Below are 109,474 nucleotides of genomic sequence, written 5' to 3' on the forward strand. Positions count from 1 at the left end.
CGGCGGGGGCAGTTTCGGCGGCGGTGGTTCATCCGGCGGCTGGTGACATTAAAAGAATAATGAGCAGGCACTTTTCAACATGGCATTACTGACTGAACACGAACAACGCAAAGTCGCCGAGGCGATCGCCCGGGTCGAGCGCGACACCGACGCCGAACTGGTGACGGTACTCGCCGCCCGCGCTGATGACTACGCTTACATCCCGCTGTTGTGGGCGAGCCTTTTGGCGCTGGTGGTGCCCGGCGTCGTGCACTACCTGACCGGGTGGTTGACCATGCACAGCTTGCTGCTGGTGCAGTGGGGCGCGTTTATCGTGCTGTGCCTGCTGTTTCGTTTGCCGAAAATCACTACCCATCTAATCCCGCGTCGCGTGCGGCATTGGCGCGCGTCGAACCTGGCACGCCGGCAGTTCCTCGAGCAGAACCTGCATCACACGGTGGGCAGTACCGGCATGCTGATTTTTGTCTGTGAGGCGGAGCGGTATGTGGAGATTCTGGTGGATGAGGGGATTTCCAAACGGCTCGACAATAAATCCTGGGATGCCATTGTCGCGGCGTTTACCGAGCAGGTGCGGCAGGGGCGCACGCTGGAAGGGTTTGTGACGTGTATCGAGGCGTGTGGGGAATTGCTGAAGGTGCATGTTCCGGTGACGCAGGTTCGGAATGAGTTGCCGAATCGTCTTGTGGTTTTGGGGTAGTTTGCAGACTTTTTCATTCGGCTTGAGGACCATACCCTCACCCCAGCCCTCTCCCAGAGGGAGAGGGGGCCGACCGAGATGTCTTGCGCTCGACATCGACCTGAAAGACCGAGTCGATTATGGATCAACAGATGATCGTTTGATTTGATGCTTTTAATACCCGAGTTCGACTCGGTATTTCAGGTCGGCGTAACTCGTGAAAACACCTCGGTCAGTCCCTTCTACCTCTGGGAGAGGGTTAGGGTGAGGGCCGCTTTAACCAACCGTTCGGTAAATAAGAGCGTGTCCCCAACCCCCATCCCCCCTAAAATACCCGCCATTCCCGATTTCGCCCGTCCGAGGCCGCTTTTTCATGTCCGTTACCGCCCCAGCCACCCAGCCTGCGCCCGATCACCACGTCCAGTTCATCGAGCTGCTGCAAACCAGCCTTGAACAGAACGGCTTCATCAAACTGGTGCTGGCCAAGTACGTCGGTGAAGAAGCGGATCTGCAGCGGGTCATCATCAAAGCGGTGACGGTCAAGGCGCAGCCGAATCTGTCCTTTGTCTATCGTTACAAGATTCGCGATATCACCAAGAATCTGCCGTTGAGCGAAGGCGTGGCGACGATTGCCGCGCTGCTGCCGACCTCGTTCAAAAATGCGCATTTACTTGCGGTCACTGACGAAGCTCAGCTGGAATACAGCAAAAAGGGCAAATCTTCGCTGTTCAAGAGCAAACCTCAGCAATTGCGCGAAGCACCGTCCGCCGAGCATAACCGTGAGAAAAACCGTTTTCTTGAACTGAGCCGACCGTTCCTCAGGGACCTGGGCGTGACCAACGCGCAGCACGAGCTGATCCCCGCGATGTCGCGCAAGTGGAAGCAGATCAACAAGTTCATCGAAGTGTTCAGCCATGCCCTGACCTCGTCGCCGCTGGCGCTGGACAAACCGGTGCGCGTGGCCGATTTCGGTTCGGGCAAGGGTTACCTGACGTTTGCGATTCACGATTACCTGCGCAATACCTTGCAGGCCGAAGGTGAAGTCACTGGCGTCGAGTTGCGTGAGGAAATGGTCAACCTGTGCAACGCAGCGGCAGCAAAGCTCGAGCATCCGGGGCTGGTGTTCAAGTGCGGTGACGTGCGCAGCGTGGCGCCGAGCGAACTGGACGTGATGATCGCTCTGCATGCCTGCGACATCGCCACCGACTACGCGATCCACACCGGTATTCGCTCGGGTGCGTCGATCATCATGTGCTCGCCGTGCTGCCACAAGCAGATCCGCCTGCAGATCCAGAGCCCGGCGCTGCTCAAACCGATGCTGCAATACGGTTTGCACTTGGGCCAGCAAGCGGAAATGGTCACCGACAGCTTGCGTGCGCTGTTTCTGGAAGCCTGCGGTTACGAAACCAAGGTTTTCGAGTTCATCTCGCTGGACCACACCAACAAGAACAAGATGATTCTGGCGGTGAAACGCGCCGAGCCGGTGGATCCGGCTCAGCTGTTGGTGAAGATTCAGGAGTTGAAAGACTTCTACAACATCAGCGAGCACTGCCTGGAAACGCTATTGCGCGCCGACGGCTTCCTGGCCTGATCCGATCCGTGTAGGAGCTGCGGCACGCTGCGATTTTTTGATCTTGTTTTTAAGGGCAAAATCAAAAGATCGCAGCGTGCCGCAGCTCCTACAGCTTATGTGGTGGCGATGCGGGCCGGTTGCACCGCGGTTTTGCGGCCGAGCATGACGGTCGCAATCACCCCGCAGGCAAACACCCAGGTAATCGGCTCGACATGCTCACCAAAGAACAACGCCGAAAACGCGATGGTGAAGAAGATCTGCAACAGCTGCACTTGACTGACCCGGGAAATCCCGCCCATGGCCAACCCGGCGTACCAGGCAAAGAAACCAAGAAACTGCGAGAACAGCGCCACATAACCAAACGCCCACCAAGTCTTGGCCGACACCGCGCCGTGATGCTGCAGCGCCAGATACAGCACCGGCCCGATCAACAGTGGTGTCGACAGCACCAGCGCCCAGCAGATCACTTGCCAGCCCCCCATTTCCTTGGCCAACCGGCCACCTTCGGCGTAACCCAGCCCGCCGACCGCAATCGCGCCAAGCATCAGCAGATCGCCCGCCTGAATACTGCCGGCCCCGGTGTACAGCGCATAACCGAGCACCAACGCACTGCCCAGCGCCGCGCAGGCCCAGAAGGCTTTCGACGGCCGCTCATGGGACAACCACGCGGCGTATAGCGCCACGCACAGCGGTTGCAAGCCGTTGACCAGCGCCCCGTGGGACGCCGGCAAGGTTTGCATGGCCCACGCCGACAACACCGGGAAACCGAGAATCACTCCGGCGATCACCAGGCTCAGGCCTTTGACCTGCCGCCACGTCGGCCATTTCTCGCGACGCCACAGCAACAGCAACGCCGCCGGGATCGCTGCAAACAATGCGCGACCCAAACCGTTGAGCAATGGATGCAGTTCCTGCACCACGATGCGGGTGAAGGGCAGGGTGAGGCTGAAAATCACCACGCCGAGCAGGCCGAGGGCCATGCCGGTGTTTTCGCGCGAGGACATGATGGTGGACCAGAATTGAAGGTGGCAGGGAATGACCTTTATAAAGCCATAAACCGGGTGGTTCGGGCTGTTACAGCTGGGCACAGACTTAGGCGTACAGTTTGCCGGCGTCATCGCGAGCAGGCTCACTCCTGCATTTGAAATGCGTTCCCCCTGTAGGAGTGAGCCTGCTCGCGATGGCGCCAACTCAGTAGTAGCCGGTTGTTACCCGAGCCGCTGGATAAGGTCTACCTTGAATACTCCCAAGCATTTCCCCAGAGGAGTCCTCCCCATGGCCGCGAAAAAGATCCTGATGCTGGTCGGCGATTACGTCGAAGATTACGAAGTGATGGTGCCGTTCCAGGCCCTGCAAATGGTTGGTCACACCGTCCATGCCGTGTGCCCGGACAAGGCCGCCGGCCAGACCGTGCGCACCGCCATCCATGATTTCGAAGGCGACCAGACCTACAGCGAGAAACCCGGTCACCTGTTCGCCCTCAATTTCGATTTCGCCAAGGTCGGCGAGGCCGATTACGACGCGCTGCTGATCCCCGGCGGCCGTGCCCCGGAGTACCTGCGCCTCAACGAAAAAGTCCTCGACCTGGTGCGCGCCTTCGACAAGGCCGGCAAACCGATTGCCGCGGTCTGCCACGGCGCGCAACTGTTGGCAGCCGCGGGCGTTCTGGAAGGTCGCGAATGCAGCGCCTATCCGGCCTGCGCCCCGGAAGTGCGACTGGCGGGCGGTACGTACATCGATATCCCGGTGACGGCAGGCCACGTTCAAGGCAATCTGGCCACTGCCCCGGCATGGCCGGCGCATCCGCACTGGCTGGCCGGGTTCCTCGGTTTGCTCGGCACCAAAATCACCCTGTAACGAGGAATCGCCGATGTGCGAGCTCTACGTCAAGGCTGACCCGATTCTCTACGAATCACGTTCGCGCTCGCTGCGCATCTGCGGCGTGGTGACGACGCTACGCCTGGAAAATCAGTTCTGGGACATCCTCAGCGAAATCGCCGAAGTCGACGGCATGACCACCAATCAATTGATCGCCAAGCTGTATGAAGAGGTGATGGATTATCGCGGCGAGGTGGTGAATTTTGCCTCGTTCTTGCGGGTGAGTTGTATGCGCTATCTGAGTCAGCGGCGGGTGAGTGCGCCGGAGTTGTCGGTGGTGCGGGCGGTGGTGAAATAGCCAGCACCGAGTTGCCTCATTCGCGAGCAGGCTCGCTCCCACTTTCGACCGCGTTCTCCAACTGGAATGCGCTCAAAGGTGGGAGCGAGCCTGCTCGCGAAGGGGCCGGTACAGGCGACAGGTAGTCAGGACTGGTCTTTACTCTGAAGCGCGAAATCTCTCAATTGCCAAGGAGAAACGAGCATGTCCGGATGGTACGAAATCAGTAAAAGCAGCAACGGCCAGTTCAGGTTCGTGTTGAAAGCAGCGAATGCCGAAACCATTTTGACCAGCGAGCTGTACACCACTCGCGCAGCGGCCGACGGCGGCATCGCTGCGGTGCAAACCAATAGCCCGCTGGATGAGCGCTACGAGAAGAAATCGACGAAGGACGGCCATCCGTACTTCAATCTGAAAGCGGCCAATCATCAGATCATCGGCAGCAGCGAGGCGTATTCCTCGGAGTCGGCGTGCGACAAGGGCATTGCCAGTGTGAAGACGAACGGTCCGAGCAAAGTGATCAAGGACAAGACCTTGCCTGTCCTCTGAACTCACCACATCCCCCTGTAGGAGTGAGCCTGCTCGCGATAGCGGTGGGCCAGTCGACACATGCTCAACTGACCCACCGCTATCGCGAGCAGGCTCACTCCTACAGTGGTTTTTGCGGTGCCAGTGAGATCAGCGCAGGGTCTTCAGGATCGTCTGCAATTGAGTCTGGCCTGCTTCACTCAGCGGGAATACCGGCAAGCGTGGATCGCCAACCTCCAGCCCGGTCTGCCGCAAGCCAGCCTTGATCGTCGCCGGCAAGCCACCCTTGAGAATGAAATCCAGCAGCGGCAACTGGCGATAGAACAGATCCCGCGCCCGATCCAGGTCGCCAGCCATGGCCGCGTCATAAAGATCCAGATTCAACTGCGGGATCAGGTTCGGCGCCGCCGTGCACCAGCCTTTCGCCCCGGCGGCAAACGCCTCCAGCGCCAGCGGATTGCAGCCGTTGTAGAACGGCACCTGACCTTCGCCGAGCAATTGCAGCTTGTGCATGCGTTGAATATCGCCAGTGCTCTCCTTGACCATGGTCACGTTTTCCACGGCGTTGACGATGCGCAGAATCAAATCCACCGACATGTCGGTGCCGCTGGTGGCCGGGTTGTTGTAGAGCATGATCGGCACGCCGATGCTCTCGCCGATGGCGCGGTAGTGGGCGAGGATTTCCGCCTCGGTGAGTTTCCAGTACGAAGCCGGCAGCACCATCACCACATCGGCGCCATGGGCTTCAGCGAAACGCGCGCGGCGTACGGCTTTGGCGGTGGTCAGGTCGGAAACGCTGACGATGGTCGGCACACGTTTGGCCACATGCTTGATACTGAATTCGGCGACCTGATCCCACTCCGCGTCGCTCAGGTAAGCGCCTTCGCCGGTGCTGCCCAATGGCGCGATGGCGTGGACGCCGCTGTCGATCAGGCGATCGATCGATTGACCCAAGGCGGGCAGATCCAGTCCTTCGCCGTTGGCGCCGAACGGGGTGATGGTGTAGCCGATGATGCCGTGAATATTGGACATGAGGTTGTCTCCGTAATGGGTGTTCAGTTCAGGCAATCGGCGTGTTGGCGCAGGTTCTGCCGGGCGTAGTAATTGAAGGCAGCGGCGTGGCGTTTCGGCTTGGCAATCCAGTCATGAGCCTCGCGGCCCAGCTCGGGGATGATCGGTTTGATCGTGCCCGCCGCCATCGCCAGCAGTTGCAGCTTGGCCGCGCGTTCGATCAGTTGGGCGATGACACACGCCTCTTCGATCGTCGTGCCGGTCGACAATTGACCGTGATGCGAAAGCACAATCGCGCGTTTGTCGCCCAACGCGCCGGCAATCAGTTCGCCTTCTTCGTTACCCACCGGCACCCCCGGCCAGCCTTCGAGAAACGCGCAGTCGTCGTACAGCGGGCACAAGTCCATGTGGGAAATCTGCAGTGGAACTTCGAGCATCGACAGCGCGGCAACGTGGGTCGGGTGCGTATGGATGATGCAGTTCACGTCTGGACGAGCGCGGTACACCCAGCTGTGGAAACGGTTGGCCGGGTTGGCCATGCCGTGACCTTCGAGCACTTCGAGATCCTCGTTGACCAGCAGCAGGTTGCTCGCAGTGATTTCGTCGAAACCCAGGCCCAATTGCTGAGTGTAATAGGTGCCGGGCTGCGGGCCGCGAGCGGTGATTTGTCCGGCCAGACCGGAGTCGTGACCGTTCTCGAACAGAATCCGGCAGGTCAGAGCCAGCTTTTGCCGGTCTGTCCACGTATTATCCGCCAGGCTTTTTTGCATCTGGATAAGCGCTTGCTTGACCAGTTGGTCTTTGGGTAGTGCTAATGTCTTGGCCATGTCTGTGTCCTTTGGGGGATTGCAAATGACACTAAAGAGGCTATATGACACAAAGTGTCATTGGCAAGCACGAATTGTCGCTTCCTTGCTGGAATAATCGCCGCGCATGTCTATCCGTTTGAAATTGTTGAGAAAAAAACTTGGTGTAACCCTTGAAGCATTGGCCGAAAAATCCGGCATGACCAAGAGTTATCTGTCGAAAGTCGAGCGCGGGCTGAATACCCCGTCGATTGCTGCTGCGTTGAAACTGGCGAAGGCGTTGAACGTGAAAGTCGAGGAATTGTTTTCCGAAGACAACGTCAGCCTCGACAGCTACAGCCTGGTGCGCAGCCATGAGCGCCAGTCACTGGCGGCGAATGATCAGAGCCCAGGTTATGCGGTGCTGGCCCATCAGGTCAGCGAGCGTAACTTGCTGCCGTTCATCATCTACCCGCCAAAAGAGTTCAGCGACAAGACCTTCAAGGAGCATCTGGGCGAGGAGTTTTTGTTCGTTCATGAAGGGCAAGTGGAAGTGGATTTCATGAACGAGAAGGTGCTGCTGCAGCGCGGCGATGCGCTGCACTTCAATGCGCAGAAACCGCACCGGATCAGGTCTGTGGGGGAGGTGCAAGCGCAGTTGCTGGTGGTGGTGCACAGCGCCGAAGAATGAGTTGATTGGGCTAAAGCTATCGCGAGCAGGCTCACTCCTACAGTTGAAATGCGATCCCCTGTAGGAGTGAGCCTGCTCGCGAAGGCGTCAGTCAGGCCTGCATCAAACCTCGACCGGCACCGATAACTTCGGACTGCCAAGCGCATGCGTCTTCGCATCAAAAAACCGCAACGCAACCCCCGTCCCCTCAAACACCTGCGCGTAATGCCGCTTCTGATGCTGAACAAACGCCGCACTGCGCGGGTAAATCGAGATCGCCACCGTCGCAGGTTTCGCCAATCGCAGCGCCCGCACGATGTGCGCATCCTGCTCGCCCAACGCATGGCCAAAGATGCACAGACTGCCGCCATGCTCGAGCAATTGCTCATAACAGAACGACAGATAATCCGAACTGCGAATGGTCTTGAGCTTGTCCGCACTCGGCCCTTCGGTGACGAACAGCGGCACGTCATCCAGCGTCTTGATCGTATTGTTGATCGCGAAGCTACCAAGCAACGTGCCTTCGGTTGAGGTCAGTTTGCGCGCGGTGCCGTCCTGATTGCGCACCAGATGCAGACCACCGTGCAGATACAGCAAACGCGGTTTGTCAGTGCTGCTTTCGCTCAGGTCGAAACTCGCATTGGGGGCGTTGAACAGGTCGTCGATGGCGTCTCTGTTGTGTTGCAGCGCCCAGTAGTTGAGCAAGTCGTAATTGGTGGTGAACACCGTGCGGTAGCGCGCCAGTTCTTCATTCAGTGTCGCCAGCGTCGAGGCTTTCACCAGCCGCCACGGAATGTGCACCGCGTGCACGGTGTTGATCAGCGCTTCCTTGATCGCGTAGTAGCGATTGCGCGGCGCCGCCGAACTGACGGCCAGGGCCTTGTTGACCCGACTGGTGGTTTTCAGAGCGCCGAGCACCTGCTCGAAGCTGCGCGTCTGCATGGCGTCGAACACCGCCAGTTCCGACGGGCTGAGCGGTTTTTCTTCCACGGTGCGGGCGTTTTCGAACAGCGAGTCGTAGCCGAAATCGTCCCACACCGCACGGCTGGCACCATTGCCCACCAACAAGCCGTTGAAGTCGGTCGCGGCGCGCAGGGTGTTCCAGTCTTCAAGGCTGGCGTCGACATCCAGAAAATCGGTCATTGCGTAGGCGGTCTCAAAACAAAGGGGCTGATGGGCGGCGACTTTATCACGAGCGGGCATTGAGCCAGATCAACATCGCTCGTGACCGATCGGTCGATGCTGTGTCTATCCGCCGAACCGGAGCAGTCGATTCGGCCCCAGTCAGGAGACGCGCGCATGACCAGTACCTTTTTCATTCCGGCGGTAAACATCATGGGCAATGGTTGCCTCGACGAAGCCATGGTTGCGATCCGCAACTATGGTTTTCGCAAGGCGCTGATCGTCACCGACACCGGGTTGGCCAAGGCCGGCGTGGCAACCATGGTCGCCGAGAAACTGGAGATGCAGGACATCGATTCGGTGATCTTCGACGGCGCCAAACCGAATCCAAGCATCGCCAACGTCGAGTCCGGCCTGGGTTTGCTCAAGGAAAGCCGCTGCGACTTCGTCGTGTCCCTTGGCGGCGGTTCACCCCACGACTGCGCCAAAGGCATTGCCCTGTGTGCGACCAATGGCGGACAGATTGGCGATTACGAAGGCGTTGATCAATCGAGCAAACCGCAACTGCCGCTGATCGCCATCAACACCACCGCCGGCACCGCCAGCGAGATGACCCGTTTCTGCATCATCACCGACGAATCGCGCCACGTGAAAATGGCCATCGTCGACCGCAACGTCACGCCACTGCTGTCGGTCAACGACCCGGAACTGATGGTCGCCATGCCTGAAGCCCTGACCGCCGCCACGGGCATGGATGCGCTGACTCACGCCATCGAAGCCTACGTCTCGACCGCCGCCAATCCGATCACCGACGCCTGCGCGCTCAAGGCCATGACCCTGATCAGCAACAACCTGCGTCTGGCCGTGCGCGACGGCAGCGACCGCGCCGCACGGGAGAACATGGCGTACGCGCAATTTCTCGCAGGCATGGCGTTCAACAATGCCTCCCTCGGTTATGTGCATGCGATGGCGCATCAGTTGGGCGGTTTCTATGACTTGCCCCATGGCGTCTGTAACGCCGTGCTGCTGCCCCATGTGCAGACGTTCAATGCGCTGGTCTGTGCCGAGCGGCTGAACGACGTTGCCCACGCGATGGGCGCCGACATTCGGGGTTTTAGCGCCGAAGAGGGCGCGCAAGCGGCCATCAGCGCGATCCGCTGTCTGGCCAAAGACGTTGAGATTCCCGGTGGCTTACGTGAACTCGGCGCCAAGCTCAGCGACATCCCGTTACTCGCCAGCAATGCCCTGAAGGACGCCTGCGGTCTGACCAATCCTCGGGCGGCGGATCAGCGCCAGATCGAGGAAATCTTCCGCAACGCCTTCTAACGCTTGGCGCCGATCGGCGCCATCCGTACACAGAACATCGCGCCGACGGCCAGCAACGTGCACAGCAGCGACAGGGGCCAAGCGTGTGGGCTGGCGATCAGACTGGCCAGCGCGCCGATGATCGCCGCCATCAATTGATGAATGAACCCGCTCAGCGCCATTGCATACGCCCCGGCAATCGGCGCGCCATCGTTGGCGCGCGACAGGCTGATCGGGTAGTTCAATGATTGGCCGAACACCGCCACGCAATACGGCAACCAAAACAGTAACGCGATGGAACTGGCCGCCAGACTGCCCAGCAACATCACGCTGCTACCCGCCAATACCAACCCTGCGCCGACGGTCATCAACCACGCTTGGCCGGTGCGCAGCACAAAGTGATTGACCGCCAGCGCCCCGAGAAAATAGGCCGCGCTGATTGGCCAGCCGAGCAGTCCGTAATCCACCGACGACCACGCGAACGGGCCCTGCAAGATCAGGGGCGCCGCCGTGTTGAAAGCGATGATCACACCGTAGCCCAAGCCACCGGCCAGCGCCGGCAGAAGAAACGCCCGGTGCAACAGAATCTGCCGATAAGCCGACCACGATGAGGCGCTGGCCGGTTCATCAGCCATCGGGGGGAAAGCGACTCGCGACACCATCAGCGCCATCAACAGGCTCGTTGCGCCGAGCCAGTAAAAAATCGCTTGCCAGCCCGCCGTCGCCTCGATCAGCGAGCCCGCGTATTGGCCGATGCCCAAGGCCACCACGAACGAAATCGAAACCCACGACAACGCCTTGGCCAGCAGATCGCCGCGAAAGCTGTCACGGATCAGCACCCGCGCCATCACCGAAATACCGCTGGCACCGACGCCTTGCATCAGACGCAGCAGCAAAAACGCTTCAAGCGTCGAACCTCGCGGCAACGCCAGATTGGCCAAGCCGTAAATGACCAACGCTGCCAACAACACCGGTTTGCGTCCGATGCGCTGGGCCAGACTGCCCCAGAGCAACATCGGCAGCGCCATGCCGATGAGGTACAGCGACAACCCCCACGACACCTGCGCAGGTTCTGCCCGCAGATAAAGGGCGATCTGCGGCAATGCCGGCAAATAGATACTCATGCCCAACTGAGCGAGAAAAACCGTGCTGCAGGTGATCAGGAGGGTGATGCTGGCGTTCATGACTCGTCCCTGTTTTCAGTCGTCGAGATCGCAACGGTGGGTACGCAACAGACCGGTGATCACTTCACAGAAGCGCCGTATTAGCGCCGGTTGCATGTCCGCGCGCAGCGTAATACGGATGGCTGCCTTGCCTTGTGCGACCACCGGGAAAAATACCGCGCTGGTGAAAAATCCCTGTTCGGCCAATTCACTGGCAATACGATTGGCCACGTTAGCCTGTGCGCATGTGATCAACCGAATGGCCATGTTGCTGTGGCATTGATCGGTGCAGATCAGGCTGTCAAAGAGGCGGATATTAGCCTGAAGATTGCTTTGCAGCGTGGCGAACTCGGCGCTGCGATGCAGGCGGATCGACGCTCTGCCGGCACCGATCGCCGCGCAGTTGAGACTTTGCGACCAATTGCTTGGCCCGCCGTAGCGCTGAATCAGCGTCTTCTGTCGCTCGTTGCCCAACATCACCAGCCCGCCGCTGGCGCCAAACGACTTGGCCAGTGACGCGACGATCACGCAGTCCTCCTCCAGCGCCGCTACCCTTGGTCGAACGAGGCCCGCGCCCTGCTGACCGACAGCGGACAACGCATGGGAGTCATCAAGATAAAGAAACAGCCCATAGCGATCCTTTAAATACAACAGGCCTTCCATGTTGGTGACGCCGCCCATGCTGTAGGCGCCATCGGCGATGTAAGCAACGCGGCCGTGTTGCTGGCAGGCGCTCTCGAGAAAATCCATGTCGTTGTGCGGCGCAGTCACCACGCGGGTTTCGTCGGCGCACGCGGCCTTCAGATGATTCATCGAATAATGCGCGTGACGGTCAAACACCATCACTGGCGGCTGGCCTTCAGTGAAGATGCCACTCGCCAGCAAGGGCAGGATCCCGGCGCTGGCCGCGCTGCAAGACAAGGTGCTCAGGCAGACCGCATCGAACAGTTGCGACAATTCGTTCTCGTATTGCTCGAGAATCGCCAGTTTGCAGCGGTTCTTCGAGTTGGCGACGCGCAGGCTGCCGGTTTCGCGCAGGGCGGTGATGGCGCCTTCGAGCAGGGCTGGGTGATGATCGAGCCCAAGGTATGAGGTCGTACAGAAGTGATGGAATTCACGTCCGTACTGATCAAGCAGGTGGTTGGGACTCTGCACTGCAACATTGAGACCGGCGACCTTGCTCTGTTCGGCGATCTCCCAATCGTAGTCGGCCAGGGCGATGATTTTGCGGAAATTTGAATACAGATTGGGCGTATGCAACGGAAGATTCACAGGCGACATTCCTTGAGCGTAGCGATCCATGGGGTGTTGCAATTTGTGTGTGTTGCCAGACTTTACAGAACGAAAAATCCGGCAAAAATCAGCTGTTTCTGCGAATCCTGAAAGGCGACAGAGTTTTGTTTGTAGGGCGAAACCACAAAATCTATCGAGCAATCACCTGTCTGACGTGGGCGAAAATCGGGCTATCCTGCCGATACTGACCAACCCCAGTCATTGAGCCTTCCATGTTGCAAAAAAGCCTGATCCGCCGCCTCGACCTGATCACCCTGCAACTGTTTGTCGCCGTGCACGAAGAGGGCACGCTGACCCGTGCCGCCTCGCGCGAAGCCATCGCCGTGTCGGCGGCGAGCAAACGGCTGATGGAGTTGGAAGAGGCGCTCGGGATCAGTTTGTTCGTGCGCCAGGCCAAGGGCATGACGCTGACCCCGGCCGGGGAAACACTGCTGCACCATGCGCGGCAAATGCTGTTCAACGTCGAGAAAATGGGCCTTGAGCTCGGCGAACACAGTCACGGTGTGCGCGGTTACGTGCGCATGCTGGCGAACCTCTCGGCGATCATTCAGTTTCTTCCCGAAGACCTGCGCGACTTCTCCGCGCAGCATCCGCAGGTCAAGACCGACCTTGAGGAACGGCCCAGCGCCGGGGTGATTCAGGGTGTACTCGATGGCGTGGCGGATCTCGGTATCTGTTCCAACGACAGCGACACCAAAGGTCTGCACAGCGTGTTGTACCGCCAGGACAAACTGGTGGTGGTGATGCTGCCGGAGCATCCGTTGGCCGCGCGTGAATTCGTTGCCTTCAGCGAAACTCTGGACAGCGATTACGTCGGTTTGCACGCGGCCAGTTCGATCAACATGCGCACCCACGCGGCCGCGCGCCAGGCCGGTAAAGTCCTGCGAATTCGTATTCATGTGCCGGGGTTCGATGCGGTGTGCCGGATGGTTCAGGCCAACATGGGCATTGGCATTTTGCCGCAGCGCGCCTATGAACTGTTTGGTCAGGCGCTGGGGTTGCACGCGGTGCCGTTGACGGATGAGTGGTCGGATCGCGCGTTAATTGTGGTGGTACGGGATGAGGCGCGGTTGTCGCCGGTGAGTCGGTTGTTGTTTGAGCATTTGCGCGGGCAGGGCTGATAAATTTCCGCTGAATGAGCTGGCCTCTTCGCGAGCAGGCTCGCTCCCACAGTGGATGGGGGCTGAACACAGAATCTGCAGCCGCCACCAATCCCTGTGGGAGCGAGCCTGCTCTGGAAGACTGATTGGAATTCACCCCTGAGCGTTCGCATTTCGCGAACGCCCTTTGCCGAGAGACGGCTGGATTGCCCAGTCATCGTTCCTCTAGCCTTGGCCGCATATTCCAAGAACAAGAGGTACCCCGCGATGACTGCCCCCTTGAGTGCGATCAAAGTGATCGAGATCGGCACCTTGATCGCCGCGCCGTTTGCCGCGCGCATGCTCGCCGAGTTCGGCGCCGAGGTGATCAAGATCGAAGCCATGGGTCAGGGCGACCCGCTGCGCAAATGGCGCAAGCTGCACGAAGGCACGTCGCTGTGGTGGTACCTGCAATCACGCAACAAGAAATCCCTGGCGCTCAACCTGAAATCCGCGGAAGGCATCGAGCTGGTCAAGCAACTGGCCAGCGATGCCGACGTCATCATCGAAAACCTGCGCCCCGGTGCGCTGGAGAAACTGGGCCTGGGCTGGGACGTGCTCCACGCGCTGAATCCCAATCTCACCCTCGTGCGCATTTCCGGTTATGGCCAGACCGGCCCGTACCGCGACCGCCCCGGCTTTGGCGCGATTGGCGAAGCGATGGGCGGCATTCGCTACACCACTGGCACCCCCGGTTCGCCCCCGGCGCGGGTCGGTGTCAGCCTCGGCGATTCGCTGGCCTCGCTGCACGCGGTGATCGGCGCGCTGATCTCGCTGCTACGGGTCAAGACCGGGCAGGGCGGCGGGCAGATCGTCGACGTGTCGCTGGCCGAAAGCGTGTTCAACGTCATGGAAAGCCTGGTGCCGGAATACGACATGCTCGGCCATGTCCGTGAGCGCAGCGGCGGCGCTTTGCCGGGCATCGCACCGTCCAATACTTACCTCACGGCTGATGGCGCTTACGTGGTGATCGCCGGCAACAGCGACCCGATCTACAAACGTCTGATGCACACCATTGGCCGTGATGACCTGGCTGATGCCGAAGAATTTGCCCATAACGATGGTCGCGCCGCCAAAAGCGGTGTGCTCGACGCCGCCATCACCCACTGGACCAGCAGCCTGCCGATCGACGCCGTCCTCGCGGCGCTCGAAGGCGCAGAAGTGCCCGCAGGCCGGATCTATTCGGTGGCCGACATCGTTGCCGATCCGCACTATCAGGCGCGGGACATGTTGCTCAACGCCCAACTGCCCGGCGGCGCAACCGTGAAGATGCCCGGCATCGTCCCGAAACTCTCGGAGACCCCCGGCGGCGTGAACTGGTCGGGGCCGACACTCGGCCAGCACACCGACGGCATTCTCACCGGCCTCGGCCTGACTGAACTCGACATCGAACGCCTGAAAAGCCAAGGGGTGGTGCAATGATCACGGACTATTCGCAAACCTTGATCGTCCAGGAAGTCTCGCCGCGCGACGGCTTGCAGATCGAACCGACGTGGGTGGAAACCGTCGACAAAATCGCGCTGATCGATCAACTGTCGCTGGCCGGTTTCAGCCGTATCGAGGCGGGTTCGTTTGTGTCGCCGAAAGCCATTCCGGCACTGCGTGATGGCGAACAGGTGTTCAAGGGGATTCAGCGTCAACCGCAGGTGATTTACGTCGCGCTGATCCCCAATCTCAAAGGCGCGCAGCGCGCACTGGAGGCCGGTGCCGATGAGCTGAATCTGGTGATGTCCGCCAGCCAGACGCACAACATGGCCAATATGCGCATGCGCTGTGAAGACTCGTTGGCGGCGTTTGCAGAGATTGTCGCGTTCGCCAGCGGCTCCGGCGTGCGCCTCAATGGCAGTATTGCGACGACGTTCGGTTGCCCGTTCGAAGGTCAGATTGACGAGGATCGCGTGCTGCAAATCCTCGACGCTTATCAGGAGCTCGGCATTCAGGGCATCACCCTCGCCGACACCACCGGCATGGCCAATCCGCGACAGGTCGATCGGTTGGTGCGGCGGGTGTTGCAGCGGGTTTCGCCGGCGGATCTGACCCTGCATTTTCACAACACCCGCGGTCTGGGCTTGTGCAATGTGCTGGCGGCTTATGAGGCGGGGGCGCGGCGTTTCGATGCGGCGCTTGGTGGCCTCGGTGGCTGCCCGTTTGCGCCGGGGGCGTCGGGCAATATCTGCACGGAAGACCTGGTGAATCTGTGCGATGAGATCGGCATCCACACCGGCATTGATTTGCCGCTGTTGTTGCAACTCTCGCGAGGTCTGCCGGCTTTGCTTGGCCACGAAGTCCCCGGCCAATTGGCCAAGGCCGGGCGCAACTGCGACCTGCACCCGATCCCCACCTGACAACACCAATCCCCCTGTAGGAGTGAGCCTGCTCGCGATAGCGGTGTGTCAGGCAACATTTGCGGTGATTGATACACCGCTATCGCGAGCAGGCTCACTCCTACAGTTAAAAACCGAACCAGACAACAACAACAATCGGACGCCCACCGGCAGTCCGCCTGGAGAAAAGCTATGAGCCTCAATGTAATGGAGGCGGGCGCAAGCTCGTCCGTCGATCACGATGCCGAAAAAGCCCTGGTCAGCAAAGTCGCCTGGCGCCTGATGCCGCTGATCATGGTCTGTTACCTGTTCGCCTTTTTCGATCGCATCAACATCAGCTTCGCCAAGTTCCAGCTGCAAGCCGACCTGAGCCTGAGCGATACCGCTTACGGTCTCGGCGCCGGGCTGTTCGTGGTCGGTTATGTGCTGTTCGAGGTGCCCAGCAACATGATGCTGTACAAGGTCGGCGCGCGCCGCTGGATCGCCCGAATCATGATGTCCTGGGGCGTGGCGACGGCACTGATGGTCTTCGTGACCAGTGAATGGCAGTTCTACGCGCTGCGCTTTGTGATCGGTGCGATGGAAGCCGGTTTTGCCCCGGGCGTGCTGTATTACCTGACGCTGTGGTTTCCGCAGCACTTCCGTGGCCGCATCACCTCGATGCTGTTTCTCGCCTCAGCGTTTGCCGGGCTGGTCGGCGCGCCGTTCTCCGGCCTGGTACTGGAACACCTCGACGGCGTGCTGCAAATGCGCGGCTGGCACTGGTTGTTTCTGCTCGGCGGCGTGCCGTGCATCGGTCTCGGTTTTCTGGTGCTGATGCTGCTTAAGGATCGCATCGAGGATGCGCACTGGCTGACGGCTGACGAGAAGAAACTGCTGTCCAGCCGCATCGCCCAGCATGAACCGCACAAGAGCGGCGGCTCGCTGCTCGCGGCGTTGAAGATTCCCGGTTTCCTGACCTTGGGCCTGATCTACTTCCTGATCCAGGTGGCGTCCTACGGTTTGAATTTCTGGGCGCCGCAATTGATCCGCAGCGCCGGCACCGAGAGCCCGGTGATGATCGGCCTGCTGACGGCCATTCCGTACATTTGCGGGGCGATCAGCATGGTGGTGATCGGGCGCTTGTCGGACGCGACCGGTGAACGGCGCAAGTTTGTCGCCGGGCTGGTCATTGTCGGGGCGATCGGTTTTTTCAGCGCCGGGATATTTGCCAGCCACACCACGTTTCTGATCGTCGCCCTCGGCTTGCTCGGCGCCGGGATCATTGCCTCGATTCCAAGCTTCTGGACCTTGCCACCGAAGTTGCTTGCCGGTGCTGGCGCTGGCGCGGCGGGCGGGATTGCGGTGATCAACACGCTGGGGCAATTCGGCGGGATCGTCAGCCCGGTGATGGTCGGGCGGATCAAGGACCTGACCGGCAGCACCACGCCGGCGCTTTACGTGATTGGCGTGGCGGCACTGATTGCGGCGGCGTTGCTGTTGTGGGGACTGCCGCAGAAACTGCGCACGCTCGACAGGTTCTGAGATCGGCGGCGCCTGCAATGACGCCTTCGCGAGCAAGCTCGCTCCCACAGTTGATCGCATTCCTCCAGTTGGAATTCGGCACCTGTGGGAGCGAGCCTGCTCGCGAAGACTGACTTCCAGACGCTGAAAATCATCGATTAAAACGATCATCCAGCAGCCATTGCATTCCTCTCAAACACCCCGCCAAACTGAATCAACACCACTCCCGCAATCAACAACACCGCACCCAACACCCGCGACACCGTCAGCTGTTTCTCCACCAGTCCAAACAAGCCCAAGTGATCCAGAGCCATCGAGGCAATCACCTGCCCGGCCAACGCCAGCGCAACAAACCCCGAAGCCCCAAGCTTTGGCAGCAGCACCACCGCCAACGCTACAAAACACACGCCAAATGCGCCACCCGCCCACATCCACAACGGCGCCTTGCTGATAAACGCCATAGACGGCAAGGGCAAACGCAACGCCAAAATCACGGGCAACAACACCAAAACACTCACCAGCAACGACGCCAGCGTTGCCCACAACGGATGCCCCAGCCCGCGCGCAAGATTGCTGTTGATCGCACTTTGAAACGGCACTACTGCCCCGGCAAACGCGGCCAGCGCCAACAATCCGGTCCACTGCAACGTACTCATGATCAAGCTCCACAAGGTTTTGCTGGACTCTAGAGTATTCGTCGCGCAGATTTAAATTCCGTTTCGTCATCCAGAACATGCACCAGATGAATGATCTGCGCCGTATCGACCTCAACCTGCTGGTGATCCTCGACGCCTTGCTCAGCGAGCAACACGTCACCCGCGCCGCCGAGCGTCTGCACCTCAGTCAACCGGCGGTCAGCCATGCGCTGGCGCGGTTGCGCGATCTGCTCGGCGATCCGTTGCTGGTGCGCGCAGGCGCGACGCTGGTGCCGACGGCGCGGGCGCTGGAATTGGTCGCGCCGTTGACCGAAGCGCTGGCTCAGGTGCAATCGCTGCTGGCGCCGAACACCTTCGATCCGGCCAGTGCGCGTCGGACCTTTCGTGTGGCCATGTCGGACTATGGCGCGGCGATCATTCTGCCTACGCTGATCCGCACTTTGCGCCGGGAGGCACCGGGGATCGACCTGCAAATCAGCCATGCCAGTCGTGAAGGCATGCTCGAAGGCGTGCTCAATGGTGATATCGACGTTGCCGCCGGCGTCTTCCCGGAAATGCCCAACGAACTGCGCAACTCGGTGCTGTTTGAAGAGCGCTACGTCTGCCTGCTGGATCGCCAGACGCTGCCGGCCAACGGTGTGCTGGATTTGCCGAGCTACCTGTCGCGGCCGCACGTATTGCTGGAAATGCGCGGCAGCGGCACGCCGGAAATCGAGCGTGCCTTGACGTCTCTGCGTGAGCGCCGCCGCGTCGCGATCAGCCTGCCGCACTGGAACGTCGCGCCGCAGTTCATCAGTGGCACGGATCTGATTCTGACGGTGTCCTCACGCAGCGTCCGCGAGATCGATCAGCGTGAACTGATCGTGGTGCCGCCACCGTTCGAGATTGCGCCGTTTACGTTTGTACTGGCGTGGCATAAGCGGCGGGGTGGGGATCAGGCGTTGAACTGGTTGAATCGGACGATTGAGGAGGGGATAGTGCGCGGCTGAAAAGTCATCAAGGAGCGGGAAGTGACAATGAAGTCTGGCTGGATCGGTTGTGCGGCATTGTGCGGTTGGTTGCTGGCAGGGCAGGCATTGGCCGATTGCACGTCGGCACCCACGGCGCATGAGATGGATTTTTCCCTCTGCAAGGACTGGCCGGCGTATCCCGGACTGACGCTCACCGCCGCCGCCAATTTCTCACCCGATCCGGTATATGGCGCGTCAGGGACGGTGGGGCTTTACGACCTGCATTTGTCCTTGGTGACGAGCGCAGACTCGCAGCCGTTAGCGAGCTTTTATCAGCCCTCCGCATTCTCTGTGGATGCCATCGCGCTTGATGAACTGAAATTTGATACCGCCCGCTATAAGCTCGCGCCGCAATTGCAGGCCTTTGGCGTTCGGGTTCGATTCAAAGGCTCTTCCCGTGTGAATCCTGTGGATGAAACCTGGTTGTCGCTCTATGTGAAAGACGGCAACGCATTGCGTCCGGTAATGGATCGACTGGTGGTTTATCAATACGGCGGGGAGTGGGATGGCGATTGTGCAGGGGAGCGCTACGAGACGACGCGAACCGTGGCGTTGGCCAAGACCAGCACCCATGGCTATGCCGACCTGATTATCAAAACGATCAGTAGCTCAACCACAGGCAAGGGAGAGGACGCGGCGTGTGTATCCAATACTGTCGCGCAGAAACCGGTCTTGACGACACTTCGTTATGACGGCAAAAACTACGTAGTGCCTGAAGATTTCAAAGGCCACTAAGACCGATGTCTTTTACTCAAGGAAGAACAATGATCTCGCGTATCACCTTGCTGGGCTCTTTTATCGCAATGGGTCTTTTGACTATGACCGCTCAAGCCCAGCCTGTTTGCGAAGTGAAGAAGTTCGACGGCCAGTCCCTTTCGCGCTGCAAAGCGTGGCCGGCGTTCAACGACCAGTCGATTGCGGCGAAATCTTCATTTCTCTCGGATTCGGGCGACGATGAGATGGGGACGTTCGATCTGGAACTGGCGCTCGTCAGTTCGACAAGCGGCAAGAGTCTCGCTACCTATGCCAAGCCGGGTGCCTACAATTCCGATGCCATCAGTTTCGACGATCTGACAATCGATACGGCCCGTTACCGATTGGCTGCAGATGTCCGTGCATTCGGTTTGCGTTCAAAATTCGCCAGTCATGGCTCCAGAGCCAATCCTTACGCAAAAACCGATTTGGCGTTGTATGTGCGGGAGGGCAACAAATTGCGCCCTGTGCTGGAAGGCTTGGTGATTCGCAAGGAGTTCGGCGAAGGGACGGATGAATGTGGAACCGAGGACACGCAAATCCGCAGAACTATCGATATCGGCCCGACGAGCCACCATGGATTCGCCGATCTGATCGTCAGCTCGAGTGGTTCAATTTACAAATCCTTCCTGTCGGACAAGAAGTGCATCTCGAAAACTATCGAGATGAAGAAAACTCGCGTCACCCTGACCTACGACGGCGAACAATACACTGTCCCCGAAGACCTCAGAGGTTACTGACCCGATGCTCACCGGCCTCAATCACTTGACCCTCGCGGTCAGCGACTTGGATCGCAGCCTCGCCTTCTACCGTGATGTGCTGCAGTTGCGTGTCGAAGCGACGTGGGACGCCGGTGCCTACTTGTCGCTGCCTGGGCTGTGGTTGTGTCTGTCGCAAGATCCGCTGCGCAAAGCCGAGGCGTGCGGTGATTACACCCATTACGCGTTCAGCCTTGATGCAGCGGATTTCTCAACGTTCGTAGCAAAGCTAAAAATGGCGAACGTGCAGGAATGGCGGGATAACCGCAGCGAAGGTGCGTCGTTCTATTTTCTTGATCCCGATGGACACAAACTCGAAGTGCATGTCGGCGATCTGGTTTCGCGACTGGCGGCGTGCCGGCAAAAACCGTACGCCGGCATGCGTTTTTACGACGAGTCATGATCAGACACATTTGTCTGTTATAGACTGGCGGCCACGTGATCGGGCGCTTGCAGGTTTTCCATGACTCCATCGTTGTTAATGGCCGTGCTGGCCTCGGGTTTCATTTACGGTATTACGCCCGGGCCGGGTGTGCTGGCGGTATTCGGCATCGGCGCAGCCCACGGGCGGCGGGCCGGGGCGGGGTTTCTTTGCGGGCATCTGCTCGGTGATGTGGTCTGGTGCAGCACGGCGCTGATTGCGATTGTCGGCGCCCGGGAAATCGGCAGCACCGCGTTTGATGTGCTCGGTGTGCTCAGCGGTTTGTACCTGTTCTGGCTCGGCTGGCGCGCGGTGCGGGCCCAGCGGCGCAACGGCGATGAACCACAGGGCGCGGCGCGCAAGCCGTTCTGGCACGGAATTCTGTTTGGTTTGACCAATCCCAAGGCCTATCCGGTGGCGGTCGCCACGTTCACCGCGCTGCTATCGAGCCGCGCCGAACTGCTCAACTGGTCGATGCTGCCGATGTTGATTGCCCTGAGTTTCCTCGGTGGCTTGCTGGCCTACGCTATCCTCATTGGTGTGGTCGGCGCGCAGCGGGTGCGCACGATGTATCAACGTCATGAGCTGCTGATCACCCGGCTGTGCGGGGTGATGTTCATCGGTTTCGCCATCAACGCACTAATGCATGCGCTGCCTGGGCTGATGCCGAACAAGGCTTGAAGGTGTGTGCAGGGATGCGCAATCAAGAGGTCAGGGATGGTTGATCAGTGCTGCATTGCCCGGACACCCACGCTGAACCATGGAAAGCCGAAATTCCGCGCCGTTGGCGAGTTTTATAGACCTCTTGCTGGACGCCGTTTGCGCGGTCGACAAGCAGGGGCGCTTCGTTTTTGTCAGCGCCGCTTGTGAGCGTGTTTTCGGCTATTCGCCTGAAGAGTTGATCGGCCGGCAAATGATCGAGCTGGTACACCCGGCGGATCGTCAGCGTACTCTGGCTGCCGCCAACGAAATCATGGGTGGCGAACCCAAACTCAACTTTGAAAACCGTTACCTGCGCAAGGACGGCAGCGTCGTGCACATCCTCTGGTCGGCGCGCTGGTCGGAAGTCGATCAACTGCGCATCGCCGTGGCGCGCGACATCACCGAGCGCAAGCAGGCCGAATCGCGCCAGGCAGCGTTATACGCGATTTCCGAAGCGGCCCATGCGGCGGAAGATCTGCTGGCGCTGTTCAAGCGTATTCATCTGATCATCGGCGAATGGCTGCCGGCGATGAATTTCTCCGTGGCGCTGTACGACGAGCATTGTGCACAACTGAATTTCCCTTATCACGTCGACGATCACGAATTGCAGCCCGAGCAACCGGGAACCGTCACTGGGCGCTTGTGCGCGGAAGTTATCCGAAGCGGTCAGCCGATTCTTCTTACGCCGGACAGTACAGATTCCCCAGCCGATTTCGCCGAGTTGGTGGCGGGGCAGAACGCGCCCTGCTGGCTCGGCGTGCCGTTGAATTCGAAAAACGGCACCATCGGCGCCTTGATCGTCAAAAGCCTGCCCGGCGGCGAGCGCTACACCGAGCAAGACAAGGAACTGCTGCAATACGTTTGCGCCCAGGTCGCCACGGCCATCGAGCGTCAGCAATTGCACGCCCGCCTGCGACGTATGGCGCAGTACGACCAGCTGACGCAGCTGCCCAATCGTGAATTGCTGCGCGATCGCTTGAAGGCTGCGTTGGCCGGCGCTCGCGAGCAATCAGGGCATATGGCCTTGTTGTATGTCGACCTGGATCGCTTCAAACAGGTCAACGACACCTTTGGTCACGCGGTCGGCGACATGCTCCTGCAAACCGTGGCCAATCGCCTCAAGGGCTGCGTGCGGGAAACTGACACGGTGGCCCGAATTGGCGGCGATGAATTTGTCGTGCTGCTGCACAGCGTGCAGGTTTCGCAAGATGCCGACAGCGTGGCGGAAAAAATCCGACAGGTGCTGGTACAACCGATGCGCCTCGATGGCCACAACCTGCATATCGAACCGAGCATCGGCGTTGCCCGCTATCCAGAGCACGGCAGGGAGGAGCAGCAACTGTTCCGCCATGCCGATCAGGCAATGTACGCCGCCAAACGCTTGAACCATCACGCGCTCAGTAGCTGATCCGGCGGCGCCGTTCGTCGCGGCGACTGCAACTTTTCTAAACCTTTGCGGCCCGGGAAATTCTCAATCTAGGCGGGCACCTGCTCGCCACGATCATTACCAAGAGGTAGAGAATCATGCCTAATTCAAGAAACTCGAACTCGGGAAACTTCGCCAACGATCGAACGAAGGCCTCTGAAGCAGGTCGCAAAGGTGGGAAAACCACCACAACGACCGTCGACAAAGAGCCAAAACCAGACATGGGCCGCAAGCCCGCTCAGAAGTCGAAGTAGTCGGTGAAGGTAGTTTTGATTGAGAGGCGGGGGCGTAAGCTCCCGCTTGAATTTCGCAAGTAAGGAGGGCGCGACCATGAGCCGGATGGCCACCCGTATACGCAACATCAGTTTTGCATCGCTGTTGGGCCTGTGTGCCAGCAGCGCTTTTGCCCAGTCGCCCGCCGATTTCATCAACGATGCCTCGGCCAAAGGCATGGCCGACATCGAGGCCAGTCGCCTGGCTCATGGCAAGGCCGAATCCAAAGAGGTCAAGGACTACACCATCGTCGTCATCAACGACCGCACGACGGCCAACCAGCATCTGGCGAAGATCGCCAAGAAGCTCGACCTGCCCGTCGCACCGCGTGAAGAACTGGCCGGCAAGGCAAAAGAATTGATGCCGCCAGTGACCGAGGGCGCATCCTTCGATCAGGCTTACGCCGCTAGTCAGGTCAAAGCCACTGAAGAGGCCATCGAGCAGATTCAGCAGCAAGCGCAGACCACCGACGTTCCGGAGATCAAGGCGTTTGCCGACGAGACCTTGCCGAAATTGCAAAGCCATCTGGAGAAGGCTCGCGCGCTGCAGGCTAGCCGCTAATCAATAGCAAAAGATCGCAGCCTTCGGCAGCTCCTACACCAAAATTTGTAGGAGCTGCCGAAGGCTGCGATCTTTTGCTTTTTTATCTAACCATCAGCACTCATTCAAATCCTGCTTGGACTTGCTCTTCTCACCCAACCCCTCAAGATTAAAAACCTCACCCTCGCCCAACGAGCGGTAGTGCCTGCGCAACGCCTCCAACTGCTTCAAATCCAGCGCCTCCAACCCAAGCATCGCGTTCTGCGCCTCTTTCGTCACCAGCAGTAACTCATCGATCTTCAAGTGGAGGATGTCGGTGTCGCGGTTCTGCGTGTTCTGAATCAGGAACACCATCAGGAACGTGATGATGGTGGTCGAAGTGTTGATGATCAGTTGCCAAGTGTCGTTGTAATCAAAGACCGGCCCGCTCAGTCCCCACAACCCGATCAGGATCAATGCGCCCATGAAGGTCTTGGGACTACCGGCCACCATCGCGAGCTTCTGGGAGATTTTTGCGAATTTCATAGCGGTGTTCCTTATTGGGGGGAGTGCTTGAAATTCAGACATTGGCGGGATTGGGAAAATTCTACTGATGTGTGAAATGTCTCTGAAAAACCGGCCTCCCGACCGGTTTCAGTATCAGTACTCTAAGCCTCGAGTTCGACGTCGACGTTCCAGTGGAAGTAACCCACCACCTCGCACTGCTGATTGACCAGCATGAAACTCAGTTCGCATTGCACATCGCCAGGTTTCTTCGGCGTGCAGGTCCAATAATGATCGTCAGCTTTTCGACTGCCCGGCGTTGTCGGGTCGTCCGGGTTGGGCGCGGGCACGGTCAGGTCGGTATGAATTTGCAAGTCAGGTTCGGAAAGCACGTCGCTGTCAGCCACTGTCATCCGGTACACAACCACACTGTGTTCGGCGATCAGGCTGACGGAGCGTCCGCGGAAGTGCAGGTCGCGGTCAATCTCAACGGGGATTGTTACTTTGCTGTCATTTATGACTATATCTTTCGAGTCATTACCTATGGCGAAAAAGATCAGCCCATCGGTAATGCTCGTCGGTGCGGCGGCGTCCAGGCTTGGGTTCGGATAACGCGCCAGTACTGATTCAGCGTCGACGATCAGCAGCACATTGTGTGCGCTGGTAACGCCGGATGATGGTGACGGAATCGGTTCGCTAGTCATCATGGCTTCCTTTCATGATGTTGGCAGGAAACGACAGCCGCTTCGGTCAAGGCAAGACATCCTGTTCCGGCCGGGGCGGCGACGGATCGGTCGGGCCCCCTGTCTCCAAGGGGCTCGGAGCGTCATCAGTTGTGAATGGAGATGAACGGATCCCACGAGCAGCAGCCGATGATCTGGCAGTTGCGATCGACGATCAGGAAGTGGAAGTGATACGTCACGCGACCACAGTCCAGGGTTTCGGATGACCAATAGTGGTTGTCGACTTTCTGGCAGCTTGGCACGGATGGATTGCTTGTATTGGGCACAGCTACGCACGCTGTGGCCTTGCGCGGGGAGGGGGGCGAGATCAGGTTCTCCCCGGCGTTGGGGATGAATTTGTAGAAAATCACCGCCTGTTCGAAGCTCTGCGACAGGCTGGTTTCGCGCCAGCGAATCAGATCGCCGACCTGAGCCTTGAGGTCCAGTTCGCCACCGGCCTGGCCACTGACGACGTTGTCCTGATTGGTGACCATGTACACATGTTTCCAATCGATCAGCGTGGGGTTCTTCGGATCCTTGCTGATGTTTGGATACTTTTTCAGAATGGTTTCGGTGTCGATGGAAACCAGAATATCCGTCACTCGAGACATGGTGATGCTCCTTTTTCATAGTGAACGTCGAACTGCAATCCAGTCACGACGATGCTTGCTTGCCGTATGGCTTTTGCCAGCACACTACTGGGGGAACCCACTGATCACGAGAAATGAACAGGCCGTGCTCCTTGCACGAAATCGACTGATTCGGGTTCCTTCCGATTGCCGCTCCTTGACTATAGGTACGATTTTTTAGCTGTCAAAATCGCTTTTGTCCGGCTCGACGGACGGTCGCCGAATCCAGAAGGTCCGACCTATTGGCTATAAGCAGGCAGGCCGGTCTGACACCGTTTGAAATCGAGCCGCTGTGGAACTGCTCGCTGCGCACCCTGTATCGTGACGAACCGCTGAAATGTCCCGACAGGAGAACGCAATGAGTTGGTCCGCCAAACAATACGTCGCTTTCGAAGATGAACGCACCCGCCCGGCCCGCGATCTGCTTGCGGCGATTCCCACGCCTGAAGCGCGAACAGTGGTCGATATCGGTTGTGGTCCCGGTAACTCGACGGAGTTACTGGTGCAGCGTTTTCCCAGGGCGAAAGTCAGCGGGCTGGACAGCTCGGCGGACATGATCGATGCCGCACGCAAGCGCTTGCCAGAGTTGCAATTCGAGGTGGCGGAGATTGATAAATGGGCCGATTCAGGCCCGTTCGATGTGATCTTCGCTAATGCCGTATTGCAGTGGGTGCCGGATCACGCGACGTTGTTGCCGGCGTTGGCCAGCAAGTTGTCGGCGGGTGGCAGTCTGGCGATCCAGATGCCGGATAACCTCAATGAATCCTCACACCGCTTGATGCGTGAAGTCGCCGCGAATGGTCCGTGGGCGAGCAAGCTTTCAGGCGCTGCGGGGCAACGTACCGACATGGCGAGTGCCAGTGATTATTTCTCGATGCTGCGGCCACACTGCGCTCGGGTCGATGTGTGGCGCACCACCTATCACCATCAGCTGTCTGGCGGGGCGGCGGGGGTGGTGGAGTGGTTCAAGGGGAGTGGGTTGATTCCGTTTTTGAATCCGCTGACCGAGGCGGAAAAGGCGCAGTACCTGGAGCAGTATCTGGCGGAGGTCGGGAAGGCTTATCCGGCGTTGGCGGATGGTTCGGTGCTGTTGCCATTTCCCAGGTTGTTTATCGTTGCGACACGTTGAAATGAGTCGGACGTGTTGTTCGGCTGGGAATTTCGGGTGCGCTTTCGGACGGCCCCCTCATCGGGACGCCGCCCGCCCAGCCCTCTCCCTAGGGAGAGGGAGAGGGAGCCGAGTTGTGTTGTTTCCAAACCTGAGTTCGCCTCGATTTTGCACGTCGGCGTAGCTCAGGAGGGCAACTCGGTCAGTCCCCTCTCCCTCTGGGAGAGGGCTAGGGTGAGGGGCTTTAAGCTCAGCGCTGCACCGCCACCAACATCATCATCGGCCGTTCCCGCTCTTCCGCCAGCGCCGGTTGCGCCGCGACTTCAGCATCGCTCGGCCCCCATTCATTGACATGTCGAATCGTGAACCCCGCATCGATCAGCGAATTGAGCAATGTCCCAACCGTACGATGCTGCTTGATCACGCCCTCAGCCAGCCAGTTCGTCACCCGCTCACCCTCCAACTGATAGCTGTCCAGCGGCCAACGCTTGTTACCTTCAGCGTCAATCAACCAACCCGGATTGCGCGGCGCCATGAAGATCGGATGCTCAATGGAAAACACAAAATGCGAACCCGGTTTCAGCGCCGCGTACAGGTGCGCAAACAGCCCCGGCAGATCCTTGATGTAGTGCAGCGCCAGTGAGCTGTAAGCCAGATCAAAACTGCAGACGGGTAGCTCGAGCTGTTCCAGATCGGCGCGCTCATAACTAATGTTCGTCGCCGTCGTGGTCTCCCGCGCCCGCTCCAGCATCTTCTCCGAGACATCCAGCCCCAAGACACTGGCCGCGCCATTCTCAATCGCCCAGCGACTGAACCAGCCATAACCGCAGCCCAGATCCACCACATTCAAACCGTGCATGGATGGCAACAGCGTCTTGAGCGCAGGCCACTCCGGCGCCGCGTCGAGGCCGCCGATGGAGCGGTTCATCTGGCTGTAGCCTTGAAAGAATTCGGGATCGTCGTAAATGTTTTGCGTCATGGTGAAGTGCTCTTTTGAGTTCGATCGTCAGCGGCAACGTGGCCGCGATTGGAATCCCTCGAAAGTGATGGCGCGTATTCGTCGATGGCCGCGCAGGGGGAGGGTGGTGGTCGATGGGGAAATGCTAGTCGGTTGGGCGAGAGGTGAAAACCGGCGGAGTGTTGTGGGTCTGTAATGTCGGGGAAAACGCTATGTTTTATCGCCGCGTAAACATCTTCCGGGCGAAGTGTTTAAAGGCGTGCAGTGTTACGTCCTGAAGCCTACAAATCCTTGCGCCGTTGCCTACCGCTAAGCCAGACTCCGCCGGCTTGTGCGCTTTAGGGGCGGTCGGTAACTTGGTTCGCGTCACTGATTTCCAGTGATCGGGTTTAGTAGCCCGGAATCCTCAATCTAAATAGCTGCATGAGTACCACTCAGTCAGGCGAATGCTTGCACCTGATGGTGGCTGTGCGCATGGCGCCCTCGGGTGCGCCGGATTTGGATTGGGGTCCGGTCTACTAACTTGCGCACAGCTGCCACCCATCCGTTTAGTAGCGAGATCGGTTGCGGCCTTACTAAAAGGTCTCAATCCAATGTTCAAAGTTACGCCCAATCCGCCGGAAACCGATCCGGCATCCCCCTACGAATCACCCAACTCAAAGAAATTCCACGAAGCCGCCGAACGCGCCCTCGACCACTATCTCAGCCCTACGGCCAGAATCATGGGTTCCACCCACGAACCCGAACCGATGTACCTCGCCAACCCTACCTACGACACCGAGTCTCTGCTGGCCAACGCCAGCGAAACCCTCGGCTCGGCCACCACCATGCTCAACAACTTCGCCGCGTTGCTCGACACCTCACACCGCAAGACTGCACTCGGCATCGCGCAGGTCGTCATGTTGGGAGAATTGGCGGTGAATCAGGCACTGGATAAGGTCGTGCCAGCGGGGTAATCACAAAATCGTCGAGGTGTAGCAGACACAAAAAAACCGGCTCTAAAGGCCGGTTTTTTGTAATTGCGGCTACAGACATTCACGATTCAAGGCGCCAACATCCGCAACGCCGCCGAAGTCAAAAACGCCGAACGATTCTTCTCCTCCGGATGATGGTGAACGTGAAGATCAATGCGCTCAAGCAGGTAGCCCGGCAGCGTAATACTCACTTCTTGCGGACTCCCGAGGCACCGACCGACATCCGCGTCCACCAACGCCCAAACGCAGCCTGCGTATTTCGGATTGGAGAAGTGAGTTCCAGGTTTCCCAGCGACCGGAATGGCTGCACCACTTTCCGCCAGAATTTCGATGTGGGCCTCTATGGCCGCTTTTGCCATCTCAATGGCATCCTCTTGATCATCTCCGGCAGAAAAACATCCTGGCAGATCCGGCACCTCAACACCCCAGGCACACTCACCGTCACTGGCAGAGATTGCGATTGGATAGAGCATCTGGATAATCCCCTTGAGCACGCAGCGCTTCTTATCGTTAGAGAGATCAAAGGGTAAGGGGAGATGGCGTATCTGCAATCAACGGTGTGTTTCTGAATGGTTCTGCACCCAATTGGCAAACCTCAAATCCCAGCCACAAAAAAACCGGCCCTATGGGCCGGTTTTTCTATCCTGCATCCCCCGTCAAAATCACAACGTGAGACCAATATTCGAGTGGAGCGGGTAGAGGGAATCGAACCCTCGTCGGAAGCTTGGGAAGCTACTGTTCTACCATTAAACTATACCCGCTCAGAGCGGCTGACTTTGTACCAGACTCGGCCACGGATTTGAAGTTTTTCTTTTACTCATGAACGCTTTGAATCACTGCAAACGGTCAATCGCGGGCGAGCACTGCGGTGAGAAAAGCAAAATCCCAACCCTGCAGTCTCGCGCGCGATGACACTTTTTCAAATGGCGAATGCATGTTGATCCTGAACAAACGAGTAACGCGTTCGGCTGGTCTGCTGCGCCGGTTTCAGAAAGCCGAGCAGGGCGTTCTGGCTATCGCGGCAAGCGGCCTTGTGCTCCATATCGAGAAAATGCCCGGTGGCTTGCAGCGTGGTGAACGTGCTCTGGGCTACGTGGTTGCCGAACAGGCGTGCGTCTTCGGCAGCGGTGTATTCGTCCCATTCGCCGTTTAGAAACAGCACCGGCACGTTGATCTTTTTCGCTGCGTTCAGATAGCACTGCCGATCGCTGTGCAGTACGTCGCTGATGTGGAAGTGCATCTGCCCGTATTCGTGCTCGGCGAGGCTGCTGACGTGGCGATAGTTGAAGCGTTTGAACAGTGATGGCAGGTGTTTGCCGATGGTGCTGTTGACCAGATGGCCGACGCGGTCGCCGTCGCGCTGGCCGAGGTAGTCGACACCGCGTTCGAGGTAGTCGAGCATGTGCGCGTTGATCACTGGCGAGAACGAGCTGATCACCGCCCGTTCGATGCGCCGTGGCTGGTGGGCGAGGGCGACCAGGGTCGCGGCGCCGCCCCAGGAGAACGACAGCACGTGTTCGGCGGCGAAGTGGTCGATCAACTCGAGCAGAATCTGCCCTTCGACGTCCTTGGTCAGATGTTTCTCGTGGCGGTTGTGGGCTTTTGACCGGCCCGCGTAGGGCTGGTCGTAGCAAACCACGTTGAATTGCGGGTGCAGGTTTTTCACAGTCTGTGCAAACGACGCAGTCGTGGCCATCGAGCCGTTGACCAGGATGATGGTCTTTTCTGCGGCGTCTGCGCGATAGAACTCCGTGTAAACCCGATACTGACCCTGTATATCCAGCACAGCGATTTCTGGCCTCATGTCATAAGACTCCTGGCAAGCAAGCGGGTATGCGCGCAAATAGACATTGCACGAGCTTTGTGACAGGTAGGCATACGCCTGGAATTTGCTTGGCCCATGTCGATCCGTTACGGCAGGTCGACGGGTATTGTTATTGGCGGGCAGTCTGCCGGCTGAGGCGAAGCCCTGAGGCTTACGACCGGCAAAAAGTTTCTTAGAAGTATGTTGTGACTCGTCGGTCACAATCTGGCCGACGTCCTGATTCAAGCAGGGGAGTAGGCATCGCGCAAGTGCCGTTGGTAAATTGTTCGACAACTTCTGCTGAGCGGTCGCCGGCTTAGAACAAATGGATCTCTTCGGTGCGCAAAGGGCGGTACTCGCCCGGTTTTAGCGCGTTATCGAGCAGCAGCGGACCCATGGATTCACGGTGCAGGCGCAGGACTTTGTTGTTGAAGAAACCAAACATGCGCTTCACCTGATGGTAGCGGCCTTCGACGATGCTAAGCCGCGCCGAGCGTGGGCCGAGCAGCTCCAGTTGCGCCGGCTGCGTGGTCAGGTCTTCGAAGGCGAAGTAAATCCCCTCGGCAAAGGTGCTCGCATATTGCGCGCCAATCTCCTGCTCGGTCTCGACGTAATAGACCTTCGGCAATTTGGTCTGCGGCTGGGTCAGGCGGCGCGACCACGCGCCGTCGTTGGTGATCAGCATCAGGCCGGTGGTGTTGAAGTCCAGGCGTCCGGCGATGTGCAGGTCGTCCTTGTCCGGTTCATCGATCAGGTCGAGCACAGTCGGATGCTGCGGATCACGGGTGGCGCTGACGCAACCCGGTGGTTTGTGCAGCATGAAGTAGCGTGCCGCTTTGCCGCTTTGCAGGACTTCGTCATCGACTTCGACGCGACTGAAATCCAGCACCTCGCTGTGCGGATCGCTGACGATTTTTCCGTCAATCCGCACGCGCTTTTCCACCAGCAACAGGCGAACCTGCTGACGGTTGTAGCGGGGCAGGTTGCTGAGAAAACGGTCGACGCGCATGTTCAGAGTTCGGTGAATGAAGGGCCGCGCATCTTACGGGATCGGCCGCTTGGCCGCTTGCAGTTGCGCCTCGACCTGCGCGCAACTCGGGCACAGGCAGGATTGGTTGCGCAGCGCTGGCGGCAGCGCTTCAAGCACGGCCGGATCGATGCTCACGCCATAGCACCAGCAGTCGCGGTCGGCGGTGCGCGGGTCGGCCAGGCTGCAGTCGTTACGGGCGCCGCAGGCCGGGCAAAGGTCGGGTTTAACGTCAGAATCAGGCATAAGTCGAGTGAGGCATTTCCACGCAGGTGCGATTGCGGCCGGTTTGTTTGGCTCGGTACATCGCATGATCGGCCCGCGACAGCAGGCTGTGCAAGGTGTCATCGCGTTGCAGGGCGGTGGCGCCGATGCTCACGGTCAGATGGAGTCGGTGGCCGTCGTAGGCATATTCGTGTTGTTCGACGTGTTGGCGGATCTTCTCGGCAATTTTCTGACCGGTGTTGCCGTCGGTGTCCTTCAGCAACACGATAAATTCCTCTCCGCCCCAGCGACAGACAATGTCGGCATGGCGCAGGCAGCTTTGCAGATCGCGAGCGAAACCGATCAACACCTGATCACCGGCCATGTGCCCGTAGGTGTCGTTCAACACTTTGAAGTGATCGAGGTCTAGCAGCAACGCCGTGAGCGGTTTGGTTTCGCGTTGCGCTTCGTGCAGAGCCTGTGCGGCGAGAATGTCGAAGCCGCGACGATTCGGCAGTTCGGTGAGGCTGTCGAGGGTGGCTTGAGCCTGAATTTTGCTTTGATAGCGCTTGATCACGCTGTTGAGCAGCGCCAACACGATCAATGTCACCAACAGGCAGATCAGCAGATTCAAATACAGCGAGTGTTTGATTTCACTCAGTGCGCCGTCTTCGCGTTTATCAACAAACAGGTACCAGTTCAGCTCCGGGATAAACCGCACGTTGAGAAAATGCCCTTGCCCGTGGGCGGAATACTCGTAGCTGCCGCTGTGAGGTTTGGGCAACTGGCTGACCAGGCTTTTCATGCTTTCAAGTTCGCCGAGGCTCTGGCCGATGCGCGCACCTTGCGGGCCGCCTTCGGCACCGGTCAGCACCAACCGGCCAAAGGTGTCGACGAAGTACACGCTGCGTTGATAGCGCTGTTGATACTTGTCGATCAGCTTGATCACCGCGTCCACGGTCAGACCGACCCCGGCCGCGCCGATGAAGCGGTTGTGGTAGTCGTAAACCTTGTAGTTGATGAAGAAGGTCAGGTTGTCCTTGTTGGCCAGATCCGGGTCGACGTTGATCTCGTACGGATCCTTCATGTCACGCACGCGGAAGTACCAGGCATCGCGCGGTTCATCGACCTTGACCTGCTTGAGCACGCCTTTGGCGTGGTAGTAAGTGAGGGTGCTGTTGGAGACGAAGAACGCGGTGTAGGCGCCGTAATGGGTCATGACCTCGTCGAGGTAGCGGGTCATTTGCTCGGGATTCTGCTCGCCGTTGACCACCCAGTCGCGCATGAAGGTATCGCGGGACATCATCGAGGAGATCAGGATTGGCCGGACGAGGTCTTTCTGGATTTCCGAGTAGACCGTATCGGACGTCAACGGCAGTTCGGTGTTGACGATGTTGTCGCGGATCGAGGCGCGGGAGGCGTAGTAGCTCAGCAAAGACGTGGCGAGAAACCCGACGCCGAGCAGGGCGATCAGTGTCAATACCAGCGAACGTTGGGAGTACAGCGCAGATCGATGCGGCATGGCAGTTCCGTTGGCAGTGGCCCGATGGCAAGCATTCTAATGGCACCACGGGGAAATAACTGCTCCATGTGCGGCGCGAATGGTCGTTCCTGGCGCAAAGCCAATCTTGTAGGAGTGAGCCTGCGCGCGATTGCAGTGTGACATTCAGTGAAGATGTGGCTGATACACCGTCATCGCGAGCAGGCTCACTCCTACAAGGTTTTGCGATGGCGCGGACACCGCTGATCTGAAGCCATCGCGGACTGGGCACTTGATTGATCCGCCCCAGTCAAACGTGTGTCGGCTGCTCTGTTCCGTTGCGGCCGTGGGTCTTTCAGGAGGCCGCCATGCGTGTTCAGAAGATGTTGCTCGGCGCGGTTCTGGTTTTCGGTTTGTCCGGTTGTTATTACTACGCCGGCCCTTACGATGCTTACCCCGCCACCTACTACTATCCCGGCTATTACTCGCCCAATTACTACGGTGGTTATTACGGCCCGCGTTACTACAGCGGCCCCCGCTATTACTACGGTGGCTACGGTTATCGCGGCGGTTACGGACGGGGTTATCACGGCGGCGGATATCACGGTGGGCACCATTAATCAGCGACTGAATGACGGCGTTTTGCGGATGAACAAGGTTTCATAGATCACTTGTTTCAACTTGTTGCAGGAACGCACCAGATGCCAAAAACGCTGTCTGATTTTTCGACAGTCACCGATTAATTGACTGTCGCCTGCCAGCGTCGCTGGTGTGGCCAACCCGCGGTCCAGGAGGCCGCCATGTATAGACGAATTCTTCTGCTTGCTGCGTTGATGTTTTCCGTTGCCGGTTGCGTCCCGTACTCCTACGCGGACTCGTATTACAGCTCAGAGGTCTACACATCACCTGCACCGGCCTACTACAACACGGGTGGCACGTATTACAACGGTGGCAGCAGGTATTACGCGCAGCCACGCTATTACCAACCAGCTCCGCGGTATTACCAGCAACCGCGCTATTACCAATCGGCGCCGCGTTACTATCAACCGGCCCCGCGTCACTACGAAAGCCGTCGCTGGCACGGCAATGATCGCGGCCGCTGGGATGGCCACCGTCGTGGCGGTTGGGATAACGATCACCGCGGTCGTGGCAACTATGACCGACACAGTGGACGCGGTGACCACAATGGACGTGGCAACCGCTGGTAATCACCTGCCAACAGAAAGCGGCGCATAAAGCGCCGCTTTTTTTGTGCCTGAATTTCGTCCGAGAAAGTCAGTACTGCGTCAAATCCGCCAACGGATGCCGCCCCTCCCAGACCTTGTGAAAGTGCGCCTCAACCACCGCTTCCGGCACATGGTTGATATCCGGCCAATGCCAGTGCGGCTTCTGATCCTTGTCGATCAATCGCGCGCGAACCCCTTCGCTGAACTCCGGGTGCCGGCAGCAATTGAGGCTCAGGGTGTATTCCATCTGAAAGACTTCGGCCAGCGACATGTGCCGGGCACGGATGATCTGTTCCCAGACCAGGTGCGCAGTCAGCGGCGAGCCTTCGCTCATGGTTTTCGCCGCGCGGGCGATCAGCGGGTCGCTGCTGTCGCGTTGCAGGCTGATGGCTTTCCACGCACAGGTGACGTCACTGACATCCAGCAACTCATCAATCTGCTGGCGACGCGGCAGCCACTGCGCTTCGGGCATTTGTGCCACGGCTTCCTGCTGCAAAGCCTTGAGCAGGCTGTTGAGCTGCATGTCCGTCTGTTCCTGCCAATTGAGCTGCAGCAGGCCTTCGATCAATTGCGGCTGTTGTTCGTCGAGCAGGAAGCGGTCGGCCAGATCCAGATCGATCGCATCCTGACCATTCATGTGCGCACCGGTGAGACCGAGGAATAATCCGAGCTTGCCCGGCAGCCGTGCGAGAAACCAACTGGCGCCGACGTCGGGATACAGACCAATGGTGATTTCCGGCATCGCCAAGCGGCTGCTTGGTGTGACAATCCGCGTACTGGCGCCTTGCAACAGGCCCATGCCGCCGCCGAGCACATAACCGTGACCCCAGCAGATCAGCGGTTTCGGATAGGTGTGCAGGCTGTAATCCAGACGATATTCCGCGCTGAAAAACTGCGCGGCCAGCGGTGGTACTTCGCCGGGGTGAGCGCGACAGGCTTCCACCAGGCTGCGCACCTCGCCGCCAGCGCAGAACGCTTTGGCGCCATTACCGCGCAGCAGCACGCAGACGATTTGCGGATCCTTGGCCCAGGCGTTCAACTTGTCGCTGAGGGCGTTGATCATTGGCAAAGACAACGCGTTCAGCGACTTTTCAGCATCCAGGCTGGCGATACCGATGCGGGCGCCGTCGGTGCCGGTGAGTTCTTCGAAGTGCAGATTCATCGTGACCTCGATTGGGAATTTGAACGATCAGTATGATCGCTGTGGGGGAAAGTGCCGGATCTGCGTCAGATCAATTGACAAGCGTGGCCGGCTTTCCTAGGGTTCGCCCCATTGTTTTTGCCGGGTATGACCATGACTGCTGACGACCGTATCAAACTCGAACCGAGCTGGAAGGAGGCACTGCGTGCTGAGTTCGACCAGCCTTACATGGCAGAGTTGCGCCAGTTTCTGCAGCAGGAGCGGGCGGCCGGCAAGGAAATCTATCCGCCGGGGCCGATGATTTTCAACGCACTGAATTCGACGCCGCTGGATAAGGTGAAAGTGGTGATCCTGGGCCAGGACCCGTATCACGGCCCGGGTCAGGCCCACGGTTTGTGCTTCTCGGTGCAGCCGGGTGTGCCGGCGCCGCCGTCGCTGGTCAACATCTATAAAGAGTTGAAGCGCGATCTGAACATCGACATTCCCAATCACGGCTACCTGCAGAGCTGGGCCGATCAGGGCGTGTTGATGATCAACACCACCATGACCGTCGAGCGCGCCAACGCCAATGCGCACAAGGACAAGGGCTGGCAGTTCTTTACTGACCGGATCATTGAACTAGTCAGCGAGCGCCAGCCGCATCTGGTGTTCATGCTCTGGGGCGCGCATGCGCAGAGCAAACAGAAGCTGATCGACGCGACCAAACATCTGGTGCTGACGTCGGTGCATCCGTCGCCGTTGTCGGCGTATCGCGGGTTTTTGGGTTGCGGACACTTTGGCCGCACTAACAAGTTTCTTGAGCAGAATGGCGAGACGCCGATCGAGTGGCGTTTGCCGCCGATTTGAAAAGCATCGCGAGCAGGCTCACTCCTACAGTTGGAATGCGTTCCCCTGTAGGAGTGAGCCTGCTCGCGATGGGGGCAACTCGGTTTTATTCGGGATTACGATTCCAGTACTTGAACAACGGCTCCGCCAGAAACAGCACAAACAACAACCGCATCACCTGCATCGCCGTCACCAACGGCACCGACAGTTGCAGGGTCTCCGCCGTCAGACTCATCTCGGCAATTCCGCCGGGCATCATGCCCAGCGTCAGCGAGCGCAGATCCAGATGGGTCAGCGCACTCAACCCCAACGCCGCCAGCGTGGCGATCAACATGGTCAACGCCGTGCCAATCAACGTCCGCCCCATGAAGGAAGGCGCGCGGCGGAAGAACTGCCGGTTGAAGTGACAGCCCAAGCCGCTGCCAATCAGCCACTGGCCAATCTGACTGCCACCATTGGGTAAACCGATGTGCAAATCCCAGCCAATGCTCACCGCCGCGCTCACCAGCAACGGCCCGAACAGCCACGGATTGGGTTGGCGCAAACGCTGCCAGAGCCACGCGAGCAAACCACCCGCCGGAAACAGAATCGCCAGCCAGCGCCAATCGACGCTGCCTGCGTGAGAAATCGGTGTGGCGTCGCCGAGCAAATACTTGAACGCGGCTGGCACACACAAGACCACCACCAACACCCGTAAACTCTGCCCCGCCGCAACATGACTGAGCATCGCGCCATTGCGCGCGCCGAGGTTGACCATCTCCCCGGAACCGCCCGGCATGCTCGAGAAAAACGCTGTGGCGCGATCTTCACCGGTACGGCGCATCAACCACACGCCCACCACCGCCGAGACACTGGTGACCAGCGCGCCAAAGAAGATCAAACCGAAATGACTGAGCACCTGCTCCATCACCAGCGGGGTGAAGTGCAGGCCAATGCCGATGCCGACAATCCACTGGCCGCACTTGCGGCCGCCAGGGATTTCGGTGAGTTGCCATGGGGTCAGGCAGCGCACGAGGATGATCGCCAGCAACGAGCCGACCATCCACGGCAGTGGCCAGCCGATCTGGCTGGCGAGGTAACCGCCGAGCAGACCGACCAGCGGGGTTCCCCACCAGGATTTCAGTGAGGCGCGATCAAACATCGGCAATGGCGCGACGCGCGACCGAACGTTTGCGCCAGATGCGGATCAGCGGGAAGGCCAGCATCAACGCGGTCAGCATCCAGACACCGAAGGTGATCGGGCTCGACCAGAGGATTTCCAGCGCACCGTTGGAAATCGACAGCGCACGACGCAGGTTCTGCTCCATCAGACCACCGAGGATGAAGCCCAGCAGTACCGGCGACAACGGGAAGTCGAGCTTGCGCAGGATGTAACCGAAGATGCCGATACCGACCATCAGGAACAGGTCGAACGTGGTCGCGTGTACCGCGTAAACGCCGATCCCGGTGATGATCGCGATCACTGGCACCAGCGCCCAGTTCGGCACGGCGAGGATGCGGGTGAAGATGCGGATCATCGGAATGTTGAGGATCACCAGCATGATGTTGGCGATGAACAACGACGCGATCAGGCCCCAGACGATGTCCGGTTGTTGCTGGAACAGCAGCGGGCCCGGGGTGATGTTGTACAGCGACAGCGCGCCGATCATCACCGCCGTGGTGCCCGAACCTGGCACGCCCAGCGTCAGCATCGGTACCAGTGCGCCACAGGCCGAAGCGCCAATGGCGGTTTCCGGAGCGGCGAGGCCACGGGCATCACCCTGACCGAATTTGCCGCTGGCACCGGCAATGCGTTTTTCGGTCATGTAAGCCACGGCGCTGGCCAGCGTCGCGCCGGCACCCGGTAGCACGCCCATGATGAACCCGAGCAAGCCGCAACGAATGTTCACCACGAACACCGACGAGGCTTCCTTGAAATTGAACATCATCCGCCCGGTGGCTTTCACCGCTTCCTGGCCGCGATGGGTTTTCTCCAGCAGCAGCAGGATCTCGCTGATCGAGAACAGGCCCAGCACCAGCACGACGAATTGGATGCCGTCGGTGAGGTGGATGTTGTCGCCGGTGAAGCGGTACACACCGCTGTTGGCATCGATGCCGACGCTCGACAGGAACAGACCGATCAACGCAGCGATGAAGGTTTTCAACGGTCGATCCCCGGCCATGCCGCCGAGGCAGACAATCGCAAACACCATCAGCACGAAGTATTCCGCCGGCCCGAAAGCAATCGCCCATTTCGCCAGCAGCGGGGCGAACAGCACCATGCCGCAGGTGGCGATAAACGCGCCGATGAAAGAACTCCACGCCGACAGCGACAGTGCCACACCGGCCAAGCCTTTACGGGCCATTGGGTAACCGTCGAGGGTGGTCATCACGGTCGATGCTTCGCCCGGAATGTTTAGCAGGATCGAGCTGATCCGACCGCCGTATTCGCAGCCCAGATACACCGCCGCGAGCAGAATCAACGCCGATTCCGGCGGCAGGCCGAGAGCGAATGCGATCGGGATCAACAACGCCACGCCATTGATCGGGCCGAGGCCCGGGAGCAGGCCGACGACGGTGCCGATCAGCGTGCCGGTCAGAGCCGTGACCAGGTTGTACGGGCTCAGCGCGACGCCGAAGCCTTGACCCAAATAACCGAGGGTATCCATATCAGTTCTCCAGCACGTCGAGCAGGCCAAGGGGCAGCGGGACTTCCATCACGCGGTCGAACAGCAGGTACAGACCGATGGCCATCAGCGTGGTCACCACGATGCTCGGCATCCAGCGACCGCCGTACAGGCGCGCCATCGGAATGCCGATGAGGATGCTGCTGAGGATGAAACCCAGCGGTTCGAAGAGGCCGGCGAACACCAGCAGCAGTGCGACGCAAATGGCGATCTTGGTCAGGGTTTCGCGATCCAGTGGCGGCTCGTCTTCACTGTGTTTGATCGGCGCCGGGCGGAACACCATGTACAGCAGCGCCGCGCCCATCAGGCCGAGCATCAGCAGAGGGAAGGCGCGCGGGCCCACCGGTTCGTAGGAAAAAGCCGCTTGGTACGGCCACGCCATCAGTGCCAGACCGGCGCAAACCAGCAACAGCACGGAGGCGAAAATGCGTTGAATAAGCATGGGAGCTCCTGTGCCGCGTCCCCGCAACCGGGAACGCAGCCGCTAGACAGAGACGATCACTGGATCAGGCCGAACTCTTTGGCCAGCACTTTGTAGTCCGCGACCTGCTTCTTCACGTAGGTGTCCAGTTCCGGGCCGGTCATGGCGAACGGGAACAGTTCACGCTGATCGCGCAGCTTGGCGAACTCATCGGAGGCCAGCAGTTTGTCGAACGAGTCTTTCCACCAGGCGTAGTCTTCATCGCTGACTTTTGGCCCGAGGTAGAAACCGCGAACCACCGGCCAGACGATGTCGTAGCCTTGCTCGCGAGCGGTCGGAATGTCTTTCATTTCCGGCTCGTCGAGACGCTTGTCGGCGAACACCGCGAGCAGACGCATGTCACCGCTCTGGATGTGCGGCATGGAGTCGGAGATGTCGGTACTGCCGACCTGGATGTGGCCACCGAGCAGGGCGGTGGCGATTTCGCCGCCGCCTTCGAGGGCGACGTAACGCAGGTCACGCGGGTTGATCCCGGCAGCCTTGGCGATCAGTGCGGTTTGCATCCAGTCCTGGCTGCCGACGGTGCCGCCGGAACCGATCACCACCGAGCTTGGATCTTTCTTCAGCGCTTGAACGAGATCGTCGAGGGTCTTGTAGGGCGAATCGCTTTTCACCGCGATGGCGCCGTAGCTGGTGCCGACCGCCGCCAGCCAGCGCACGTTGGTTTCATCGAAGCGACCGAACTTGCCTTGGGCCAGGTTCAGCAACGAACCGCTCGACCATGCGACCAGCGTGCCGGCATCGGCAGGGCGCTGCGCGACCACGGCGTTGTAGGCTACCGCGCCGACACCGCCGGGCATGTAGGTGACGCGCATCGGTTTGCTCAGCAGCTTCTGGTTGACCAGTGCGCTCTGCACCAGTTTGCAGGTCAGGTCGAAACCACCGCCGGGGGACGCCGGGGCGATACATTCCGGACGTTTCGGTTCAGCCATCAGTTGGCCGGCAAACAGGATGCAACTGGCGGCCAGTGCAACTTTACGCAGTGACAGGTTCATTCGATTCTCCACGGGCATTGTTGTTATTCGACGTGTTTTTCACTTACGGGCATTTACCAAAGGGCAACGCTGTAGCTCACCAGCAAACGCACTTCGTCTGCATCGCGAGCCGAGTAATTGGAGCGGTAAGTGGCATTACGCAAACGCACGGCGACATCCTTCAAGGCGCCGCTTTGTACTACATATTTGATCTCGGTGTTGCGTTCCCACTCTTTGCCTTCTTCACCGTTCTTGAGCTTGATGTTGTCACCGCTCAGGTAACGACTCATGAAGCTCAGGCCTGGAATGCCGAGTTTGGCGAAGTCGAAGTCGTAGCGCGCCTGCCAGGAGCGTTCTTCGGCGCCGGCGAAGTCGTTGATCTGCACGAAGTTGACCAGATACGGGTCGCTGCCATCGACGTAAGGGAAAGCGCTGTCGCCAGACATGTGCTGATAACCGGCGCTGAACTTGTGCCCGCTCAGCGCGTAGCTGACCAGACCGTTGAGCGAGCGGTTGTCGATCTCGCCGCCACGGGCTGCGCCTTGGTCATCGCTGACGGCAAAACGCAGATCGGTGGCAAACGTGCCCGGGCCCATCGGCCGCGAGGCGACCAGGCCGAAGAAGTGCTGGTTGTAGACTTCGTCGAGTTGGGCGAAGTGGTAACTGCCGGTGATCTTGTCGGTGAACTTGTAGTCCACTCCGCCAAAATCAAAGTGCTTGCCGGCAGCAGTGCCGGCAAAACGGCTGTTCTTGTTGTTGAGGGCGATGTCCTCGAAATCGGTGCTGTCGCGATCCTTGGCTTTTTCCAGACGGCCGCCGGTGAAGGTCAGGTTCCTGATCTCTTTGGAGGTCAGCAAACCGCCTTCAAAGGTCTGCGGCAGGATGCGCCCGTCATTGGGTTTGAGGATCGGCAGTTCGGGAATCAGGCTGCCGATTTTAAGTTCGGTGGCAGATATTTTCACTTTGCCGGTCAGGCCGACTTTGGAGTACTCATCCGCCGCGCGCCCGTCGTCGTGGGTTGGCAGCAGGCCGGTGCCGGTGCGGTCCGGACTCGAATCAAGCTTGACGCCGAGCATGCCCAACGCATCGACACCGAACCCCACGGTGCCGTCGGTGTAACCCGATTGCAGATTGAGCATGAAACCCTGGGCCCATTCGTCACGCTTGGATTGCTGCGCGCTGGTGCCATCGCGAAAGTCGCGGTTGAAATACATGTTGCGGGTTTCGAAGGTGGCGCTGCTGTCTTCAATGAAGTCGGCAAAACTCAGCGGTGAAAAACCGGCAAGGACGGCGGCACTGGCGAGGGCGGTGTGGCTGAAACGGGAAGGGCGGACAGGCGTGGAAGCCTGAGGCTGCATGGACAGCATGCGGGTGTACTCCGTTTATTGTTCTTATTGGTCGAAAACGCTTCGTGGCGTTTTTCGTAGCGCTGTGTGGCAGCAGCGACGGCAGTCGGGACTGTCCGTGGGCCGACTCTAACCGGCTAACCTTTCACTAACCTTTCAGCTGACTTTCACGGTTTTCGGGCTTCACAGCGGCGGTTGCGGCTGTAAACTCCGCGGCAAAGCGTGGCGTCGGCCATCCCTGAACGAGGTAAAAATCCATGCGTGTTCTGCTCGTCGAAGACCATCTGCAACTGGCCGAAAGCGTCGCCCAGGCGCTCAAGAGCACCGGTCTGACCGTGGATGTGTTGCACGATGGCGTAGCCGCCGACCTGGCCTTGAGCAGCGAGGAATACGCCGTGGCGATTCTCGATGTCGGCCTGCCGCGCATGGACGGTTTTGAAGTGCTGGCGCGGTTGCGCGCTCGTGGAAAAAATCTGCCGGTGCTGATGCTCACCGCGCGCAGTGATGTGAAGGATCGCGTCCATGGTCTCAATCTCGGTGCCGATGATTATCTCGCCAAACCATTCGAACTGACGGAACTGGAAGCGCGGGTCAAAGCCCTGTTGCGTCGCAGCGTGCTCGGCGGCGAGCGTCAGCAGCGCTGCGGCGTACTCGCCTATGACCTCGATACCCGACGCTTCACCCTCGGCGAAGAACTACTGACGTTGACCTCACGCGAGCAAGCGGTGCTGGAAGCGCTGATCGCCCGGCCAGGACGGGTGATGAGCAAGGAACAATTGGCCGCGCAGGTGTTTGGCCTCGACGAAGAGGCCAGTCCCGACGCCATCGAGATCTACGTGCATCGCTTGCGCAAGAAACTCGACGGTCAACCAGTGGCGATCGTGACCTTCCGCGGCCTCGGTTACCTGCTGGAAAGCCGCGATGCATAAGCCCAGCAGCCTGCGCTGGCGCTTGCTGTGGAACCTCGCGTTATTGCTGGTGGTGTTGATGCTCGCCAGTGGTTTGAGTGCTTACTGGAATGGTCGCGAAGCCGCCGACACGGCATACGACCGCACTTTGCTGGCCTCGGCGCGGACCATCGCTGCGGGTCTGTCGCAACGTGACGGCACATTGAGTGCCGATGTGCCTTACGTCGCACTCGACACCTTCGCTTACGACAGCGCCGGGCGGATTTACTATCAGGTCAATGACATCCATCAGAAGCTGATTTCCGGCTACGAAAACCTGCCCGGCCCGCCGCCGGGGACGCCGCGCACGGACAGTTATCCCGCGTTGGCGCGCTTCTACAACGCCACCTACAAAGGGCAAAACGTGCGTGTGGTCAGCCTGCTCAAGGCGGTGACCGAACCGAACATGAACGGCATGGCGGAAATCCGCGTCGCCGAAACCGATGAGGCTCGGGTAAGCATGGCGCGCAGTCTGGCGGCCGATACCTTGCTGCGATTGGGTATGTTGGCGATCGGTGCGTTGCTGTTGGTGTGGTTCGCGGTCAGTGCGGCTTTGCGCCCGTTGGAGCGCTTGCGTACAGCGGTGGAAGAGCGTCAGCCCGACGACTTGCGGCCGCTGCCATTGGTTGAAGTGCAGCATGAGCTGTGGCCGTTGGTCCGTGGACTCAATCATTTCACCGAGCGCTTGCGCGGGCAGTTCGAACGGCAGGCGCAGTTCATTGCCGATGCGGCCCATGAGTTGCGTACGCCTTTGGCAGCGCTGAAGGCGCGGCTTGAGTTGGGCCTGCGCTCCAACGATGCCGAAGTCTGGCGCTCGACGCTGGAGTCTTCGGCACAAAGCACTGATCGCCTGACCCATCTGGCCAATCAGTTGCTGTCGCTGGCGCGAGTCGAAAACGGCGCCCGGGCGATCGCCGAGGGTGGCGCGCAGTTGCTCGATCTGAGTCAGTTGGCCCGAGAATTGGGCATGGCCATGGCGCCGTTGGCGCACAAGCGCGGGGTGGCGCTGGCGCTGGAGGCGGACGAACCCGTCTGGCTGCGCGGTGAGCCGACGTTGCTGAACGAGTTGCTGAGCAATCTGGTGGACAACGCGCTGGCGCACACGCCACCGGGCGGCAATGTGATTTTACGCGTGACGGCGCCGGCGGTGCTTGAGGTCGAAGATGACGGGCCGGGGATTCCGCTGGAAGAGCGCGATCGGGTGTTCGAACGGTTCTACCGGCGTAATCAGCAGGTCGCGGGTTCGGGGCTGGGATTGGCGATTGTCGGTGAGATTTGCCGGGCGCATCTGGCGCAGATCAGTCTGCATGATGGCGAGCAGGCGGGGTTGAAGGTGCGGGTCAGTTTTATTGCCGGGTGACTTGCAGTGTTTTTGTTGGCCTCATCGCGAGCAGGCTCACTCCTACACTGGAACACGTTCTCCTGTAGGAGTGAGCCTGCTCGCGATGGCCACAATAAGGTCTCGAATCAGTAAAACATCGTCCGCGACTCTTCCAGATCTTCACACAGCGCTTTGTTCTCCTGATCGATCCCAAGCTTGCGGAACGCCGGAACTGTCATTGGATCGATCCGCGCAAACGGATGATCAGTGTCCTTGTGGCAATACAGGCTCGCCACCTGCACCAGATCGACGTAATCAATGGCCGTCGAGTCGCGCTTGAAGTCCTGATAGCGCCCCGGCAATTCCACCAGACGTTCCGGAAACTCCCAGACGCGCAGGAGCTTGTCGCCCAGCAACGGATGAATGTGATCGATCACATGGTTGAGGCTGACCGGGTCTGACAGCAGCTCATAGTGATCTTCGGCGTAGGTCAGAATCGGCAACACGCCGATCTGGTGCACCAGCCCGCCGAGTGCTGCCTGATCGGGTTTGAGCTGCGTGTAGCGGCGGCACAGCGCATAACTGACCCCGGCAATTTCCAGGCTCTTGCGCCAGACTTCGCGCATCTTCTGTTCGACCACTTCGGAGCGGGCGTGGAAAATCTGCTCCATCACCAGACCGATCGCCAGGTTGCTGCTGTAGTTGATGCCCAGCCGGGTGATGGCCGTGTGCAGGTCGGTAACTTCCTGGGCGGCGCGCAGCAGCGGGCTGTTGACCACTTTGATCAGGCGCGCCGATAACGCCGTGTCCCGGCCGATCACTTTGCTCAGGTCGCTGACGCTGATTTCCGGGTCTTCAGCGGCCTTGCGAATCTGCAGGGCCACTTCCGGCAACGTGGGCAGAACCAGGTCATCGTTATCGATGGCCTCAACCAAATCCTGTTGGACTTTTTCCGCCAGTTCGCTCATTTGGACTCTCTAGGGTGTTGCAACAAATGCTGCGATCAGCGCTGGATTTCGCGGTCGCGATCCAGTGCGTAAGGCAGGTCGAGCAAGTGCAGCGCCGGGCCTTCGAGGGAACCCACGTGCAGATCGCCCGATTCGGCAGCTTCGGCCTGCAGCACCGCCAGGAGTTCAATGTTTTGACCGGCGTTGGCGGCCAGGACCACTTCGCCGATCGAGCTGTTGTGGCTCGGCGCGAACAATGGTGTGCCGGGCTGCGGCAAATCAGCCGTGTCGAGGCTCAAGCGATACAGACGACGCTTGAGTTTGCCCAGGTACTGCATGCGCGCGACGATTTCCTGGCCGGTGTAGCAGCCTTTCTTGAAGCTCACGCCGCCAACGGCTTGCAGGTTGAGCATCTGAGGGATGAACAGTTCGCGGGTGCTCGGCATGACCTGACCGATACCGGCGCGGATCTGGCCCAGCAGCCATTGGTTCAGTTCGCCTTCCGGCAGCGTTACGGCGAGTCTGGATTTGATGGCGTCTGCCTGATCGGCAGGCACCCAGAGTTCGGCGCGATCTGGCGAGACACGAATGGCGATCAGACCTTCATGGCGCACGACGCTGTCGGTATCGACCGGCAAATCCAGGCCGAGGCAGCTCAGGGCGGCATCGCCTTGCACCAGACCAAAGCGCATCCAGGCAGCACTTTCGTCGGTCAGTTTCGATTTGGAGAAGACTGCGTATTTTTTCAGGTCCGCCAATTGTGGTTCCAGCAACTCGCTGGCCATCGCCAGCACCACGCCGTCACCTTCGAGCAGAATGCGGAAACTCGACTGCATCCGGCCTTTCTGCGTGCAGCGCGCGCCAAGGCTGGCCTTTGTGTCACTCAGATAATTGAGGTTGCAGGTCAACTGGCCTTGCAGGAATTTCCCGGCATCCGCGCCGCGAACCGCAAGAACGCCTTCATGAGACAGGGTGCAGAAAAAAGCAGAATCGGCCATGGGTCATCGCAGGGTAAATAGACTGGGGCACATCATAAGGGTGCATGGTTGAAATGGGTAGTTGATAAAGGATCGGTGGTGCCCGACCAAAGCCGACTGTGCGACCTGCGCCGGGGCTGTATACTTGCCGGCAAATTTGAGGAGGGCTCCATGGTCGAACAAGTTGAACTGAATCGCCTGTTTTGGCACAGCCGTCGCGGCATGCTTGAACTTGACGTGTTGCTGGTGCCGTTCGTGCAGGAGGTTTACGCGACGTTGAACCAGGTGGATCGCGATCTGTATGTCCGTCTGCTGACGTGCGAGGATCAGGACATGTTCGGCTGGTTCATGGAGCGCAGCGAGTCTGAAGACCCGGAGTTGCAGCGCATGGTTCGCATGATTCTGGACCGTGTCCAGCCCAAGTAATACGTTCGAATGCCGCTGGCATGCCTCTGGGCAGTTGCTGGCGGCGTATCTGCTGGCCCAGGCGTTCGCACTGGGTGCTTTGTTTCTGCTTTCAATTCCACTCTGGGCCAGCCTGCTCGGGGCTTTTGCCTGTCTGCTTCATGGGTTTTGGACGTTGCCACGGCAGATTTTGCTGACTCACCGAATGGCTTTTTGCGGATTGCGCCGCGATGCCGATGGCTGGCAACTGTGGAATCAAGCCAATGGCTGGCAAACCGTGCAATTGAGGCCGGACAGCCTGGCGCTGCCGTTGATTGTGGTGTTGCGCTTTCGTTTGCGCGGGGAATGGCGGGTCAGGTCGATCTGCGTACCGCGAGATTCGCAGGTCGCCGATGTGCATCGACGCCTGCGCGTGCGGCTCAAGTTCAGCCGACGTAGGTGGGCGGCACCAGAATAGTGTCGAGCGCCTCGGGCAACATGTCCGGGTAGTCGAGGGTGTAATGCAGGCCGCGACTTTCCTTGCGTTCCATGGCTGAGCAGATCATCAGTTCGGCGACCTGAGCGAGGTTGCGCAACTCGATCAGGTCGCGGCTGACTTTATAGTTGCTGTAGAACTCGTCGATCTCGTCCAACAGCAAACGTACGCGGTGTTGAGCCCGCTGCAAGCGCTTGTTGGTGCGCACGATGCCAACGTAGTCCCACATGAATCGGCGCAGCTCATCCCAGTTGTGCGCAATGATCACGTCTTCGTCCGAGTCGGTCACCTGGCTGGCGTCCCACGCGGGCAGGGCGCTTGGCGCGGCGACATCGTCGAGTTGCGCGAGGATGTCCGCCGCGGCCGAACGCGCATAGACGAAACATTCCAGCAGCGAGTTGCTGGCCATGCGGTTGGCGCCGTGCAGGCCGGTGAAGCTGGTTTCGCCGATGGCATACAAGCCCGGCACATCCGTGCGACCTTGTTGATCGACCATCACGCCACCGCAGGTGTAGTGCGCGGCGGGTACGACCGGGATCGGCTGCTTGGTGATGTCGATACCGAAACCGAGGCAGCGCTCATATACGGTAGGAAAGTGCGTCTTGATGAAGTCTTCGGGCTTGTGGCTGATGTCGAGATAGACGCAGTCGACACCCAGACGCTTCATTTCATGGTCGATGGCCCGAGCGACGATGTCGCGCGGTGCCAGTTCGGCGCGTTTGTCGAAGCGATACATGAAGCGCTCGCCGTTCGGCAGCTTCAAATGTGCGCCTTCGCCGCGCAGGGCTTCGGTAATAAGGAAGCTTTTCGCTTGTGGGTGGTACAGGCAGGTCGGGTGGAACTGGTTGAATTCCAGGTTCGCCACCCGGCAGCCGGAGCGCCAGGCCATGGCGATGCCATCACCACAGGCGCCGTCGGGGTTGCTGGTATAGAGGTAAACCTTGGCCGCGCCGCCCGAGGCCAGAATCACAAAGCGTGCGCCGTAGGTATCGACTTCGCCGGTTTTGCGATTGAGTACGTAGGCGCCGAGGCAGCGCTCGCCTTCCATGCCCAAACGGCGTTCGGTAATCAGATCAACGGCAACCCGCTGCTCCAGCAACTCGATGTTCGAACGCTCTTTGGCCTGAGCCAGCAAAGTTTTGAAGATTGCCGCGCCGGTAGCATCGGCCGCATGGATGATGCGACGGTGGCTGTGACCGCCTTCGCGGGTCAGATGAAATTCGAATCCGCCATCTTCAGTGCCGGATTGATCGTCGCGGGTGAACGGTACGCCCTGGTCGATCAGCCACTGGATGGCTTCACGACTGTGCTCGACGGTAAAGCGCACGGCGTCTTCATGGCACAGACCGCCACCGGCGTTCAGGGTGTCATCAACATGGGATTCGACAGTATCAGTGTCATCAAGCACGGCGGCGACGCCACCCTGGGCCCAGAAGGTCGAACCGTTGGCGAGATCGCCTTTGCTCAATACGGCAATGCGCAAATGACCCGGCAAGGTCAGCGCGAGACTCAAACCGGCAGCACCGCTGCCTATGACCAGAACATCATGTTGGAATTGTTGGCTCATTACAGGATTCCGCTCAAAGCGACCCGGGTCGGGGGTGGCGCAAGACCGCTGGATCGGCGAGTCAAGACAGCCACACAGCCCACTAGTATATAGAGGGGTGGGACGGCACAATAGCCGCGCCGATATGGCATTGTGAAACTACTGTGAAGGAAAAAACCGCGTGCTTCGTCGGAAGTTTTTTTCACCCTTTTGGGGAGAACACGACTGTATCGGCGCTGAAACAGGATTTTTCTGCCCAGGGTTGCCCAATGTCTGGGCGGTGCGACTATAAATAATTGGAACTTTTGCCAAAGGCCCAAGATCAATAGTCGGTGCCAGAAACAAGGGACGTGTCGGCTTCAGTGCGGAATCTGCGGTTGGATTCCAGCCCGGCGAAACCGATAACAAGATTATTCGCGCAGCCGGTTTATCCCGCGCTGCGTTTTTCGTGCGTGCCAAATCAGAGCCCGCAGGAAACTTGCCTGGAGGGGGAGAACTTTTGCGAAAAGCCCGAGTCTATGTTTGCAAGTCTGGTCGTTTAGTTATGCAAGTCTCCTTCGGGCTTATCGAGGAGTGTTCATGCTAACCCAGGAAGAGGATCAGCAGCTGGTCGAGCGCGTTCAACGCGGCGACAAGCGAGCTTTCGATCTGTTGGTGCTGAAGTATCAGCACAAGATTCTCGGGTTGATCGTGCGTTTTGTGCACGACACCCATGAAGCCCAGGACGTGGCTCAGGAAGCCTTTATCAAGGCGTATCGAGCACTTGGAAACTTTCGCGGCGACAGTGCGTTTTATACGTGGCTGTACCGTATTGCCATTAACACGGCGAAGAATTACCTGGTTTCACGCGGCCGTCGGCCGCCGGATAGCGATGTAAGTTCCGAAGATGCAGAGTTCTACGATGGCGATCATGGCCTCAAGGATCTCGAGTCACCAGAACGTGCACTGCTGCGGGATGAGATCGAAGGCACCGTCCATCGAACCATCCAGCAACTGCCAGAGGATTTGCGTACGGCGTTAACTTTACGTGAATTCGATGGTCTGAGTTACGAGGACATTGCGAGCGTCATGCAATGTCCGGTGGGTACCGTGCGCTCCCGGATTTTCCGCGCTCGGGAGGCCATCGATAAAGCCCTGCAGCCGTTGTTGCAGGAAAACTGAGACAGCGGCGATAGCCAAGAGAGGAACGCCATGAGTCGTGAAGCCCTGCAGGAATCGCTGTCCGCAGTGATGGATAACGAAGCGGACGAACTGGAATTGCGTCGAGTGATTAATGCACTTGATGACGTCGAAACCCGTGAGACCTGGGCTCGTTACCAGATCGCTCGGGCAGCCATGCACAAGGATCTGCTGCTGCCACGTCTGGACATCGCTGCGGCAGTATCTGCTGCACTGGAAGACGAAACGGCTCCGGCCAAAGTATCTCGCAGCCCATGGCGCAACCTCGGCCGCCTGGCTGTTGCTGCCTCGGTGACTGTTGCCGTTCTGGCCGGTGTGCGCCTGTACAACCAGGACGAAATCGCTGGTGTTGAACTGGCACAGCAATCCAATCAGCCTACCCTGGCCACTCCACAGGTCAAAGGCCCGGCTGTTCTGGCAGGCTATAGTGAGAGTTCTGAAGCTACCGGCCCTATGGCCAACGGCGTACTGCAAGGTCAACCAGGCTGGCACGATCAGCGTCTGCCAGGTTACCTGCGCCAACATGCTCAACAGGCTGCACTGAAAGGCACTGAAAGCGCGCTGCCATACGCACGTGCTGCAAGCCTGGAAAACCGCTAAGGAGGATCATGCGCGCCATACCTCTACTTTCGCTTCTGCTAAGCGGCTGGTTCATTGTTCCAGCCCACGCTGATGAGGCCCAGGACTGGTTGACCCGTCTGGGCCAGGCTGAGCAGCAGCAAAGCTTTCACGGCACATTCGTTTACGAGCGTAACGGTAGTTTTTCTACCCATAACATTTGGCATCGCGTCCAGAATGGCCAAGTCCGCGAGCGTTTACTCCAGCTCGACGGCTCGGCGCAGGAAGTCGTGCGCGTTGATGGACATACTCAATGCGTCAGCGGCACTCTGATTGCCGGGCTGGGGGATTCTCCGAACTCAGCCGCTCGTCCTCTCGATCCGCAAAAGCTGAAAAACTGGTATGAACTTGCCGTCATCGGCAAGTCGCGCGTGGCTGGGCGAGACGCAGTGATCGTATCGCTGACGCCTCGCGATCAGCATCGTTACGGGTTTGAGCTGCATTTGGACAAGAAAACGGGCTTGCCGCTGAAGTCGTTGCTACTGAATGACAAAGGGCAGTTGCTCGAACGCTTCCAGTTCACCAGCCTCGATACTGACGAAGTCCCTTCGGACAAAGATTTACAGGCCGATGCCGACTGTAAAGCGATTACGCTCGACAGCGACAAGGCTTCGGCCGTCAAGACCGCGCAGGTCTGGCACTCTGAATGGCTGCCGCCGGGTTTTGAATTGACCAGCAGCACCTCGCACAAAGATCCGGAAACCAAGACACAGGTCAACAGCTTGCTGTATGACGATGGTCTGGCGCGGTTCTCGGTGTTCCTTGAGCCTTTGAACGGTGCAACAGTGACCGATACGCGGACTCAACTGGGCCCGACCGTTGCCGTTTCTCGTCGCCTGACTACCCCCGACGGCGAAATGATGGTCACGGTGGTCGGCGAAATCCCGATTGGCACCGCCGAACGAATTGCTCTGTCGATGCGTAACACTGATGGCACTGCCACCAGCAAGCAGTGAGCTGATTCAGTCATTACCACTTCTTCGTCGAGACGTAGATGAAATGTTTGCTGAGCATTTTCATTTGCAAATACCCCGAAAATTTTTTATAGGTCAGAGCCTCACGGCTCTGGCCTTGTTTGTTGTTGCCGGAACAAAAATGCCGGTCGGTGGTTTACGGTGTTCCTTGCTCCATATCGCTTAACCCTGCTCGTCGTAACGGGAGCTGTATGTCGATACCAAGTTTGAAATCTTATCTCTCCATTTTCGCCACTGTGCTGTTGCTCGGTCAGGTGGTCCCTGCTGCGCAAGCGGCCGATCTGCCTGACTTCACCCAATTGGTCGAACAAGCTTCGCCAGCCGTGGTGAACATCAGTACCACGCAGAAACTGCCGGATCGCAAAGTGAACCAGCAGATGCCTGACCTGGAAGGTCTGCCGCCGATGCTGCGCGAGTTCTTCGAACGTGGCATGCCGCCTCAGCAGCGTTCGCCGGGCGGTGGTGGTCGTCAGCGCGAAGCGCAATCACTGGGTTCGGGCTTCATCATTTCCCCAGACGGTTACATCCTCACCAACAACCATGTGATTGCTGATGCTGACGAAATCCTCGTTCGCTTGGCTGATCGCAGCGAGATGAAAGCCAAGCTGATCGGCACCGACCCGCGCTCTGACGTGGCCTTGCTGAAAATCGAAGGCAAAGACCTGCCAGTGCTCAAGCTGGGCAAATCCCAAGATCTGAAAGCCGGCCAGTGGGTCGTCGCGATCGGTTCGCCATTCGGCTTTGACCATACTGTGACCCAAGGCATCGTCAGCGCTGTTGGCCGCAGCCTGCCGAACGAAAACTATGTACCATTCATCCAGACTGACGTGCCGATCAACCCGGGTAACTCCGGTGGCCCGCTGTTCAACCTGAACGGTGAAGTGGTCGGGATCAACTCGCAGATCTACACCCGTTCCGGCGGCTTCATGGGCGTGTCGTTCGCGATTCCGATCGACGTGGCGATGGATGTTTCCAATCAGCTGAAAAGCGGCGGCAAAGTCAGCCGTGGCTGGCTGGGTGTGGTCATCCAGGAAGTGAACAAGGATCTGGCCGAGTCGTTCGGTCTGGATAAGCCGGCCGGTGCGCTGGTTGCGCAGATTCAGGATGACGGCCCGGCAGCCAAGGGCGGCCTGCAAGTCGGCGACGTGATCCTGAGCATGAACGGTCAGCCGATCGTCATGTCTGCTGACCTGCCGCATCTGGTCGGCGCACTCAAGGCTGGCGCCAAAGCCAGCCTGGAAGTGATTCGTGAGGGCAAGCGCAAGAACGTCGATCTGACCGTTGGCGCGATCCCGGACGAAGACAAAGAGCTGGATGCACTGCCGAAGTCCGGCGCTGAAAGTACCAGCAACCGCCTCGGTGTTTCGGTGGGCGAGCTGACCGCCGAGCAGAAGAAAACCTACGACCTCAAAGGTGGTGTGGTGATCAAGGAGGTACAGGACGGCCCTGCTGCCCTGATCGGTCTGCAACCGGGTGACGTCATCACGCACCTGAACAACCAGGCCATCGGCTCCAGCAAAGAGTTCGGTGAAATTGCCAAGGCGCTGCCGAAGAACCGTTCGGTATCGATGCGTGTCTTGCGTCAAGGTCGTGCCAGCTTCATCACCTTCAAACTGGCTGAATAATCCAGCGGTAGGGTAAAAAGAAACCGCCTCGAAAGAGGCGGTTTTTTTATGCCTGAAGCTTTTATGTCACAGCGATAAAGTTAGCCCATCATGTCCTTGATCATGCGTTCCTGCTCCATCAGCTCACGCTGACGGGCATCGATCCGCGAGGACAGCGGGAAGTTGTTGCCGGCCTTGCGCTTGGCGAAGTCCAGTTGCTGGATCGCCTGGCGGTAATCGCCAACCAGCGCGAAGTATTCGGCGCGCGCCTGATGCAGGCCGATGATATTACCCGACAGACCCCGCGTCTCGGCGACCTGATACCAGACGTCCGGATCATCCGGGCGTGATTTGAGCAAACCTTCCAGCGCTTTCTCGGCATCGGGAGCGCGATTCTGTTTGAGCAACAGATCGACGCGCACCTGATTCAGTGGATAGTTGCCGGGGTACTGCGCGAGCATCCGGTCCACCCGCGATTGCGCATCCGGCAGGCGATTGTTGGTGATGTCGAGATCGACCTGCGCCAGGTTGTAGATGATTTCGTTCGGTGAGGTCGCCAGCAATTGCTTGAGGTTCTCGCGAGCTTCATTCAACTGTCCGCCCTTGATCTGCGCGATCGCGAGTCCGTAGCGCGCCACGTCATTTTTCGGGTTTTCATCCAGTTGTGCACGGAAGCGCTTGGCGCCCAGGCCCGGGGTTTCTTCATAAATCAGCTGCACGCGTGCGCGAATCAGTTGATAGCGCTTGGAGTCTTCGATGCCGCCCGGTTTGGCCTGTTCGGCGCGGTTGCGGGTGTCAGCAATACGCGATTCGGTGACCGGGTGAGTCAGGAGGAATTCCGGGGGCTTGGCGTCGAAACGATATTGACGCATCAAGCGTTCGAACATGGTCGGCATCGAGCGCGGGTCATACCCGGCCTTTTCCAGATTGAGGATACCGATGCGGTCGGCTTCCTGTTCGTTCTGTCGGGAAAAGGTGCGTTGTGACTGAATCGCCGCTGCTTGCGTACCGGCAATGGTCGCGATCCCTGCATCACCGCCACCGGCTGCTGCAATGACGATGCCGGCGAGCAGAGCGGCCATCATCGGCACCTGCATGCGCTGCGAAGCTTCGACGCCGCGAGCGAAGTGGCGTTGCGACAAGTGAGCCAATTCGTGCGCCAGTACCGAAGCGTATTCGCCCTCGGTCTGCGCATTGAGGAACAGGCCGCCGTTAACGCCGACCACACCGCCCGGCGCAGCGAAAGCGTTGAGCTGCGGGCTGTTGATCAGGATGAATTCGAGGCGTCGGTCAGTGACCTGACTGGTTTCCACCAGCTTGTAAACGCTGGATTCGACGTAGTCCTTGAGCTGTGGGTCGTTGAGCTGTGAAACCTGGCTGCGCAGCATGGCCAGCCAGGCGCGACCGAGCTGGTATTCCTGTTGCGGCGAGACAATGGCAGAACTGGCGTCGCCGAGTGACGGCAGATCGTCGGCAAAGCCTGGTGAGGCGAGCAGGCAAGCGAGCGTCAGCAGGGTAGGGCGCAGAAAAGTCATGCACAAAGCCTTAGAAGACAAAGACCTTACTGTAGCCGGACACCGGAGCTGCGACCAGATATTCTAGGCAGCCCGACGACCCGAACCGGAGTGACGCAATGACCGACGCTGTAGCCCATGACGTGGAACTGGACGCCAGTGGCCTCAATTGCCCGTTGCCGTTGCTCAAGGCAAAAATGGAACTCAACAAGCTCGAGAGTGGCGCCGTCCTCAAGGTGATCGCTACCGACGCAGGCTCGCAGCGCGACTTTCGCACCTTTGCCAAGTTGGCCGGTCATACGCTGCTGCGCGAAGAAGACGAAGCAGGCGTTTACCGTTACTGGTTGAAAAAGGCCTGAACCCACAGCGTAAAAGACCTAAGGATTATTGATGTTCAAAGTGTTACGCGACTGGATTCAGCGCTACTTCTCCGATGAAGAAGCCGTGGTGCTGGCGGTGCTGCTGTTCCTCGCCTTCACGGCGGTGCTCACCCTCGGCGGCATGCTCGCGCCGGTGCTGGCTGGGATGGTGCTGGCGTACCTGATGCAAGGGCTGGTGGTCACGCTGGAGCGCTTGCGTGTGCCGGGTGGCGCGGCGGTGGGGCTGGTGTTTGCGCTGTTCATGGGCGTGCTGATGGTGTTCATCGTCGTGGTCGTGCCGTTGCTTTGGCATCAATTGATCACGCTGTTCAATGAGCTGCCGGGCATGCTCGCCAAGTGGCAATCGTTGCTGTTGCTGTTGCCGGAGCGCTACCCGCACCTGGTCTCTGACGAGCAAGTGCTGCAAGCCATCGAGGCGGCGCGCGGCGAGATTGGCAAATTCGGCCAATGGGCGCTGACGTTCTCGTTGTCGAGTCTGCCGTTGCTGGTCAACATCATGATCTATCTGGTACTGGTGCCGATTCTGGTGTTCTTCTTCCTCAAGGATCGGCTGATGATTGGCGAATGGGTGCGCGGTTATCTGCCGCGTGAACGCGCTCTGATTACGCGGGTCGCGCAGGAAATGAACCGGCAGATTGCCAACTACATTCGCGGCAAGGTCATTGAAATCGTTATTTGTGGTGGCGTGACCTACATCGCTTTTGTGGCGCTTGGATTGAACTATGCGGCGCTGCTGGCGTTGTTGGTGGGCGTGTCGGTGGTGGTGCCGTATGTCGGTGCTGTGGTGGTGACCGTGCCGGTGCTGTTGATCGCATTGTTCCAGTGGGGCTGGAGTGATCAGTTCATCTATCTGATGGCGGTCTACGGGATCATCCAGACACTGGATGGCAACGTGTTGGTGCCGTTGCTGTTCTCGGAGGCGGTCAACCTGCACCCGGTCGCCATTATCTGCGCGGTGCTGTTGTTTGGCGGGTTGTGGGGGTTCTGGGGGGTGTTCTTCGCGATTCCGCTGGCGACGCTGTTCAAGGCGGTGCTGGATGCGTGGCCGCGCAAGGAGCCGGCGGTGGCGCCGCTGCTGTAGCGGTTGATCCGAATAATGTAGAGAGGCTATTCGCGAGCAGGCTCGCTCCCACATTTGGCCAAGTTGCCAATATGAACACGGTTTAGTGTGGGAGCGAGCCTGCTCGCGAAGACGTCAGTGAAATAGACGCAAAAACATCAGGCTTTATTCAGATCCTGAGCCGCAGCCAACACCGCATCAACATGCCCCGGCACTTTCACGCCACGCCACTCCTGACGCAGCACACCATTCTTGTCGATCAGAAAGGTGCTGCGATCAACGCCCAGGTATTCCTTGCCATACAGCTTCTTCAATTTGATCACGTCGAACAACTGACAAACAGCTTCGTCCTTGTCACTGATCAGCTCGAACGGAAACTCTTGCTTGCACTTGAAGTTCTCGTGGGACTTCAGGCTGTCCCGCGAAATACCGAAGATTTCCGTGTTGGCAGCCTGGAACGCCGCGTACTGATCACGAAAGCCCTGGCCTTCGGTGGTGCAGCCCGGCGTGCTGTCCTTCGGATAGAAGTAGATCACCACTTGCTTGCCCTTCAGGGCAGACAGACTGACGGTCTGCCCGCTGGTGGCAGGCGCTTCGAAATCGGCAACCGGTTGGTCGATGACAACGGCCATGAAAGCTTCCTTACATTGGGTTCTGTGGGCGCCAAGGCTCGATCAGTGCGTCCAGGTTCATCGCGTCGGAGAAGTCGAGGAACTGATCGCGCAGCCAGCTGATCTGGGTACCGGCCGGCAGGGTCACGGTGAACGTGGCGTTGAGCATGGTGCCGCCGGTCTGTGGTGCCTGATACGTGTCGCAGGTCAGGTTTTCCAGTTCGACGTTGTGGTCCATGAAAAACTGGCACAGCTCATTGATGATGTCCGGGCGATACGCCGAGCTGACGTAAGCCACATATGGCAACGCTTGTGGACGATTCTCCAGCGGCGCGCTGCGCACTACGTTGACAGTGAACGCGTGCTTCTTGGAGAGGCTTGGCAGACTGCCTTCCAGGCGGGCGAGGGCGTCCCAGCTGCCGGAAACCTCAAGAATCAGCGCGCTGCACTCGCCGTGGCGGGTCAGGCGTGAAGTGACTACGGCGCAGCGATTTTCATGGCTGGCGCGGCACAGGACGTTAGTCAGCTCCATGGGGTTGGCGCCGAGGGCACTGATGACAAGGAATTGTTCGCGAACTGTGGGGGTGGACATGCAGCATTCCTAAAGCGATGAGCGGTCGGTAGGTTACGGACGCTGGCGGCCGGGGCCTGCCTGTTCTGGCTGTCCATTGCGATAGACCCGGCAAGCGCTCGCGGCTCGCTCCACTATAGCGGGAGCGCGTCGATGCGACGCAGGAACGGGGTCTGGGAGGCCGAAAAGGGAGGCTGGAACCCGACGTACAAGCTGATCGGTACCGATCAAAGTCTGAAGGGTAGCGAAAAGCGGCGCCAAGGGGAATGGCAGCAGCGCAGTACTTCGCTTGTGCAAGCATCTTGGCGCCAGTACCATTACCGCTCTCTTTTTCCGGCAGGAGCGGTTTCATGATTGCGGGCAGTATGGTGGCACTGGTCACTCCCATGGATGCACAAGGGCGTCTTGACTGGGACAGCCTCAGCAAACTCGTGGACTTCCATCTCAAGAACGGCACCCATGCCATTGTCGCGGTCGGTACTACCGGCGAGTCGGCAACCCTTGATGTAGAAGAACACATCGCCGTCATCAAAGCCGTGGTCAAACAGGTTGCCGGGCGCATCCCGGTCATCGCCGGCACCGGCGCCAACTCGACCCGCGAAGCCGTCGAGTTGACCCGCAACGCCAAAGAAGCCGGCGCCGACGCCTGCCTGCTGGTGGTTCCGTACTACAACAAGCCGACTCAGGAAGGCTTGTACCAGCACTTCAAGCACATCGCTGAAGCGGTCGACATTCCACAGATTCTCTACAACGTTCCTGGCCGCACGTCGTGCGACATGCAGGCCGAGACCGTGATTCGCCTGTCCACGGTGCCGAACATCATCGGCATCAAGGAAGCCACTGGCGACCTGAAGCGCGCCAAAGCGATCATCGATGGTGTGAGCAAGGATTTCATCGTGTTGTCCGGCGATGATCCGACCGCCGTTGAACTGATCCTGCTGGGCGGCAAAGGCAACATTTCCGTGACTGCCAACGTCGCCCCGCGCGAAATGGCCGACCTGTGCGAGGCCGCTCTCAAGGGCGACGCCGACACCGCACGGGCAATCAACGAAAAACTGATGCCACTGCATAAAGACCTGTTCATCGAAGCCAACCCGATTCCGGTGAAGTGGGCTTTGGTTGAAATGGGCCTGATGCACGAAGGCATCCGCCTGCCGCTGACCTGGCTGAGCACACCTTGTCATGAAACGCTGCGCTCGGCCCTGCGCCAGTGCAGCGTCCTGGTTTAATTGAGGAAGTACAACGCATGAAGCGAATGGCCGGACTTTCCGCACTTGCCTTGATTATCTCCAGCACCAGTGGCTGCGGATGGGTCTGGGGCCCGGAAGGTTATTTCCGTGACCGCGGTAGCGATTACCTGGAAGCGCAACAGACTGCACCGATGCAACTGCCACCGGATGTCAGCACGTCCAAACGTCTGGATCCGCTGCTGCCGATCCCGCGTAACGTCGCTGATGACACCGCCAAGGGCGAATACATTGTTCCGCGTCCTCAGCCGCTGTCGGCGGTTGCCGATGCCAGCGATTACTCGCTGCAGAAGAGCGGTGATTCGCGTTGGGTCGTGGCCCAGCATCCACCGGCCGAAGTCTGGCCAGTGGCCGTGCAGTTCTTCCAGGACAACGGTTTCCGCCTGGACGAACAGCGCCCGCAGACCGGCGAATTCACCACCACCTGGCAGCATTCCGACGAACTGTCCGCGTCCATGGCCAAGCGCCTGAGCGCAGCCGGTATCGCCAGCGACAGCGAAACCCGCGTGCGTGTGCGGATCGAACCGGGCGTGCAGCGCAACACCAGTGAAATCTACGTGGTCAGCGCCGAGCGTCCTGCCGGCAGCACCGCCGATGTCGATTTCACCAACCGTTCGGTCAACACTGGCCTGGACGCAGCCCTGGTCGACGACATGCTCGCAAGCATGAGCCGGATCTCCGAGAAGGGCGGTTCGGTGTCGATGCTGGCCTCGCGTGATTTCGATACCCCGAGCCGTGTCAGCCTCAGCGAAGACGGCAGCGGCAACCCGGTGTTGAACGTCGGTACCGATCTGGACCGTGCCTGGTCGAGCGTTGGCCGTGCACTGGAACAAGGCGAATGGCGCGTTGAAGACATCAACCGCAGCCTGGGCCTGTACTACATCAACCTGGCCGAAAAAGCCGAGAAGAAAGACGACAAGCCTGGTTTCTTCAGCAGCCTGTTCGGCAGTGCGCCGACCAAGGAAGAAGTTGAATCCCGTGCCGAGCGTTATCAGGTTCGCCTGAGCAAGGTTGGCGAGAACATTCAGGTCACCGTCGAGAAAAACATCAACACCGTTGCGCCGGCTGAAGTGGCGCGCAAAGTGCTGAGCGTGATTCAGGACAACCTGGGCTGATCAACCATGCGTTTTGCCGTTCTCGGCAGCGGTAGCCAAGGGAACGGCACGCTGATCGCCAGTGCTGATACGTATGTGCTGGTGGATTGTGGTTTTTCCCTGCGGGAAACCGAAAAACGCCTGTTGCGCCTGGGTGTGAACCCGGCGCAATTGAGCGCGATACTCGTAACCCACGAACATGCCGACCACGTGCATGGCGTGGGTTTGCTGTCTCGGCGCTACAATCTACCGGTCTACCTCAGTCGCGGCACTCTGCGCGGGATGCGCAAACCGATTGAACCCGCAGGCTTTCTGGCCGGCGGCGAGCAACTGCAGATCGGTGCTCTGAGCGTCGGGGTCATTGCCGTGGCCCATGATGCGCAGGAACCGACTCAGTATGTCTTCAGTGATCAAGAGCAGCGGCGCTTCGGCCTGCTGACCGACCTGGGTTCTTACTGCGAGCGGGTGCTGGACGGTTATCGGGACCTCGATGCGTTGATGATCGAGTCCAACCATTGTCGCGACATGCTGGCCCGTGGGCACTACCCGTACTTTCTCAAGCAGCGGGTGGGCGGCGAGCTGGGACATTTGAACAACCATCAGGCGGCATTCCTGGTGTCCGAGTTGGGCTGGCAGGGCTTGCAACACCTTGTCCTGGCTCATCTGAGCAGCAAGAACAACATGCCGCAGCTGGCCCGGCAATGTTTTGTCGACACCCTCGGGTGCGACCCGGACTGGCTGCAACTGGCCGATCAAGATTCAGGGCTTGACTGGCGCCACATCGCCTAGCCCACCTACTTAGCAAGCGGAGCCCATCATGGAAAAACGTGAAGAACTCTACCGCGGCAAAGCCAAATCGGTTTACAAGACCGACGACGCTGACCGCTTGATCCTGCTGTTTCGCAACGACACCTCGGCGTTCGACGGCAAGCGCATCGAGCAGCTCGACCGCAAAGGCATGGTCAACAACAAGTTCAACGCCTTCATCATGCAGAAACTCGAAGCGGCCGGCGTACCGACCCAATTCGACAAACTGCTGGCCGACAACGAAGTCCTGGTCAAGAAGCTCGACATGATCCCGGTCGAGTGCGTCGTGCGTAACTACGCCGCCGGTAGCCTGGTCAAGCGTCTGGGCGTCGAAGAAGGCCTGAAGCTCAACCCCTACACCTTCGAGCTGTTCCTGAAAGACGACGCCAAGGGCGACCCGTTCATCAACGAATCCCACGTCGTGGCATTCGGTTGGGGCACCGCCGAGCAACTGGTTCGCATGAAAGAACTGTCGCTCAAGGTCAACGAAGTCCTGACCAAGCTGTTCGACGACGCTGGCTTGCTGCTGGTCGACTTCAAGCTTGAATTCGGCGTGTTCAGCGACGGTTCCATCGTCCTCGGCGACGAGTTCAGCCCGGACGGCTGCCGTCTGTGGGACAAGGACACCAAGAAGAAGATGGACAAAGACCGCTTCCGCCAGGGCCTCGGTGACGTTATCGAAGCCTACGAAGAAGTCGCCAATCGTCTGGGCGTACCGCTTTAATCGACGCAAGCATCTGATAGCACGGAGAAATTTTCGAAAGAGGGTTTGCTTTCGGTAAAAGTGTTGTTATGATGCGCGCCGTTGGAGAGATGCCAGAGTGGCCGAATGGGACGGATTCGAAATCCGTTGTACCTTCACCGGTACCTAGGGTTCGAATCCCTATCTCTCCGCCATTACATAGAAAAAGCCCCGTAGATGAAAATCTACGGGGCTTTTTCGTTTCTGGGATTCCATGAGTTTTTAGAGCTCGAAAGGCATGTGCCAGCCAGCCATCTCGATCCTGACCTGACACAAGCAAAAGCCCCACGGGCCTTTAGCCGTGGGGCCTCTTCATTTGCGCAAGGCTACATCACCCCGCGCCCTAGCCATTCACGGCTGCGAGTGCCCCAACTTCAGTTTGATCAATTCATACACATCCTTATGTGTCGAGTCATGCAGCGACTTGTCCATGCAAGCGGTAGCCAGGAAGTTTTTCACTTCGTCCTTGGCGTGCGGGTAGAGGCTGGCGACATAATCAGCTTCGTGTTCTTGCGTGCAGTTGAAGTGCTTGTCGTCTTTCGCTTTGTCTCTCGCCATTTCTGTGGCTCCTTTTTAGTTCAATTGATGCGGCGAAACAGGGCTGAATCACCCCATACGTCGATGAGCGTAGGCGCGCAGAAATGGCTCGTCAGTCGTTCGCTGAAAAAAAGGACGCGGCTGTAGGACGCAGCTCCGCATCGGCTCACGCGATTAAATTTCCTTCACCGGGGTATCGCCGTGCACGGCTCTGATCAACTCGATCACATGCATGCAATCCGCCTTGTTCACATATGACTCGCCACTGGCGATGGTCTCGTGATTGCCCGCGCGCAGCCTCCAGCGCCATTGCCCCTTGCCAGTGCTGGGGGTGCCTCTGGATTGCCTGTAAATCTCGAAATACATTCAGTTCGCTCCATGCGATTTATTAGTGCGACCGCCTGTTTGGCGCATCGACGCAAGCCTAGCGCAGGCGGTTTTTTTGGCTATCGGACATTTGTATCCAATCGTTGGCAATTGTTTCCAAGAGCCGCGAGCTAGAGCGCAGCAATAGGCCTCTGGATTGGCCAATATGACGCCGCCTGACGCTTGCAACACCGGCGACGCTACTGCTTAATACGGGACGGCTCATGGCATCGGAAATAGTTCGATGACCGAACAAACACTATAAAAAGAGCACTCCTTTGACTGAGCACGGAACGCAACAGGCCGGGCAGGTGACGTTATCGCTGGTGGTCCCCGTTTTTAACGAAGAAGACAGCCTGAAAACGTTTCTGCTGCGCATCGATGAAGTCTTTCGAAAGCAGACGCTGATCGATCTTGAGCTGGTATTCGTCAACGACGGCAGCACCGATGCCACGCTTGAGCTTTTGCTTGAGCATCAGCAGCAGGATGCGCGCCTGCGTATCGTCGATCTGAGCCGCAATTTCGGTAAAGAGGCGGCACTCTCCGCCGGTTTGCAGATGGCGACCGGGCAGATCGTCGTGCCGATCGATGCGGATCTGCAGGATCCGCCGGAAGTCATCCTGCAGATGATCGAACGCTGGCGCGAAGGCTATGAAGTCGTACTCGGCCACCGCGTCAGCCGCCGCAGCGACACCTGGGCGAAACAGAAGTCCGCCCATTGGTTCTATCGCCTGCACAACAGAATTGCCGAACAGCCTCTGCCGGAAAATGTCGGCGACTTCCGCCTGATGGATCGCTGCGTGGTCGATGCGTTGCTGACCTTGCCCGAATCCCGGCGCTTCATGAAAGGTCTGTTTGCCTGGGTCGGCTTCCGCACCACTCACGTCGATTACGAGCGCCCCGAGCGCGTGGCCGGGCAGAGCAAATTCAACGGCTGGCGGCTGTGGAACTTCGCTTTGGAAGGCATCACCAGTTTCAGTACTGAACCGCTGCGAGTCTGGACGTACGTCGGGGCGCTGGTATCGCTGGTGTCCTTTGCCTTTGCGATGTTCATCGTCGTGCGCACCGTGATCCATGGCGTCGACATGCCCGGTTACGCCTCATTGATGGTCGCCGTGACGTTTCTCGGAGGTTTGCAATTGATCGGCATCGGAGTGCTCGGCGAATACCTGGGCCGTACCTATATTGAAGCGAAACGCCGACCGGTTTTTCTGGTGCGTCGCGTCTACGACCCGAAGGACTGAACATGGATCTCAAGGAAACCGACATCCTCGGCGAAAGTATCAACGAGCATTGGTATTACTGCTCCAAAGCGGCGGCCACCACGCGTCTGCTGGGTAGTGTGCCGATCAGGCGAATTCTCGACGTGGGTGCCGGCTCCGGGTTTTTCTCCCACCATCTGCTGACTCATACCGACGCGCAGGAGGCATGGTGCGTCGATATCAGCTATCCGGCCGATTCAAGCGCGACAACCGCTGGCAAACCGGTGCACTACCGCCGCGGGATAGAAACAATAGATGCCGATCTGGTGCTGCTGATGGATGTGCTGGAGCATGTTGACGATGACCTCGGCCTACTCAAGATGTACGTCGATAAAGTGCCTTCCGGCAGCCGTTTTCTGATGACGGTGCCGGCGTTCCAGTTCCTCTGGAGCGGGCATGACGACTTCCTTGAACACAAGCGCCGCTACACCTTGGCGCAATTCGAAACACTGGCCCGCGCTGCCGGTCTGACGGTGCAACGCGGCGCTTATTATTTTGGTGCGGTGTTCCCGATCGCAGCGGCGTTACGGTTGTTGCCACAGGGCTCGCAAACGCAAGCGCCGCGCTCGCAACTCAAGCGTCATCACCCGCTGGTGAACCGCACACTGAAAACCTTGTGCCGCCTTGAACTGCCGTTGATGGGCAGGAACCGTCTGGCCGGTTTGAGTGTGTTCGTGCTGGCGCAAAAACCGTGACCTCAACCGAAAAATCAGTGCTGATCCAGCGCGGTTTGCGCTTTGCCGTGACCGGTTTGTTCGTCACGGCTTTGCACGCGCTGGTCGCGGTGCTGTTCATCAACTTCATCAGCCCGCAGCCACCGATTGCCAACGGCGTGGCGTTCGCCGTGGCGACCGTCGTGTCCTATCTGATCAATACCACCTGGAGTTTCTCGGCTCGGTTGCATGGCAAAACCTTGCTGCGTTTTCTGCTGGTGTCGACGTGCGGCTTTCTATTGGCGATGTTTGTTGCCTGGGCGGCGCAGATGGCCGGATTGAATTACCTGTTGGGGATTGTCGCGGTGGCACTGACTATCCCGGCCTTCACCTTTGTCTTGCATAATTTCTGGACGTATCGATGAAGGATTTCACAAGGCGCCTGGCTGTCACTCTTTTGCCGTTGATGATCGGCGTATTGGCTTTCTTTATCGTCGTTGGCCCTAGAGCGCTCGACCCGCAGAACATTGCCTGGCTGGGGCAGGGCGATCCGGCGACGCACTATCTGGGATGGGCTTTTTTCCGTCAGGCGCCGTGGACGTTTCCGGTCGGCCTGAACCCGACATACGGACTTGAACTGAGCAACGGCCTGATCTTTTCCGACTCCAATCCGCTGCTGGCATTGTTGTTCAAGCCACTTGCTGGGTTACTTCCGCAGACATTTCAGTATTTCGGAATCTGGTTCCTCGCCTGTTTTGTCCTGCAAGCGTGGTTTGGCTGGAAATTATTGGGGCTTATCACCTCCAACGTCGCTTTGCGGGCATTGGGTTGTGCACTTTTCCTGTTTGCTCCGCCGATGATCATCCGCATGCCGACACATTTGTCGCTGGCCGGACACTTCCTGATTCTGGCCGCCTTATACCTGGCCTTGCGCCCTGAGGACCAGCGGCGACGGTTGGCCTGGGGGGCTTTGCTGGCGTGCACCGCGTTGATTCATGCGTATTTCCTCGCCATGGTCGCGCTGCTTTGGCTGGCCGATCTGATCACCCGTCATTTCAAAGCCAGAATCAGCTTGCGCGAAGCAGGCGTTGAACTGGTTTTGTTGTTTGCTCTGGTGAGTTTTTGCTGCTGGCAAGCGGGGTATTTTTCCGTCAATGGCTCCGATGCGATCTCCGACGGATTCGGCTTGTACCGAGCCAATGTGTTGACACTGTTCAGCCCCAATCATTGGTCATACATCCTCAAGGATCTACCCGGCGGTCTGGGGGATACGGAAGGGTTCAGTTATCTCGGACTGGGGCTGTTATTGCTGGCCGTCTGTGGGTGGGTCGGGTGGCTGCAGGGGCAAACCGGGTTGGAGCGGTCATTGCGTCGACACTGGCTACTGCTGATCGCGCTTGCCGGGCTGACGGTATTTGCGGTTTCCAACAACATTGCCTTTGCTGGCGCGAATTTCAGCTATCCCTTACCGGAAAAGATAATAGCCATCGCCAATATCTTTCGAGCCTCGGGACGAATGTTCTGGCCGGTTTATTATGCGTTCATTCTGTTGATCATTTTTCTGGTGGTACGCGCCAATAAACCGCGTGTGGCAACCTTGCTGATGGCTGTGGCGCTGACGGTTCAAGTCGCGGATACGCACAGCGGCTGGTCTTTGGTGCGCAAGCAGTTGATGGTCGAGTCAAGCACCCAATGGAAGACACCTTTTGTCGACCCGTTCTGGAAAAATGCTGCGGCGCATTATCAGAAGATCCGTTGGATCCTTCCTCAGAACCTGTCGCCGGAGTGGATGAATGTCGCCGCATTCGCTGCAACACATGGGCTGGCGACCGATGCTGTCTATCTGGGACGGATGGGCAAGGATCAGTGGGAGGTTGCTGATGAGCACAGCCGCACGATGCTGGCTTCGGGTCAATATGATGCGGATTCGTTGTACCTGCTCGGTGATCGGGCGTTGCTGCAGGCGGTTTCGACCGTCAATACCGAAGCGGATCTGTTCACCCGTATCGACGGATTCACAGTGCTGGCGCCGGGCTGGAAAAATTGCCGTGAATGCGTGCAGGTGCCCGTCGACCAGACGCCACAACAGCTGGTGCCTGAGTTCGTCTCTGGAGAAACAGCGCAGTTCAGCTATGGCGCTGTGGGCAAGGACTATCTCGCGCGAGGCTGGTCGGATGCTGAAACCTGGGGCGTCTGGTCCAGCGGTGCCGAAGCGGAAATGGCCATGCGAGTGAACGATTCGGCCCGCACCCTGCATCTTGAGACCACGGCGTTCCTGGCGCCGGGGCATTTGCGTCAGCGCGTGGTGATCAAGCTCAACGGCATCGAAGCGCTGGCGACCACTCTGGACAAGCCGGAAGGTAACAGTCTTGAATTGCAGCTCACTCCGGCTGTCCGCCAACGCATCACACAAGAGGGTTTGCTGCGTGTGCAACTGCAGTTCGCCGATGCGATCAGCCCTGAGCAGTTGGGCGTCGGCCAGGATCGCCGGCAACTCGCGATCGGCCTGAAGGCAATGTCGATCAACTGAGCCGTGTCCGCATAGACGTTGTCGGCGGACCTTTCTACACTGCCCTTCAGTCAGGGGATCGGGGGGCAATGGATGAACCGCAATGAACTACGCAAGGCCGACATCAACCTGATGGTGGTGTTCGAGACCTTGATGCTAGAGCGCAACGTGACCCGGGCGGCGGAGAAGTTGTTTCTCGGCCAGCCGACCATCAGTTCGGCGCTCAACCGCTTGCGCACCATGCTCAACGATCCGCTGTTCATCCGCGTCGGCCATCGCATGGAGCCGACCGCCCGGGCCGAAGATATCTTCCGCCACCTCAAGCCCGCGCTGGACTCCCTGTCAGTGGCGCTGAGCCTGACCCGCGATTTCGATCCAGCCGTCAGCACCATGACTTTTCGCATCGGTCTGTCCGATGACGTCGAATTCGGCTTGCTGCCGCCGCTGTTGCGCGCGTTGCGCCAGGAAGCGCCAAACGTGGTGTTTGTGGTGCAGCATGTCGATTACTGGCGGATTCCCGATTTGCTCGCCGCTGGTGACATTACTGTCGGCATCAGCCAGACCCGTGGCCTGCCGGCCAATGCCAAACGCAAACTGCTGCGGCACATTCAGCCGAGCATCCTGCGCGCGGATGCGTCCGATACACCGTTGACCCTTGATGAATATTGCGCACGGCCACACGTGCTGGTTTCGCACACGGCGAATGTCAGCGGTTTCGCTGACGAGTGGCTGGCGGAGTTGGGGCGCACGCGCCAGGTGGTGCTGTCGGTGCCGCAGTACAGTGCGTTGCCGGCGTTGCTGGCCGGCACCGACCTGATCGCCAGCCTGCCGGATTACACCGCAGCGGCCATGGCGACTTCCGGGTTGCTGTTCAAGGAACCGTTTCCGTTCAAGACGCCGACGCTGGACTTGTCGATGGTCTGGCTCAGTCATGTCGATAGCGATCCGGCCGAGCGTTGGTTGCGCTCAAGGCTGGAGCAGTTCATGAGCGAACGACCGGTGACCCCGTCCTGATCAACACCCCCTGTAGGAGCTGCGGCACGCTGCGATCTTTTGATCTTTGAATCTCAAGATCAAAAGATCGCAGCCTCGTTTCACTCGACAGCTTCTACGGGGATATGCGCTGAGCCGCTTGTGGTATATGTACGAACTTTCCGCTGACTGACTGGAGCCTCCCGATGCCACACCTGCACATGGAATACACCGCCAACCTGCCGCAGTTGAACGCCGATGTTGCGTTGATCCGGCTCAACAATACATTGGTGGGATCCGGTCAGTTTGCAGCGGAGTTCGATATCAAAAGCCGCGCAGTCAAGGTCGAGACCTTCAAGGTTGGCACCGCCATGAGCGAACGCGCCTTCATTTACGTGAAGCTGGCACTGCTCAGCGGGCGTTCGCCGGAGATCAAGAAGCAGCTGTCGCAAAGCTTGCTGGCGGTGTTGCAGGATCTGTGCGAGTGGCCGGCCGGGGTGGAAGTGCAGTTGTGTGTCGAATTGGTCGACATTGATCGCGAGTCCTACAGCAAAGCCGCGATCAGCGTGTAGGACTCAGGCGTCTTGCAGTTCGCTGCACACCTTGATCACTTGCTCGCGCAGCCAGACGTTGGCGCTGTCCTGATCGGCGTTCTGGCTCCATTGCATGTCGAGGGTGAACCCCGGCAAGCCGTTCGGCGCCTCACAATGGTTAAACACCGCTTCGTTGGTCAGTAGACGCTGGATGCGCCGGGGGAGGGTGAGGATGAAGTCGGTGCCGGTGATCATTTTCAACGCCGCGCTGTAGCTGTTCGAACGCGCGACGATCTGGCGCTTCTGCGCCTGTCGCGCCAACCAGCCATCGACCATGTTGGTGGTCGATGTCCACGGCGTCGGGAACACATGTCGGCGTTCGGTGAACGCCTGCAGGCTCAGGCGCGGCTCCAGTGGGGTGGCGCGCTTGTCGAACACACAGACCAGATCGTCCTCAAGCAGCATGCGTGACTTGAGATCGGAGTGATTGCGATGGAAGTTCGGCCCGAAGCTGATCACCAGATCAAGGCTGCCATCGCGCAACTCGTCGGCCGGCACGTCGGTTTCAAACTTGTGCATGTTGACCATCACCGGCAAATCGTCGAAGTCGAAACGTTTCAACAGACGCGGCAAGATCAATTGCTCGAAGTATTCCGGAGCACAGATATTGAACGTGACAGCTTGTAGCGTCGGATCGAAGGCCGGCGCGCCGGCATGGCACAGGTTGATGCTCTCGAGGATCTTCTGAACATGGCCATACATGCTGCTGGCCTTGTAGGTGGGGCGCATGCCTGTACGCGTATTGATGAACAACTCGTCTTCAAAACTGGTGCGCAGTTTCTTCAGGCAGTAACTGACGGTCGACTGGCTGACAAATAGCGTTTCCGACACATCGGTGACGCTGCTTTGTTCATACACGGCGATAAACACCATGAGATCCTGCATGTCGAGCTTTCGTAGCAAGTTACTGTTCAGCATCCGTTCTGTCTCGCTGTGCTCCTTGCGCCGAATCCGCGCAAACGTGTGCGAATGATCCTAACGGAACGATGGTGCCAGGACAAAGCCCTGTAGGACATTTCACGGACAGTTGTGGGACAGAAAGTTTTAGCAACACGACGTCTGCCTTCAAAGCGCTAAAACATGGCCAGAAGCCTCCAGTCAGATCAGCCAAAGTGTCGCGCGTAATGTCGGGGATCGAAGCGCCTCACCATCAGTAGCATGATCACCATCACCGCCGTCAGCGACCACCACGCCCATTCGAAACTGCCCAGTTGGTCGCGAACAATCCCGGCCATCAACGGCGAGAGGCCGGCAATCATATAGCCGATGCCTTGCACGAAAGCCGTCAGGCCCCCGGCACGCTGCGGGTTATCGAGATGATCGAGCGAGACGATCAGGCTCATTGGAAACAGCCCGCCAATGCCTAGACCCAACAAGCATGGCCAGAAGAGGCTGAGGTGTTGCGGGCTCAGAATCAGCCCACAGAAACCGGCGATGATCAGGCCGAGTAGCACCGTCAGTACGGAGCGCCGGTCGCGGCTGCGATTGGCGATGGCGGGCACCACCAGACCGGAAATCACCTCCATGGCAGTCAGAAATCCTAACAACAGCCCGGCGCTTTGTTCGCTCCAGCCTTTTTCCACGTAGTACGGCGCGAGCCAGGCGAGCACACAGGTGTAGGACGCCGTGCCCAATCCGAAGAAGATCGCGAGTAACCAGGCGCGGGAATTGTTGTAGAAGGAATCTTTTCTTGTCGTTGTTGCAGCAGTTGCTGACAGACTGCGGCGTTGCGACCACCAGAACACCAGCGCAAGCGACGCGAGCACCGCCCAGATGGCCAGACCGCTGCGCCAATTTCCGGTTACCCCCATCACCATCGGAGCGAACGACGCGGCAAGCGCTGCGCCGCCCATGATCGACGTGACATACAGCCCCATGCACACCGCCATGTGATTCGGGAAACGCGATTTGATCAGCGCCGGCATCAACGCCTGAATCAGCGCGATGCCTATTCCGGCCAGCACCGCGCTGACAATCAGCTCGGCAGCAGAGTCGATGAACAGCCGCGATAACGTCGCCAATCCGATGACCAGCAGCGACAGCAGGACCGTGCGCTGTTCGCCCAGTCGCCGACTGATGCCAATGCCAAAAAACATCGCCAGTCCCATGGTCATCACCGGCAGCATCGTCAGCAGTGAAGCGAGGCTGAAACTCAAGGGGATATCGTCGCGAATCGCCGACAGCAGCGGCCCGACTGCCGCCATCGAAGGGCGCAGGTTGAGTGCGACTAGAACGATGACAAGCATCAGCCAGACGGCAGGGCGGGCGGTGGCGCGGGAGTTTTCCATCTTCAGACCTTTGAGCGAGGGGCTGGAGATTAGGCGCGGATCTACTTGTGGCGGGCAAACCGGAAAATCCAGAGCAGTATTTAAAAACTCGATAACCCAACAAGACACCTGTGGGAGCGAGCCTGCTCGCGAAAGCGGCGTATCAGCCACCGCAAATATCGACTGACCTGACGCTTTCGCGAGCAGGCTCGCTCCCACAGAGGAAATTTTCTGAATAAAAGCTGAACCATTCTCAAATACTTCCAAAGTTTCACGGAGTTCCCGCAAGCCAACTAATCGTTGGCGTCTTTTTCACAAAAAATTGATGATTGCCTGCCTAAAGTTTGTCATGCCTTAGTTAATGATTTTTTCACAAACGAAATTTTCATAATTACCCAAGGTTGTTCTCTTCAGGAATTGCCCTTCTCTATGTTGAAGTTAAAAGCCGTGCGCCCGGAATGGGTGACGTTGATTGCCAGTGCCTTTCTTTTGACCGGCTTCAATGCCGTGCTCTGGCAGCACCTGCTTGACATCACCGCAGCCGATGGCAACGGCGTCGCCATGCGCGTGGCTTTTGGGGTGATGATCTTCGCGGCTTTTAACATTGTGCTGACGTTTCTAGCGTTCCGTCCGCTGCTTAAACCGGTCTTGATGCTGATATTCATGATCAGCGCCGGCGTGGCTTATTTCATGAGCCAATATGGCGTGATGATTGATGCGGGCATGTTTCGTAACTTTGCCGAAACCAATGCGACGGAAGTCCGCGATCTGCTGTCGTTAAAGTTGTTTGCTTATATTTTATTGTTAGGTGTTTTGCCGTCGTTGTTGCTTTGGAAGATGCCGGTCAACTACCGTCGCTGGCACCGCGAGTTGTTCAGTAAAGTTATCGTGAGTGTGGCGTCGGCAGCGGTGATGGGTGGCGTGGCATTGGCTAACTATCAGGGCCTGTCTTCATTGTTTCGCAATCACCACGAAATTCGTTTGATGTTGGTGCCGAGCAATTACATCGGCGCCTCGGTCGGTTATCTGCGTGAGCAGGTGGTCTCGGCGCAGCAACCCTTCGTCAAGATCGGTGAAGACGCACAGCGCAATGCCGCTGTGAAACTTCAGCCGCGCAAATCCCTGACTGTATTGGTGGTGGGCGAAAGTGCCCGTGCCGAGAACTTCGGCATCCTCGGTTACGACCGCGATACCACGCCCAAACTCGACAAGGAAGCGGGGCTGATTGCCTTTACCGATGTGCACTCCTGCGGCACTGAAACGGCCGTATCGGTGCCGTGCATGTTCTCCAACATGGGCCGCAAGGATTACGACGCCAGCAAGGCGAAGAACGAAGAAGGCCTGCTGGATGTGCTCAAACGTGCGGGTATTGACGTGATCTGGCGTGACAACCAGTCCGGCTGTAAAGGCACCTGTGATCGTGTGACGGTTCAGGATGTCAGCAACTTGAAGGATCCGACACTGTGCGCCAACAGCGAATGCCGCGACGAGATCCTCTTGCAGGGCCTGCAAAGCTTTATCGATCACCTGGACAAGGACACCGTTCTGGTTCTGCACCAGATGGGCAGTCACGGCCCGGAATACTTCAAGCGCTATCCCAAGGAGTACGAGCACTTCACGCCGGTTTGTGAAAGTAATGCACTGAATAATTGCAGCCGCGAAAGTATCGTCAACGGTTACGACAACACGCTGGTCTATACCGACCAAGTGCTGTCGAGCCTGATCGATGTCTTGCGCAGCAATCAGGACAAAGTCGATACCGCCATGCTGTACCTGTCGGATCACGGCGAATCGCTGGGTGAGTACAACCTGTTCCTGCATGGCACGCCTTATATGCTGGCGCCGGAGCAACAGAAACACGTAGCGATGCTGGCATGGTTCTCTGACAACTATCAAAAGGCTTACTCAGTCGATACCCATTGCCTGCAAATGAGTCGCGACAAGCCGCTGAGTCAGGACAACCTGTTCCACTCGATGCTCGGTCTGCTGGAAGTGAAGAGCTCGGTGTATCAGCCGGGTCTGGACATGTTCGCCGGCTGCCGTGGCGCCGTGATCGACGGCGTCCTGGCCAAAGACTGACCGTCACCCTCCCACAGATGACGGGCACATCTGTTTGCTTTGTCAGACTATTCTTGCCAATTGGCAGGACATTTCGTTACAGCTCTTGCCCTTCGCAGGCGCGTAAATCGCCAACGGCGATATATACTGCGCGCCATTCTTCAAGGGAGAGCCGTGTGGCCATCGATATTCACTGGATTCGCGACAACGATAGCCTCGCGCAGTTTTGCGCCGAGTGGCAGCAGTTGCCTTTCGTTGCCCTCGACACCGAATTCATGCGGGTCGACACCTTCTACCCGATTGCCGGCCTGCTGCAGGTCGGCGACGGCAAACGCGCTTACCTGATCGATCCGCTGACCATCAACGCCTGGCAGCCATTGGCCGCGTTGCTGGAAAACCCGGCGGTGCTCAAAGTCCTGCATGCCTGCAGCGAAGACCTCGAAGTGCTGTTGCGCCTGACCGGCAGCTTGCCGGCGCCGCTGTTTGATACGCAACTGGCCGCCGCCTATCTCAACCTCGGTTTTTCGATGGGTTATTCGCGGCTGGTACAAAATGTACTCGGCATCGAACTGCCGAAAGGCGAAACCCGTTCCGACTGGTTGCAGCGGCCGTTGTCCGAGACGCAAATCAGCTACGCCGCTGAAGATGCCGTGCATCTGGCGGAAGTTTTCGTACAACTGCGTCCGAAACTGTCCGACGACAAATTTGCCTGGGTGCTGGAGGACGGCGCCGAACTGGTCGCCAACCTGCGCCGCGAAACCGATCCGTACGAGGTTTACCGCGAGGCCAAACTGGCGTGGAAACTCTCTCGTGCGCAACTCGCCGTCCTGCGTGAACTGTGCGCCTGGCGTGAAACCGAAGCACGCGCCCGTGATCTGCCGCGCAACCGTATCGTCCGCGAACATTCGCTGTGGCCGTTGGCGCGCACGCAACCGGACAACATTGCTGCACTGGGCAAAATCGAAGACATGCACCCGCGTACCGTGCGTCAGGACGGCCAGTTTCTGCTTGATCTGATCAAGCGCTCTGGCAGTGTGGGGCCTGATCAATGGCCGCCTGCCGTGCCGGAGCCATTGCCGATCGAAGCCGCTGCGTTGATCAAACAACTGCGCGCCCTCGGTCAGGCCGAAGCTGAGCGACTCGACATCGCGCCGGAGCTGATGCTGCGCAAGAAAACCCTCGAAGCCCTGGTCAAAAGCGGCTACCCCGAGGGTCCTTACCAATTGCCTGAGTCGTTGCGTGGCTGGCGCCGCGAACTCATGGGTCAGAAGCTGCTCGACAGCCTGGCCACCGCCGGAGAACAGCCTTGAAACGTATTTGCTCCATCTACCAAAGCTCCAAGCGCAGCGGCATGTACCTTTACGTGCTCAAAAGTGACGCGCTGGAACGTGTGCCGGAAGCGCTGATGCTGGCCTTCGGCAAACCGAAACATTCGTTCGATCTGGTGCTTTCGCCCGAGCGCAAACTGGCCAGCGAAGACATCGTCGTGGTCCTCGAAAACCTCGACAAGCAGGGTTATCACCTGCAAATGCCGCCCGCCGAGGACGAGTACATCGAACACTTGCCCGAAGAGTTGCTGCGACGCAACGATCCGGTCTGATCTGCAAGGCCCTGTTCTGGGCCTTGGTTAACCCTGGAACTGTTTTTACCGCGATGGCCGCCCTGAATCCGGTGGCCGTCTGCACGGTTTGCGAAAGGTTTGAAGATGCGCGTTCTGATTGCTGAACACGACCACGCGATATACGCCCGACTGCTGCGTCAGGCAGTGCCGGAACTCGAAGTGCTGACCAGTGGCGACTCTGCCGAACTGGCCCGTCAGGCGGCCGACTGCCCAGTGTGGCTGGGGCAGCCGGATCTGCTGGCGACCCTGCTGCGTCAGGGCCATCAACCGCAATGGCTGCAGTCGACCTGGGCCGGCATCACGCCGCTGCTCGCCGATGGCTTGCGCCGTGATTATCGCTTGACCCGGGCGGTGGGGATTTTTGGTCAGGTCATGGCTGAATACGTCCTCACTTACATCCTTGGCCATGAGCGCGAAGTACTGGCGCGGCTGGTCAGTCAGGTCGAGCGTAAATGGGACAACCGCAGCGGCCAGAGTCTGGTCGGGCGCAAAGTGCTGATCGTCGGTACGGGCGACATCGGCCAGAGCGTGGCGCAATTCCTGCGACCGTTCGGCGTTGAGCTGTACGGCATCGCCAGCAGTGCCCGCGAGCAAGCGCCGTTTGTCGAGGTCGGTTCGATGGCGGATCTGCCACGACTGGTCGGCGAGGTGGATTACGTGGTCAATCTGCTGCCGAACACCGAGCACACCCACGATATCTACGACGCAGCGCTGTTCAAGCAATTCAAACCGACCGGGTTGTTCATCAATGCCGGGCGCGGTGTCGCGGTGGTCGATGCGGATCTGGTAGACGCGCTGAAAGAAGGGCATCTGGCCGGCGCGGTGATCGATGTCTGCCGTCAGGAACCACTGCCGCAACGGCATCCGTTCTGGACGGCGTGGGGCTTGCTGCTGACCGGGCACAGCTCGGCGCCGACGTCACCGGCGTTGATGGTGCAGCTGTTTGTCGAGAACCTGAAGGCGTATCAGGCGGGTGAAGCGTTGCGCGGGGAAGTGGATTTCAACCGCGGATATTGATTCCTACGCAGATCGTTCCCACGCTCCGCGTGGGAGTGCAGCCGGGGACGCTCTGCGTCCCATTGGAACGCGGAGCGTCCCTTGAGTCATTCCCACGCGGAGCGTGGGAACGATCATTTGCGCTGTGGCTCAGAGGGTGAAGTCGCCTTCGGCCGCCAGCTCGTTCAGCGGACGGCGCGGGCTCGGCTCTTCACGGGCTTGCAGGTATTCAGCCAGCGTTGCCTTGTCGCCCAGTTTGCCAACGGCCACGGCAGCATGCAGCGCATAACCTTCTGGAATGTTCAGCTCCTTGCGGGTCAGTTCCTGATCGAAACCAGCCATACCGTGAGTGTGCCAGCCGCTGATGCTCGCCTGCAGCGCCAGATGGCCCCATGCCGAACCGGTATCAAACGTGTGCCACAGCGCTGGAGTTTCTTCGCTGGCACCCGGTGCGGTGAAGGTGGTTTTCGAAATCACGATCACCAGCGCCGACGCATGCTGCGCCCAGCTGCGGTTGAATTCATTGAGCAGACCCAGGTAACGCTGCCAGTTCGGCGTATCGCGACGCGCATAAAGGAATCGCCATGGCTGCGAGTTGTACGCCGACGGTGCCCAGCGTGCGGCTTCGAAGAAACTCAGCAAGGTTTCTTCGGCGATCGCTTCACCGGTGAAGGCGCGTGGTGACCAGCGGTCGGTGAATTGCGGGTGAATGGCGTAATCGGCAACGCGAGGGTTGGCACTCATCGAGAGATTCCTTGCTAAGTTTGAGTCATGAATTCGAGGCAAAACCCTACTTGGCGGCGATTGGGCTGACAAGTGCGATTTACCGGCAGTCGCCAACGCTTGGCCCACAAGGCCTTGGGCACTAGACTGGCGGCCTTTTCACTACCTGATGTTGATGCTTGAGCCATGGTCGCCAAAGTCGAACCGTTCTGGAAACGCAAAACCCTCGATCAACTCGATCTGGAGGAGTGGGAATCGCTGTGCGACGGTTGTGGTCTGTGCTGCCTGCAAAAACTTGAGGATGAAGAAGACAATAGCGTCTATTACACGCGCATCGCCTGCAAACTGCTTGATCTGAAAACCTGTCAGTGCAGCGATTACCCGAACCGCATCAAGTTTGTCCCGGACTGCATCCAGCTCACCCCGGGCCAGGCCGAAGAATTCAAGTGGCTGCCGCCGACCTGCGGTTATCGCCTGGTCAGCGAAGGCAAAGACCTGCCACCGTGGCACCACCTGGTGAGCGGTGACCGCGATGCAGTGCATCACGAGCGGATCTCCCAATCCGGGCGCATGCTCGCCGAGGGCAGCGTGCCGGAAGATGACTGGGAAGATCACCTGATTTTCCGCGCGGGCTGAATCAACCGCAGAGTTCAAGTTTCACAAAGGAGTGTGTATGGCTGTGGGATTGCAGCGATCGCTGCTGGTTGCACTGCTGGCGCTGAGCGCACCGGTGTGGGCAGCGAAGAAAGTGGACCTGGATTACCACGTGCGCCTGTTGCCGCAGAGCGATCAGGCTGAAGTGCGCCTGACCCTCGCCAAGGGCGAAGCGGTGCGCAGTCTCGACTTCGACCTTGGCGACGGCAGCCATTACAGCGACTTCAAGGCTGACGGCCAGTGGCTGCTGAGCCCGGGCAAACAGGCGCGCGGGGTCTGGCGCCCCGCCAGCGAAAAGTCCAGCCTGACATACCGTGTACGCATCAGCCACGGCCGCAAGAACGGCAGCTTCGACACGCGCATGACCCCGACCTGGGCGTTGATGCGTGGCGACGAACTGGTGCCGCCGGCCAAACTCGATCAGCAGGACGGCATCGAACTGGTCGCGCGTCTGCAATTCGAATTGCCCGAGGGCTGGAAGAGTATCGAGACCGCTTGGCCACGCATCGGCAAGAACAAATTCCGCATCGATAATCCATCACGCCTGTTCGACCGCCCGACCGGCTGGATGCTTGCCGGCCATCTCGGCAGCCGCCGCACACGGCTGGGCGAAACCGAAGTCACAGTGGCTTCGCCACAAGGGCAGGGCATGCGCCGCATGGATGTGCTGACCTTGCTGACGTTCGTCTGGCCGCAGGTGCAGGCCGTTTATCCACGCCATCCGGCCAAGCTATTGATCGTGGGGGCCAACGATCCGATGTGGCGCGGCAGTCTCGGCGCGCATGAATCGATTTATCTGAACACACGATTGCCGCTGGTCAGCGAGAGCGGCAGCAGTGCGTTGGTGCGCGAGTTGGCGCAGGTGTTTGGGCGGATCAACGATGAGCAGCGCAGCGCCTGGATCAGCGAGGGGTTTGCCGAGTATTACGCCATTGAATTGGTACGCCGTGCCGGTGGCATGAGCGATGAGCGTTATCAGGCGTTGCAGGCGAAACTGGCCAAGGACAGCCAGAAGGTCACGACCCTGCGCGGCGCACAGATCAGCCCGGCGCAGGTCGCAAAAGCAGTAATTTTGTTGCAGGAGCTGGATCGCGAGATTCGCTTGCAGACGCGCAACAAGCGTTCGCTGGATGATGTGTTGCGTGGGGCGATGCATCTGGGCACGGTGAGTACCAAGGCGTTTGTGCAACTGGCCGAGAGTGTTCTGGGCGAGTCGTCCAAAGTCCTTGATACCGCGTTGCTTCAGTGACACCGCTATCGCGAGCAGGCTCACTCCTACAAGGGAACGCATTACAAATGTAGGAGTGAGCCTGCTCGCGATGGGGCCTTTAGCTCCACCGCAACTCTTGGATCAAACCCCGGCTTTCGGCGACTTCACCGAATCATTGCCGGTCACCGTGGCGGTGCTGGTCGCCGCCTCGGCATTCGCCTTCAGCTTGCTCAACTCTTCCCCGGCCCGCTCGATCTTCGCGCGCACGTTGTTCATGTCCTGACGACTCTTCTCGATCAGGCTTTTCATCGAGCTGTGCCCGGTAATCCCGCGCGCCATGGCCACGCCGCCAATCGCCACCTGAATCAAACCAAACACACCGCCACGGCGCAGGCCTTTGCCGACCATGATCACGCCGCCCGCGAGTGAGCCGATGCGCTCCCAGCCTTCGACGTTCTGCTCGGAATGGCTCTGGAACGGGGTGGATTCGATGCGTTCGACACGTTTGAGCTCGGTCATGATCTTTCTCCAGGCAATGAGTAATCGATAAACAAGCTGACTGCCGGAGCGGTCAGCTCGTTCCATCGAATATGCGCTGTTTCAGCGGAATTTCGGCCCGGAGCGGGTGTTCAGGCCCTTGGCCATGCGGTCGTAGAGCACGACGTTGACCGTGGCGGCGAGGTTCATGCAGCCGGTGGTCGGGATGTACACGACGTCTTCGCACCAGTCGCGGATCTCTTTATCCAGCGAACCGTCTTCGGGACCGAAGATGTACAGGGCGCGATCCGGGTGGGTGTATTCCGGCAACGGGCGGGCGCCTTCGACCAGTTCCACGGCGACGGGTACGCAGTTGAGCGGGAGAATCTTTTTCAGATCGTCGATGCCGATCAGCGGGATGTCATAGTGCACGCGTTTGGTGTCGGTGACGAAGTCGGCGGCGCGTTCATAGCGCTTGCCGGTGTAGAACACTGACGCCACGCCATAGCAGCCTGCGGCGCGCATCACCGAACCGACGTTCTCCGGTGATTTGGGGTTATACAAACCAATGCAGCTGTACCGTTTGTCTGCCACGAGCGGGGTGCCTTCGGGAAAAAGAGCGCGATTATACGGGGATTGGGGGAGGGCGGGCAGATTCAAGATTTGCGGTGTTCGGGAGATCGCTATCGCGAGCAGGCTCACTCCTACAGGGGAACGCATTCCAAAATGTAGGAGTGAGCCTGCTCGCGATGGGGCCTTAACGGCCAATAAAGATCTTTAATCTTCTTTTTTCATCAACCCGGCCAACGCGGCAAACGGGTTATGCGTCGCCTTGGCAATCTTCGGCGTGCTCAGCGAGCCTTCGCTGAAATACTGCTGATCGGTATAACGCGAATGTTCGTTATCGTGGCAATACAGGCACAACAATTCCCAGTTCGAGCCGTCCTGCGGGTTGTTGTCGTGGTTGTGATCGCGGTGATGCACGGTCAGTTCGCTCAGGCGCTTGCCGGAAAACTCACGGGTGCAGCGGCCACAGACGTGCGGGTACATCTTCAGGGCCTTGTCGCGGTAGCCCATTTCCTTGTCGCGCTGGTTGTCGGCGAGGATGCGATCCAGCTTCGACGTGTTGGTGGGGGTGGACGAACTCATGGGTTCACCTTTGTAAAAGACTAATGACGGTTATGTGCAGAGTTTAGCTCAGCCCTTGAGCTTCTCGGCAATCCAGATCGTGTGGCGCGTGCCCTTGTTGCCATGGGCAAAGACCTGGATTTCTTCGGCCTTGAAACCGGCCTTCTTCAATTTGTCGGAAAACAGCCGATCAGCACTGGCCGACCACACGGCGAGCACACCTTTGGGCCGCAGGGCCTTGGCGCACGCGTTCAGACCGGCGGCCGAGTACAACCAGCTATTGGCCTTCTGGGTCAGGCCTTCAGGGCCGTTGTCGACGTCGAGCATGATCGCGTCGAAGCCGTTCGGCTCGCTTTGCAGCACCTTGGCCACGTCTTCCTGACGGATCACCGTGCGTGGATCAAGCAACGGGCGACCGGATTTTTCCCCGAGCGGGCCACGGTTCCACTCGACCACGCCGGGCACCAGCTCAGCGACCACAACTTCAGCGCTCTTGCCCAGGTGCTTGAGCGCCGAGGCGAGGGTGAAGCCCATGCCCAAACCGCCGATCAGCACCCGCGAGTCCGGCCGGCCAGCGACCTTGCGGCACGGAATTTCCGCCAATGCGTCTTCGGAACCGTGCATGCGCGTGTTCATCAATTGTCCGCCGTCACCGCCCTGGATCTTGATGACAAAATCCTCGCCATACTCGAACAGGCACAGGGCACCGCCGCTTTCAGGGATCGGGGTAGTGTCGAGCAGAACGAAACGTTTCATGGAAATCTCTACAAGGGGGAAGGCAAGCAGGCCCGTTGGGAGTAGCCTGAGCGCAGACTAGAGGCCAAACGGAGCCCTTGATGAAGCGCACCATTCTAACGGTCATTGCCCTGGCCGTGCTCTCGATTACTGCAGTGCAGGCGCAGCAGACGATTCCGCTCAGCCCCGCGCCGCAACCCGGCTCGCCCGGCACCGCGACACCGACGCCGTATCCGCAGATCACGCCGATCAACATTCCCAAGTCCGGCGCCGGCAGTGGCAGCCCACCGCTGGTGCCGATCGAGATGCCCAGCCCGCCGAGCAAGGATCAACCGCTGCCCGGTATCGAACCGAGCGGCACCAAGGCGAAATCCCCCGGCGGTTAAACCTGTTGCGCCGCCAGTTGACCGTCGGCCATGCGCAGGCGTTTCGACAGCGAAACGGCGAGGGCGCGGATGATCTTCGCGGCGATCTTCGGCGCGTCGTTGAGCATTTTTTCCAGCGAGTCCTTGCCCAGGTTCAATAGCTGACAGTTCGTCGCCGCCACGCACGTTGCCGAGCGTCGCTCACCGTCGAGCACGGCCATTTCGCCAAAGGCACGCCCGCTGCGCAGGGTGGCCATGGTGATGACCTGGCCATCGGGCCCGGTTTTCTGCACGGCGACCTGGCCGGTGTGGAGGATGCACATGAAACTGCCGGCATCGCCCTCGCGGAAAATCGCTTCGCCTTCGGCCACGGTGCTGATGCTGAAATAGCCGGAAGCGGCCGCAAAGTCGGCCAGTTGCAATTGATCGAACAGGCCACAGTCCATCAGCCAGTCGCGGATTTCGTTGTTCAGGAAGGTCGGTTCTGACATGTCGTCACGGTCTTTTTGTTTTCACTGTTTCAGGCTTCACACGATCCCTTGTAGGAGTGAGCCTGCTCGCGATAGCGGTCGGTCATTCAAATCATCTTTAACTGACATACCGCTATCGCGAGCAGGCTCACTCCTACAGGAGATCTGTGGGTATCGGCCTCTTGGGTCTGCAATTAAGACCCAAGTGACCGACGGAGTTCCTCAGACCAGGCCCAAAACCTTGAAAACAAATGCGTATTCGAGCGCTACGTCACGTAATCCCTGATAACGCCCGCTCATCCCGCCATGCCCGGCGCCCAGTTCAGTCTTGAGCAGCAGCACATTGTTGTCGGTCTTGGTCGCGCGCAGTTTCGCCACCCACTTGGCCGCTTCCCAGTACTGCACGCGGCTGTCGTTGTAGCCGGCGATTACCAGCGTCGCCGGATAATCCTGCGCGGTGACGTTTTCGTACGGTGCATACGCCTTGATCCGCTCGTAAACCTCCGGCTCTTCAGGGTTGCCCCATTCGTCATATTCGGTGACGGTCAGCGGCAGGTCGGGGTCGAGCATGGTGTTGAGCACGTCGACGAACGGCACTTCAGCAATCGCCACGCCGAACAGATCCGGACGCTGGTTGAGCACGGCACCGATCAGCAAACCACCAGCGCTGCCGCCACTGATCGCCAGTTTTTCGGCCGTGGTGATGCCGTTGAGGATCAAGAACTCGGCGCAGGCAATGAAGTCGCTGAAGGTGTTGTGTTTGTGTTCCTGCTTGCCGGCGCGATACCAGGCTTCGCCCAGTTCACCGCCGCCGCGCACATGGGCGATGGCGAAGGCCATGCCGCGATCCAGAAGGCTCAGACGGGCGTGGGAGAACCACGGATCAAGGCTCGAGCCGTAAGCGCCGTAACCATAAAGATACAGCGGCACCGCTTGGCCGACCATTTCGCGTTTCATCACCAGGCTGATCGGCACTTGCGTGCCGTCTGGCGCAGTGGCCCACAGACGCTGGCTGACGTAAGCGTCGGCGTCGAACGAACCGAGCACCGGGGTTTCTTTGAGTACCGTCTGCTCGCCGCTGGCAAGGATCAATTGGCGAACTTGTGCCGGGCGGTTCAACGCTTCATAGCGCAGACGAATGCGATCGCTCTCGAACTCCAGGCTGTTTTGCACATAGAGGCTGTAGGCAGCATCCGGCAGTTGCACGCGATAGGGGGCCAGGCCGTGTGGGTGAACCTCGATGATCGGCAGGCCACCTTCGCGCAGGCTCAGGGTCATGGCCTCGGTGTTGAGGCTGACACCGTCGAGCATCACCGTGTCGCTGTGCGGGATCAGGTTCTGCCATTCGGCTTCGGTCGGTGCGGTGCCGGTATCCGGGGCCTGATACAGGGCGTAGTTGATGCCGTCGCGATTGGTACGGATAAACCACGTCCACACGCCATCGAGCAGGCCGTGATCGACGTCGTATTCATGATCTTCGACCCGTGGCGCCAGGCAGGTGAAGGGCTGGTGCGGTTGATTGGCGTCGAGCGCCCAGACTTCGCTGGTGGTCTTGCTGCCCAGCGACAGCAGCAGTTGCTGTTCGGAACTTGAACGGTAGCAATGCAGGAAGAAGCGCCCGTCCGGCTCATGGAAAACTTCTTCGGCAGCGGTGCCGTCGAGGCGATAGCGCAACAGCTTGTGTGGGCGGTGCGTGTCGTCGAGTACGCCGAAAAACAGGGTCAGGCTGTCGTTGGCCCAGGTCATGCTGCCGTCGCAGTCTTCGAATTCCAGTTCGCTGACTTTGTTGTTGGACAGCTCTTTGACGAACAGCGTGTAAATCTCATCCCCCGAGGCGTCGACGCTGTAGGCCAGACGCTGGTGGTCCGGGCTGATGCTGAAGGCGCCCAGCGAGAAGAACCCGCCGTTGGCCAGCACGTTCGGGTCGAGCAGCAGTTGTTCGCGGCTTTCGTCGAGGGTCAGGCTGTCATCGGCCGGACGCGGGCAGCGGTAATGCCGGGCGTATTCGTCACCGGCGGTAGTGCGCGTGTAATACAGGAACGGGCCCCAAGGCGAGGGCAGGGACAGGTCGGTTTCAAGAATCCGGCCCTTGATCTCTTCGAACAGCGTTTCGCGCAACTCGGCCTGATCGGCGGTTTGCGCCTCTTGGTATGAGTTTTCGGCCTTGAGGTAATCGAGCACCGCGTCGGTGTCGCGCTCCTGCAGCCAGGCATACGGGTCGGCACCGGCGGCCTTGCGGGCAATCGGGGCACTGATGACGTTGGCGGATTCGGGCATGAAAGGCTCTCGGACAATGTTCGGAATAGGGTTTTTCGCAGCGCTTGAAACCGCCGCAGCCCCTGTAGGAGTGAGCCTGCTCGCGATAAGGCCGGCACATTCAACATCAATGTTGTCAGGCTGTCCGTCATCGCGAGCAAGCTCACTCCCACAGGTCGCATGTCTATTGGGACAAGCCTGGCGGGCGAAAAGTCGTTACTATAAGCGCCTCTTTGCCTGCCTTGCCATGGACACCATGACCGAGAACGACTATCTGATCGCCTGGGGCCTCTACGCCTTTGCCGCTGTGGGCTGCCTGTTGGTATGGATGCGCCTGACTACCTGGATGTGGCGCTGGTTGCGCGAGCCGTTGCGCGTACTGATGGCCGTGTTGCTGTTCAGCCCGACCATCATTGATCCGGTGAAGGCCAAGGTTGCGCCGTCCATTGCCATCACTGCACTGGATCTGGCCTTCAAGGTCGGCAACAACGCCTGGCGCGCGGTCTCCGACCTGTTCATGTACGGCATGATCGCTTTTGGCCTCTATCTGATCTTCGTGCTGATCCGCTTCCCGATTGAACGTGCATCGCGTGCGCGCCGAGAGCAGGCCGAGGCTGCCAAAGCCGCAGCCCGTGCCGATGACCGCAACGACGATCAACCGTTCGGCGCTGCTGGTGATGACCGCTACGGGCGCCCACCGGTTCCGAACAATCCGCAGCGCATGCGGGTCGAGCCGCGTCTGTAATCCCGAGAGTCCGCACATGTGTGAATTACTGGGCATGAGTGCCAACGTGCCGACCGATATCGTCTTCAGCTTCACCGGTCTGATGCAGCGCGGCGGCCGCACCGGCCCGCACCGCGACGGTTGGGGCATCGCCTTCTATGAAGGCCGTGGTTTGCGTCTGTTTCAGGACCCGGCAGCGAGCAGTGAGTCGGAAGTCGCCAACCTGGTGCAGCGTTATCCGATCAAGAGCGAAGTGGTCATCGGCCACATCCGTCAGGCCAACGTCGGCAAGGTCTGCCTGTCCAACACCCACCCGTTCGTGCGCGAACTGTGGGGGCGCAACTGGTGCTTTGCGCACAACGGCCAGCTCGCCGATTTCAGCCCGATCAAAAGCTTCTACCGCCCGGTCGGCGATACCGACAGCGAGGCGGCGTTCTGCGATTTGCTCAACCGCGTGCGTGCAGCATTCCCGGAGCCGGTCGAAATAGAGGAACTGCTGCCGGATCTGGTCGCCGCGTGCGCCGAATACCGCAGCAAAGGCGTGTTCAACTGCCTGCTCAGCGATGGCGACTGGCTGTTCTGCTATTGCTCGACCAAACTCGCACAGATCACCCGGCGTGCACCGTTCGGCCCGGCGCGGCTGAAGGATGTCGATGTGATTGTCGATTTCCAGGCCGAAACCACCCCCAACGACGTGGTGACGGTGATCGCTACCGAACCGTTGACCGAAAATGAAACCTGGACCCGCTACGAACCGGGCCAATGGAGCCTGTGGCGACGCGGCGAATGCGTAAGTCAAGGCAAGACCGAATAAGGATTTGCACCCCATGTTGCTCAGTTATCTACGGCTGGTGTTGTTTGCGGCGGGCCTGTTGATCGGTGTCCAGGTACCGGGTTTCATCAACGATTACGCGAAACGGGTCGAGGCGCACCTGATCGAAGCGCAAACCGGTTTGCGCGGGTTTCAGGGCACCGCCGAGCAGTTCTTCAAAGGCGACATCCAGGCACTGGTGGCGCATTACCGCGCCAGCGAAGACCCGGTTTTTCGCAGTGATGCCGATAGCCTGAGCACTTTGCTCGATCGGCAGATCGCGTTGGACAAGCAGTTCCAGGCGATGCAGGGCCCGTGGTACATCCGCTTCCTGCAAGTGGTGCTGGCGGCTGATCCGGATATCCGCAAGGAAACCTGGAACGGATACAGCTATCAGATTCTGCTGACCCCGGAAGCGATGATCTGGGGCATGAGCGGCGCTTTGTTGCTGTCGTTCGGCATTGAATGCCTGTTCCGCCTGATCGACTGGGTGGTGCTCGGTGGCAAGCGGTTGCGTCAGAGCCGGCCGATCGAAGACCGCGACGTGCGCGGCCTCTAAGATCAGCGCAGTAAGGATCGTTCCCACGCTCTGCGTGGGAATGCCTCATCGGACGCTCCGCGTTCGGCTTTCGAGGGACGCGGAGCGTCCCGGGCTGCATTCCCACGCGGAGCGTAGGAACGATCAACTTAACGCGATGTAGTCCTTGCCCACCTTGTGCGCATACCCTTCCAGCACCTGCTGACACAACGTCACAATCTCCTCGACCCACTCAACGCCCACCCGCCACGACACCACCACCTGCAAGTTCGGTGGCCGTTGATCAATCGCCAGCAAGGTCAATTCCCCCCGCGCCAATTCCTCAGCCACCAGCACCGGTGGCAGCACACCAATGCCAAATCCATCGCGTAACAACCGCGTGATCGCCGACACCGAATTCACGCAATTCAAGCGCGGCGCCAACACGCCATTCGCCTGCATCAACGCCAGCAGATCCTGATGCGGTCGGGAGTTTTTCGAGTAGGTGATGATGCGTTCCTGCGCCAGTTCGGTGAGGTCGGCGTAGTCGCGGTTGTAGATCGAATTACTGGCGACAATCCAGCCCAGCGGATGGCTGGCCAGCTCCAGACTGCGTACGCTTTCATGGCGCACCAGATCGGTTTGCAGAATCAGATCAAGAAAGCCTTTTTGCAGCTGATCGCAGAGGTTCAGCGAGGTATCCGCCACCAATTCGATTTCGACCCGTGGATACAGATCGGTCATCTGCGCCACCAGCGGGCTTAGCCAGGTGTGGATCACCGTGTCCATCACGCCAATGCGCACCCTACCGACCTTGCTCGAACGGGTCTCGATCGACTGCCTGAGCGCCGACATGGTGTCGAGCATCTGCTCGGCATACTCCAGTACTTTCAACCCTTCGGGCGTCAGGCTGACACCGCGCGAATCGCGCAAAAACAGCTTCACCCCCAGCTCACCTTCCAGCACCGCAATGCGGCTGGAAATCGATGCCTGAGTGGTGAACAGCTTGTCAGCGGTCAGGCGAAAACTCTTCAGGCGGGCGACCCAGACAAAGGTCTCGAGAAACTTCAGGTTCATGGGCAAGGCTCGGGTGACAAATTTTTCTTATGCCTAAGGCGGGTTTTTATTCGTTGGACGCAGCACGCCCGGGCGACGAAAAATCGACGCATCCGGTCCCCACGATAGGCGTCGTCGGGGCTACGAACAAGACCAATAAGAACCTGCGGAGATAAGCCATGAGTGCTCCCGAAACCCTAGAAGCATCCACGGCAACGGCGCGTCCGGGGCCGTTCGACTGGTATCGCAACATCAACCAGCAGGAGCGTCGCACGTTCTGGAGCTGCAAGATCGGCTACGGTCTGGACGGCATGGACACGCAGATGCTCAGCTTCGTCGTGCCGACACTGATCGCGATGTGGGGCATCACCACCGGCGAAGCGGGGCTGATTCACACCAGCACGTTGATCGCTTCAGCGATTGGCGGTTGGGTCGCCGGGATTCTCTCTGACCGTATCGGTCGCGTGCGCACCCTGCAACTCACGGTGTTGTGGTTTGCCTTCTTCACCTTCCTCTGCGGCTTCGCGCAAAACTACGAACAACTGCTGATCGCCCGCACCTTGATGGGCTTCGGTTTCGGCGGTGAATGGACGGCTGGCGCGGTGCTGATCGGCGAGGTGATTCGTGCCAAGGACCGTGGCAAAGCGGTGGGCATGGTGCAATCCGGTTGGGCGCTGGGCTGGGGACTGACGGCGATTCTGTATGCGCTGCTGTTCTCGGTGTTGCCGCCGGAAGATGCCTGGCGCGCGCTGTTCATCCTCGGCATTGTGCCGGCGATTTTCGTGATTTTCGTGCGTCGACTGGTGAAGGATCCAGAGATTTATCGCGAGGCCAAGGCTCAGCAAACGCCAGAGAACCAATCAAAGTTCTACGAAATCTTCGCGCCCGGCATGCTCTTCACTACGTTCCGCGCTTCGCTGCTGACCACCGGTGCTTTGGGCGGCTATTACGCGATCACTTCGTGGCTGCCGACCTTTCTCAAGAATGAGCGCGGCTTGAGCGTACTCGGCACTGGCGGTTATCTGGCGATGGTGATTGTCGGCTCTTACGTCGGCTATGTGATCAGCGCCTACCTGACCGATCTGCTCGGCCGCAAAAAGAACTTCATTCTCTTCGCGGTCGGCTCCTTCACCATCGTTCTGCTCTATACGCAACTGCCGGTGAGCAACGGCGTGATGTTGTGGCTGGGCTTCCCGCTGGGCTTCTTCGCCTCAGGGATTTTCAGCGGCATGGGCGCGTTTCTGACTGAGCTGTTCCCCACGCGGATTCGCGGTTCCGGGCAGGGCTTTTGCTACAACATCGGTCGGGCGCTGGCGGCATTGTTTCCACTGCTGATCGGTCTGCTTAGCCAGAAAGTACCATTGAGCGTCGGCATTGGCGCATTTGCGGCGGTGTCTTACGGCGTGGTGATCATCGCGGCGTTGAGCCTGCCGGAAACCCGTGGCAAGCAACTCGATGCGCAGTAACTGATAATCTGCGTCGTAAAGTCCTACAGATAAAAAGACAAGCCCTACAGGAGTGTTCACCGTGAGCCGCCTGCTATTGAATTGCGACATCGGCGAGAGCTTCGGCAGCTGGACCATGGGTCTGGATGCCGAGGTCATGCCCTTCATCGATTGCGCCAACGTCGCCTGCGGCTTCCATGCCGGTGACCCGAGCATCATGCGCAAGACCGTCAGCCTGGCCTTGAGCCACGGCGTAAAAATTGGTGCGCATCCGGCCTATCAGGATCTGGTCGGTTTCGGTCGCCGCTCCATGGCGTATTCCGCGCAAGAGCTGCAAGACATCCTGCATTACCAGATCGGCGCCCTCGTCGGTATTTGCAAGGCGCAGGGCGGACGGGTCAGTTATGTCAAACCCCACGGCGCGATGTACAACGACATGATGGCCAACCCGGCGCAATTGCGTGCGGTGATCCAGGCTGTGGCCGCTTACGACCGCAGCTTGCCGCTGATGCTGATGGCCACTCGCGACAATTCTGCCGCGCAGCAAATCGGCGATGAGTACGGCGTGACCCTGTGGTTCGAAGCGTTCGCCGACCGCGCCTACGACAGCGCCGGCAAACTGGTCTCGCGACAATTGCCGGGCGCGGTGCATCACGATCCCGAGATCATCATCGAGCAAGCATTGACCATCGCCCGTGGCGACAACCTGACCGCCAACGATGGTAGCGCCTTGCACCTGCAAGCCAATACGCTCTGTGTGCACGGCGACAACACCAGTTCGGTGGCCGCCGTGCAACGCATTCGCCACGCCTTGAATCAGCAGAGCGCGTCATGAACCCAAGGATTGAAGTGGTGGCACTGGATTGCCTGATGTTGCGTTTGTTCGATGAAATCGCCGAAACCAACATGCCGTGGATGCTCGCCGCCAGTGAGCGCTTGCGTGTGGTATTTGGCGGGCAACTGATCGATCTGGTGCCGTCGTATACGACGTTGATGGTGCATTACGATTTGACGGTGTTGAACCCGAATCAGGCGCGGGCATTGATCGCTGAAGCGTTGATCGACCTGTCGCCGAATGCGCGAACCGCTGGCCAATGTCATGTGCTGCCGGTCTGGTATGACCTCAGCGTCGGGCCTGAATTGAGCTTGCTGGCCGAGCGCAGCGGGCTGGCGATCGAGGAGGTGATTCGTCGCCACAGTGGTCGCGAATATCAGGTGTTCGCCCTGGGTTTCGCGCCTGGTTTTGCCTTTATGGGTTTGGTCGAAGAGATGCTGGCGGCGCCTCGTTTGAACACGCCGCGCAAGAAAGTCGCGGCCGGCAGCGTCGGCATTGCTGAACGCCAGACTGCTGCCTATCCCGTCGTGTCCCCCGGTGGCTGGAACCTGATCGGTCGCACGCCGGCGAAACTGTTTGATCGTCATCGCGATGGCTACAGCCTGATGCAACCCGGCGACACCGTGCGTTTTGAAGCAGTCAGCCACGCCGAATTCATCCGACTGGGCGGCGACGACACGCCACTGGAGGCGCAGGCATGAGCCGACTGACGATTGAGGCGAGTACGCCGCTGTGCCTGTTACAGGACGCCGGGCGATTTGGCGTGCGGCATCTGGGCGTGACCCAGGGCGGCGCGGCGGATTGGAACGCGATGAGTTGGGCCAACTGGCTGTTGGGCAATGGTCTGGATGTGCCGGTCGTCGAAATCACCCTGGGTGGGTTTGCTGTGGTGGCTGACGAGGATTGTTTGCTGGCACTGGCCGGGGCGGATCTCGGTGCGCAGGTCGACGGTCAGCCGTTGGCGCCGTGGCGCAGTTTCAAGTTGGGCAAAGGGCAGACATTGCAGTTCAAGCAGCCGTTGCTTGGGGCTCGGGCCTACCTGGCGGCGCCCGGTGGCTTTGTGGCGCCGAAGGTGCTGGGCAGTAGCGCCACTGTGGTGCGTGAAGAGCTCGGCGGGCTTGATGGCATGGGTTTGCCGTTGGCCAAGGGTTCGGCGCTGAGTTATCACGGGGGATCGCAGTGGGTGCGGGAACTGCCCTTGGCGCTGCGGCCGGATTTGAAATCGACAGCACCTCTGGATCTGGTGCTTGGCGCACAGATCGGCCAGTTCAGCGGGCAGAGCGTGTTCGATGTGTTCAACAGTGCCTGGACACTGGACAGTCGCGCGGATCGCATGGGCATTCGTTTGCTGGGTAAGGCGTTGGAATATCAGGGCCAGCCGATGATTTCCGAGGGCATTCCGTTGGGCGCGGTGCAAGTGCCGCCGGACGGCCAGCCGATTGTATTGCTCAATGATCGGCAGACGATTGGCGGGTATCCGCGATTGGGCGCGTTGACGCCGTTGGCGTTGTCGCGGCTGGCACAGTGTCTGCCGGGGGCTCAGGTGCGGTTGCGGCCTGTAGTGCAGGACGTCGCGCACCGTGAGCACATCAAATATCTGCAGAGATTTGGCTGAAGATCAAAAGATCGCAGCCTTCGGCAGCTCCTACAGGGGAATGCGAATTTCACTGTAGGAGCTGCCGCAGGCTGCGATCTTTTACTTTTATTTGGACAAAAACCGCATTCCTTCCTCAAGCCCGCGCAACGTCAACGGATACATCTGATCCTCGATCAAATCCCTGACGATGTTCGTGGAAGAGGTATACCCCCAAGTATCTTTCGGATACGGATTGATCCAGATGAGCTTCTTGTATTTCTCCATGAAACGCTGCATCCACACATAACCCGGCTCTTCATTCCAATGCTCGACACTGCCGCCGGCCTGGGTGATTTCATACGGCGCCATGGCGGCGTCACCGATGAAAATCACCTTATAGTCAGCGCCGTACTTGTGCAGCAGATCCTGGGTCGAAGTGCGCTCCGAAGTGCGGCGCATGTTGTTCTTCCACACCGATTCGTAAACGAAGTTGTGGAAGTAGAAGTACTCCAGATGCTTGAACTCAGTCTTGCAGGCCGAGAACAGCTCCTCGCAGATCTTCACGTGCGCGTCCATCGAACCGCCGATGTCGAACAGCAACAACAGCTTCACCGTATTGCGCCGCTCCGGGCGCATCTGGATGTTGAGTAGCCCGGCGTCCTTGGCGGTGTGGTCGATGGTGCCGTCGATGTCGAGTTCTTCCGCCGCGCCCTGGCGAGCGAATTTACGCAGACGACGCAGGGCAACCTTGATGTTGCGCGTGCCCAGTTCCACCGAATCATCGAGGTTTTTGTACTCGCGCTGATCCCAGACTTTCACCGCTTTGCCCTGGCGCTTGCCGGCATCACCAACCCGAATGCCTTCCGGGTTGAAGCCGCCGGAGCCGAACGGGCTGGTGCCGCCGGTGCCAATCCATTTGTTGCCGCCGGCGTGACGTTCCTTCTGTTCTTCCAGACGCTTTTTGAATTCTTCGATCAGCTTGTCCAGACCGCCAAGGGACTGGATCTGTGCGCGTTCTTCGTCAGTCAGCGAGCGCTCGAATTCCTTGCGCAGCCAGTCTTCGGGAATCAGCGCCTGCAAGTGATCGTCGAGCTTTTCGAGGCCATTGAAGTAGGCGCCGAACGCACGGTCGAACTTGTCGAAATGGCGTTCGTCCTTCACCAGAATCGCCCGCGACAAGTAATAGAACTCGTCCATGTCGGCGAAGGTCACGCGCTGTTTCAGCGCGTTGATCAGGTCGAGCAGCTCGCGCACCGACACCGGCACCTTGGCGGCACGCATTTCATTGAACAGGTTGAGCAACATGGCATCAGCCTCTTAGCGAGAACCGCGACGGCTCATGAACGCCAGACGCTCAAGCAGTTGCACGTCCTGTTCGTTCTTCACCAAGGCACCGGCCAGCGGCGGGATGGCTTTGGTCGGATCACGTTCGCGCAGCACCGCTTCGCCGATGTTGTCGGCCATCAGCAGCTTCAGCCAGTCGACCAGCTCGGAAGTCGACGGCTTCTTCTTCAGGCCCGGCACTTTGCGCACGTCGAAGAACACGTCCAGCGCTTCGCTGACCAGATCCTTCTTGATGTCCGGGTAATGCACGTCGACGATTTTCTGCAGGGTCGGGCGATCCGGGAACGCGATGTAATGGAAGAAGCAACGGCGCAGGAAGGCGTCCGGCAGCTCTTTCTCGTTGTTGGAGGTAATGATGATGATCGGGCGCTTCTTGGCCTTGATGGTCTCGTCGATCTCGTAAACGTAGAACTCCATCTTGTCGAGTTCTTGCAGCAAGTCGTTAGGGAACTCGATGTCGGCCTTGTCGATCTCGTCGATCAGCAGAATGACCCGCTCTTCAGACTCGAAAGCCTCCCAGAGCTTGCCCTTCTTCAGGTAGTTGCGCACGTCGTGGACTTTTTCGTTGCCCAGTTGCGAGTCGCGCAAACGGCTGACCGCATCGTACTCGTACAGGCCCTGATGAGCCTTGGTGGTGGACTTGATGTGCCAGGTGATCAGCTTGGCGCCGAACGACTCGGCCAGTTGCTCGGCGAGCATGGTCTTGCCGGTGCCCGGCTCGCCCTTGACCAGCAGCGGCCGCTCCAGGGTGATGGCGGCGTTGACCGCCAGCTTCAGGTCATCGGTGGCGACGTAGGCCTGGGTGCCTTCGAACTTCATCTGCTAATCCTCGAACGGTAACGCCGACCTGAACGGGCAGGGCGGGGGCGAAATAATCGGATGCCCGACTATAACGCGCAGGCCGGTCGACTGTGAACGCAGACGGCTTATTCAGTCTCTGAATGGGGCGTCACATGTTGACTCAGTCTCGGCCGATGGCCAGTATTCAGGTATCGCCGATTTGGCGATAGCCTTCAGGATGTCCACTGAATCTGTGGCGAGGGAGCTTGCTCCCGCTGGGCTGCGAAGCAGTCCCCATCTGCCCGGAGGCGCTGAATTGATGTTATCCATGAAACGACCACGCTTGGCGGCAGTTACTGCGCTCTCTGATAGTCGGCTTGCACTCTGCTTTGTTGATGGTCGCGCGCTGACACTCGATTTGAGTCGAGATATTCAAACGTATAAGCAGTTGCAGCCCTTGCTTGATCCCCAAGTCTTTGCGACTGCCATCTTGGGCGATAAAGGTTGGACCGTTGAATGGCCGGCCCCGGATATTCAGATTGGCGCCGATACTCTATATCTGGATGCTTCTCCAGAAATGAACCCTAACCCGCATCAGGCTTCGGCCGCTCATAGCGGGCATTGAATGCCTGGACGAAGCCATTGCGCAAAATCTGCAAAAACGCCTCGAATGCGCTGATATTTTGCTGATGCACGTTGCCGCTGAGTTCTACCTTGGTGGCGAACTGGTTTTTCGCCTGGTTCTTCAGCACGGTTTCCGTGCCGCCCACCAGTGCCTCCCAGACTGAGCGGAAGATGCTTTTGTTCTGGTTTTCCACGTCCTGTTGCCAGTTGAACACTTCGACGTCGCGCAGCAGTGGTTTGATATAGCCGTTGACCTGGGCTTTTTTGGCTTGGGCTTCGATCACCACATCACCGTGGCCGGCGTTGAAGTCGAACTTGCCGTAGGCCGAGGCGAAGTCGTTCATGCGCTTGAGTTCGATGTCTTTGGCGCGCAGACGGAATTCGAAGTCCTCGAAGTTGCTCAGAGGGTCGAACGTTGCGGTGGTTTCCAGCGGTGCGTGCCCCAGCAGCAGGGCTTTGCCTTCAAAGCGGGCGTCGCGTTTGCCCTGTTTGTCGACCACGTTGGTCAGGTTGTAGATGCTCGCGTCAACATTGGTCGCGTTCATGTTCACTTGAGGTTTTGAATTGAAGTTGCGGAAACTGATCTTGCCGTCCTGAATCTGTACTTCGTCGAGAGTGATCGGCAGCAATTTGCCCAGTTGCGCGCGCCAGTCGGTGCCTTGACCTGTTTGTGAGTTCTGTTTGTTAGCGCCACCATCGACGAAATTGACTTCAGGATTTACGAATCTCACCTGCGCCACGACGGCATGGTCGTACCACAGCGAATGCCAGCTGACCGCCAGATCGATCAGCGGCGCGTTGACGAACGGCACCGGCACCTTGCCGTCGACCTTGACGATTTTCAGACCGTTGATCTTGTAGGCGCCGCGCCATAGGGCCAGGTCGACATCAGTGATCTGGCCCCGATAGTCACCCATGTCCGCCAGTTTGCCGTTCAGATAGTCGCGCACCATGTAGGGCAGGGCGATGTGCAGTGCTATCAGCAACACAACGACGACGGCGAAAATCCCTAGTGGCCAACTGTAGCGACGCTTCATGACGGCAATTCCCTGACGATGTAAGCGATTGACTATTACGCCGCGCAGTCGTTCGACCCGACTGGACTGCGCCAGGCAACAGGCATACCTTTGAAGGCTGAATTCAACGCTGCATAAGGACCCAGCCATGAGCCGCATTTTCGCTGACAACGCCCATTCCATCGGTAATACGCCGCTGGTGCAGATCAACCGCATTGCGCCGCGTGGCGTGACCATCCTGGCCAAAATCGAAGGGCGCAACCCCGGGTATTCGGTCAAGTGCCGGATCGGCGCAAACATGATCTGGGATGCCGAAAGCAGCGGCAAACTCAAGCCCGGCATGACCATCGTTGAGCCAACCTCGGGCAACACCGGTATTGGCCTGGCTTTCGTTGCGGCCGCCCGTGGTTACAAACTGATGCTGACGATGCCGGCGTCCATGAGCATTGAACGGCGTAAGGTCCTCAAGGCGTTGGGCGCAGAACTGGTATTGACTGAACCGGCGAAAGGCATGAAAGGCGCCATCGAGAAGGCGGCCGAGATCGTCGCCAGTGATGCCGACAAATACTTCATGCCGGCGCAGTTCGATAACCCGGCCAACCCGGCCATTCACGAAAAGACTACCGGCCCGGAAATCTGGAACGATACCGATGGTGCGGTCGATGTGCTGGTAGCGGGTGTCGGCACCGGCGGAACCATCACCGGCGTTTCGCGGTATATCAAGAATACCCAGGGCAAACCTATTCTATCGGTGGCCGTGGAACCGGTGTCTTCACCTGTGATTACTCAGGCATTGGCCGGTGAAGAGATCAAGCCAAGTCCGCACAAGATCCAGGGTATTGGCGCAGGTTTCGTCCCCAAAAACCTCGATCTGTCGATGGTGGACCGGGTTGAGCAGGTCACCGACGAAGAATCCAAAGCCATGGCCCTGCGTCTGATGCAGGAAGAAGGGATTCTCTGCGGTATCTCCTGCGGCGCCGCGATGGCCGTCGCGGTGCGTTTGGCGGAAACCCCGGAGATGCAGGGCAAGACCATTGTGGTGATTCTGCCGGACTCCGGTGAGCGTTATCTATCGAGCATGCTGTTCAGTGATCTGTTTACCGAGCAGGAAACTCAGCAGTAGATCCATTTGATTCAGGTCAGCCAGGGTTCAGGATCGTTATGTTAATAAATGCTTTGTTGCGCAATTCTTAACACTGATTCTTGGGTTGAGCGGGTTTTTCCCGAGGCCGGTAGTGTTTATCATGGCCGGCTGCCATGCCGGGTAAAGGGCATTGCGCAGCGTTGTCTTTATTCAAGGAGTTGTTGATGACCGTTTCGTTTGCCGCCAAGGCGTTTGTGCTGTTGCTGTTTCTGGGCAGCACGCTCTATGTGCATTTGCGCGGCAAGGCGCGTTTGCCGGTACTGCGTCAGTTCGTCAACCACTCGGCGTTGTTTGCCCCGTACAACGCCTTGATGTACCTGTTTTCTGGCGTGCCGTCCAAACCGTACCTGGATCGCAGCAAGTTTCCGGAGCTGGATGTGCTGCGCGATAACTGGGAAACCATTCGCGACGAAGCGTTGCATCTGTTCGACGAAGGCTACATTCGCGCCGCCGAGAAGAACAACGACGCCGGTTTTGGCTCGTTCTTCAAAAAGGGCTGGAAGCGTTTCTACCTCAAGTGGTACGACAAACCGCTGCCCTCGGCCGAAACCCTGTGCCCGAAAACCGTGGCGCTGGTCAGTGCCATCCCCAATGTCAAAGGCGCGATGTTTGCCTTGCTGCCGGGTGGCAGTCACCTGAACCCGCACCGCGATCCGTTTGCCGGCTCACTGCGCTATCACCTCGGTTTGTCGACGCCAAACTCCGATGATTGCCGGATCTTCGTCGACGGTCAGGTGTACGCCTGGCGTGATGGCGAAGACGTGATGTTCGACGAGACCTACGTGCACTGGGTCAAGAACGAAACCGACCAAACCCGCGTGATTCTGTTCTGCGACGTCGAGCGTCCGCTGAGCAACCGCCTCATGACCCGCATCAACCGCGCGATCAGCGCCTGGCTCGGCCGTGCCACCGCACCGCAGAACCTTGATGACGAACGCGTCGGCGGGATCAACCAGGCCTACGCCTGGAGCAAGAACTTCAGCGACAAGTTCAGTGGCGTGGTCAAACAGTGGAAACGCCGTCATCCGAAAGCCTACCGCGTGATGCGTCCGGTGCTGGCGGTGCTGGTGTTGACGTTGTTGGGGTATTGGTTGTTCGGCTGAAGCTGGATCAGACAATAAAAAACCGCTCCTTGTGAGCGGTTTTTTATCGCTTGCGAATCAGCGCCGTCCAGCGAGAAGGTTGGGTTCGTCTTCGATGCCTGTAATCAATAGCTGAAGAAAGCGCTGCTGATTGGCTGATAGCTCGGAGGAGATAAGCTTTTCGTCAGTTTTGATTGATCTTTTCTTAGTGGGGGATTTTTTCACAGATTTACGCATGCTCCCGCCCTCGTTGATCTTTACTTGAACAGTTTTCACGATACTTTACTCTCCACTGCGAGGACAAGGCGGCCTTCAAAATCAAATTTGAAGCCGAGTTCTGTATAAACAGGAATTGCTCCTGGTATCGGTTCCTGGACTTCAATGCACTTACTGCCGATTATTTGCGCAAACTCATCGATGGCCACCATCGACAAAAGCGCAATACGCTTTTTAAGCGGGTGAGGCACTCCGGACCGCCCTTCCAATCGTACGATTCGAATTCGCTGGCGGCTTTTGTTCGGGTTGACAAAACACAGCCCGCACAGCTGTTCTTCAAACCAGATCGCGATATCCAGGGACAAAGGTTCTCGTGACTTCCATTCGGCAATCTCTCGCCAGCAAAAATGCGGATCATCCCAAAGCTCAAACGCACCTAGTGCTTTGGCATCGATAGGTTCAAAGCGTACTTTCGACAAGTCTTGTCCCGCTGGTAGCTGCAATAGAGCAGTGGCGATGCTTGCCTGCTTCCTGGCCAGCGACCGATACAACTGATAGCGCAGATAACTCCGTTCCCTTGGCATATGATTTCGAGCATTCCATGTCTCCCCATCGATAGGTGTAGCCGTTGCTCAACAGCCTATTCAGCTCTCATCCATCTGTCGCTAGCGGCCCTTTGCCCAACTCATTGCAATACATGTCCCACGCTGGTTATAGTCGGCGCTCGTGAGCCGTACCGCTCACGCTCCAACCCTTCAAAAAAGATCTGCGCCAATGCCTGCATCCCTCATCAACGCGGTAGTCGATTCAGCGGTCAACGCTGGCGTCGTGCCGTGCGGGAATCAGCAGCCCAGGCAGATCAGTCATTACCCCCCACCTGTCAGTAGCACGCCGGTGTGCGCAGTCGTATCACCGCCGGGCGTTGGCGTTTCGGGCTGATCGGCAGTTTCTGCTGCCCCCTGCGCCCGCCAGAAAAAACTACTGAATTTCAGCTTCGGCTGAGTTGGCTTCTTGCCTGACTACAGGTGGTATTCATGTTTGTCCTGTCGAAAAAATCCGCGCTCGCGGCGACGTCCACGAGCCTGTTCGTTCTGCTGTGGAGCAGCGGGGCGATCTTCTCCAAATGGGGGCTGGCCCACGCTTCGCCGTTTGCCTTTCTGCTGATTCGCTTCGCGATTGCCTTGTGCGGGCTGGTGCTGCTGGCGCCGCTGCTCAAATTGAAGCTGCCCAAGGGTGGCAAGCCGATGCTTTACGCAATTGCCACGGGTTTGGTGTTGTTGGGGGCCTATCAGATTTTCTATCTGCTGGCGCTGAACACCAAGGTCACTCCGGGCGTGATGGCGACCATCATGGGCGTGCAGCCGATTCTCACCGTGGTCTTGATGGAGCGGCAGCGCTCGGCGAGCCGCCTGTTCGGTCTGGCGCTGGGGCTGGCCGGGCTGATCATGGTGGTTTACCAAGGCATCGGTCTGGCCGGGATGTCCTGGGCGGGGATGCTGTTTGGTCTGCTGGCGCTGGCGAGCATGACCCTGGGCTCGATCATGCAGAAGTGCATCACCGACAATCCCCTCGGCACGCTGCCGGTGCAGTACTTGGCCGGTCTGTTGTTATGTGGGATTTTCGTGCCGTTTCAGCCATTCCACTTTGAGCACAGCACAGGTTTTATCGTGCCGGTGTTGTGGATGGGGCTGGTGGTCTCTGTGCTGGCAACGCTGTTGCTGTATCGGCTCATCGCGCGGGGCAATCTGGTGAATGTCACCAGTCTGTTTTATCTGGTGCCGGCGGTGACGGCGGTGATGGACTATCTGATTTTCGGCAATCGCCTGGCGGCGTTGAGTGTGCTGGGCATGCTGTTGATCGTCATCGGCCTGGCATTCGTATTCCGTAAATCCCGATAACGCGAACCCCGGTAGGAGCTGCCGCAGACTGCGATCTTTTGATCTTGTTTTTAAAGACAGGATCAAAAGATCGCAGCCTGCGGCAGCTCCTACCGGGTATTCACTTCAACAGGTTTTAGCGCAGCAGGCTTCAACACCAGCCACAACGCCGCCGCAATCAGCACCCCGCCATACACATGCGCCATCGACAACGGCTCATCCAGCAGCAACGCCCCCCACAACACGCCGAACGGCGGAATCATGAAGGTCACGGTCATTGATTTCACCGGACCGATCGAACTGAGCAGGCGGAAGTAAATGATGTACGCAAATGCCGTGCAGCCCAGGCCCAGACCGAGCAGCGACAGCCAGACATTCCAGCCCCCCCAACTGAGCGGTGGCGCGGTGATGATGCTGAAGCCGAACAGCGGCAACAGGAACAACGTCGCCCCGAGCATGCTGCCCAGTGCCGACAGGCGTGGGTCGAGGCCGCCGGCCTGATCCAGCCAGCGCCGTGCGAGGAACCCGGCAAAGCCGTAGCAAGTGGTCGCCAGCAGGCAGGCGAGGGCGCCCATCAGCAGTTGCAGATCGAATGCCATGGGACCGGCACGGGTCAGCACACCGACGCCGAACAGACCAAGAAAAACGCCGCTGAACTTGGCGATGGTGAGTTTCTCACTGAAAAACAACGCGCCGATCAGCACCCCCATCAACGGTGTGGTGGCATTGAATATTGCCGAATACCCAGCGGGCAGCACTTGCGCGGCGACTGAATAGAGCGTTGCCGGCAGCCCGGAATTGATCACGCCCAGCAGCATCACGGTTTTCAGTTTGCCTTTGAAATCCCGACTGATGCGCATCAGCCCAAGAATGACCAGCAGACCGGCTGCGGCGATCGATACGCGAAAGAACGCCGTCGGGACCGAGCCGATCACCGGCGCAATCATGCGCATGAACAGAAAACTCGCGCCCCAGATGGCTGCCAGCGACAACATGCGGATAATATCGACAGGGCTCACGGCGGGGCTCCTTCCTTGATCGGGACGAGAGTGTTGCCGAGGCCCCAGATGATGGCAACCGCTAATCGGACATTTAATTTTCCGTAGCCGCCGCGTCTGCACGGAAAACCCCGGTCGGTTACAACTGGCATGGCATTTGGCAGAAATTGCACTTCACCTGCGCACGCATCCGTGGCTAAGCTCAGGCACAGATTTCCCAACGCACGCCGAGGTCTCATCTATGCCGCAGCAATGGCCAGCCACCGACATCGCCCGCATGATCCTCGATGGCTTTGACGATTACCGCGAGCATTTCCGGCGGATTACCGACGGCGCCCGGGAGCGTTTCGAGCAGGCGCGCTGGCAAGAGACGCAAACCGCGTCGGCGGCGCGGATCAACCTCTATGAAGAAAAGGTCGGCGAAACCATCGCCCGCCTGCGCGAATACTTCGACGATGAAACGCTGATGAATGTCAGCTGCTGGCCACTGGTGAAAAGCGCCTACATCAGCGTTATCGACCTGCGTTTCGACGATGAACTGTCCGAGACCTGGTACAACTCGATTTTCTGCGGGCTGTTCAGCCACGACCTGATCAGCGACGGCTGCATGTTCATCCACACCACGCGTCCGAGCCTGCGCCGTGCCCGCGCCGCGCAAACCCGTACGTACAAACCGCAAGGGCAATTGTCGGGGATGCTCGCGAGCATTTTTGCCGACTACCGTTTCAGCGAGGACTACGCCGATCTGCCCGGCGATTTGCTCCGGCTCGAAGCACAACTGCGCGAGAACCTGCCGGACTGGGTGTGCAAAGACCCGGAACTCAGCGTCGAGCTGTTTTCTTCGGTGCTGTACCGCAACAAGGGCGCGTACCTGGTCGGACGCATTTACACCCGCGACGAGCAATGGCCACTGGTGATTCCACTGCTGCACCGCGAAGGGCGCGGGATCCAGATCGATGCGCTGATCACCGACGAAGCCGAGGTGTCGATCATCTTCTCGTTCACCCGTTCGTATTTCATGGTCGACGTGCCGGTGCCGGCGGAATTTATCGGTTTTCTGCGGCGCATCCTGCCGGGCAAGCACATCGCTGAGCTGTACACCTCAATCGGCTTCTACAAGCACGGCAAATCCGAGTTCTACCGCGCGTTGATCAATCATCTGGCCAACACCGACGACCAGTTCATCATGGCCCCGGGTGTACGCGGCATGGTCATGAGCGTGTTCACCCTGCCGGGTTTCAACACCGTGTTCAAGATCATCAAGGACCGTTTCTCGCCGTCGAAAAACGTCGACCGCGCCACGGTGATCGAAAAATACCGCTTGGTGAAAAGCGTCGACCGGGTAGGGCGCATGGCCGATACCCAGGAGTTCGCCGACTTCCGTTTTCCGCTGAGCAAGTTCGATCCGGCGTGTCTGGAGGAATTGTTGGAAGTGGCGCCGTCGACGGTTTCAGTCGAGGGCGACACTGTGTTGATCCGTCACTGCTGGACCGAACGGCGGATGACCCCGCTCAATCTGTATCTGGAGAACGCCAACGATGCACAGGTGCGTGAGGCGCTGGAGGATTACGGCCTGGCGATCAAACAACTGGCGGCGGCGAATATCTTTCCCGGCGACATGCTGCTGAAAAACTTCGGCGTCACTCGTCACGGGCGGGTGGTGTTTTATGACTATGACGAGATTTGTTTCCTGACCGAAGCCAACTTCCGCCACATCCCTGCGCCGCGCACGCCGGAGGACGAAATGGCGTCCGAGCCGTGGTACTCGATCGGGCCGCTGGACGTGTTTCCTGAGGAGTTTCCGCCGTTTCTGTTCGCCGACTCGGGACAGCGCAAGTTGTTCGATCAGTTGCACGGCGAGCTGTACAACGCCGATTACTGGAAGAGCCTGCAGGAAGCGATTCGCGCCGGCAAAGTCATCGACGTCTTCCCATATCGCCGCAAAGGCCTCGATAACGAATAACTCCCCCTGTAGGAGCTGCCGAAGGCTGCGATCTTTTGGTTTTGCTTTTAAAAAACAAGATCAAAAGATCGCAGCCTTCGGCAGCTCCTACAGGGGAAGCAGGCCAATCGGAGGCAAATCTGCGACAATCCGCCCCCTGCATAAATAGACGACCGAATTGCCTACCCGATGACCGACGAATCGCCCTCCATCGACAAACTGCTGAAAAACCTCGACCACGCCATGCTCGCCGACCGTCACCGGCTGCGGCGGCAGTTGCTTGAGCTGCGCAAGAAACCCGATGAGACCAAACTGGCCCAATGGGTGACGCGCATGCAGGCGTCCTGTGATCAGGTGCTGGCCCGCAAGGCCAGCCTGCCGGTGATTCGTTACGACGACAGTTTGCCGATTGCCGCCAAGCGCGACGAAATCAAGAAGGCCCTGGAGCAGCACCAGGTCTTGATCATCGCCGGCGAAACCGGTTCGGGTAAAACCACCCAGTTGCCGAAAATCTGTCTGGAGATCGGTCGCGGCCAGCACGGCTTGATCGGCCACACCCAGCCGCGTCGAATCGCTGCCCGCAGCGTCGCCAGCCGCGTTGCCGAAGAACTCGGCACGCCGCTCGGTTCGCTGGTCGGCTATCAGGTGCGTTTCGAAGATCAGAGCGATTCCAACACCCTGATCAAACTGATGACCGACGGCATCCTGCTCGCGGAAACCCAGAACGATCGCTACCTCGAACGCTACGACACGATCATCGTCGACGAAGCCCACGAACGCAGCCTCAACATCGACTTTCTGCTCGGTTACCTGAAAACCCTGCTACCGCGTCGTCCGGATCTGAAAGTCATCATTACTTCGGCGACCATCGATCTGGAGCGCTTCTCCAAGCATTTTGATGATGCGCCGATTGTTGAAGTGTCCGGTCGCACCTTCCCGGTGGACACCTGGTATCGCCCGCTGACACTGGAGCAGGACGAAGAGGGCAACCGTGTCGAGGATGACCTGACCGTCGATCAGGCGATCCTCGCGACCCTCGACGAAATCGCCGCCTACGAACGCAGCGAACGCCGCAGTCCCGGTGACGTGTTGGTGTTCCTGCCCGGCGAGCGTGAGATTCGCGACGCTGCCGACATGCTGCGCAAGGCGCAAATCAAACACACTGAAATCCTGCCGCTGTACGCGCGCCTGTCGCCGGCCGAGCAGCAGCGGATTTTCCAGTCGCACCCGGGCCGTCGTGTGGTGCTCGCGACCAACGTTGCCGAAACTTCGTTGACCGTGCCGGGCATCCGCTATGTGATCGACAGCGGCACCGCGCGCATCAGCCGTTACAGCTATCGCGCCAAGGTCCAGCGTCTGCCGATCGAAGCGATTTCCCAGGCCAGCGCCAATCAGCGTAAAGGTCGTTGTGGCCGGGTCGAGCCGGGTATCTGCATTCGTTTGTACAGCGAAGAAGATTTCCTCGGTCGCCCGGAATTCACCGATCCGGAAATTCTGCGCACCAACCTGGCGGCGGTTATTTTGCAGATGCTGCATCTGCGCCTCGGCGAGATCACTGCGTTTCCGTTTATTGAACCGCCGGATGGCAAGGCGATCAGCGACGGTTTCAACCTGCTGCAAGAACTCTCGGCGGTGGATCGCAACAGTCAGTTGACCCCGCTCGGTCGCCAACTTGCTCGCCTGCCGGTCGACCCGCGTATGGGCCGCATGCTGCTTGAAGCGGCCAAGCTCGGTAGCTTGCAGGAGGTACTGATCGTCGCCAGTGCCATGTCGATTCAGGATCCGCGCGAGCGTCCGCCGGAACGTCAGCAAGCGGCTGATCAGGCCCATGCCCAATGGAAAGACGTTGATTCCGACTTCGCTGGATTAGTGAATTTGTGGCGTGGCTTTGAAGAACAACGCCAAGCGCTGACGGCAAGCCCGTTACGTAACTGGTGCCGCAAGAACTTCCTCAACTATTTGCGTTTGCGCGAGTGGCGCGATTCCCATCGCCAGTTGAGCCTGATCTGCCGTGACATGCAGTTGAGCCTGAACAAAGAGCCTGCCGATTACCCGAAACTGCACAAAGCGGTGCTGGTCGGTCTGCTCAGCCAGATCGGCCAGAAAACCGAGGACGGCGATTACCTTGGCGCGCGTCAGCGGCGCTTCTGGATTCATCCGTCGTCGGGCATCGGCAAGAAACGTCCGCAATGGCTGATGACCGCCGAACTGGTGGAAACCACCAAGCTTTACGCGCGCATGGTCGCCAAGATCGACGCCGACTGGATCGAGCCGCTGGCCGGGCACTTGATCAAGAAAAACCACTTCGAACCGCACTGGGAGAAGAAGCGAGGGCAGGTCGTAGCGTTCGAACAGATCACTTTGTTCGGGCTCATCGTGGTCGGCCGCCGCCCGGTGCATTACGGCCCGGTCGATCCAGTGGTTTCCCGTGAGCTGTTTATCCGCGAAGCTCTGGTGCGTGGCGAGATTCAGTCGAAGGCCAAATGCCTGACCGCCAACCAGCAACTGCTGGAGCAGCTCGACGAACTGGAAGCCAAGGCCCGTCGCCGCGACATTCTTGCTGACGAAGAAACCCTGTACGCGTTCTACGATGCGCGTTTGCCGGCGGAGATTCACCAGACCGCGACTTTCGACAGTTGGTACCGCATCAACAGCCAGAAGAACCCGCAGCTGTTGATCATGCGCGAAGAAGACGTGCTGGCCCGCGAGGCCAGTGAAGTCACCGCGCGCGATTACCCGGACACGCTGCACATCGGCGATCTGGAACTGGCGCTGACCTATCACTTCGAACCCAATCACCCGCGCGACGGCGTGACCTTGCGGGTGCCGGCGCCGCTGTTGCCGATGCTGCCGCCGGAACGTCTGGAGTGGCTGGTGCCGGGGCTGATCGAAGCCAAGTGCATCGCCCTCGTGCGCAACTTGCCGAAAGCGCTGCGCAAAAACTTCGTGCCGGTGCCGGACTTCATCAAAGCGGCATTGCAGCGCATGACCTTTGCCGAAGGTTCGTTGCCGCAGGCGCTGGGTCGTGAGCTGTTGCGCATGACCGGTGCGCGGGTCAGTGATGAGGCGTGGGCCGAAGCTGAACAGGGCGTCGAAGGGCATCTGCGGATGAACCTGGAAATCGTCGACGGCCAAGGCAAATTCCTTGGCGAAGGCCGCGATCTGGCCGAACTGACCGCACGGTTTGCCGAGGCCAGTCAGGCCGCGTTGGCCGTGCCGCAGAGTGCGAAGAGCCAACAGCCGGTGGAGGCGAAAGTCTTCGCGCCGGTGGCAGAGAAGACCCAACAGAAGATCGCCGGGCTGTCGATGACGGTGTATCCGGCGCTGGTCGAAGAGGGTGGCACGGTCAAGGAAGGGCGCTTTTCGACCCCGGCCGAGGCCGAATTCCAGCATCGCCGCGCCTTGCAGCGTCTGCTGATGCAGCAACTGGCCGAACCGGCGAAATTCCTGCGCAGCAAGTTGCCGGGGCAGACTGAACTGGGCCTGCTCTATCGCGAGCTGGGCCGGGTTGATGCGCTGGTCGAGGACATTCTGCTGGCCAGCCTCGATAGCTGCATTCTTGAAGGCGAAGATCCGCTGCCCCGTGACGGCGCCGGGTTGGCGGCACTGGCCGAGCGCAAGCGCGGCAGTTGGACCGAGCACGCCGAGCGCGTGGCGCGGCTGACCCTGGAGATTCTCAAGCTGTGGCACGGTTTGCAGAAACGCTTCAAAGGCAAGATCGACCTCGCTCAGGCGGTGGCACTGAATGACATCAAGCAGCAGATCAGCCATCTGGTGTATCCGGGATTTGTCCGTGAAACGCCGATGCAGTGGCTCAAAGAACTGCCGCGTTACTTGAAGGCGGTCGAGCAGCGTTTCGAGAAGCTTGCCGCGCAGCTGCAGAAGGATCGCGTCTGGAGCGGCGAACTCGCCGGCCTCTGGGCGCAATACCAGGCTCGCGCCGCCAAGCATGCGCAGGAAGGCAAGCGCGATCCGCAGCTGGAGTTGTACCGCTGGTGGCTGGAGGAATACCGGGTGTCGCTGTTCGCCCAACAGTTGGGCACGAAAACGCCGATTTCCGACAAACGCCTGAACAAGCAGTGGACTCAGGTCGAACCGTAACGCTGATCGTTCCCACGCTCTGCGTGGGAATGCTTCTGGGGACGCTCCGCGTCCAGTGACGCGGAGCGTCACGGGCTGCATTCCCACGCAGGAGCGTGGGAACGATCATCCGTGTTGATCTTGAGAAAGGCGCCAAAAGCCTGCGTTTATGGCAAACTTCGCGACCATAAACGCCGGTTTCGCGACCCAGAGCCTTCGGCCGTGGTGCGAGACGGAATAAAGCGATGCCAGGTTTGCGTCCCCCGGATGGGAATAGACCCTTTGTGTGTTGGTACGACGGTTCCAGCACTTTCTGCCTGAACAGATTAGAGAAACGACCATGCATAACGTCGTCATCAGCGGCACCGGCCTGTACACCCCGGCCAACAGCATCTCCAACGAAGAGCTGGTGCAGTCTTTCAATACCTACGTCGCCCAGTTCAACGCTGACAACGCCCAGGCCATCGCCAGCGGCGAAGTACAGGCCCTGACCGAATCCAGCGCCGCCTTCATCGAAAAAGCCTCCGGCATCAAGAGCCGTTTTGTCATGGACAAGGACGGCATCCTCGACCCGCAACGCATGGCCCCACGCCTGCCGGAGCGTTCCAACGACGAATGGTCGGTGCTTTGCCAGATGGCCATCGGCGCTGCCGAACAGGCCCTGCAACGTGCCGGCAAAACAGCAGCCGACATAGACGGCGTGATCGTTGCCTGTTCCAATCTGCAACGCGCCTACCCGGCCATCGCTATCGAAGTCCAGGAAGCCCTGGGCATTCAAGGCTTCGGCTTCGACATGAACGTCGCCTGCTCCTCGGCGACCTTCGGCATCCAGGCTGCGGCCAACAGTGTGCAACTGGGTCAGGCGCGGGCAATCCTGATGGTCAACCCGGAAGTCTGCACCGGGCACCTGAACTTCCGTGATCGGGACAGCCACTTCATCTTCGGCGACGCCGCGACTGCGGTGATCATCGAACGTGCTGACACAGCGACGTCCAAGCACCAGTTCGACGTGGTCAGCACCAAGCTGCTGACCAAGTTCTCCAACAACATCCGTAACAACTTCGGTTTCCTCAACCGCGCAGCTGAAGAGGGCGTCGGTGCCCGCGACAAGCTGTTCGTGCAAGAAGGCCGCAAAGTGTTCAAGGATGTCTGCCCGATGGTTGCCGAACTGATCGGCGAGCATCTGCAAGAGAACCAGCTGAATGTTGGCGATGTGAAGCGCTTCTGGCTGCACCAGGCCAACCTGAGCATGAATCACCTGATCGTGCGCAAACTGCTGGGCCGCGAAGCCACCGAAGAAGAAGCCCCGGTGATTCTCGACACCTACGCCAACACCAGCTCCGCCGGTTCGGTGATTGCGTTTCACAAATATCAGGACGACCTGGCTGCCGGTTCGCTGGCAGTGCTGAGTTCGTTCGGCGCCGGTTATTCCATTGGCAGCGTGATCCTGCGCAAACGTTGATTGCGCCTTGAAAGATCGCAGCCTGCGGCAACTCCTGCACTGACCCTTGCAGGAGCTGCCGCAGGCTGCGATCTTTTGCTTTCAGAGAGGTAATGCATGGCCGCAATGGACGACACTCAACTGCTCGAACGCCTGCTGGCCGGTGAGCAAAAGGCTTTCAAGGAATTGGTCAGCACCTACCAGAGCGCCATGCGCGCCGTGGCCTATGCCATCGTCGGTCAGCGTCATGTCGAGGAAGTGGTGCAGGACGCCTGGCTCTCCGTGGTGCGCCATATTGGCAGCTTCGAAGGCCGCTCCAGTCTCAAGACCTGGCTGCTGACCATCACCGCCAACTCGGCGAAAAGCCGCTACAAGCAAAATCGTCGTGAAGTGTTGATGGATGACCTGCCGTCGCCCCACGGCAGCATCGATGATGACCGCTTTTCTCCCGGTGACGGCCATTGGCTGATCGCCCCGTTCGCCTGGCATCAGGACACCCCGGAAGCCTTGCTCACCGAAGGTGAATTGCGTGACTGTCTGGAGCACACCTTGCTCAGTCTGTCGGAGCTGCAAAGCAGTGTGTTGCTGTTGCGTGAGCGTCAGGGCCTGGAGCTGGAGGAGATCTGTAATCTTCTGGAGATCTCTCTCTCCAATGTCCGTGTGCTGCTGCATCGTGCGCGGCTGAAAGTCTTCGCCACGGTGGAGCATTTTGAGGAGACCGGCGAATGCTGACCTGTAAGGAACAAGTGGCGCGCTCCAGCGATTATCTCGATGGCCAGTTAAGCTTTCGCGAAAAACTGATGGTGCGCCATCACCTGATGTTCTGCCCTAATTGCCGGCGCTTCATTCGGCAGATGAAATTGATGCAGGCCACGTTGAAGGCGATGCCGGAGAAGCCGCAAGAGGGTGTGGATACCTTGGCAGAGCGCCTGGCCGAGCAACGTCGCAAAGACCGCTTTTCGTAGGAGCTGACGAGTGAAACGAGGCTGCGATCTTTTGATCTTGTTTTTTAAGATCAAAAGATCGCAGCCTCCGGCAGCTCCTGTAAAGGGAATAGCTCGGTGCGGATGAAACGAACGGATGATGGGGATCGTTCCGCCCGCACCGGGCTATAGGGTGAAGCGTTTTTAGAACTTGGCTTCCGCATCCAGCTGCAGGGTGTTGGCGTCAGCATCACGCTGGGTACGGCTGGCAAAGTCGGCCTTGGTCAGGAAGTACGTGGCGCCAATGGCGAAGTTCTTGTCGATGTCGTAACCGACCTTGAACTTGTGGCCCCGGGAACCGGTGGTACCGTTGGCGAAGTCGGAGTCGGTGAAGGCGCCGACCACGGCGTTGCGCTGCACGTCACGGTAGTTGTAATCGAGGTTCAGGCCGAAGACTTTCGACTTGGCACCGACCAGCCATGCAGTGTCCTGATCAGTCACGGCATCGTTGTTCTTCACGTACTGACCGTAGAACGACAGTGGCATTGGCAGACCACCGATGTCGACCTGGCTGAAGCCTTCATACAGACGGAATTCGTTGTCAGCCGAGTTGCCGTTGACCGCCAGGGCGCAAGGTGTGGAAGTCCCGGTGCAGCGGCTGTCTTCATCGTTCTGGTAGGCGTAGACGCTGCCGCCCAAAGTCACTTTGAGGTTGTCGGTGATGTTGAAGCGGCTACCCAACTGGCCGGCGGTCAGACGCAGGTCGTGACGGAATTGCACGCCATCGCCGTCGACGTTGTCCTTGAGGTTGTAGTTACCCAGGCTGCCGAACAGTTCGGCGCTGCTGCCCAGTGGATACTTGTAGGTAACGGCCAGACCTTCCGGGTTGATGTCGCTGTCCCAGATCACGTCGCCCATGCTGACCCACGGCTGGAGCATCTTGCCGCCGATGATGTGCAGGTTCTTGATCTGATCGGGGTGGTAGTCGATATAGCCCAGGTCGAGCCAGATCTGCTTCTTGTCGAAGTAGTTGTCCTGATCCTGGTTGGTCGAACGGGCATCGTCGCCGCCGCCAGTGGCGATACGAATGCCGGTGTCGACCTGCGGGTTGATCTCGGTGTAGGCACCCAGACGGGCACGGATACGCTGACGATCCTTGTCGCGGCCGCCGTTGTTCGGCTCGCCGTCGATCTTGATGGTTTCCTGACGAATACGTACGTCGCCCTTGAACTGGGTCTTCGCGGCCCAGGCCAGTTTCTGGTCGAAAACGCTTTGTTCGTTGGTTTTCTTCGCAACGGCGGCGACTTGTTCGTTGGTCTCTTGCTGCGCCTGCTGCGCGATTTGCTGAGCCTTCTGATCCTTGGCCAGTTCAGTTTGCAGTTCTACGTACTGCGCCTGGGAAATCGAACCGTTAGCCTTGAGCATGTCGAGCAGTTTGGCGTCGACTGCAGCACTGGCCGGAACGCTCATGGCCAGCAACAAGCCACCGCACAGGGCCGCCGCAGTTTTCGTGGAAGCAAGACGCATAGCAATCTCCGAAGATGAGAGAGGATGGCTGAACCATCCTGGGCACAACCGACGCAGTGAACGTCGGAAAACAGTGTCCGGGTAGAACCCGGCGCTCTAAAAACAGGCGCCAGTATCGCGATGGTTTATGACAGAGCAGTGGCACAGTGATGGCAGGATGATGACGATACAAAATGCTCGTGAACTACTGATCTAGAGCGCTGTCGCCCCAATGCGGGTGTGTATTGCGGCGCAATCGGCGATACTCGTCCAGCGCTGAAGTCCTGTTATGGAGAGCCCGTCGATGCCGTTGCAACGCCTGCAAAATCTGTCAGAAATCGCCCCGGCCAGTTGGGATGCACTGGTACCGGAGAACCAGCCGTTCTTGCGTCATGCGTTTCTCAGTGCGCTGGAAGACAGCGGCAGCATCGGCCCACACACCGGTTGGCAAGCGGAGCATTTGCTGCACATCGAAGCGGATCGACTGATCGCCGCCTTACCCAGCTATCGCAAGTGGCACTCCTATGGCGAGTACGTGTTCGATCACGGCTGGGCCGATGCCTGCGCCCGCGCCGGTATTGATTACTACCCTAAACTTCTGACTGCCGTACCCTTCAGCCCGGTCAGCGGTCCACGGTTGTTGGCGGCTAGCGTCGAGGATGGTTTCGAACTGCTCAAGAGCCTGCCGGGGTATCTGGAAATCGAAGGGCTATCCAGCGCGCACATCAATTTCACCGACCTTTTCACCGACGCCGCGATGGCCGAGCAACCGGGCTGGTTGCAACGCATCGGCTGTCAGTACCATTGGCAAAATCGCGGCTATCGCGACTTT

General features: G+C 59.0%; 114 protein-coding genes, 2 tRNA genes and 1 pseudogene (1 of these 117 cut by a window edge). 69 read left to right on the plus strand and 48 right to left on the minus strand.

Annotation, left to right across the window (positions count from 1 at the left end; all coding sequences use genetic code 11):
• Positions 1–79 precede the first annotated feature (79 nt).
• Both CQ009_RS20190 and CQ009_RS20195 read left to right on the plus strand, forming a co-directional pair.
• A complete protein-coding gene (locus CQ009_RS20190; RefSeq protein WP_105708390.1) occupies positions 80–697 on the plus strand; it encodes a TPM domain-containing protein in 618 nt (205 codons plus the stop codon).
• A gap of 352 nt (positions 698–1,049) precedes the next feature.
• The gene (locus CQ009_RS20195) at positions 1,050–2,267 is read left to right on the plus strand and encodes an SAM-dependent methyltransferase (RefSeq protein ID WP_105708393.1); all 1,218 of its coding nucleotides are present in this window, start codon (positions 1,050–1,052) and stop codon (positions 2,265–2,267) included.
• A gap of 95 nt (positions 2,268–2,362) precedes the next feature.
• Here CQ009_RS20195 and CQ009_RS20200 read toward each other — a convergent pair whose 3' ends face one another.
• Positions 2,363–3,253: a DMT family transporter gene (locus CQ009_RS20200; protein WP_105708396.1), complete on the minus strand. Its 891-nt coding sequence runs from the start codon at positions 3,251–3,253 to the stop codon at positions 2,363–2,365.
• 271 nt (positions 3,254–3,524) lie between these two features.
• Here CQ009_RS20200 and CQ009_RS20205 point away from each other — a divergent pair, with 271 nt between their 5' ends.
• From CQ009_RS20205 to CQ009_RS20215, 3 genes are all read left to right on the plus strand, one after another.
• Positions 3,525–4,106, plus strand: a complete 582-nt coding sequence (locus CQ009_RS20205; protein ID WP_064388539.1) for a DJ-1/PfpI family protein — start codon at positions 3,525–3,527, stop codon at positions 4,104–4,106.
• A gap of 13 nt (positions 4,107–4,119) precedes the next feature.
• On the plus strand, positions 4,120–4,425 hold the full coding sequence (locus tag CQ009_RS20210; RefSeq protein ID WP_007916314.1) for a ribbon-helix-helix domain-containing protein: 306 nt from the start codon (positions 4,120–4,122) through the stop codon (positions 4,423–4,425).
• Positions 4,426–4,608: 183 nt separating this feature from the next.
• Positions 4,609–4,953 (plus strand): YegP family protein, encoded by a 345-nt coding sequence (locus tag CQ009_RS20215; RefSeq protein WP_064388537.1) that lies wholly within the window; start codon positions 4,609–4,611, stop codon positions 4,951–4,953.
• Between the two features lie 129 nt (positions 4,954–5,082).
• Here the strand turns inward: CQ009_RS20215 and CQ009_RS20225 are convergent, their stop codons facing one another.
• Positions 5,083–5,964 (minus strand): dihydrodipicolinate synthase family protein, encoded by an 882-nt coding sequence (locus CQ009_RS20225; protein ID WP_105708399.1) that lies wholly within the window; start codon positions 5,962–5,964, stop codon positions 5,083–5,085.
• A gap of 23 nt (positions 5,965–5,987) precedes the next feature.
• A complete protein-coding gene (locus tag CQ009_RS20230) occupies positions 5,988–6,770 on the minus strand; it encodes an aldolase (RefSeq protein ID WP_064388534.1) in 783 nt (260 codons plus the stop codon).
• A 106-nt stretch (positions 6,771–6,876) separates the two neighbouring features.
• Here CQ009_RS20230 and CQ009_RS20235 point away from each other — a divergent pair, with 106 nt between their 5' ends.
• Positions 6,877–7,419: a helix-turn-helix domain-containing protein gene (locus CQ009_RS20235; protein WP_105708401.1), complete on the plus strand. Its 543-nt coding sequence runs from the start codon at positions 6,877–6,879 to the stop codon at positions 7,417–7,419.
• A gap of 102 nt (positions 7,420–7,521) precedes the next feature.
• Here the strand turns inward: CQ009_RS20235 and CQ009_RS20240 are convergent, their stop codons facing one another.
• Entirely contained in the window at positions 7,522–8,541 is a 1,020-nt protein-coding gene (locus tag CQ009_RS20240; protein WP_105708404.1) for a DUF4917 family protein, read from the minus strand.
• A gap of 156 nt (positions 8,542–8,697) precedes the next feature.
• Here CQ009_RS20240 and yiaY point away from each other — a divergent pair, with 156 nt between their 5' ends.
• Positions 8,698–9,846: an L-threonine dehydrogenase gene (gene yiaY / locus CQ009_RS20245; protein WP_105708406.1), complete on the plus strand. Its 1,149-nt coding sequence runs from the start codon at positions 8,698–8,700 to the stop codon at positions 9,844–9,846.
• Here yiaY and CQ009_RS20250 read toward each other — a convergent pair.
• Both CQ009_RS20250 and CQ009_RS20255 read right to left on the minus strand, forming a co-directional pair.
• Positions 9,843–11,009 (minus strand): MFS transporter, encoded by a 1,167-nt coding sequence (locus CQ009_RS20250; RefSeq protein WP_064388530.1) that lies wholly within the window; start codon positions 11,007–11,009, stop codon positions 9,843–9,845. The genes yiaY and CQ009_RS20250 overlap by 4 nt on opposite strands.
• 15 nt (positions 11,010–11,024) lie before the next feature.
• Positions 11,025–12,260 (minus strand): aminotransferase class I/II-fold pyridoxal phosphate-dependent enzyme, encoded by a 1,236-nt coding sequence (locus CQ009_RS20255; protein ID WP_256585461.1) that lies wholly within the window; start codon positions 12,258–12,260, stop codon positions 11,025–11,027.
• A gap of 233 nt (positions 12,261–12,493) precedes the next feature.
• Between CQ009_RS20255 and CQ009_RS20260 the strand changes: the two genes are divergently transcribed.
• The 4 genes from CQ009_RS20260 to CQ009_RS20275 all read left to right on the plus strand — a co-directional run bounded on the left by CQ009_RS20260 (position 12,494) and on the right by CQ009_RS20275 (position 17,268).
• Positions 12,494–13,402, plus strand: coding sequence for a LysR family transcriptional regulator (locus tag CQ009_RS20260; RefSeq protein WP_064388527.1), 909 nt, complete (start codon positions 12,494–12,496; stop codon positions 13,400–13,402).
• 246 nt (positions 13,403–13,648) lie between these two features.
• A complete protein-coding gene (locus CQ009_RS20265; protein ID WP_105708410.1) occupies positions 13,649–14,842 on the plus strand; it encodes a CaiB/BaiF CoA-transferase family protein in 1,194 nt (397 codons plus the stop codon).
• Complete coding sequence (locus CQ009_RS20270; RefSeq protein ID WP_064388524.1) at positions 14,839–15,765, plus strand: hydroxymethylglutaryl-CoA lyase; 927 nt, start codon at positions 14,839–14,841, stop codon at positions 15,763–15,765. The genes CQ009_RS20265 and CQ009_RS20270 overlap by 4 nt, the downstream gene beginning before the upstream one ends.
• A 171-nt stretch (positions 15,766–15,936) precedes the next feature.
• Entirely contained in the window at positions 15,937–17,268 is a 1,332-nt protein-coding gene (locus CQ009_RS20275; protein ID WP_064388522.1) for an MFS transporter, read from the plus strand.
• A 146-nt stretch (positions 17,269–17,414) separates the two neighbouring features.
• On the opposite strand, the gene CQ009_RS20280 is transcribed toward CQ009_RS20275, so the two are convergent.
• Positions 17,415–17,903 (minus strand): DMT family transporter, encoded by a 489-nt coding sequence (locus CQ009_RS20280; protein WP_064388520.1) that lies wholly within the window; start codon positions 17,901–17,903, stop codon positions 17,415–17,417.
• A 77-nt stretch (positions 17,904–17,980) separates the two neighbouring features.
• On the opposite strand from CQ009_RS20280, the gene CQ009_RS20285 reads away from it, so the two are divergent.
• The 8 genes from CQ009_RS20285 (at position 17,981) to CQ009_RS20320 (ending at position 23,807) form a co-directional block, all read left to right on the plus strand.
• Complete coding sequence (locus tag CQ009_RS20285; RefSeq protein ID WP_177431002.1) at positions 17,981–18,892, plus strand: LysR substrate-binding domain-containing protein; 912 nt, start codon at positions 17,981–17,983, stop codon at positions 18,890–18,892.
• Between the two features lie 27 nt (positions 18,893–18,919).
• Complete coding sequence (locus CQ009_RS20290; protein WP_105708414.1) at positions 18,920–19,648, plus strand: hypothetical protein; 729 nt, start codon at positions 18,920–18,922, stop codon at positions 19,646–19,648.
• Between the two features lie 29 nt (positions 19,649–19,677).
• Positions 19,678–20,406 (plus strand): hypothetical protein, encoded by a 729-nt coding sequence (locus CQ009_RS20295; RefSeq protein ID WP_105708416.1) that lies wholly within the window; start codon positions 19,678–19,680, stop codon positions 20,404–20,406.
• A gap of 4 nt (positions 20,407–20,410) precedes the next feature.
• Entirely contained in the window at positions 20,411–20,827 is a 417-nt protein-coding gene (gene fos / locus CQ009_RS20300; RefSeq protein WP_105708418.1) for a fosfomycin resistance glutathione transferase, read from the plus strand.
• Positions 20,828–20,887: 60 nt separating this feature from the next.
• Complete coding sequence (locus CQ009_RS20305; RefSeq protein WP_064388510.1) at positions 20,888–21,526, plus strand: LysE family translocator; 639 nt, start codon at positions 20,888–20,890, stop codon at positions 21,524–21,526.
• 79 nt (positions 21,527–21,605) lie between these two features.
• Positions 21,606–22,955: a bifunctional diguanylate cyclase/phosphodiesterase gene (locus CQ009_RS20310; RefSeq protein ID WP_105708421.1), complete on the plus strand. Its 1,350-nt coding sequence runs from the start codon at positions 21,606–21,608 to the stop codon at positions 22,953–22,955.
• Positions 22,956–23,071: 116 nt separating this feature from the next.
• On the plus strand, positions 23,072–23,227 hold the full coding sequence (locus CQ009_RS20315) for a KGG domain-containing protein (RefSeq protein ID WP_007911485.1): 156 nt from the start codon (positions 23,072–23,074) through the stop codon (positions 23,225–23,227).
• A gap of 76 nt (positions 23,228–23,303) precedes the next feature.
• Complete coding sequence (locus tag CQ009_RS20320; protein WP_064388507.1) at positions 23,304–23,807, plus strand: DUF4142 domain-containing protein; 504 nt, start codon at positions 23,304–23,306, stop codon at positions 23,805–23,807.
• Between the two features lie 93 nt (positions 23,808–23,900).
• On the opposite strand, the gene CQ009_RS20325 is transcribed toward CQ009_RS20320, so the two are convergent.
• The 3 genes from CQ009_RS20325 to CQ009_RS20335 form a co-directional block, all read right to left on the minus strand.
• On the minus strand, positions 23,901–24,311 hold the full coding sequence (locus CQ009_RS20325; protein WP_064388505.1) for a low affinity iron permease family protein: 411 nt from the start codon (positions 24,309–24,311) through the stop codon (positions 23,901–23,903).
• Between the two features lie 122 nt (positions 24,312–24,433).
• Entirely contained in the window at positions 24,434–24,973 is a 540-nt protein-coding gene (locus tag CQ009_RS20330; protein ID WP_105708423.1) for an AidA/PixA family protein, read from the minus strand.
• A 125-nt stretch (positions 24,974–25,098) separates the two neighbouring features.
• Positions 25,099–25,602 carry an inclusion body family protein gene (locus tag CQ009_RS20335; RefSeq protein WP_016982769.1) on the minus strand — a complete coding sequence of 168 codons (504 nt, stop codon included), beginning with the start codon at positions 25,600–25,602 and terminating at the stop codon, positions 25,099–25,101.
• A gap of 376 nt (positions 25,603–25,978) precedes the next feature.
• On the opposite strand from CQ009_RS20335, the gene tam reads away from it, so the two are divergent.
• Positions 25,979–26,749 (plus strand): trans-aconitate 2-methyltransferase, encoded by a 771-nt coding sequence (tam, locus tag CQ009_RS20340; RefSeq protein ID WP_105708425.1) that lies wholly within the window; start codon positions 25,979–25,981, stop codon positions 26,747–26,749.
• A 229-nt stretch (positions 26,750–26,978) separates the two neighbouring features.
• Here the strand turns inward: tam and CQ009_RS20345 are convergent, their stop codons facing one another.
• Entirely contained in the window at positions 26,979–27,707 is a 729-nt protein-coding gene (locus tag CQ009_RS20345) for a bifunctional 2-polyprenyl-6-hydroxyphenol methylase/3-demethylubiquinol 3-O-methyltransferase UbiG (RefSeq protein WP_105708426.1), read from the minus strand.
• Between the two features lie 572 nt (positions 27,708–28,279).
• Between CQ009_RS20345 and CQ009_RS20350 the strand changes: the two genes are divergently transcribed.
• Complete coding sequence (locus tag CQ009_RS20350; protein WP_064388498.1) at positions 28,280–28,642, plus strand: DUF6124 family protein; 363 nt, start codon at positions 28,280–28,282, stop codon at positions 28,640–28,642.
• A gap of 86 nt (positions 28,643–28,728) precedes the next feature.
• Here CQ009_RS20350 and CQ009_RS20355 read toward each other — a convergent pair whose 3' ends face one another.
• From CQ009_RS20355 to CQ009_RS20380, 6 genes are all read right to left on the minus strand, one after another.
• Complete coding sequence (locus CQ009_RS20355) at positions 28,729–29,133, minus strand: type II toxin-antitoxin system HicB family antitoxin (protein ID WP_064388546.1); 405 nt, start codon at positions 29,131–29,133, stop codon at positions 28,729–28,731.
• Positions 29,134–29,347: 214 nt separating this feature from the next.
• Positions 29,348–29,421, minus strand: a tRNA-Gly gene (locus CQ009_RS20360).
• 158 nt (positions 29,422–29,579) lie between these two features.
• Complete coding sequence (locus CQ009_RS20365; protein ID WP_105708428.1) at positions 29,580–30,464, minus strand: alpha/beta fold hydrolase; 885 nt, start codon at positions 30,462–30,464, stop codon at positions 29,580–29,582.
• Between the two features lie 316 nt (positions 30,465–30,780).
• Positions 30,781–31,473 carry a pseudouridine synthase gene (locus CQ009_RS20370; protein ID WP_105708431.1) on the minus strand — a complete coding sequence of 231 codons (693 nt, stop codon included), beginning with the start codon at positions 31,471–31,473 and terminating at the stop codon, positions 30,781–30,783.
• A 33-nt stretch (positions 31,474–31,506) separates the two neighbouring features.
• Positions 31,507–31,737: a cysteine-rich CWC family protein gene (locus CQ009_RS20375; protein WP_105708433.1), complete on the minus strand. Its 231-nt coding sequence runs from the start codon at positions 31,735–31,737 to the stop codon at positions 31,507–31,509.
• Positions 31,730–33,217, minus strand: coding sequence for a sensor domain-containing diguanylate cyclase (locus CQ009_RS20380; RefSeq protein ID WP_105708435.1), 1,488 nt, complete (start codon positions 33,215–33,217; stop codon positions 31,730–31,732). Before CQ009_RS20380 ends, CQ009_RS20375 begins: the two co-directional genes overlap by 8 nt.
• A gap of 326 nt (positions 33,218–33,543) precedes the next feature.
• Here CQ009_RS20380 and CQ009_RS20385 point away from each other — a divergent pair, with 326 nt between their 5' ends.
• Positions 33,544–33,795 (plus strand): hypothetical protein, encoded by a 252-nt coding sequence (locus tag CQ009_RS20385; RefSeq protein ID WP_105708438.1) that lies wholly within the window; start codon positions 33,544–33,546, stop codon positions 33,793–33,795.
• Between the two features lie 180 nt (positions 33,796–33,975).
• Positions 33,976–34,383, plus strand: coding sequence for a hypothetical protein (locus CQ009_RS20390; RefSeq protein ID WP_064388490.1), 408 nt, complete (start codon positions 33,976–33,978; stop codon positions 34,381–34,383).
• 67 nt (positions 34,384–34,450) lie between these two features.
• Here the strand turns inward: CQ009_RS20390 and CQ009_RS20395 are convergent, their stop codons facing one another.
• Complete coding sequence (locus tag CQ009_RS20395; RefSeq protein ID WP_105708440.1) at positions 34,451–35,563, minus strand: enoyl-CoA hydratase/isomerase family protein; 1,113 nt, start codon at positions 35,561–35,563, stop codon at positions 34,451–34,453.
• Between the two features lie 132 nt (positions 35,564–35,695).
• On the opposite strand from CQ009_RS20395, the gene ung reads away from it, so the two are divergent.
• A complete protein-coding gene (gene ung, locus CQ009_RS20400; protein ID WP_064119805.1) occupies positions 35,696–36,388 on the plus strand; it encodes a uracil-DNA glycosylase in 693 nt (230 codons plus the stop codon).
• Positions 36,389–36,473: 85 nt separating this feature from the next.
• On the opposite strand, the gene CQ009_RS20405 is transcribed toward ung, so the two are convergent.
• The 5 genes from CQ009_RS20405 to CQ009_RS20425 are packed head-to-tail and all read right to left on the minus strand — an operon-like array spanning position 36,474 to position 41,855.
• A complete protein-coding gene (locus CQ009_RS20405) occupies positions 36,474–37,508 on the minus strand; it encodes an AbrB family transcriptional regulator (protein ID WP_105708441.1) in 1,035 nt (344 codons plus the stop codon).
• Positions 37,501–39,015, minus strand: a complete 1,515-nt coding sequence (locus CQ009_RS20410; protein WP_105708443.1) for a tripartite tricarboxylate transporter permease — start codon at positions 39,013–39,015, stop codon at positions 37,501–37,503. The genes CQ009_RS20405 and CQ009_RS20410 overlap by 8 nt, the downstream gene beginning before the upstream one ends.
• Position 39,016: 1 nt before the next feature.
• On the minus strand, positions 39,017–39,475 hold the full coding sequence (locus CQ009_RS20415) for a tripartite tricarboxylate transporter TctB family protein (protein ID WP_064388483.1): 459 nt from the start codon (positions 39,473–39,475) through the stop codon (positions 39,017–39,019).
• Positions 39,476–39,531: 56 nt separating this feature from the next.
• Positions 39,532–40,509 (minus strand): tripartite tricarboxylate transporter substrate binding protein, encoded by a 978-nt coding sequence (locus CQ009_RS20420; RefSeq protein ID WP_034153137.1) that lies wholly within the window; start codon positions 40,507–40,509, stop codon positions 39,532–39,534.
• A 53-nt stretch (positions 40,510–40,562) separates the two neighbouring features.
• A complete protein-coding gene (locus tag CQ009_RS20425) occupies positions 40,563–41,855 on the minus strand; it encodes an OprD family porin (protein ID WP_105708445.1) in 1,293 nt (430 codons plus the stop codon).
• A 236-nt stretch (positions 41,856–42,091) separates the two neighbouring features.
• Between CQ009_RS20425 and CQ009_RS20430 the strand changes: the two genes are divergently transcribed.
• Together CQ009_RS20430 and CQ009_RS20435 are read left to right on the plus strand one after the other, a co-directional pair.
• Positions 42,092–42,763 carry a response regulator gene (locus tag CQ009_RS20430; RefSeq protein WP_007898613.1) on the plus strand — a complete coding sequence of 224 codons (672 nt, stop codon included), beginning with the start codon at positions 42,092–42,094 and terminating at the stop codon, positions 42,761–42,763.
• On the plus strand, positions 42,756–44,141 hold the full coding sequence (locus CQ009_RS20435) for a sensor histidine kinase (RefSeq protein WP_064388479.1): 1,386 nt from the start codon (positions 42,756–42,758) through the stop codon (positions 44,139–44,141). Before CQ009_RS20430 ends, CQ009_RS20435 begins: the two co-directional genes overlap by 8 nt.
• A gap of 107 nt (positions 44,142–44,248) precedes the next feature.
• Here CQ009_RS20435 and CQ009_RS20440 read toward each other — a convergent pair whose 3' ends face one another.
• Both CQ009_RS20440 and CQ009_RS20445 read right to left on the minus strand, forming a co-directional pair.
• Positions 44,249–45,070 carry an HDOD domain-containing protein gene (locus CQ009_RS20440; RefSeq protein WP_064388478.1) on the minus strand — a complete coding sequence of 274 codons (822 nt, stop codon included), beginning with the start codon at positions 45,068–45,070 and terminating at the stop codon, positions 44,249–44,251.
• Between the two features lie 35 nt (positions 45,071–45,105).
• Positions 45,106–46,047 (minus strand): folate-binding protein YgfZ, encoded by a 942-nt coding sequence (locus CQ009_RS20445; protein WP_105708447.1) that lies wholly within the window; start codon positions 46,045–46,047, stop codon positions 45,106–45,108.
• A gap of 150 nt (positions 46,048–46,197) precedes the next feature.
• On the opposite strand from CQ009_RS20445, the gene CQ009_RS20450 reads away from it, so the two are divergent.
• Positions 46,198–46,452, plus strand: a complete 255-nt coding sequence (locus tag CQ009_RS20450) for a succinate dehydrogenase assembly factor 2 (RefSeq protein ID WP_007911418.1) — start codon at positions 46,198–46,200, stop codon at positions 46,450–46,452.
• Positions 46,436–46,888, plus strand: a complete 453-nt coding sequence (locus CQ009_RS20455; RefSeq protein WP_064388474.1) for a protein YgfX — start codon at positions 46,436–46,438, stop codon at positions 46,886–46,888. Before CQ009_RS20450 ends, CQ009_RS20455 begins: the two co-directional genes overlap by 17 nt.
• Here CQ009_RS20455 and nadB read toward each other — a convergent pair.
• Positions 46,857–48,473, minus strand: coding sequence for an L-aspartate oxidase (gene nadB, locus CQ009_RS20460; RefSeq protein ID WP_105708449.1), 1,617 nt, complete (start codon positions 48,471–48,473; stop codon positions 46,857–46,859). The two genes, CQ009_RS20455 and nadB, sit on opposite strands and share 32 nt — an antisense overlap.
• Before the next feature lie 558 nt (positions 48,474–49,031).
• On the opposite strand from nadB, the gene rpoE reads away from it, so the two are divergent.
• The 4 genes from rpoE to CQ009_RS20480 all read left to right on the plus strand — a co-directional run bounded on the left by rpoE (position 49,032) and on the right by CQ009_RS20480 (position 52,848).
• Positions 49,032–49,613, plus strand: a complete 582-nt coding sequence (rpoE, locus tag CQ009_RS20465) for an RNA polymerase sigma factor RpoE (protein ID WP_003172477.1) — start codon at positions 49,032–49,034, stop codon at positions 49,611–49,613.
• Between the two features lie 30 nt (positions 49,614–49,643).
• The gene (locus CQ009_RS20470; RefSeq protein ID WP_064388462.1) at positions 49,644–50,231 is read left to right on the plus strand and encodes a sigma-E factor negative regulatory protein; all 588 of its coding nucleotides are present in this window, start codon (positions 49,644–49,646) and stop codon (positions 50,229–50,231) included.
• Between the two features lie 8 nt (positions 50,232–50,239).
• The gene (locus tag CQ009_RS20475; protein ID WP_064388461.1) at positions 50,240–51,205 is read left to right on the plus strand and encodes a MucB/RseB C-terminal domain-containing protein; all 966 of its coding nucleotides are present in this window, start codon (positions 50,240–50,242) and stop codon (positions 51,203–51,205) included.
• 209 nt (positions 51,206–51,414) lie between these two features.
• Positions 51,415–52,848, plus strand: coding sequence for a DegQ family serine endoprotease (locus tag CQ009_RS20480; RefSeq protein WP_064388460.1), 1,434 nt, complete (start codon positions 51,415–51,417; stop codon positions 52,846–52,848).
• A gap of 80 nt (positions 52,849–52,928) precedes the next feature.
• Here the strand turns inward: CQ009_RS20480 and CQ009_RS20485 are convergent, their stop codons facing one another.
• Positions 52,929–54,362 (minus strand): M48 family metalloprotease, encoded by a 1,434-nt coding sequence (locus tag CQ009_RS20485; protein WP_064388458.1) that lies wholly within the window; start codon positions 54,360–54,362, stop codon positions 52,929–52,931.
• A gap of 98 nt (positions 54,363–54,460) precedes the next feature.
• On the opposite strand from CQ009_RS20485, the gene CQ009_RS20490 reads away from it, so the two are divergent.
• Complete coding sequence (locus CQ009_RS20490) at positions 54,461–54,700, plus strand: sulfurtransferase TusA family protein (RefSeq protein WP_064388455.1); 240 nt, start codon at positions 54,461–54,463, stop codon at positions 54,698–54,700.
• A gap of 31 nt (positions 54,701–54,731) precedes the next feature.
• A complete protein-coding gene (locus tag CQ009_RS20495; RefSeq protein ID WP_064388453.1) occupies positions 54,732–55,802 on the plus strand; it encodes an AI-2E family transporter in 1,071 nt (356 codons plus the stop codon).
• A 137-nt stretch (positions 55,803–55,939) separates the two neighbouring features.
• Here the strand turns inward: CQ009_RS20495 and CQ009_RS20500 are convergent, their stop codons facing one another.
• Positions 55,940–56,413, minus strand: coding sequence for a peroxiredoxin (locus tag CQ009_RS20500; RefSeq protein ID WP_041070370.1), 474 nt, complete (start codon positions 56,411–56,413; stop codon positions 55,940–55,942).
• A gap of 10 nt (positions 56,414–56,423) precedes the next feature.
• Positions 56,424–56,984, minus strand: coding sequence for a glycine cleavage system protein R (locus CQ009_RS20505; protein WP_008077813.1), 561 nt, complete (start codon positions 56,982–56,984; stop codon positions 56,424–56,426).
• Positions 56,985–57,313: 329 nt separating this feature from the next.
• Here CQ009_RS20505 and dapA point away from each other — a divergent pair, with 329 nt between their 5' ends.
• The 5 genes from dapA (at position 57,314) to CQ009_RS20535 (ending at position 61,008) form a co-directional block, all read left to right on the plus strand.
• Complete coding sequence (gene dapA, locus CQ009_RS20515) at positions 57,314–58,192, plus strand: 4-hydroxy-tetrahydrodipicolinate synthase (RefSeq protein WP_093438308.1); 879 nt, start codon at positions 57,314–57,316, stop codon at positions 58,190–58,192.
• Between the two features lie 17 nt (positions 58,193–58,209).
• On the plus strand, positions 58,210–59,325 hold the full coding sequence (gene bamC / locus CQ009_RS20520; protein WP_105708455.1) for an outer membrane protein assembly factor BamC: 1,116 nt from the start codon (positions 58,210–58,212) through the stop codon (positions 59,323–59,325).
• Between the two features lie 6 nt (positions 59,326–59,331).
• Entirely contained in the window at positions 59,332–60,093 is a 762-nt protein-coding gene (locus CQ009_RS20525) for an MBL fold metallo-hydrolase (RefSeq protein WP_064388450.1), read from the plus strand.
• Between the two features lie 28 nt (positions 60,094–60,121).
• Positions 60,122–60,835: a phosphoribosylaminoimidazolesuccinocarboxamide synthase gene (gene purC, locus CQ009_RS20530; protein WP_007911389.1), complete on the plus strand. Its 714-nt coding sequence runs from the start codon at positions 60,122–60,124 to the stop codon at positions 60,833–60,835.
• Positions 60,836–60,918: 83 nt separating this feature from the next.
• Positions 60,919–61,008 (plus strand) — tRNA-Ser (locus CQ009_RS20535).
• Between the two features lie 196 nt (positions 61,009–61,204).
• Here the strand turns inward: CQ009_RS20535 and CQ009_RS20540 are convergent.
• Positions 61,205–61,411 (minus strand): hypothetical protein, encoded by a 207-nt coding sequence (locus CQ009_RS20540; protein ID WP_064388448.1) that lies wholly within the window; start codon positions 61,409–61,411, stop codon positions 61,205–61,207.
• 153 nt (positions 61,412–61,564) lie between these two features.
• On the minus strand, positions 61,565–61,756 hold the full coding sequence (locus tag CQ009_RS20545; RefSeq protein WP_064388447.1) for a DUF1508 domain-containing protein: 192 nt from the start codon (positions 61,754–61,756) through the stop codon (positions 61,565–61,567).
• 278 nt (positions 61,757–62,034) lie between these two features.
• Between CQ009_RS20545 and CQ009_RS20550 the strand changes: the two genes are divergently transcribed.
• The 6 genes from CQ009_RS20550 (at position 62,035) to CQ009_RS20575 (ending at position 67,724) form a co-directional block, all read left to right on the plus strand.
• On the plus strand, positions 62,035–63,000 hold the full coding sequence (locus tag CQ009_RS20550) for a glycosyltransferase family 2 protein (RefSeq protein ID WP_105708457.1): 966 nt from the start codon (positions 62,035–62,037) through the stop codon (positions 62,998–63,000).
• Between the two features lie 2 nt (positions 63,001–63,002).
• The gene (locus CQ009_RS20555; protein ID WP_105708459.1) at positions 63,003–63,713 is read left to right on the plus strand and encodes a bifunctional 2-polyprenyl-6-hydroxyphenol methylase/3-demethylubiquinol 3-O-methyltransferase UbiG; all 711 of its coding nucleotides are present in this window, start codon (positions 63,003–63,005) and stop codon (positions 63,711–63,713) included.
• The gene (locus tag CQ009_RS20560) at positions 63,710–64,096 is read left to right on the plus strand and encodes a GtrA family protein (protein ID WP_064388443.1); all 387 of its coding nucleotides are present in this window, start codon (positions 63,710–63,712) and stop codon (positions 64,094–64,096) included. The genes CQ009_RS20555 and CQ009_RS20560 overlap by 4 nt, the downstream gene beginning before the upstream one ends.
• Positions 64,093–66,201, plus strand: coding sequence for a DUF6311 domain-containing protein (locus tag CQ009_RS20565; protein WP_105708461.1), 2,109 nt, complete (start codon positions 64,093–64,095; stop codon positions 66,199–66,201). The genes CQ009_RS20560 and CQ009_RS20565 overlap by 4 nt, the downstream gene beginning before the upstream one ends.
• A gap of 72 nt (positions 66,202–66,273) precedes the next feature.
• Complete coding sequence (locus CQ009_RS20570) at positions 66,274–67,194, plus strand: LysR substrate-binding domain-containing protein (RefSeq protein WP_105708463.1); 921 nt, start codon at positions 66,274–66,276, stop codon at positions 67,192–67,194.
• A gap of 164 nt (positions 67,195–67,358) precedes the next feature.
• On the plus strand, positions 67,359–67,724 hold the full coding sequence (locus tag CQ009_RS20575; protein WP_105708465.1) for a 5-carboxymethyl-2-hydroxymuconate Delta-isomerase: 366 nt from the start codon (positions 67,359–67,361) through the stop codon (positions 67,722–67,724).
• A gap of 3 nt (positions 67,725–67,727) precedes the next feature.
• On the opposite strand, the gene CQ009_RS20580 is transcribed toward CQ009_RS20575, so the two are convergent.
• Both CQ009_RS20580 and CQ009_RS20585 read right to left on the minus strand, forming a co-directional pair.
• Complete coding sequence (locus CQ009_RS20580) at positions 67,728–68,663, minus strand: LysR family transcriptional regulator (RefSeq protein ID WP_105708467.1); 936 nt, start codon at positions 68,661–68,663, stop codon at positions 67,728–67,730.
• A gap of 185 nt (positions 68,664–68,848) precedes the next feature.
• Positions 68,849–70,033: a CynX/NimT family MFS transporter gene (locus CQ009_RS20585; RefSeq protein ID WP_105708469.1), complete on the minus strand. Its 1,185-nt coding sequence runs from the start codon at positions 70,031–70,033 to the stop codon at positions 68,849–68,851.
• A 408-nt stretch (positions 70,034–70,441) separates the two neighbouring features.
• On the opposite strand from CQ009_RS20585, the gene CQ009_RS20590 reads away from it, so the two are divergent.
• The 4 genes from CQ009_RS20590 to CQ009_RS20605 all read left to right on the plus strand — a co-directional run bounded on the left by CQ009_RS20590 (position 70,442) and on the right by CQ009_RS20605 (position 74,708).
• Entirely contained in the window at positions 70,442–72,091 is a 1,650-nt protein-coding gene (locus tag CQ009_RS20590; protein WP_105708471.1) for a phosphoethanolamine transferase, read from the plus strand.
• A 155-nt stretch (positions 72,092–72,246) separates the two neighbouring features.
• Entirely contained in the window at positions 72,247–73,380 is a 1,134-nt protein-coding gene (rnd, locus tag CQ009_RS20595; protein ID WP_064388429.1) for a ribonuclease D, read from the plus strand.
• Positions 73,377–73,670, plus strand: a complete 294-nt coding sequence (locus CQ009_RS20600; protein ID WP_007911350.1) for a YcgL domain-containing protein — start codon at positions 73,377–73,379, stop codon at positions 73,668–73,670. The genes rnd and CQ009_RS20600 overlap by 4 nt, the downstream gene beginning before the upstream one ends.
• Positions 73,671–73,775: 105 nt before the next feature.
• On the plus strand, positions 73,776–74,708 hold the full coding sequence (locus CQ009_RS20605) for a D-2-hydroxyacid dehydrogenase (RefSeq protein WP_064388427.1): 933 nt from the start codon (positions 73,776–73,778) through the stop codon (positions 74,706–74,708).
• A gap of 129 nt (positions 74,709–74,837) precedes the next feature.
• Here the strand turns inward: CQ009_RS20605 and CQ009_RS20610 are convergent, their stop codons facing one another.
• Positions 74,838–75,431 (minus strand): nitroreductase family protein, encoded by a 594-nt coding sequence (locus CQ009_RS20610; RefSeq protein ID WP_105708473.1) that lies wholly within the window; start codon positions 75,429–75,431, stop codon positions 74,838–74,840.
• A 165-nt stretch (positions 75,432–75,596) separates the two neighbouring features.
• Between CQ009_RS20610 and CQ009_RS20615 the strand changes: the two genes are divergently transcribed.
• Positions 75,597–76,046, plus strand: coding sequence for a YcgN family cysteine cluster protein (locus CQ009_RS20615; protein ID WP_064388423.1), 450 nt, complete (start codon positions 75,597–75,599; stop codon positions 76,044–76,046).
• Between the two features lie 37 nt (positions 76,047–76,083).
• Positions 76,084–77,313: a hypothetical protein gene (locus tag CQ009_RS20620; RefSeq protein WP_105708475.1), complete on the plus strand. Its 1,230-nt coding sequence runs from the start codon at positions 76,084–76,086 to the stop codon at positions 77,311–77,313.
• Positions 77,314–77,415: 102 nt separating this feature from the next.
• Here the strand turns inward: CQ009_RS20620 and CQ009_RS20625 are convergent, their stop codons facing one another.
• The 4 genes from CQ009_RS20625 to CQ009_RS20640 all read right to left on the minus strand — a co-directional run bounded on the left by CQ009_RS20625 (position 77,416) and on the right by CQ009_RS20640 (position 79,635).
• Positions 77,416–77,793, minus strand: a complete 378-nt coding sequence (locus CQ009_RS20625) for a DUF2892 domain-containing protein (protein WP_064388419.1) — start codon at positions 77,791–77,793, stop codon at positions 77,416–77,418.
• Positions 77,794–77,874: 81 nt separating this feature from the next.
• Positions 77,875–78,345, minus strand: a complete 471-nt coding sequence (locus CQ009_RS20630; RefSeq protein ID WP_007911337.1) for an RNA methyltransferase — start codon at positions 78,343–78,345, stop codon at positions 77,875–77,877.
• A 183-nt stretch (positions 78,346–78,528) separates the two neighbouring features.
• Positions 78,529–78,900, minus strand: coding sequence for a YajD family HNH nuclease (locus CQ009_RS20635; protein WP_007911336.1), 372 nt, complete (start codon positions 78,898–78,900; stop codon positions 78,529–78,531).
• A gap of 48 nt (positions 78,901–78,948) precedes the next feature.
• Positions 78,949–79,635: a spermidine synthase gene (locus CQ009_RS20640; RefSeq protein WP_105708477.1), complete on the minus strand. Its 687-nt coding sequence runs from the start codon at positions 79,633–79,635 to the stop codon at positions 78,949–78,951.
• A gap of 80 nt (positions 79,636–79,715) precedes the next feature.
• On the opposite strand from CQ009_RS20640, the gene CQ009_RS20645 reads away from it, so the two are divergent.
• The gene (locus CQ009_RS20645) at positions 79,716–80,000 is read left to right on the plus strand and encodes a hypothetical protein (protein ID WP_064388414.1); all 285 of its coding nucleotides are present in this window, start codon (positions 79,716–79,718) and stop codon (positions 79,998–80,000) included.
• Here CQ009_RS20645 and CQ009_RS20650 read toward each other — a convergent pair.
• Both CQ009_RS20650 and CQ009_RS20655 read right to left on the minus strand, forming a co-directional pair.
• The gene (locus CQ009_RS20650) at positions 79,997–80,470 is read right to left on the minus strand and encodes a cyclic nucleotide-binding domain-containing protein (RefSeq protein WP_034153174.1); all 474 of its coding nucleotides are present in this window, start codon (positions 80,468–80,470) and stop codon (positions 79,997–79,999) included. The two genes, CQ009_RS20645 and CQ009_RS20650, sit on opposite strands and share 4 nt — an antisense overlap.
• A gap of 201 nt (positions 80,471–80,671) precedes the next feature.
• Positions 80,672–82,726, minus strand: coding sequence for a S9 family peptidase (locus tag CQ009_RS20655; RefSeq protein WP_105708480.1), 2,055 nt, complete (start codon positions 82,724–82,726; stop codon positions 80,672–80,674).
• Between the two features lie 226 nt (positions 82,727–82,952).
• Here CQ009_RS20655 and CQ009_RS20660 point away from each other — a divergent pair, with 226 nt between their 5' ends.
• Genes CQ009_RS20660 through CQ009_RS20670 form a run of 3 tightly spaced genes read left to right on the plus strand, consistent with a single transcriptional unit; the run spans position 82,953 to position 84,799 of the window.
• The gene (locus tag CQ009_RS20660) at positions 82,953–83,450 is read left to right on the plus strand and encodes a hypothetical protein (RefSeq protein ID WP_064388410.1); all 498 of its coding nucleotides are present in this window, start codon (positions 82,953–82,955) and stop codon (positions 83,448–83,450) included.
• A gap of 16 nt (positions 83,451–83,466) precedes the next feature.
• Positions 83,467–84,243, plus strand: a complete 777-nt coding sequence (locus tag CQ009_RS20665; RefSeq protein WP_105708482.1) for a class II glutamine amidotransferase — start codon at positions 83,467–83,469, stop codon at positions 84,241–84,243.
• Positions 84,244–84,256: 13 nt separating this feature from the next.
• The gene (locus CQ009_RS20670; RefSeq protein WP_064388407.1) at positions 84,257–84,799 is read left to right on the plus strand and encodes a DUF2937 family protein; all 543 of its coding nucleotides are present in this window, start codon (positions 84,257–84,259) and stop codon (positions 84,797–84,799) included.
• Positions 84,800–84,922: 123 nt separating this feature from the next.
• On the opposite strand, the gene CQ009_RS20680 is transcribed toward CQ009_RS20670, so the two are convergent.
• Entirely contained in the window at positions 84,923–85,834 is a 912-nt protein-coding gene (locus tag CQ009_RS20680) for a LysR family transcriptional regulator (protein ID WP_105708484.1), read from the minus strand.
• A gap of 158 nt (positions 85,835–85,992) precedes the next feature.
• Here CQ009_RS20680 and CQ009_RS20685 point away from each other — a divergent pair, with 158 nt between their 5' ends.
• The 4 genes from CQ009_RS20685 to CQ009_RS20700 all read left to right on the plus strand — a co-directional run bounded on the left by CQ009_RS20685 (position 85,993) and on the right by CQ009_RS20700 (position 89,708).
• Positions 85,993–87,279, plus strand: coding sequence for an MFS transporter (locus tag CQ009_RS20685; protein ID WP_105708486.1), 1,287 nt, complete (start codon positions 85,993–85,995; stop codon positions 87,277–87,279).
• 61 nt (positions 87,280–87,340) lie between these two features.
• Positions 87,341–88,093, plus strand: a complete 753-nt coding sequence (locus CQ009_RS20690; protein WP_105708488.1) for a 5-oxoprolinase subunit PxpA — start codon at positions 87,341–87,343, stop codon at positions 88,091–88,093.
• Complete coding sequence (locus CQ009_RS20695; protein WP_105708490.1) at positions 88,090–88,794, plus strand: allophanate hydrolase subunit 1; 705 nt, start codon at positions 88,090–88,092, stop codon at positions 88,792–88,794. Before CQ009_RS20690 ends, CQ009_RS20695 begins: the two co-directional genes overlap by 4 nt.
• Complete coding sequence (locus CQ009_RS20700; protein ID WP_105708493.1) at positions 88,791–89,708, plus strand: biotin-dependent carboxyltransferase family protein; 918 nt, start codon at positions 88,791–88,793, stop codon at positions 89,706–89,708. The genes CQ009_RS20695 and CQ009_RS20700 overlap by 4 nt, the downstream gene beginning before the upstream one ends.
• An 87-nt stretch (positions 89,709–89,795) precedes the next feature.
• Here the strand turns inward: CQ009_RS20700 and CQ009_RS20705 are convergent, their stop codons facing one another.
• Positions 89,796–90,974: a VWA domain-containing protein gene (locus tag CQ009_RS20705; protein WP_064388394.1), complete on the minus strand. Its 1,179-nt coding sequence runs from the start codon at positions 90,972–90,974 to the stop codon at positions 89,796–89,798.
• Between the two features lie 12 nt (positions 90,975–90,986).
• A complete protein-coding gene (locus tag CQ009_RS20710; RefSeq protein ID WP_064388391.1) occupies positions 90,987–91,832 on the minus strand; it encodes a MoxR family ATPase in 846 nt (281 codons plus the stop codon).
• Between the two features lie 280 nt (positions 91,833–92,112).
• Here CQ009_RS20710 and CQ009_RS20715 point away from each other — a divergent pair.
• A pseudogene (locus tag CQ009_RS20715) lies at positions 92,113–92,361 on the plus strand (DUF2442 domain-containing protein); the annotation flags it as partial.
• 16 nt (positions 92,362–92,377) lie between these two features.
• Here CQ009_RS20715 and CQ009_RS20720 read toward each other — a convergent pair.
• Entirely contained in the window at positions 92,378–93,454 is a 1,077-nt protein-coding gene (locus tag CQ009_RS20720; protein WP_105708496.1) for a DUF748 domain-containing protein, read from the minus strand.
• Between the two features lie 127 nt (positions 93,455–93,581).
• Between CQ009_RS20720 and cysK the strand changes: the two genes are divergently transcribed.
• Together cysK and CQ009_RS20730 are read left to right on the plus strand one after the other, a co-directional pair.
• Positions 93,582–94,556, plus strand: coding sequence for a cysteine synthase A (cysK, locus tag CQ009_RS20725; RefSeq protein WP_064388383.1), 975 nt, complete (start codon positions 93,582–93,584; stop codon positions 94,554–94,556).
• A 185-nt stretch (positions 94,557–94,741) separates the two neighbouring features.
• A complete protein-coding gene (locus tag CQ009_RS20730; protein ID WP_064388381.1) occupies positions 94,742–95,680 on the plus strand; it encodes an aspartyl/asparaginyl beta-hydroxylase domain-containing protein in 939 nt (312 codons plus the stop codon).
• Between the two features lie 57 nt (positions 95,681–95,737).
• On the opposite strand, the gene CQ009_RS20735 is transcribed toward CQ009_RS20730, so the two are convergent.
• Positions 95,738–95,935, minus strand: a complete 198-nt coding sequence (locus tag CQ009_RS20735) for a hypothetical protein (protein WP_105708498.1) — start codon at positions 95,933–95,935, stop codon at positions 95,738–95,740.
• Positions 95,932–96,354: a hypothetical protein gene (locus CQ009_RS20740; protein WP_318183156.1), complete on the minus strand. Its 423-nt coding sequence runs from the start codon at positions 96,352–96,354 to the stop codon at positions 95,932–95,934. The genes CQ009_RS20735 and CQ009_RS20740 overlap by 4 nt, the downstream gene beginning before the upstream one ends.
• 555 nt (positions 96,355–96,909) lie before the next feature.
• On the opposite strand from CQ009_RS20740, the gene CQ009_RS20745 reads away from it, so the two are divergent.
• Positions 96,910–97,773, plus strand: coding sequence for a DMT family transporter (locus CQ009_RS20745; protein ID WP_105708502.1), 864 nt, complete (start codon positions 96,910–96,912; stop codon positions 97,771–97,773).
• A gap of 89 nt (positions 97,774–97,862) precedes the next feature.
• Here CQ009_RS20745 and CQ009_RS20750 read toward each other — a convergent pair whose 3' ends face one another.
• Positions 97,863–98,771: a DMT family transporter gene (locus CQ009_RS20750; RefSeq protein WP_105708504.1), complete on the minus strand. Its 909-nt coding sequence runs from the start codon at positions 98,769–98,771 to the stop codon at positions 97,863–97,865.
• A 220-nt stretch (positions 98,772–98,991) separates the two neighbouring features.
• Between CQ009_RS20750 and aceK the strand changes: the two genes are divergently transcribed.
• From aceK to CQ009_RS20780, 5 genes are all read left to right on the plus strand, one after another.
• Positions 98,992–100,713, plus strand: a complete 1,722-nt coding sequence (aceK, locus tag CQ009_RS20755; RefSeq protein WP_064388375.1) for a bifunctional isocitrate dehydrogenase kinase/phosphatase — start codon at positions 98,992–98,994, stop codon at positions 100,711–100,713.
• 168 nt (positions 100,714–100,881) lie between these two features.
• On the plus strand, positions 100,882–104,793 hold the full coding sequence (gene hrpA, locus CQ009_RS20765; RefSeq protein ID WP_105708506.1) for an ATP-dependent RNA helicase HrpA: 3,912 nt from the start codon (positions 100,882–100,884) through the stop codon (positions 104,791–104,793).
• Positions 104,794–105,112: 319 nt separating this feature from the next.
• Positions 105,113–106,234: a beta-ketoacyl-ACP synthase III gene (locus CQ009_RS20770; protein ID WP_064388372.1), complete on the plus strand. Its 1,122-nt coding sequence runs from the start codon at positions 105,113–105,115 to the stop codon at positions 106,232–106,234.
• A gap of 96 nt (positions 106,235–106,330) precedes the next feature.
• The gene (locus CQ009_RS20775; RefSeq protein WP_064388370.1) at positions 106,331–106,945 is read left to right on the plus strand and encodes an RNA polymerase sigma factor; all 615 of its coding nucleotides are present in this window, start codon (positions 106,331–106,333) and stop codon (positions 106,943–106,945) included.
• Entirely contained in the window at positions 106,939–107,178 is a 240-nt protein-coding gene (locus tag CQ009_RS20780) for an anti-sigma factor (protein WP_064388368.1), read from the plus strand. The genes CQ009_RS20775 and CQ009_RS20780 overlap by 7 nt, the downstream gene beginning before the upstream one ends.
• A 162-nt stretch (positions 107,179–107,340) precedes the next feature.
• On the opposite strand, the gene CQ009_RS20785 is transcribed toward CQ009_RS20780, so the two are convergent.
• Positions 107,341–108,663, minus strand: coding sequence for a putative porin (locus CQ009_RS20785; RefSeq protein ID WP_064388367.1), 1,323 nt, complete (start codon positions 108,661–108,663; stop codon positions 107,341–107,343).
• Positions 108,664–108,946: 283 nt separating this feature from the next.
• Here CQ009_RS20785 and CQ009_RS20790 point away from each other — a divergent pair, with 283 nt between their 5' ends.
• A protein-coding gene (locus CQ009_RS20790; RefSeq protein ID WP_105708508.1) for a GNAT family N-acetyltransferase crosses the window boundary here: on the plus strand, positions 108,947–109,474 show its 5' end (the start). It continues 597 nt past the right edge of the window; only the first 528 of its 1,125 coding nucleotides appear in the window; its start codon is at positions 108,947–108,949; its stop codon lies off the right edge, out of view.

It is taken from the genome of Pseudomonas sp. MYb2 (assembly GCF_002979955.1).
Taxonomy (GTDB): domain Bacteria; phylum Pseudomonadota; class Gammaproteobacteria; order Pseudomonadales; family Pseudomonadaceae; genus Aquipseudomonas.

What these genes read in the sequence shown, in the direction of transcription:
- CQ009_RS20190 (WP_105708390.1), top strand. Translation starts at nt 80, where the DNA reads ATGGCATTACTGACTGAACACGAACAACGCAAAGTCGCCGAGGCGATC.
- CQ009_RS20195 (WP_105708393.1), top strand. Translation starts at nt 1,050, where the DNA reads ATGTCCGTTACCGCCCCAGCCACCCAGCCTGCGCCCGATCACCACGTC.
- CQ009_RS20200 (WP_105708396.1), bottom strand. Translation starts at nt 3,253, where the DNA reads ATGTCCTCGCGCGAAAACACCGGCATGGCCCTCGGCCTGCTCGGCGTG.
- CQ009_RS20205 (WP_064388539.1), top strand. Translation starts at nt 3,525, where the DNA reads ATGGCCGCGAAAAAGATCCTGATGCTGGTCGGCGATTACGTCGAAGAT.
- CQ009_RS20210 (WP_007916314.1), top strand. Translation starts at nt 4,120, where the DNA reads ATGTGCGAGCTCTACGTCAAGGCTGACCCGATTCTCTACGAATCACGT.
- CQ009_RS20215 (WP_064388537.1), top strand. Translation starts at nt 4,609, where the DNA reads ATGTCCGGATGGTACGAAATCAGTAAAAGCAGCAACGGCCAGTTCAGG.
- CQ009_RS20225 (WP_105708399.1), bottom strand. Translation starts at nt 5,964, where the DNA reads ATGTCCAATATTCACGGCATCATCGGCTACACCATCACCCCGTTCGGC.
- CQ009_RS20230 (WP_064388534.1), bottom strand. Translation starts at nt 6,770, where the DNA reads ATGGCCAAGACATTAGCACTACCCAAAGACCAACTGGTCAAGCAAGCG.
- CQ009_RS20235 (WP_105708401.1), top strand. Translation starts at nt 6,877, where the DNA reads ATGTCTATCCGTTTGAAATTGTTGAGAAAAAAACTTGGTGTAACCCTT.
- CQ009_RS20240 (WP_105708404.1), bottom strand. Translation starts at nt 8,541, where the DNA reads ATGACCGATTTTCTGGATGTCGACGCCAGCCTTGAAGACTGGAACACC.
- yiaY (WP_105708406.1), top strand. Translation starts at nt 8,698, where the DNA reads ATGACCAGTACCTTTTTCATTCCGGCGGTAAACATCATGGGCAATGGT.
- CQ009_RS20250 (WP_064388530.1), bottom strand. Translation starts at nt 11,009, where the DNA reads ATGAACGCCAGCATCACCCTCCTGATCACCTGCAGCACGGTTTTTCTC.
- CQ009_RS20260 (WP_064388527.1), top strand. Translation starts at nt 12,494, where the DNA reads ATGTTGCAAAAAAGCCTGATCCGCCGCCTCGACCTGATCACCCTGCAA.
- CQ009_RS20265 (WP_105708410.1), top strand. Translation starts at nt 13,649, where the DNA reads ATGACTGCCCCCTTGAGTGCGATCAAAGTGATCGAGATCGGCACCTTG.
- CQ009_RS20270 (WP_064388524.1), top strand. Translation starts at nt 14,839, where the DNA reads ATGATCACGGACTATTCGCAAACCTTGATCGTCCAGGAAGTCTCGCCG.
- CQ009_RS20275 (WP_064388522.1), top strand. Translation starts at nt 15,937, where the DNA reads ATGAGCCTCAATGTAATGGAGGCGGGCGCAAGCTCGTCCGTCGATCAC.
- CQ009_RS20280 (WP_064388520.1), bottom strand. Translation starts at nt 17,903, where the DNA reads ATGAGTACGTTGCAGTGGACCGGATTGTTGGCGCTGGCCGCGTTTGCC.
- CQ009_RS20285 (WP_177431002.1), top strand. Translation starts at nt 17,981, where the DNA reads ATGCACCAGATGAATGATCTGCGCCGTATCGACCTCAACCTGCTGGTG.
- CQ009_RS20290 (WP_105708414.1), top strand. Translation starts at nt 18,920, where the DNA reads ATGAAGTCTGGCTGGATCGGTTGTGCGGCATTGTGCGGTTGGTTGCTG.
- CQ009_RS20295 (WP_105708416.1), top strand. Translation starts at nt 19,678, where the DNA reads ATGATCTCGCGTATCACCTTGCTGGGCTCTTTTATCGCAATGGGTCTT.
- fos (WP_105708418.1), top strand. Translation starts at nt 20,411, where the DNA reads ATGCTCACCGGCCTCAATCACTTGACCCTCGCGGTCAGCGACTTGGAT.
- CQ009_RS20305 (WP_064388510.1), top strand. Translation starts at nt 20,888, where the DNA reads ATGACTCCATCGTTGTTAATGGCCGTGCTGGCCTCGGGTTTCATTTAC.
- CQ009_RS20310 (WP_105708421.1), top strand. Translation starts at nt 21,606, where the DNA reads ATGGAAAGCCGAAATTCCGCGCCGTTGGCGAGTTTTATAGACCTCTTG.
- CQ009_RS20315 (WP_007911485.1), top strand. Translation starts at nt 23,072, where the DNA reads ATGCCTAATTCAAGAAACTCGAACTCGGGAAACTTCGCCAACGATCGA.
- CQ009_RS20320 (WP_064388507.1), top strand. Translation starts at nt 23,304, where the DNA reads ATGAGCCGGATGGCCACCCGTATACGCAACATCAGTTTTGCATCGCTG.
- CQ009_RS20325 (WP_064388505.1), bottom strand. Translation starts at nt 24,311, where the DNA reads ATGAAATTCGCAAAAATCTCCCAGAAGCTCGCGATGGTGGCCGGTAGT.
- CQ009_RS20330 (WP_105708423.1), bottom strand. Translation starts at nt 24,973, where the DNA reads ATGACTAGCGAACCGATTCCGTCACCATCATCCGGCGTTACCAGCGCA.
- CQ009_RS20335 (WP_016982769.1), bottom strand. Translation starts at nt 25,602, where the DNA reads ATGTCTCGAGTGACGGATATTCTGGTTTCCATCGACACCGAAACCATT.
- tam (WP_105708425.1), top strand. Translation starts at nt 25,979, where the DNA reads ATGAGTTGGTCCGCCAAACAATACGTCGCTTTCGAAGATGAACGCACC.
- CQ009_RS20345 (WP_105708426.1), bottom strand. Translation starts at nt 27,707, where the DNA reads ATGACGCAAAACATTTACGACGATCCCGAATTCTTTCAAGGCTACAGC.
- CQ009_RS20350 (WP_064388498.1), top strand. Translation starts at nt 28,280, where the DNA reads ATGTTCAAAGTTACGCCCAATCCGCCGGAAACCGATCCGGCATCCCCC.
- CQ009_RS20355 (WP_064388546.1), bottom strand. Translation starts at nt 29,133, where the DNA reads ATGCTCTATCCAATCGCAATCTCTGCCAGTGACGGTGAGTGTGCCTGG.
- CQ009_RS20365 (WP_105708428.1), bottom strand. Translation starts at nt 30,464, where the DNA reads ATGAGGCCAGAAATCGCTGTGCTGGATATACAGGGTCAGTATCGGGTT.
- CQ009_RS20370 (WP_105708431.1), bottom strand. Translation starts at nt 31,473, where the DNA reads ATGCGCGTCGACCGTTTTCTCAGCAACCTGCCCCGCTACAACCGTCAG.
- CQ009_RS20375 (WP_105708433.1), bottom strand. Translation starts at nt 31,737, where the DNA reads ATGCCTGATTCTGACGTTAAACCCGACCTTTGCCCGGCCTGCGGCGCC.
- CQ009_RS20380 (WP_105708435.1), bottom strand. Translation starts at nt 33,217, where the DNA reads ATGCCGCATCGATCTGCGCTGTACTCCCAACGTTCGCTGGTATTGACA.
- CQ009_RS20385 (WP_105708438.1), top strand. Translation starts at nt 33,544, where the DNA reads ATGCGTGTTCAGAAGATGTTGCTCGGCGCGGTTCTGGTTTTCGGTTTG.
- CQ009_RS20390 (WP_064388490.1), top strand. Translation starts at nt 33,976, where the DNA reads ATGTATAGACGAATTCTTCTGCTTGCTGCGTTGATGTTTTCCGTTGCC.
- CQ009_RS20395 (WP_105708440.1), bottom strand. Translation starts at nt 35,563, where the DNA reads ATGAATCTGCACTTCGAAGAACTCACCGGCACCGACGGCGCCCGCATC.
- ung (WP_064119805.1), top strand. Translation starts at nt 35,696, where the DNA reads ATGACTGCTGACGACCGTATCAAACTCGAACCGAGCTGGAAGGAGGCA.
- CQ009_RS20405 (WP_105708441.1), bottom strand. Translation starts at nt 37,508, where the DNA reads ATGTTTGATCGCGCCTCACTGAAATCCTGGTGGGGAACCCCGCTGGTC.
- CQ009_RS20410 (WP_105708443.1), bottom strand. Translation starts at nt 39,015, where the DNA reads ATGGATACCCTCGGTTATTTGGGTCAAGGCTTCGGCGTCGCGCTGAGC.
- CQ009_RS20415 (WP_064388483.1), bottom strand. Translation starts at nt 39,475, where the DNA reads ATGCTTATTCAACGCATTTTCGCCTCCGTGCTGTTGCTGGTTTGCGCC.
- CQ009_RS20420 (WP_034153137.1), bottom strand. Translation starts at nt 40,509, where the DNA reads ATGAACCTGTCACTGCGTAAAGTTGCACTGGCCGCCAGTTGCATCCTG.
- CQ009_RS20425 (WP_105708445.1), bottom strand. Translation starts at nt 41,855, where the DNA reads ATGCTGTCCATGCAGCCTCAGGCTTCCACGCCTGTCCGCCCTTCCCGT.
- CQ009_RS20430 (WP_007898613.1), top strand. Translation starts at nt 42,092, where the DNA reads ATGCGTGTTCTGCTCGTCGAAGACCATCTGCAACTGGCCGAAAGCGTC.
- CQ009_RS20435 (WP_064388479.1), top strand. Translation starts at nt 42,756, where the DNA reads ATGCATAAGCCCAGCAGCCTGCGCTGGCGCTTGCTGTGGAACCTCGCG.
- CQ009_RS20440 (WP_064388478.1), bottom strand. Translation starts at nt 45,070, where the DNA reads ATGAGCGAACTGGCGGAAAAAGTCCAACAGGATTTGGTTGAGGCCATC.
- CQ009_RS20445 (WP_105708447.1), bottom strand. Translation starts at nt 46,047, where the DNA reads ATGGCCGATTCTGCTTTTTTCTGCACCCTGTCTCATGAAGGCGTTCTT.
- CQ009_RS20450 (WP_007911418.1), top strand. Translation starts at nt 46,198, where the DNA reads ATGGTCGAACAAGTTGAACTGAATCGCCTGTTTTGGCACAGCCGTCGC.
- nadB (WP_105708449.1), bottom strand. Translation starts at nt 48,473, where the DNA reads ATGAGCCAACAATTCCAACATGATGTTCTGGTCATAGGCAGCGGTGCT.
- rpoE (WP_003172477.1), top strand. Translation starts at nt 49,032, where the DNA reads ATGCTAACCCAGGAAGAGGATCAGCAGCTGGTCGAGCGCGTTCAACGC.
- CQ009_RS20470 (WP_064388462.1), top strand. Translation starts at nt 49,644, where the DNA reads ATGAGTCGTGAAGCCCTGCAGGAATCGCTGTCCGCAGTGATGGATAAC.
- CQ009_RS20475 (WP_064388461.1), top strand. Translation starts at nt 50,240, where the DNA reads ATGCGCGCCATACCTCTACTTTCGCTTCTGCTAAGCGGCTGGTTCATT.
- CQ009_RS20480 (WP_064388460.1), top strand. Translation starts at nt 51,415, where the DNA reads ATGTCGATACCAAGTTTGAAATCTTATCTCTCCATTTTCGCCACTGTG.
- CQ009_RS20485 (WP_064388458.1), bottom strand. Translation starts at nt 54,362, where the DNA reads ATGACTTTTCTGCGCCCTACCCTGCTGACGCTCGCTTGCCTGCTCGCC.
- CQ009_RS20490 (WP_064388455.1), top strand. Translation starts at nt 54,461, where the DNA reads ATGACCGACGCTGTAGCCCATGACGTGGAACTGGACGCCAGTGGCCTC.
- CQ009_RS20495 (WP_064388453.1), top strand. Translation starts at nt 54,732, where the DNA reads ATGTTCAAAGTGTTACGCGACTGGATTCAGCGCTACTTCTCCGATGAA.
- CQ009_RS20500 (WP_041070370.1), bottom strand. Translation starts at nt 56,413, where the DNA reads ATGGCCGTTGTCATCGACCAACCGGTTGCCGATTTCGAAGCGCCTGCC.
- CQ009_RS20505 (WP_008077813.1), bottom strand. Translation starts at nt 56,984, where the DNA reads ATGTCCACCCCCACAGTTCGCGAACAATTCCTTGTCATCAGTGCCCTC.
- dapA (WP_093438308.1), top strand. Translation starts at nt 57,314, where the DNA reads ATGATTGCGGGCAGTATGGTGGCACTGGTCACTCCCATGGATGCACAA.
- bamC (WP_105708455.1), top strand. Translation starts at nt 58,210, where the DNA reads ATGAAGCGAATGGCCGGACTTTCCGCACTTGCCTTGATTATCTCCAGC.
- CQ009_RS20525 (WP_064388450.1), top strand. Translation starts at nt 59,332, where the DNA reads ATGCGTTTTGCCGTTCTCGGCAGCGGTAGCCAAGGGAACGGCACGCTG.
- purC (WP_007911389.1), top strand. Translation starts at nt 60,122, where the DNA reads ATGGAAAAACGTGAAGAACTCTACCGCGGCAAAGCCAAATCGGTTTAC.
- CQ009_RS20540 (WP_064388448.1), bottom strand. Translation starts at nt 61,411, where the DNA reads ATGGCGAGAGACAAAGCGAAAGACGACAAGCACTTCAACTGCACGCAA.
- CQ009_RS20545 (WP_064388447.1), bottom strand. Translation starts at nt 61,756, where the DNA reads ATGTATTTCGAGATTTACAGGCAATCCAGAGGCACCCCCAGCACTGGC.
- CQ009_RS20555 (WP_105708459.1), top strand. Translation starts at nt 63,003, where the DNA reads ATGGATCTCAAGGAAACCGACATCCTCGGCGAAAGTATCAACGAGCAT.
- CQ009_RS20565 (WP_105708461.1), top strand. Translation starts at nt 64,093, where the DNA reads ATGAAGGATTTCACAAGGCGCCTGGCTGTCACTCTTTTGCCGTTGATG.
- CQ009_RS20570 (WP_105708463.1), top strand. Translation starts at nt 66,274, where the DNA reads ATGAACCGCAATGAACTACGCAAGGCCGACATCAACCTGATGGTGGTG.
- CQ009_RS20575 (WP_105708465.1), top strand. Translation starts at nt 67,359, where the DNA reads ATGCCACACCTGCACATGGAATACACCGCCAACCTGCCGCAGTTGAAC.
- CQ009_RS20580 (WP_105708467.1), bottom strand. Translation starts at nt 68,663, where the DNA reads ATGCTGAACAGTAACTTGCTACGAAAGCTCGACATGCAGGATCTCATG.
- CQ009_RS20585 (WP_105708469.1), bottom strand. Translation starts at nt 70,033, where the DNA reads ATGGAAAACTCCCGCGCCACCGCCCGCCCTGCCGTCTGGCTGATGCTT.
- CQ009_RS20590 (WP_105708471.1), top strand. Translation starts at nt 70,442, where the DNA reads ATGTTGAAGTTAAAAGCCGTGCGCCCGGAATGGGTGACGTTGATTGCC.
- CQ009_RS20605 (WP_064388427.1), top strand. Translation starts at nt 73,776, where the DNA reads ATGCGCGTTCTGATTGCTGAACACGACCACGCGATATACGCCCGACTG.
- CQ009_RS20610 (WP_105708473.1), bottom strand. Translation starts at nt 75,431, where the DNA reads ATGAGTGCCAACCCTCGCGTTGCCGATTACGCCATTCACCCGCAATTC.
- CQ009_RS20615 (WP_064388423.1), top strand. Translation starts at nt 75,597, where the DNA reads ATGGTCGCCAAAGTCGAACCGTTCTGGAAACGCAAAACCCTCGATCAA.
- CQ009_RS20620 (WP_105708475.1), top strand. Translation starts at nt 76,084, where the DNA reads ATGGCTGTGGGATTGCAGCGATCGCTGCTGGTTGCACTGCTGGCGCTG.
- CQ009_RS20625 (WP_064388419.1), bottom strand. Translation starts at nt 77,793, where the DNA reads ATGACCGAGCTCAAACGTGTCGAACGCATCGAATCCACCCCGTTCCAG.
- CQ009_RS20635 (WP_007911336.1), bottom strand. Translation starts at nt 78,900, where the DNA reads ATGAGTTCGTCCACCCCCACCAACACGTCGAAGCTGGATCGCATCCTC.
- CQ009_RS20640 (WP_105708477.1), bottom strand. Translation starts at nt 79,635, where the DNA reads ATGAAACGTTTCGTTCTGCTCGACACTACCCCGATCCCTGAAAGCGGC.
- CQ009_RS20645 (WP_064388414.1), top strand. Translation starts at nt 79,716, where the DNA reads ATGAAGCGCACCATTCTAACGGTCATTGCCCTGGCCGTGCTCTCGATT.
- CQ009_RS20650 (WP_034153174.1), bottom strand. Translation starts at nt 80,470, where the DNA reads ATGTCAGAACCGACCTTCCTGAACAACGAAATCCGCGACTGGCTGATG.
- CQ009_RS20655 (WP_105708480.1), bottom strand. Translation starts at nt 82,726, where the DNA reads ATGCCCGAATCCGCCAACGTCATCAGTGCCCCGATTGCCCGCAAGGCC.
- CQ009_RS20660 (WP_064388410.1), top strand. Translation starts at nt 82,953, where the DNA reads ATGGACACCATGACCGAGAACGACTATCTGATCGCCTGGGGCCTCTAC.
- CQ009_RS20665 (WP_105708482.1), top strand. Translation starts at nt 83,467, where the DNA reads ATGTGTGAATTACTGGGCATGAGTGCCAACGTGCCGACCGATATCGTC.
- CQ009_RS20670 (WP_064388407.1), top strand. Translation starts at nt 84,257, where the DNA reads ATGTTGCTCAGTTATCTACGGCTGGTGTTGTTTGCGGCGGGCCTGTTG.
- CQ009_RS20680 (WP_105708484.1), bottom strand. Translation starts at nt 85,834, where the DNA reads ATGAACCTGAAGTTTCTCGAGACCTTTGTCTGGGTCGCCCGCCTGAAG.
- CQ009_RS20685 (WP_105708486.1), top strand. Translation starts at nt 85,993, where the DNA reads ATGAGTGCTCCCGAAACCCTAGAAGCATCCACGGCAACGGCGCGTCCG.
- CQ009_RS20695 (WP_105708490.1), top strand. Translation starts at nt 88,090, where the DNA reads ATGAACCCAAGGATTGAAGTGGTGGCACTGGATTGCCTGATGTTGCGT.
- CQ009_RS20700 (WP_105708493.1), top strand. Translation starts at nt 88,791, where the DNA reads ATGAGCCGACTGACGATTGAGGCGAGTACGCCGCTGTGCCTGTTACAG.
- CQ009_RS20705 (WP_064388394.1), bottom strand. Translation starts at nt 90,974, where the DNA reads ATGTTGCTCAACCTGTTCAATGAAATGCGTGCCGCCAAGGTGCCGGTG.
- CQ009_RS20710 (WP_064388391.1), bottom strand. Translation starts at nt 91,832, where the DNA reads ATGAAGTTCGAAGGCACCCAGGCCTACGTCGCCACCGATGACCTGAAG.
- CQ009_RS20720 (WP_105708496.1), bottom strand. Translation starts at nt 93,454, where the DNA reads ATGAAGCGTCGCTACAGTTGGCCACTAGGGATTTTCGCCGTCGTCGTT.
- cysK (WP_064388383.1), top strand. Translation starts at nt 93,582, where the DNA reads ATGAGCCGCATTTTCGCTGACAACGCCCATTCCATCGGTAATACGCCG.
- CQ009_RS20730 (WP_064388381.1), top strand. Translation starts at nt 94,742, where the DNA reads ATGACCGTTTCGTTTGCCGCCAAGGCGTTTGTGCTGTTGCTGTTTCTG.
- CQ009_RS20745 (WP_105708502.1), top strand. Translation starts at nt 96,910, where the DNA reads ATGTTTGTCCTGTCGAAAAAATCCGCGCTCGCGGCGACGTCCACGAGC.
- aceK (WP_064388375.1), top strand. Translation starts at nt 98,992, where the DNA reads ATGCCGCAGCAATGGCCAGCCACCGACATCGCCCGCATGATCCTCGAT.
- hrpA (WP_105708506.1), top strand. Translation starts at nt 100,882, where the DNA reads ATGACCGACGAATCGCCCTCCATCGACAAACTGCTGAAAAACCTCGAC.
- CQ009_RS20770 (WP_064388372.1), top strand. Translation starts at nt 105,113, where the DNA reads ATGCATAACGTCGTCATCAGCGGCACCGGCCTGTACACCCCGGCCAAC.
- CQ009_RS20775 (WP_064388370.1), top strand. Translation starts at nt 106,331, where the DNA reads ATGGCCGCAATGGACGACACTCAACTGCTCGAACGCCTGCTGGCCGGT.
- CQ009_RS20780 (WP_064388368.1), top strand. Translation starts at nt 106,939, where the DNA reads ATGCTGACCTGTAAGGAACAAGTGGCGCGCTCCAGCGATTATCTCGAT.
- CQ009_RS20785 (WP_064388367.1), bottom strand. Translation starts at nt 108,663, where the DNA reads ATGCGTCTTGCTTCCACGAAAACTGCGGCGGCCCTGTGCGGTGGCTTG.